Origin of the sequence: Micromonospora sp. NPDC049114, from assembly GCF_040648635.1 — a bacterium.
Taxonomy (GTDB): Bacteria; Actinomycetota; Actinomycetes; order Mycobacteriales; family Micromonosporaceae; genus Micromonospora.
This window is the reverse complement of sequence record NZ_JBEZEA010000001.1, coordinates 1-113,713: the sequence shown is the minus strand read 5'-3', so window position 1 is coordinate 113,713 and position 113,713 is coordinate 1. Positions and strand designations below refer to the sequence as shown.

At 72.7% G+C, this 113,713-nt stretch carries 104 protein-coding genes, 3 tRNA genes and 2 pseudogenes (1 of these 109 cut by a window edge); 75 read left to right on the top strand and 34 right to left on the bottom strand.

Annotation, left to right across the window (positions count from 1 at the left end):
- The 9 genes from AB0B39_RS00545 to AB0B39_RS00505 all read left to right on the top strand — a co-directional run.
- Positions 1-382, top strand: the 3' portion of a protein-coding gene (locus AB0B39_RS00545; protein WP_357573127.1) for a hypothetical protein. Its footprint begins 122 nt before the window's first position; the window shows 382 of its 504 coding nt (coding positions 123-504); its start codon lies beyond the left edge, outside the window; its stop codon occupies positions 380-382.
- Positions 383-611: 229 nt separating this feature from the next.
- The gene (locus tag AB0B39_RS00540; protein ID WP_234581276.1) at positions 612-1,661 is read left to right on the top strand and encodes a MoxR family ATPase; all 1,050 of its coding nucleotides are present in this window, start codon (positions 612-614) and stop codon (positions 1,659-1,661) included.
- Complete coding sequence (locus AB0B39_RS00535) at positions 1,658-2,695, top strand: DUF58 domain-containing protein (RefSeq protein ID WP_357494205.1); 1,038 nt, start codon at positions 1,658-1,660, stop codon at positions 2,693-2,695. Before AB0B39_RS00540 ends, AB0B39_RS00535 begins: the two co-directional genes overlap by 4 nt.
- Positions 2,692-3,651, top strand: coding sequence for a VWA domain-containing protein (locus tag AB0B39_RS00530; RefSeq protein WP_234581272.1), 960 nt, complete (start codon positions 2,692-2,694; stop codon positions 3,649-3,651). The genes AB0B39_RS00535 and AB0B39_RS00530 overlap by 4 nt, the downstream gene beginning before the upstream one ends.
- A gap of 34 nt (positions 3,652-3,685) precedes the next feature.
- Positions 3,686-4,543 carry a trypsin-like peptidase domain-containing protein gene (locus tag AB0B39_RS00525; RefSeq protein WP_357494208.1) on the top strand — a complete coding sequence of 286 codons (858 nt, stop codon included), beginning with the start codon at positions 3,686-3,688 and terminating at the stop codon, positions 4,541-4,543.
- 99 nt (positions 4,544-4,642) lie between these two features.
- Positions 4,643-4,939, top strand: coding sequence for a hypothetical protein (locus AB0B39_RS00520; protein WP_357494210.1), 297 nt, complete (start codon positions 4,643-4,645; stop codon positions 4,937-4,939).
- Positions 4,940-4,973: 34 nt separating this feature from the next.
- Entirely contained in the window at positions 4,974-5,399 is a 426-nt protein-coding gene (gene arfB / locus AB0B39_RS00515) for an alternative ribosome rescue aminoacyl-tRNA hydrolase ArfB (protein ID WP_234581267.1), read from the top strand.
- A gap of 113 nt (positions 5,400-5,512) precedes the next feature.
- Complete coding sequence (locus AB0B39_RS00510; RefSeq protein ID WP_357573126.1) at positions 5,513-6,511, top strand: aldo/keto reductase; 999 nt, start codon at positions 5,513-5,515, stop codon at positions 6,509-6,511.
- 73 nt (positions 6,512-6,584) lie between these two features.
- Positions 6,585-7,178: a TetR family transcriptional regulator gene (locus AB0B39_RS00505; protein ID WP_357494214.1), complete on the top strand. Its 594-nt coding sequence runs from the start codon at positions 6,585-6,587 to the stop codon at positions 7,176-7,178.
- Positions 7,179-7,229: 51 nt separating this feature from the next.
- Here the strand turns inward: AB0B39_RS00505 and AB0B39_RS00500 are convergent, their stop codons facing one another.
- Both AB0B39_RS00500 and AB0B39_RS00495 read right to left on the bottom strand, forming a co-directional pair.
- Positions 7,230-8,096 carry a 3-methyladenine DNA glycosylase gene (locus AB0B39_RS00500; RefSeq protein WP_357573125.1) on the bottom strand — a complete coding sequence of 289 codons (867 nt, stop codon included), beginning with the start codon at positions 8,094-8,096 and terminating at the stop codon, positions 7,230-7,232.
- 34 nt (positions 8,097-8,130) lie between these two features.
- Positions 8,131-9,609 carry a hypothetical protein gene (locus AB0B39_RS00495; RefSeq protein ID WP_357573124.1) on the bottom strand — a complete coding sequence of 493 codons (1,479 nt, stop codon included), beginning with the start codon at positions 9,607-9,609 and terminating at the stop codon, positions 8,131-8,133.
- Between the two features lie 175 nt (positions 9,610-9,784).
- On the opposite strand from AB0B39_RS00495, the gene AB0B39_RS00490 reads away from it, so the two are divergent.
- From AB0B39_RS00490 to AB0B39_RS00475, 4 genes are all read left to right on the top strand, one after another.
- Entirely contained in the window at positions 9,785-10,588 is an 804-nt protein-coding gene (locus AB0B39_RS00490; protein ID WP_234591312.1) for a fumarylacetoacetate hydrolase family protein, read from the top strand.
- Positions 10,589-10,696: 108 nt separating this feature from the next.
- Positions 10,697-10,768 (top strand) — tRNA-Gln (locus tag AB0B39_RS00485).
- Positions 10,769-10,903: 135 nt separating this feature from the next.
- Positions 10,904-10,976: transfer RNA gene (locus tag AB0B39_RS00480), tRNA-Glu, on the top strand.
- 170 nt (positions 10,977-11,146) lie between these two features.
- Positions 11,147-11,219: transfer RNA gene (locus tag AB0B39_RS00475), tRNA-Glu, on the top strand.
- 136 nt (positions 11,220-11,355) lie between these two features.
- Here the strand turns inward: AB0B39_RS00475 and AB0B39_RS00470 are convergent.
- Complete coding sequence (locus AB0B39_RS00470) at positions 11,356-12,042, bottom strand: IclR family transcriptional regulator (RefSeq protein WP_007456408.1); 687 nt, start codon at positions 12,040-12,042, stop codon at positions 11,356-11,358.
- A gap of 49 nt (positions 12,043-12,091) precedes the next feature.
- Here AB0B39_RS00470 and leuC point away from each other — a divergent pair, with 49 nt between their 5' ends.
- The 4 genes from leuC to AB0B39_RS00450 all read left to right on the top strand — a co-directional run bounded on the left by leuC (position 12,092) and on the right by AB0B39_RS00450 (position 17,114).
- Entirely contained in the window at positions 12,092-13,537 is a 1,446-nt protein-coding gene (gene leuC / locus AB0B39_RS00465; protein WP_357494221.1) for a 3-isopropylmalate dehydratase large subunit, read from the top strand.
- A 14-nt stretch (positions 13,538-13,551) separates the two neighbouring features.
- The gene (gene leuD / locus AB0B39_RS00460) at positions 13,552-14,139 is read left to right on the top strand and encodes a 3-isopropylmalate dehydratase small subunit (protein ID WP_357494223.1); all 588 of its coding nucleotides are present in this window, start codon (positions 13,552-13,554) and stop codon (positions 14,137-14,139) included.
- A gap of 172 nt (positions 14,140-14,311) precedes the next feature.
- Positions 14,312-14,962: an HU family DNA-binding protein gene (locus AB0B39_RS00455; RefSeq protein WP_234591306.1), complete on the top strand. Its 651-nt coding sequence runs from the start codon at positions 14,312-14,314 to the stop codon at positions 14,960-14,962.
- 142 nt (positions 14,963-15,104) lie between these two features.
- Positions 15,105-17,114, top strand: a complete 2,010-nt coding sequence (locus tag AB0B39_RS00450; protein WP_357573123.1) for an endonuclease/exonuclease/phosphatase family protein — start codon at positions 15,105-15,107, stop codon at positions 17,112-17,114.
- Positions 17,115-17,251: 137 nt separating this feature from the next.
- Here the strand turns inward: AB0B39_RS00450 and AB0B39_RS00445 are convergent, their stop codons facing one another.
- From AB0B39_RS00445 to cofC, 5 genes are all read right to left on the bottom strand, one after another.
- Positions 17,252-18,130, bottom strand: coding sequence for an NUDIX hydrolase (locus AB0B39_RS00445; protein WP_357573122.1), 879 nt, complete (start codon positions 18,128-18,130; stop codon positions 17,252-17,254).
- Positions 18,118-19,638, bottom strand: a complete 1,521-nt coding sequence (locus tag AB0B39_RS00440) for a CYTH and CHAD domain-containing protein (protein WP_357573121.1) — start codon at positions 19,636-19,638, stop codon at positions 18,118-18,120. The genes AB0B39_RS00445 and AB0B39_RS00440 overlap by 13 nt, the downstream gene beginning before the upstream one ends.
- A gap of 24 nt (positions 19,639-19,662) precedes the next feature.
- Entirely contained in the window at positions 19,663-22,035 is a 2,373-nt protein-coding gene (locus AB0B39_RS00435; RefSeq protein ID WP_357573120.1) for an RNA degradosome polyphosphate kinase, read from the bottom strand.
- 54 nt (positions 22,036-22,089) lie between these two features.
- Entirely contained in the window at positions 22,090-22,287 is a 198-nt protein-coding gene (locus tag AB0B39_RS00430; RefSeq protein WP_007456426.1) for a hypothetical protein, read from the bottom strand.
- Between the two features lie 67 nt (positions 22,288-22,354).
- Positions 22,355-22,993 (bottom strand): 2-phospho-L-lactate guanylyltransferase, encoded by a 639-nt coding sequence (gene cofC / locus AB0B39_RS00425; protein WP_357573119.1) that lies wholly within the window; start codon positions 22,991-22,993, stop codon positions 22,355-22,357.
- 124 nt (positions 22,994-23,117) lie between these two features.
- Here cofC and AB0B39_RS00420 point away from each other — a divergent pair, with 124 nt between their 5' ends.
- The 5 genes from AB0B39_RS00420 (at position 23,118) to AB0B39_RS00400 (ending at position 28,249) form a co-directional block, all read left to right on the top strand.
- Positions 23,118-23,852 carry a lysophospholipid acyltransferase family protein gene (locus AB0B39_RS00420; protein ID WP_357573118.1) on the top strand — a complete coding sequence of 245 codons (735 nt, stop codon included), beginning with the start codon at positions 23,118-23,120 and terminating at the stop codon, positions 23,850-23,852.
- Positions 23,849-24,856 (top strand): NAD(P)H-dependent glycerol-3-phosphate dehydrogenase, encoded by a 1,008-nt coding sequence (locus AB0B39_RS00415; RefSeq protein ID WP_234591408.1) that lies wholly within the window; start codon positions 23,849-23,851, stop codon positions 24,854-24,856. The genes AB0B39_RS00420 and AB0B39_RS00415 overlap by 4 nt, the downstream gene beginning before the upstream one ends.
- Before the next feature lie 7 nt (positions 24,857-24,863).
- Positions 24,864-25,982, top strand: a complete 1,119-nt coding sequence (locus tag AB0B39_RS00410) for a cystathionine gamma-lyase (RefSeq protein ID WP_357573117.1) — start codon at positions 24,864-24,866, stop codon at positions 25,980-25,982.
- A gap of 146 nt (positions 25,983-26,128) precedes the next feature.
- Positions 26,129-26,917, top strand: coding sequence for a putative protein N(5)-glutamine methyltransferase (locus AB0B39_RS00405; protein ID WP_357573116.1), 789 nt, complete (start codon positions 26,129-26,131; stop codon positions 26,915-26,917).
- A gap of 282 nt (positions 26,918-27,199) precedes the next feature.
- On the top strand, positions 27,200-28,249 hold the full coding sequence (locus AB0B39_RS00400) for an ROK family protein (RefSeq protein ID WP_357494240.1): 1,050 nt from the start codon (positions 27,200-27,202) through the stop codon (positions 28,247-28,249).
- 117 nt (positions 28,250-28,366) lie between these two features.
- Here the strand turns inward: AB0B39_RS00400 and AB0B39_RS00395 are convergent, their stop codons facing one another.
- Positions 28,367-28,567 (bottom strand): DUF397 domain-containing protein, encoded by a 201-nt coding sequence (locus AB0B39_RS00395; RefSeq protein WP_234591412.1) that lies wholly within the window; start codon positions 28,565-28,567, stop codon positions 28,367-28,369.
- 5 nt (positions 28,568-28,572) lie between these two features.
- Positions 28,573-29,418, bottom strand: a complete 846-nt coding sequence (locus AB0B39_RS00390; RefSeq protein WP_234591405.1) for a helix-turn-helix transcriptional regulator — start codon at positions 29,416-29,418, stop codon at positions 28,573-28,575.
- A gap of 273 nt (positions 29,419-29,691) precedes the next feature.
- Between AB0B39_RS00390 and AB0B39_RS00385 the strand changes: the two genes are divergently transcribed.
- Positions 29,692-29,910: a hypothetical protein gene (locus AB0B39_RS00385; RefSeq protein ID WP_234591403.1), complete on the top strand. Its 219-nt coding sequence runs from the start codon at positions 29,692-29,694 to the stop codon at positions 29,908-29,910.
- Positions 29,911-30,083: 173 nt separating this feature from the next.
- Positions 30,084-31,184, top strand: coding sequence for a D-alanine--D-alanine ligase family protein (locus AB0B39_RS00380; RefSeq protein ID WP_357494243.1), 1,101 nt, complete (start codon positions 30,084-30,086; stop codon positions 31,182-31,184).
- A 49-nt stretch (positions 31,185-31,233) separates the two neighbouring features.
- Here the strand turns inward: AB0B39_RS00380 and AB0B39_RS00375 are convergent, their stop codons facing one another.
- The gene (locus tag AB0B39_RS00375) at positions 31,234-31,917 is read right to left on the bottom strand and encodes a DUF3515 family protein (RefSeq protein ID WP_357573115.1); all 684 of its coding nucleotides are present in this window, start codon (positions 31,915-31,917) and stop codon (positions 31,234-31,236) included.
- A 9-nt stretch (positions 31,918-31,926) separates the two neighbouring features.
- Positions 31,927-32,160 (bottom strand): Lrp/AsnC ligand binding domain-containing protein, encoded by a 234-nt coding sequence (locus AB0B39_RS00370; RefSeq protein WP_007456453.1) that lies wholly within the window; start codon positions 32,158-32,160, stop codon positions 31,927-31,929.
- Between the two features lie 96 nt (positions 32,161-32,256).
- Between AB0B39_RS00370 and AB0B39_RS00365 the strand changes: the two genes are divergently transcribed.
- Positions 32,257-33,246 (top strand): thiamine-phosphate kinase, encoded by a 990-nt coding sequence (locus AB0B39_RS00365; RefSeq protein ID WP_357494247.1) that lies wholly within the window; start codon positions 32,257-32,259, stop codon positions 33,244-33,246.
- A gap of 29 nt (positions 33,247-33,275) precedes the next feature.
- The gene (locus AB0B39_RS00360; RefSeq protein ID WP_357494249.1) at positions 33,276-33,737 is read left to right on the top strand and encodes a GNAT family N-acetyltransferase; all 462 of its coding nucleotides are present in this window, start codon (positions 33,276-33,278) and stop codon (positions 33,735-33,737) included.
- Between the two features lie 94 nt (positions 33,738-33,831).
- On the opposite strand, the gene rpmB is transcribed toward AB0B39_RS00360, so the two are convergent.
- The gene (rpmB, locus tag AB0B39_RS00355; RefSeq protein ID WP_007456456.1) at positions 33,832-34,023 is read right to left on the bottom strand and encodes a 50S ribosomal protein L28; all 192 of its coding nucleotides are present in this window, start codon (positions 34,021-34,023) and stop codon (positions 33,832-33,834) included.
- Between the two features lie 275 nt (positions 34,024-34,298).
- On the opposite strand from rpmB, the gene AB0B39_RS00350 reads away from it, so the two are divergent.
- Positions 34,299-35,912, top strand: a complete 1,614-nt coding sequence (locus AB0B39_RS00350) for a DAK2 domain-containing protein (RefSeq protein ID WP_357573114.1) — start codon at positions 34,299-34,301, stop codon at positions 35,910-35,912.
- Complete coding sequence (gene recG, locus AB0B39_RS00345; protein ID WP_357494253.1) at positions 35,909-38,107, top strand: ATP-dependent DNA helicase RecG; 2,199 nt, start codon at positions 35,909-35,911, stop codon at positions 38,105-38,107. Before AB0B39_RS00350 ends, recG begins: the two co-directional genes overlap by 4 nt.
- Before the next feature lie 157 nt (positions 38,108-38,264).
- Here the strand turns inward: recG and AB0B39_RS00340 are convergent, their stop codons facing one another.
- The gene (locus AB0B39_RS00340; protein WP_357573113.1) at positions 38,265-39,779 is read right to left on the bottom strand and encodes a cell wall anchor protein; all 1,515 of its coding nucleotides are present in this window, start codon (positions 39,777-39,779) and stop codon (positions 38,265-38,267) included.
- Between the two features lie 304 nt (positions 39,780-40,083).
- Between AB0B39_RS00340 and rsmD the strand changes: the two genes are divergently transcribed.
- The 9 genes and pseudogenes from rsmD (at position 40,084) to AB0B39_RS00295 (ending at position 48,103) form a co-directional block, all read left to right on the top strand.
- Positions 40,084-40,647 (top strand): 16S rRNA (guanine(966)-N(2))-methyltransferase RsmD, encoded by a 564-nt coding sequence (gene rsmD / locus AB0B39_RS00335; protein WP_355066981.1) that lies wholly within the window; start codon positions 40,084-40,086, stop codon positions 40,645-40,647.
- Positions 40,644-41,132, top strand: a complete 489-nt coding sequence (coaD, locus tag AB0B39_RS00330) for a pantetheine-phosphate adenylyltransferase (protein ID WP_234590515.1) — start codon at positions 40,644-40,646, stop codon at positions 41,130-41,132. Before rsmD ends, coaD begins: the two co-directional genes overlap by 4 nt.
- Before the next feature lie 278 nt (positions 41,133-41,410).
- On the top strand, positions 41,411-41,908 hold the full coding sequence (locus AB0B39_RS00325) for a hypothetical protein (protein WP_234590503.1): 498 nt from the start codon (positions 41,411-41,413) through the stop codon (positions 41,906-41,908).
- Positions 41,909-42,018: 110 nt separating this feature from the next.
- Positions 42,019-42,582 (top strand): YceD family protein, encoded by a 564-nt coding sequence (locus AB0B39_RS00320; protein ID WP_234590500.1) that lies wholly within the window; start codon positions 42,019-42,021, stop codon positions 42,580-42,582.
- Between the two features lie 5 nt (positions 42,583-42,587).
- Complete coding sequence (gene rpmF / locus AB0B39_RS00315) at positions 42,588-42,761, top strand: 50S ribosomal protein L32 (RefSeq protein WP_030335284.1); 174 nt, start codon at positions 42,588-42,590, stop codon at positions 42,759-42,761.
- A 114-nt stretch (positions 42,762-42,875) separates the two neighbouring features.
- A complete protein-coding gene (locus AB0B39_RS00310) occupies positions 42,876-43,862 on the top strand; it encodes a phosphate acyltransferase PlsX (protein WP_357498077.1) in 987 nt (328 codons plus the stop codon).
- Positions 43,859-44,566 (top strand): annotated as a pseudogene (gene rnc, locus AB0B39_RS00305) (ribonuclease III); the annotation flags it as partial. The gene AB0B39_RS00310 and the pseudogene rnc, both read left to right, overlap by 4 nt.
- A gap of 232 nt (positions 44,567-44,798) precedes the next feature.
- Positions 44,799-45,656 (top strand): bifunctional DNA-formamidopyrimidine glycosylase/DNA-(apurinic or apyrimidinic site) lyase, encoded by an 858-nt coding sequence (mutM, locus tag AB0B39_RS00300; protein WP_234590495.1) that lies wholly within the window; start codon positions 44,799-44,801, stop codon positions 45,654-45,656.
- Between the two features lie 221 nt (positions 45,657-45,877).
- Positions 45,878-48,103, top strand: coding sequence for an MMPL family transporter (locus tag AB0B39_RS00295; RefSeq protein WP_357498075.1), 2,226 nt, complete (start codon positions 45,878-45,880; stop codon positions 48,101-48,103).
- A gap of 154 nt (positions 48,104-48,257) precedes the next feature.
- On the opposite strand, the gene AB0B39_RS00290 is transcribed toward AB0B39_RS00295, so the two are convergent.
- Both AB0B39_RS00290 and AB0B39_RS00285 read right to left on the bottom strand, forming a co-directional pair.
- Positions 48,258-49,100, bottom strand: coding sequence for an endo alpha-1,4 polygalactosaminidase (locus AB0B39_RS00290; RefSeq protein WP_357498073.1), 843 nt, complete (start codon positions 49,098-49,100; stop codon positions 48,258-48,260).
- 116 nt (positions 49,101-49,216) lie between these two features.
- The gene (locus AB0B39_RS00285; RefSeq protein ID WP_357573112.1) at positions 49,217-50,338 is read right to left on the bottom strand and encodes a CAP domain-containing protein; all 1,122 of its coding nucleotides are present in this window, start codon (positions 50,336-50,338) and stop codon (positions 49,217-49,219) included.
- 374 nt (positions 50,339-50,712) lie between these two features.
- Between AB0B39_RS00285 and AB0B39_RS00280 the strand changes: the two genes are divergently transcribed.
- The 3 genes from AB0B39_RS00280 to AB0B39_RS00270 all read left to right on the top strand — a co-directional run bounded on the left by AB0B39_RS00280 (position 50,713) and on the right by AB0B39_RS00270 (position 55,512).
- Complete coding sequence (locus tag AB0B39_RS00280; protein WP_007456482.1) at positions 50,713-50,907, top strand: hypothetical protein; 195 nt, start codon at positions 50,713-50,715, stop codon at positions 50,905-50,907.
- Between the two features lie 370 nt (positions 50,908-51,277).
- Complete coding sequence (smc, locus tag AB0B39_RS00275) at positions 51,278-54,892, top strand: chromosome segregation protein SMC (protein ID WP_357573111.1); 3,615 nt, start codon at positions 51,278-51,280, stop codon at positions 54,890-54,892.
- Positions 54,892-55,512: an HAD-IA family hydrolase gene (locus AB0B39_RS00270; protein ID WP_234590090.1), complete on the top strand. Its 621-nt coding sequence runs from the start codon at positions 54,892-54,894 to the stop codon at positions 55,510-55,512. Before smc ends, AB0B39_RS00270 begins: the two co-directional genes overlap by 1 nt.
- Positions 55,513-55,577: 65 nt before the next feature.
- On the opposite strand, the gene AB0B39_RS00265 is transcribed toward AB0B39_RS00270, so the two are convergent.
- The 6 genes from AB0B39_RS00265 to AB0B39_RS00240 form a co-directional block, all read right to left on the bottom strand.
- Entirely contained in the window at positions 55,578-57,122 is a 1,545-nt protein-coding gene (locus AB0B39_RS00265; protein ID WP_357573110.1) for a N,N-dimethylformamidase beta subunit family domain-containing protein, read from the bottom strand.
- A gap of 197 nt (positions 57,123-57,319) precedes the next feature.
- Positions 57,320-57,841 (bottom strand): DinB family protein, encoded by a 522-nt coding sequence (locus tag AB0B39_RS00260; protein WP_234590094.1) that lies wholly within the window; start codon positions 57,839-57,841, stop codon positions 57,320-57,322.
- A gap of 45 nt (positions 57,842-57,886) precedes the next feature.
- Complete coding sequence (locus tag AB0B39_RS00255; protein WP_234590097.1) at positions 57,887-58,381, bottom strand: universal stress protein; 495 nt, start codon at positions 58,379-58,381, stop codon at positions 57,887-57,889.
- Between the two features lie 9 nt (positions 58,382-58,390).
- Positions 58,391-59,995 carry an MDR family MFS transporter gene (locus AB0B39_RS00250; RefSeq protein ID WP_234590099.1) on the bottom strand — a complete coding sequence of 535 codons (1,605 nt, stop codon included), beginning with the start codon at positions 59,993-59,995 and terminating at the stop codon, positions 58,391-58,393.
- Between the two features lie 142 nt (positions 59,996-60,137).
- Entirely contained in the window at positions 60,138-60,578 is a 441-nt protein-coding gene (locus AB0B39_RS00245) for a MarR family transcriptional regulator (RefSeq protein WP_234590111.1), read from the bottom strand.
- A gap of 26 nt (positions 60,579-60,604) precedes the next feature.
- Complete coding sequence (locus AB0B39_RS00240) at positions 60,605-62,317, bottom strand: alkaline phosphatase D family protein (protein ID WP_357573109.1); 1,713 nt, start codon at positions 62,315-62,317, stop codon at positions 60,605-60,607.
- An 82-nt stretch (positions 62,318-62,399) separates the two neighbouring features.
- Here AB0B39_RS00240 and ftsY point away from each other — a divergent pair, with 82 nt between their 5' ends.
- From ftsY to AB0B39_RS00195, 9 genes are all read left to right on the top strand, one after another.
- Positions 62,400-63,590, top strand: a complete 1,191-nt coding sequence (gene ftsY, locus AB0B39_RS00235; protein ID WP_357573108.1) for a signal recognition particle-docking protein FtsY — start codon at positions 62,400-62,402, stop codon at positions 63,588-63,590.
- A 6-nt stretch (positions 63,591-63,596) separates the two neighbouring features.
- Positions 63,597-64,460 (top strand): aminoglycoside phosphotransferase family protein, encoded by an 864-nt coding sequence (locus AB0B39_RS00230; RefSeq protein WP_234590129.1) that lies wholly within the window; start codon positions 63,597-63,599, stop codon positions 64,458-64,460.
- A 276-nt stretch (positions 64,461-64,736) separates the two neighbouring features.
- Positions 64,737-66,149 carry an ammonium transporter gene (locus AB0B39_RS00225; RefSeq protein ID WP_234590132.1) on the top strand — a complete coding sequence of 471 codons (1,413 nt, stop codon included), beginning with the start codon at positions 64,737-64,739 and terminating at the stop codon, positions 66,147-66,149.
- 25 nt (positions 66,150-66,174) lie between these two features.
- A complete protein-coding gene (locus AB0B39_RS00220) occupies positions 66,175-66,513 on the top strand; it encodes a P-II family nitrogen regulator (RefSeq protein ID WP_007456507.1) in 339 nt (112 codons plus the stop codon).
- Positions 66,514-66,529: 16 nt separating this feature from the next.
- A complete protein-coding gene (locus AB0B39_RS00215) occupies positions 66,530-68,806 on the top strand; it encodes a [protein-PII] uridylyltransferase (RefSeq protein WP_357573107.1) in 2,277 nt (758 codons plus the stop codon).
- An 84-nt stretch (positions 68,807-68,890) separates the two neighbouring features.
- Complete coding sequence (locus tag AB0B39_RS00210) at positions 68,891-70,048, top strand: sensor histidine kinase (protein WP_357573106.1); 1,158 nt, start codon at positions 68,891-68,893, stop codon at positions 70,046-70,048.
- Positions 70,045-70,701: a response regulator transcription factor gene (locus AB0B39_RS00205; protein WP_234590136.1), complete on the top strand. Its 657-nt coding sequence runs from the start codon at positions 70,045-70,047 to the stop codon at positions 70,699-70,701. Before AB0B39_RS00210 ends, AB0B39_RS00205 begins: the two co-directional genes overlap by 4 nt.
- 109 nt (positions 70,702-70,810) lie before the next feature.
- The gene (gene ffh / locus AB0B39_RS00200) at positions 70,811-72,370 is read left to right on the top strand and encodes a signal recognition particle protein (RefSeq protein WP_234590138.1); all 1,560 of its coding nucleotides are present in this window, start codon (positions 70,811-70,813) and stop codon (positions 72,368-72,370) included.
- Between the two features lie 117 nt (positions 72,371-72,487).
- The gene (locus AB0B39_RS00195) at positions 72,488-73,567 is read left to right on the top strand and encodes an amidohydrolase family protein (RefSeq protein WP_357573105.1); all 1,080 of its coding nucleotides are present in this window, start codon (positions 72,488-72,490) and stop codon (positions 73,565-73,567) included.
- Between the two features lie 344 nt (positions 73,568-73,911).
- Here the strand turns inward: AB0B39_RS00195 and AB0B39_RS00190 are convergent, their stop codons facing one another.
- Positions 73,912-74,517 carry a TetR family transcriptional regulator gene (locus AB0B39_RS00190; RefSeq protein ID WP_357498046.1) on the bottom strand — a complete coding sequence of 202 codons (606 nt, stop codon included), beginning with the start codon at positions 74,515-74,517 and terminating at the stop codon, positions 73,912-73,914.
- 220 nt (positions 74,518-74,737) lie between these two features.
- Between AB0B39_RS00190 and proS the strand changes: the two genes are divergently transcribed.
- The 12 genes from proS to AB0B39_RS00130 all read left to right on the top strand — a co-directional run bounded on the left by proS (position 74,738) and on the right by AB0B39_RS00130 (position 83,050).
- A complete protein-coding gene (gene proS, locus AB0B39_RS00185) occupies positions 74,738-76,144 on the top strand; it encodes a proline--tRNA ligase (protein ID WP_357573104.1) in 1,407 nt (468 codons plus the stop codon).
- 74 nt (positions 76,145-76,218) lie between these two features.
- Entirely contained in the window at positions 76,219-76,866 is a 648-nt protein-coding gene (locus AB0B39_RS00180) for a DUF402 domain-containing protein (RefSeq protein ID WP_357498043.1), read from the top strand.
- Between the two features lie 230 nt (positions 76,867-77,096).
- Positions 77,097-77,573, top strand: coding sequence for a 30S ribosomal protein S16 (gene rpsP, locus AB0B39_RS00175; RefSeq protein WP_357573103.1), 477 nt, complete (start codon positions 77,097-77,099; stop codon positions 77,571-77,573).
- Positions 77,548-77,808: an RNA-binding protein gene (locus AB0B39_RS00170; protein ID WP_172862164.1), complete on the top strand. Its 261-nt coding sequence runs from the start codon at positions 77,548-77,550 to the stop codon at positions 77,806-77,808. The genes rpsP and AB0B39_RS00170 overlap by 26 nt, the downstream gene beginning before the upstream one ends.
- On the top strand, positions 77,808-78,365 hold the full coding sequence (gene rimM / locus AB0B39_RS00165) for a ribosome maturation factor RimM (protein ID WP_357573102.1): 558 nt from the start codon (positions 77,808-77,810) through the stop codon (positions 78,363-78,365). Before AB0B39_RS00170 ends, rimM begins: the two co-directional genes overlap by 1 nt.
- An 11-nt stretch (positions 78,366-78,376) precedes the next feature.
- Positions 78,377-79,150, top strand: coding sequence for a tRNA (guanosine(37)-N1)-methyltransferase TrmD (trmD, locus tag AB0B39_RS00160; protein WP_234584223.1), 774 nt, complete (start codon positions 78,377-78,379; stop codon positions 79,148-79,150).
- Positions 79,151-79,293: 143 nt separating this feature from the next.
- Positions 79,294-79,650: a 50S ribosomal protein L19 gene (rplS, locus tag AB0B39_RS00155; protein ID WP_030335223.1), complete on the top strand. Its 357-nt coding sequence runs from the start codon at positions 79,294-79,296 to the stop codon at positions 79,648-79,650.
- Between the two features lie 181 nt (positions 79,651-79,831).
- Positions 79,832-80,701 carry a signal peptidase I gene (gene lepB / locus AB0B39_RS00150; RefSeq protein ID WP_357498037.1) on the top strand — a complete coding sequence of 290 codons (870 nt, stop codon included), beginning with the start codon at positions 79,832-79,834 and terminating at the stop codon, positions 80,699-80,701.
- A gap of 10 nt (positions 80,702-80,711) precedes the next feature.
- Positions 80,712-81,347, top strand: a complete 636-nt coding sequence (gene lepB / locus AB0B39_RS00145; RefSeq protein WP_234584225.1) for a signal peptidase I — start codon at positions 80,712-80,714, stop codon at positions 81,345-81,347.
- A gap of 13 nt (positions 81,348-81,360) precedes the next feature.
- Positions 81,361-81,924 (top strand): NUDIX domain-containing protein, encoded by a 564-nt coding sequence (locus AB0B39_RS00140; RefSeq protein WP_357573101.1) that lies wholly within the window; start codon positions 81,361-81,363, stop codon positions 81,922-81,924.
- Positions 81,918-82,730, top strand: a complete 813-nt coding sequence (locus AB0B39_RS00135; RefSeq protein ID WP_357498032.1) for a ribonuclease HII — start codon at positions 81,918-81,920, stop codon at positions 82,728-82,730. Before AB0B39_RS00140 ends, AB0B39_RS00135 begins: the two co-directional genes overlap by 7 nt.
- Complete coding sequence (locus tag AB0B39_RS00130) at positions 82,727-83,050, top strand: DUF2469 domain-containing protein (protein ID WP_007075222.1); 324 nt, start codon at positions 82,727-82,729, stop codon at positions 83,048-83,050. Before AB0B39_RS00135 ends, AB0B39_RS00130 begins: the two co-directional genes overlap by 4 nt.
- 54 nt (positions 83,051-83,104) lie before the next feature.
- Here the strand turns inward: AB0B39_RS00130 and AB0B39_RS00125 are convergent, their stop codons facing one another.
- Positions 83,105-84,232, bottom strand: coding sequence for a sulfite oxidase (locus AB0B39_RS00125; protein WP_357573100.1), 1,128 nt, complete (start codon positions 84,230-84,232; stop codon positions 83,105-83,107).
- A gap of 225 nt (positions 84,233-84,457) precedes the next feature.
- Here AB0B39_RS00125 and AB0B39_RS00120 point away from each other — a divergent pair.
- A pseudogene (locus tag AB0B39_RS00120) lies at positions 84,458-85,048 on the top strand (M23 family metallopeptidase); the annotation flags it as partial.
- Between the two features lie 90 nt (positions 85,049-85,138).
- On the opposite strand, the gene AB0B39_RS00115 reads toward AB0B39_RS00120, so the two are convergent.
- The 5 genes from AB0B39_RS00115 to AB0B39_RS00095 all read right to left on the bottom strand — a co-directional run bounded on the left by AB0B39_RS00115 (position 85,139) and on the right by AB0B39_RS00095 (position 90,755).
- Positions 85,139-86,320 (bottom strand): aminotransferase class V-fold PLP-dependent enzyme, encoded by a 1,182-nt coding sequence (locus tag AB0B39_RS00115; protein WP_357573099.1) that lies wholly within the window; start codon positions 86,318-86,320, stop codon positions 85,139-85,141.
- Between the two features lie 44 nt (positions 86,321-86,364).
- Positions 86,365-87,489 (bottom strand): tyrosine-type recombinase/integrase, encoded by a 1,125-nt coding sequence (locus tag AB0B39_RS00110; RefSeq protein WP_357573098.1) that lies wholly within the window; start codon positions 87,487-87,489, stop codon positions 86,365-86,367.
- Between the two features lie 171 nt (positions 87,490-87,660).
- Complete coding sequence (gene dprA / locus AB0B39_RS00105; protein ID WP_357573097.1) at positions 87,661-88,848, bottom strand: DNA-processing protein DprA; 1,188 nt, start codon at positions 88,846-88,848, stop codon at positions 87,661-87,663.
- Entirely contained in the window at positions 88,845-90,365 is a 1,521-nt protein-coding gene (locus AB0B39_RS00100; protein WP_357573096.1) for a YifB family Mg chelatase-like AAA ATPase, read from the bottom strand. The genes dprA and AB0B39_RS00100 overlap by 4 nt, the downstream gene beginning before the upstream one ends.
- Positions 90,366-90,395: 30 nt before the next feature.
- Entirely contained in the window at positions 90,396-90,755 is a 360-nt protein-coding gene (locus AB0B39_RS00095; RefSeq protein ID WP_234584233.1) for a YraN family protein, read from the bottom strand.
- A gap of 187 nt (positions 90,756-90,942) precedes the next feature.
- Between AB0B39_RS00095 and AB0B39_RS00090 the strand changes: the two genes are divergently transcribed.
- The 5 genes from AB0B39_RS00090 to frr all read left to right on the top strand — a co-directional run bounded on the left by AB0B39_RS00090 (position 90,943) and on the right by frr (position 95,823).
- Positions 90,943-92,088 (top strand): hypothetical protein, encoded by a 1,146-nt coding sequence (locus AB0B39_RS00090; protein ID WP_357573095.1) that lies wholly within the window; start codon positions 90,943-90,945, stop codon positions 92,086-92,088.
- A gap of 311 nt (positions 92,089-92,399) precedes the next feature.
- The gene (rpsB, locus tag AB0B39_RS00085; RefSeq protein ID WP_234584235.1) at positions 92,400-93,299 is read left to right on the top strand and encodes a 30S ribosomal protein S2; all 900 of its coding nucleotides are present in this window, start codon (positions 92,400-92,402) and stop codon (positions 93,297-93,299) included.
- A 137-nt stretch (positions 93,300-93,436) separates the two neighbouring features.
- Positions 93,437-94,264 (top strand): translation elongation factor Ts, encoded by an 828-nt coding sequence (gene tsf / locus AB0B39_RS00080; protein ID WP_234584236.1) that lies wholly within the window; start codon positions 93,437-93,439, stop codon positions 94,262-94,264.
- A gap of 162 nt (positions 94,265-94,426) precedes the next feature.
- Complete coding sequence (gene pyrH / locus AB0B39_RS00075) at positions 94,427-95,194, top strand: UMP kinase (protein WP_357573094.1); 768 nt, start codon at positions 94,427-94,429, stop codon at positions 95,192-95,194.
- A gap of 71 nt (positions 95,195-95,265) precedes the next feature.
- Positions 95,266-95,823: a ribosome recycling factor gene (gene frr, locus AB0B39_RS00070; protein ID WP_204943784.1), complete on the top strand. Its 558-nt coding sequence runs from the start codon at positions 95,266-95,268 to the stop codon at positions 95,821-95,823.
- A gap of 82 nt (positions 95,824-95,905) precedes the next feature.
- Here frr and AB0B39_RS00065 read toward each other — a convergent pair whose 3' ends face one another.
- Positions 95,906-96,349, bottom strand: coding sequence for a hypothetical protein (locus AB0B39_RS00065; RefSeq protein WP_357498015.1), 444 nt, complete (start codon positions 96,347-96,349; stop codon positions 95,906-95,908).
- Positions 96,350-96,795: 446 nt separating this feature from the next.
- Between AB0B39_RS00065 and AB0B39_RS00060 the strand changes: the two genes are divergently transcribed.
- The 3 genes from AB0B39_RS00060 to AB0B39_RS00050 all read left to right on the top strand — a co-directional run bounded on the left by AB0B39_RS00060 (position 96,796) and on the right by AB0B39_RS00050 (position 100,740).
- Positions 96,796-98,256, top strand: coding sequence for a phosphatidate cytidylyltransferase (locus AB0B39_RS00060; protein ID WP_357573093.1), 1,461 nt, complete (start codon positions 96,796-96,798; stop codon positions 98,254-98,256).
- Between the two features lie 104 nt (positions 98,257-98,360).
- A complete protein-coding gene (gene rlmN / locus AB0B39_RS00055) occupies positions 98,361-99,518 on the top strand; it encodes a 23S rRNA (adenine(2503)-C(2))-methyltransferase RlmN (protein ID WP_234584239.1) in 1,158 nt (385 codons plus the stop codon).
- 31 nt (positions 99,519-99,549) lie between these two features.
- Positions 99,550-100,740 carry a DivIVA domain-containing protein gene (locus AB0B39_RS00050; protein ID WP_357498011.1) on the top strand — a complete coding sequence of 397 codons (1,191 nt, stop codon included), beginning with the start codon at positions 99,550-99,552 and terminating at the stop codon, positions 100,738-100,740.
- Between the two features lie 87 nt (positions 100,741-100,827).
- Here AB0B39_RS00050 and AB0B39_RS00045 read toward each other — a convergent pair whose 3' ends face one another.
- Complete coding sequence (locus AB0B39_RS00045; protein WP_234584241.1) at positions 100,828-101,052, bottom strand: DUF2631 domain-containing protein; 225 nt, start codon at positions 101,050-101,052, stop codon at positions 100,828-100,830.
- A 197-nt stretch (positions 101,053-101,249) separates the two neighbouring features.
- On the opposite strand from AB0B39_RS00045, the gene AB0B39_RS00040 reads away from it, so the two are divergent.
- Positions 101,250-102,830: a Rieske 2Fe-2S domain-containing protein gene (locus AB0B39_RS00040; RefSeq protein WP_234584242.1), complete on the top strand. Its 1,581-nt coding sequence runs from the start codon at positions 101,250-101,252 to the stop codon at positions 102,828-102,830.
- Positions 102,831-102,959: 129 nt separating this feature from the next.
- The gene (locus tag AB0B39_RS00035; RefSeq protein WP_357573756.1) at positions 102,960-103,658 is read left to right on the top strand and encodes a TMEM175 family protein; all 699 of its coding nucleotides are present in this window, start codon (positions 102,960-102,962) and stop codon (positions 103,656-103,658) included.
- A 66-nt stretch (positions 103,659-103,724) separates the two neighbouring features.
- Here AB0B39_RS00035 and AB0B39_RS00030 read toward each other — a convergent pair whose 3' ends face one another.
- Both AB0B39_RS00030 and AB0B39_RS00025 read right to left on the bottom strand, forming a co-directional pair.
- Positions 103,725-105,326 carry an NAD(P)/FAD-dependent oxidoreductase gene (locus tag AB0B39_RS00030; protein ID WP_357573092.1) on the bottom strand — a complete coding sequence of 534 codons (1,602 nt, stop codon included), beginning with the start codon at positions 105,324-105,326 and terminating at the stop codon, positions 103,725-103,727.
- A gap of 52 nt (positions 105,327-105,378) precedes the next feature.
- Positions 105,379-106,218, bottom strand: coding sequence for a YhjD/YihY/BrkB family envelope integrity protein (locus AB0B39_RS00025; protein ID WP_357573091.1), 840 nt, complete (start codon positions 106,216-106,218; stop codon positions 105,379-105,381).
- Positions 106,219-106,269: 51 nt separating this feature from the next.
- Here AB0B39_RS00025 and AB0B39_RS00020 point away from each other — a divergent pair, with 51 nt between their 5' ends.
- The 3 genes from AB0B39_RS00020 to AB0B39_RS00010 all read left to right on the top strand — a co-directional run bounded on the left by AB0B39_RS00020 (position 106,270) and on the right by AB0B39_RS00010 (position 113,388).
- On the top strand, positions 106,270-106,821 hold the full coding sequence (locus AB0B39_RS00020) for a GNAT family N-acetyltransferase (protein ID WP_357573090.1): 552 nt from the start codon (positions 106,270-106,272) through the stop codon (positions 106,819-106,821).
- 403 nt (positions 106,822-107,224) lie between these two features.
- Entirely contained in the window at positions 107,225-111,187 is a 3,963-nt protein-coding gene (locus AB0B39_RS00015) for a CARDB domain-containing protein (protein WP_357573089.1), read from the top strand.
- 215 nt (positions 111,188-111,402) lie between these two features.
- Positions 111,403-113,388 carry a hypothetical protein gene (locus AB0B39_RS00010; RefSeq protein WP_357573088.1) on the top strand — a complete coding sequence of 662 codons (1,986 nt, stop codon included), beginning with the start codon at positions 111,403-111,405 and terminating at the stop codon, positions 113,386-113,388.
- A gap of 61 nt (positions 113,389-113,449) precedes the next feature.
- Here AB0B39_RS00010 and AB0B39_RS00005 read toward each other — a convergent pair.
- Positions 113,450-113,713, bottom strand: a 264-nt coding sequence (locus AB0B39_RS00005) for an IS30 family transposase (RefSeq protein WP_357573087.1), incomplete at its 5' end; no start/stop codon positions are given.

Genomic DNA, 113,713 nt, shown 5'->3' with positions numbered 1-113,713 from the left:
GCCGGCGGCGCGCGGCACCAACGCCCAACCACCGGTCACGGCCGAGTCGGCCCGCAAGGCCAAGGCCGCGCTGAAGGCCAACACCACGCTCGTCGCCTCCACCACAATCGTCGTCGTCAACTCCAACGGCACCAAGGCGCGCGGCACCGGCACGGTCATCAAGTACGGCACCGGGCAGTACGAGGTGCAGTTCGGCCAGGTCGTCACGGCTGGTGTCTTCGTGGTCACCGTCGGTCGCGCCGACGCCTGCTGCATTCCGCCGGCCGGCGAGATCTCGGTGGCGCCCCGGCTCAGCACGCCGAACGCGGTCTTCGTGCAGACCCGCAACTCGGCGGGCACCCCGACCGACCTGGGCTTCCACCTGGTCGTCCACCTGCCCTGACCGATTCGAACGTCCGGCCCCCGCAGTCGACTGCGGGGGCCGTGTCGTGTCCGGGGGTTCCTCGTCGCCGCCGGCCGGCTCCTGCCTCGTCGGGGTGGTCATGCCCGTGCGAGCGAGTCCTCCCGGTTGTTCCCCGTCCGGGCGGCTCCTGCTCATTCAGGACACAACGGACCCGTCCGGCGCTCACAATCCGACGTTTGCCGAGGCCCCCGCCCGGGAAGCAAGCACCGTGACGGACATCTCGGACACCCTGGCCAGCCTGCCCACCTCGGTCGATCCCGAGCCGACCGGCGCCGAGCTGGAACAGACCCTCTTCGAGGTCAAACGCGTGATCGTCGGGCAGGATCGGCTCGTCGAACGTCTGCTCACCGCACTCATCGCCAACGGGCACTGCCTTCTGGAGGGCGTGCCCGGCGTGGCCAAGACCCTTGCGGCGCAGACCCTCGCCACAGTGGTCGGCGGGACCTTCTCCCGGATCCAGTTCACCCCGGACCTGGTCCCCTCCGACATCGTCGGCACCCGGATCTACCGGGCCTCCAAGGAGACCTTCGACATCGAGCTGGGCCCGATCATGGCCAACCTGGTGCTCGCCGATGAGATCAACCGCGCGCCGGCCAAGGTCCAGTCGGCGCTGCTGGAGGCGATGGCCGAACGGCAGGTCTCCATCGGCGGGCGCAGCTGGCCGGTGCCGACGCCGTTCCTGGTGCTGGCCACGCAGAACCCGATCGAGTCCGAGGGGGTCTACCAGCTCCCCGAGGCGCAGCGCGACAGGTTCCTCATGAAGGTCGTCGTCGACTATCCCAGCGACGCCGACGAGCTGGCCATCCTCTACCGGATGAGCACCGACCGGCCCCGGGCCCGCCAGGTGCTCGACCCGCAACGCCTGCGACTGCTCCAGGAGCACGCCGAGCGGGTCTTCGTCCACCACGCCCTGGCCGAGTACGTCGTCCGGCTCATCCTCGCCACCCGCGACCCGGGCCGGTTCGGGCTGGCCGAACTCGCGCCGCTGCTGGCGTACGGCGCCAGCCCACGGGCGACGCTCGGCCTGGTCGCCGCCGCCCGCGCGCAGGCGCTGCTGCGGGGACGCGAGTACGTGCTGCCCGAGGACGTCCGGGAACTGGCGGTGGACGTCCTGTCCCACCGGCTGGTGCTCTCCTTCGACGCCGTGGCCGACGGGGTCTCGGCCGAGAGCCTGGTCCGGCGGCTCGTGGAGGCGGTGCCGCCGCCCCGGGTGGCCACCGGGCACCCTCAGCACGCCCCCGACCTGGCGGCGGCGTGAGACGCGCCGGCCGTACGTCGGTGGCCACCCCGCCCGACCCGAGCCTGGCCGAGCTGACCCCCGACCAGCGGCTGCGCCGACTGGAACTGACAGTCACCCGCCGGCTCAACGGTCTGCTGCACGGCCAGTACCGTGGCCTGCTCCCGGGGCCGGGCAGCGAACCCGCCGGCAGCCGCGAGTACCGGCCGGGGGAGGACGAGGTCCGCCGGATGGACTGGGCGGTGACCGCCCGGACCGCCGTGCCGCACGTCCGACAGGTCGACGCCGACCGGGAACTCACCACCTGGCTGCTCGTCGACGCCAGCGCCAGCATGGAGTTCGGCACCGCCGCGCTGGACAAGCGGGAGCTGGCGGTGGCGGCCGTGGCGGCGGTGGGCTTCCTGACCGCCGGCATCGGCAACCGGCTGGGCGCCCAGGTGCTGCGCGCCGACGGGGTACGACGCTTTCCCGCCCGCAGCGGGCGTACCCATCTGCTCGGTCTGCTCCGCGCGCTGCTGACCGCGCCGCGCGCGACCGAGCCCGGCGACCGGTCCCGGTCGCGGCCGGAGACCCCGCAGCCGGCCGCGGCGGCGGAGTTGGCGGACGGGCTCGACGCGGTGCACCGGGTCGCCAACCAGCGCGGGCTGGTCGTGGTGGTCTCCGATTTCCTCGACGGCCTGCCCGACGACCCCGAGGAGCCGCCACCCTGGGAGCGGACCCTGCGTCGGCTGTCCGCCCGCCACCAGGTGCTGGCGATCGAGGTGACCGATCCGCGCGAGCTGGAACTGCCCGACGTCGGGCTGATCACGCTCGTCGACCCGGAGACCGGCCGCCGCCGCGAGGTGTGCACATCGGACCGCCGCCTGCGGGAGCGGTACGCCGCGGCCGCCGCCGCCCAGCGTGAGCAGGTCCGCCAGGCGCTGCGCCGGAGCGCGGCCACGCACCTGGCGCTGCGCACCGACCGGGACTTCAGCGCCGACATCGTCCGGCACGTGCACGCCCAGCGGCGGATGGCCGCCGCACCGGCCGGAGCCGTCCGGGGAGGTGCCGCGTGACCTGGGAGTCCCCGTTGCGACTCTGGCTGCTGATCGGCGTGCTCGCGCTGGTCGGCGCGTACCTGGTGATGCAGCGCAGACGCAGCCGGTACGCCGTCCGCTTCACCAACCTGCGGCTGCTGGACCGGGTGGCGCCCGTTCGTCCGGCCTGGCGCCGGCACGTCCCGGCCGGGCTGTTCCTGGCCATGCTGGCGCTGCTCGTGGTCGGTTTCGCCAGGCCCACCGCCGAGGTCCGGGTCCCCCGGGAACGCGCCACGGTGATGGTCGCCGTCGACGTGTCCACCTCCATGCTCGCCACCGACGTGGAGCCGGACCGGCTGGCGGCGGCCAAACAGGCGGCCCGACGTTTCGTCGAGGGCCTGCCCGACGAGTTCAACGTGGGGCTTGTCGCGTTCGCCGGCAGCGCCGCCGTCCTGGTGCCGCCCGGCACCGACCGGGACGCCCTGGACGAGGGCATCGGTCGTCTCGCCGAGGGGGTGACCGGGGTGCAGGGCACCGCGATCGGTGAGGCCATCAACACCTCGCTCGGCGCGGTCAAGAGCCTGGACAGCGAGGCCGCGAAGGAGCCACCGCCGGCCCGGATCATCCTGCTCTCCGACGGGGCCAACACCTCCGGGATGGACCCGATGGAGGCGGCGGGAGAGGCGGTCGCGGCGAAGGTGCCGGTGCACGCGATCTCCTTCGGCACGCCGTCCGGCTTCGTGGACCGGGGCGGACGGCCGATCCAGGTGCCGGTCGACGGGCAGACCCTCAAGGCCGTCGCCGACGAGACCGGCGGAATGTTCCACGAGGCCAGCACCAGCGACGAGTTGCGCGCGGTCTACGACGACATCGGCAGCTCGGTCGGCTACCGCACCGAACGCCAGGACGTCTCGGCCCGGTTCATCGGCCTCGGGCTGGTGTTCGCGATGGGCGCCGCCGCCGGCTCGATGCGCTGGTTCTCCCGACTGCCCTGATCCACAGCGCCGACGTCGACCGTGAGGAGTACGCATGGCAGTGCAGACCGGACTGGGCGAACCGCGCGGTCCCTGGTTCATCTCGCCGGAGCTCGACCCGGACGGGCGCGGGTGGTGGGACGCGCCCGGCTCGGGGCGGGACCCCGGCGGGCGGCGCCCCGGCCGGCTGCTCGCCGCGTTGGCGGTCATCGCGGTGTCGGCCGTCTCGGGCGCCCTGGCCGGCGGTGTGGTGGCCAGTCGGGACGGCACGGGATCGTCCGCGGCGTCCGCCGCACCGGTGCCGGCGGAGCTGGTCACCGCCGCCGAGCGGACCGTGCCCGGTGTGGTGTCGGTGCTCGCCGGTGGCGCGAACGGCGCGTCCGCGACCGGTTCCGGGTTCGCCATCGACGACCAGCAGCACCTGGTCACCAACGACCACATCCTGGCCAAGGGCGGTGGTGGACCGGTCACGGTGGAGCTGCCCGACGGCCGCCGGTACGAGGCCGAGGTGGTCGGCCGGGAGCCGCGCAGCGACCTGGCGGTGCTGAAGGTGCCGCCGTCGGCCGGCCTCGCCCCGTTGCCGCTGGCCAAGCCGGGTGCCACCCGGGTCGGTGAGCCGGTGCTGGCGGTGGGCTCACCGCTGGGGCTGTCGGGGACGGTCACCGCGGGCATCGTCAGCGCGCTGGACCGCCAGGTGCGGTTGGGCAACAGCCGGCACCGCGCGGTGCAGACCGACGCGTCGATCAACCCCGGCAACTCGGGCGGGCCGCTGGTCAACGCCCGAGGCGAGGTGGTCGGGGTGAACACCGCGATCGCCACGATCGACGGCAACGGGTCGATCGGCATCGGCTTCGCCATTCCGATCGACCAGGTGCAGCAGACCGCCGACACGATCATCGGCAAGGGCGGCTGAGCTGCTCGTACGGCCCATCGGGCCGCCTCCAGTGTCGGATATCCGGCCACACGTCATCGGGCCATGGAAATATGACGCTCGGTATGGATACTGGCGGAGGTGGAGCGTCCTCTTCTCACGGTCCTCCTGCTGGTGGGCCTGATCATCGGATGTGCGGTGGGGTCGGCGTACGCCCGGGCGCGACGCGGGTGGACCGACTACCAGACCGCGAAGAAATCGGTGCCCGGCGCTCGCCGGGGCGCGTGGTTGCTGATCCGCGGGGTCGCGGTGAAGGCCGCCGTGATCGGGCTGCTGCTGTTCGGCGCCGTGGCGTACGCCGCGGTCGGCTCGCACGACGAGACCGCCGGTCCGGCGCCGAGCCCGTCCACGACGCAGAGTGAGCCTCCGCGCCGGTGACCCGGGGCGGGCCGCAGCCGGCTAGCCTCGGGGCGTGGACGACGGACTGCGGGTGACCGATCGGTGGGTCGTCCCCGCCGGGGAGCTGCGGGAGCGCTTCTCCCGCTCGTCCGGCCCCGGCGGGCAGGGCGTGAACACCGCCGACTCGCGGGTCGAGCTGAGCTACGACCTGGCCAACTCTCCGTCGGTGCCCGACTGGATCCGGTCGCGGGCGCTGGAACGACTCGCCAACCGGCTGGTGGACGGCGTGCTCACGATCGCGGCCAGCGAGCACCGGGCGCAGCTCGCCAACCGGGAGGCGGCCCGCGAGCGGCTGGTCGCGCTGTTGCGCGAGGCGGCCGCGCCGCCCCCGCCGCCGCGTCGGGCGACCAAGCCGTCCCGGGGTGCCAAGGAGCGCCGGCTGGCCGAGAAGAAGCGCCAGTCGCAGCGCAAGCGCGACCGCCGCGTCGACGGCGACTAGTCCATCGTCACCGAGCTGTGTGAGTGACCTCTCCGACTGGCGAGTGACAGAATCTGGAATCTGTCAGCCGAAGTGTGTATGGTCGGCATGTCACCCCAGGAGAGGAACACCCCATGGACCCCCGCACCCTCGGCACCACCGGCCCCACCGTCTCCGCGCTCGGACTCGGCCTGATGGGCATGTCGGATCTCTACGGCCCCGCCGACGAGGCCGAGAGCATCGCCACCATCCACGCTGCCCTGGACGCCGGCATCACCCTGCTCGACACGGGCGACTTCTACGGCATGGGCCACAACGAGATGCTGCTGCGCGACGCGCTGCGCGGCCGCAACCGGGACAACGCGGTGATCAGCGTGAAGTTCGGCGCTCTGCGCGACGTCGACGGCGGTTGGAACGGCAACGACGTCCGACCCGTCGCGATCAAGAACTTCCTGGCGTACACGCTGCGCCGGCTCGGCACCGACCACGTCGACATCTACCGCCCCGCCCGGCTCAACCCCGACGTGCCGGTGGAGGACGTCGTGGGCACCCTGGCCGAGCTGGTCAAGGCGGGTCATGTCCGGCACATCGGCCTGTCCGAGGTCAGCGCCGACACGCTGCGCCGGGCGCACGCCGTGCACCCCATCAGCGACCTCCAGATCGAGTACTCGTTGATCTCCCGCGCCCCCGAGGCCGAGATCCTGCCGACCGCACGTGAGCTGGGCGTCGGGATCACCGCGTACGGAGTGCTCTCCCGAGGGCTGATCAGCGGCCACTGGACGCCGCAGCGGGAGACCGCCGGCACCGACTTCCGCAGCCACCTGCCGCGCTTCGCCGGCGCGAACCTGGACCGCAACCTCGCCCTCGTGGACGCGCTGCGCGCCATCGCCGAGGCGCGGGGCGTCACCGTGGCGCAGATCGCCATCGCCTGGGTGCTCGCCCGGGGCGAGACCGTCGTACCCCTGATCGGCGCCCGCCGTCGGGACCGGCTCACCGAGGCCCTCGGCGCCGTCGCGATCACGCTGACCGAGACGGACCTGGCCGCCATCGAGGCCGCCGTCCCCGCCGACGCGGTGGCCGGCAGCCGGTACGACGAGGCGCAGATGGCGTTCCTGGACAGCGAGCGGTCATGACAACCCGGTCGTGGCGCGACCGCCGGCCGGGGGTCGCGCCACGACGGGCCACGCGGTCAGGAAGGCTGGGACGATGAGCGACACCACAGCCCTGACCGCCGATCGCATCCTCGACACCGCCGAGGAGGTGCTGCGCCGGTACGGCCCGGCGAAGGCCACGGTGCTGGACGTGGCACGCGCGCTGGGTGTCAGCCACGGCAGCGTCTACCGGCACTTCGCCAGCAAGGCCGCGCTGCGCGAGGCGGTCGCCGAACGCTGGCTGGCCCGCGTCTCCACCCCGCTGATCGACGTCGCCACCGGCGCCGACCCGGCCCCGCAACGGCTGCGCCGGTGGCTGGCCGAGCTGAGCGGCACCAAACGGCGGATGGCCCGGGAGGACCCGGAGCTGTTCGACAACTTCCACCAACTCGCCACGCTCTCCGAGGGAGCGGTCGCCACCCACCTGGAGGTTCTCGCCGGTCAGCTCAGCCTGATCGTCGCGGACGGAGTCGCCGCCGGCGACTTCACCGTGCCCGACCCGGCGGTGGCCGGTCGCGCGCTGTTGCAGGCCACCGCGCGGTTCCACCACCCGTCGCACCGGACGGAGTGGAGCGAGCCCGGGCTCGACGACGACCTGGCCGCTGTGGTCGCGCTGCTCCTCGACGGCCTGCGAGCCCGCGCGCGCTGACTCCGGGCCACGGCACGGGCCAGCCGCCCGGCCGGGCCGGGCCGTCGACGCTCAGCCGGGAACGGCGGCCAGCAGCCGGTCGCGGAGCACTGCCGCACGGTCGGCGAACTCGCGCTGCGCTGCGGCGTACTCCGCCCGACCCTGGACGGTCTCCACCCGCACCGGCGGGTAACCGAGCGCCGCCAGGTCGTACGGGCTGGCCCGCATGTCCAACGTGCGGACCTCCCGCGCCAGCTCGAAACAGTCCGCCACCAGTTCCGAGGGCACCAGCGGCGACAACTTGTACGCCCACTTGTAGAGGTCCATGTTGGCGTGCAGACAGCCCGGCTGCTCGTGCGCGTGCTGCGTCTCCCGGGTCGGGGTGAGCAGGTTCAACGGCCGGGCCGGCGGGGTGAAGAACCGGAACGCGTCGAAGTGGCTGCACCGCACCCCGCGCTCCTCGACGACCGCGGCGGTCCGCTCCGGATCCAACCGCAACGGCCAGGCGTTGTGCCGCAGCTCCTCGCGGGTCTGCCGGTACACCATCGCCCACTCGTGCATCCCGAAGCAGCCGAAGTGCGCCGGTCGGGCGGCAGTGGCCGCCAGCAGCGAGCGGATCCACGCGATCGACTCGCCGCGTCGCCCGCGTACCGCCTCGGTGTCGAGGGTGACCCCGGCGGCGGTGGCGCGGTAGTCCCGGCCGAACTCGGCCGGGTCCGCGTCGCGCAGCTCGACCCCCGCGCCCGGGTGCCAGCGGCGCAGCTGCGCCGGCCGGTGCGAGTAGTAGGTGAACAGGAAGTCGGCCACCGGATGCCGCTCACCCCGACGTCGTCGGGCCAGGTGCGGCGTCAGCCACACGTCCACCCGCTCCTCGTGGGCCCGGCGGCGCGCACGCCACGCCGCCACGTCGAGCACGGCGGGGGCGAGGGCGGCGGTCACGGACCCCAGGGTACGACCGCCGCCCGATCGCCGGTCAGGGCATGTGCACCCGGACGCCGGCCGAGAACACGCCGCTGCGCAGCTCCAGCTGCTGGGGCGGGTCCCGCCCGTCGACGGTGAACACCAGCGGGAGCACCACCCGGCTGCCCGCGGCCACCGGGTCGGCGAAGACGTCCCGACCCAGGTTGGCCGTCCGGGTGGCCGGCTCGTCAGTGCTCACCCACCGCCCGCCCGGCAGGTAGGCGCGTTGCAGCTGGCCGTGCCAGGGCTGCTGGCTGCCGGTGACGTTGCGCACACCCACGGTGGCCTGGCAACGCCGACCCCCGGCCGGTGCCGCGCCGGTCCCCCCGGCCGCGCCCGCCGCGCCACAGGTCATCCGGTAGACGGTGAACTCGAACGCGGACTCCCGCAGCGGCACACCCACCGGTCCGGAGACTCCGGTGCCCATCCACGCGCCGCTGGTCGGCTGCTTCTGGGTGTCGATCGACGACACCTGCCGGGTCGCCGTCCAGCCGGCCGTGCCGATCACGCCCGCCAGCACCACCACCGCCGCGCCAACCAGCAGCCAGACCGGCGGGGTACGCCGCCGTCGGCGCGGGTCGGGAGTCGCCGGACGTGGATAGATCGTCCCGCGCCCACCGTCCGGCGTTCCGTTGGTGGCCAGGGCGGCGGCGGTCACCCGCCGTCCGCGCCGTCGACGCCACACATAGACCACGAGGGCGCTGAGCAGCACCAGGACGCCCAACCCGGCCAGCAGCACCGGATACCGCCGCCAGGGCGGCGCCTGGGTGACCTCGGCCGCCGGGGCGGCTCCGGCCGCCTGCCAGGTGGCGGTGGCGCAGTCGTACGGCCGGGTGCCGTCACTGGTGAACGCGCAGGCCGGCGCCGTCAGCGGCTGACCTGGCGCGACAGCGGTCAGCGCGGTGCCCAGCGTGGTGGTGCTGTGCGCGGGCAGCCGCAACCGCCAGGTCACCTCTGCCGTGGACCCACCGGAGCGGCTGGACTGTCCGCCCCCGCTGATCGCGGTGGGCGACGACCCGGACGGCAACTCCTGGCGCACCGTCGTGTCGAGCGGCGAGTTGCCCACATTGCGGACGTGGATGCGGTACCGCGGCGCCGGGCTGCTCTCCGACGCGACCGCCACCGTGACCGGAGGCGGGGGCGCGGACACCGGCACCGGCGACGGCGGTGCCACCGCCGGCGGCGCCGAGGGCGGGGTGGGCTCCGCGCTCGCCGCCACGGGCAACCGCGCGGCCACCGCCACCGCCGGTGGCGCCGGGCTGACGGACGCGGGTGGCGTGACAGCCGTCGGTCCGGGCGCTGGCGCCGTCGGACGTGGCGTCGGCGCGGCTGGTCGTGGCACGGACTCGGCTGGTCGTGGCGTGGCGGCTGCTGGTCGTGGCGCGGCCGCCGCCTCCGGGGCCGCCGCGGGCAGGGCCGGCACGGCGGCGAGGATGCCGAGGCAGTGTACGAACACCGCGAGGGCTCTGTGGTGTCGTGTCGATGCAGGCATACGAACGAACCTCCGGAGCCGACGCTAGGGGTGCGCGCCCTCCGTGCGGGTACGAAATCCCGAAGCCCACCCCGACCGCCCGGACCTGCGCTAGGGTGCCGCGACGCTGACGGGTTGCGCACACCCGGCGGCCCGTTGTGGCCGGTGAGCGTGTCGGCGGGGCTAGATTGGCCGGGTGCGTATCGCTCGTTTCGCTCATGCCAAGGGAATGTCGTTCGGAGCCGTCGAGGGCGAACCGGAGGCCGGGCCGCAGGGCCTGACCATCGCCGAGATCGAGGGTCACCCGTTCGGCCAGCTCTCCTTCAGTGGGGCCCGCTGGGCCCTCTCCGACGTCCGGTTGCTCTCGCCGATCCTGCCCAGCAAGGTGGTCTGCGTGGGCCGCAACTACGCCGACCACGCCGCCGAGCTCGGCAACGAGGTGCCCAAGGAGCCGTTGCTCTTCCTCAAGCCGTCCACCTCGGTGATCGGTCCCCGCGACGCCATCCGGTTGCCGATCTTCTCCAAGCAGGTCGAGCACGAAGCGGAGCTGGCGGTCGTGATCGGTGCGCCGGGTGCCCGCCGGGCCGACCGGGCCGCCGCCGAACGCGCCATCTTCGGCTACACCTGCGCCAACGACGTGACCGCCCGGGACCTGCAGCGCTCGGACGGGCAGTGGACCCGCGCCAAGGGCTTCGACTCGTTCTGCCCGATCGGTCCGTGGATCACCACCGGGTTGGACGTCTCCGACCTGGAGATCCGGTGTGAGGTGGGTCGCAACCCGGACGAGATGGAGGTACGCCAGCTCGGCCGGACGAAGGACATGGTCTTCGACGTGGCCGGCCTGGTGTCGTACATCTCGCACGTGATGACCCTGCTGCCCGGCGACGTGGTGCTCACCGGCACTCCGGCGGGGGTTAGCCCTCTCGTCGAGGGGGATACGGTCACCGTGCGGATCGAGGGCATCGGCGAGCTCAGCAACCCGGTGGTCCCCGTCGCCTGATCCGTCCGATGCCCCTGTTTCCGCAGCTCACGGGTGGTTCGGGGGGATCGGATTTGGCCTGCCGGCACCGGGAGGGTAATGTTCACTCCCGGCGCCGCAAGGGGCCAATGGGGTATGGGGTAATTGGCAGCCCGACTGATTCTGGTTCAGTTAGTCTAGGTTCGAGTCCTGGTACCCCAGCGCAGCTGGGATTCGCGAGAATCCCGGACGCTGGATTCTGACGGAGTTCTCCTCCGCCCCGCGAGGGGCGGAGGGTGGCCTCTGGTAGAGTGCAGCTCCTCCGCCCGCAAGGGTGGGGGAGCGAAAAGTGGTTCTGGCCCCGTCGTCTAGCGGCCCAGGACGCCGCCCTCTCAAGGCGGTAGCGCCGGTTCGAATCCGGTCGGGGCTACATCTGTGCACAACCCGTCCCACCTCGGTGGGGCGGGTTGTTTCGTTGGTGCGGCTTGTTTCGTTGGTGCGCACGGCCGTCCACGGCGCCCAGACCCCACGCTCGCCCCGACGGACGGTGCCGCTAGACTACAGCGGCACCGCCTGCGAGGGCGGTGAACAGGAAGTTCTGGCCCCGTCGTCTAGCGGCCCAGGACGCCGCCCTCTCAAGGCGGTAGCGCCGGTTCGAATCCGGTCGGGGCTACAAACCAAGGCTCACCTCGCCCCGCGAGGTGAGCCTTTCCCGTACCCCCTGGGTCCCGCCGTTGGTCATGAAGTTAGTGCCCTCCGCCGCGGTGTGTCCGGGCAATAACTTCATGATCAACGGGGTGGGGGCGGGGTTAGAGGCCGGAGAGGCGTTGGCCGGCTCTGACGACCGCCATGGCGTGGCGTTCGCCGGGGCGGCGGCCCAGGCGTTCGATCGGGCCGGAGATGCTGACCGAGGCGATCACGCGGCCGGTGCGGTCGCGGATCGGGGCGGAGACGCTCGCCACACCGGCCTCCCGTTCGGCCACGCTCTGCGCCCAGCCACGGCGGCGGACCTCGGCAAGGGTGCGGCCGGTGAACTTGCTGCGCGGCAGCAGTGGCATCACGGCCTCCGGAGGCTCCCAGGCGAGCAGGATCTGGGCCGCCGAACCGGCGGTCATCGGCAGCACCGAGCCGACCGGGACGGTGTCCCGCAGGCCGCTGGCGCGCTCCGCGGCGGCCACGCAGATCCGCTCGTCGGCGCGGCGCAGGTAGAGCTGGGCGCTCTCACCGGTGGCGTCGCGTAGCGCGGCGAGCAGGGGCTCGGCGGCGGTCAGCAGGACATCCGGGGCGGCGTTGGCCAGCTCGCCGAGCCGAGGCCCGGGGCGCCAACGGCCCTGGGTGTCCCGGACCAGCATCCGATGGATCTCCAGTGCCTGTGCCAGCCGGTGCGCGGTGGCCCGGGGCAGCTTCGTGCGTTCAACGAGTTCGGCAAGGCTGGCGCCGTCGACACAGGCGGCCAGGATGACCACCGCCTTGTCGAGAACGCCGACACCGCTCATACTGTGTCCCACAAGCCGAAACTTACCTCCCAGAATTTAGGATGTCCAGATGGTGGGAGTCACTCCTGAGCCGAGGACCCTGGCCGAGAAGGTCTGGGACGCGCACGTCGTACGGTCCGCCGCTGGTGAGCCGGACCTGCTCTTCATCGACCTGCACCTGCTGCACGAGGTGACCAGCCCGCAGGCGTTCGACGGGCTGCGGCTCGCCGGGCGCCGGGTGCGTCGTACCGACCTGACCCTCGCGACCGAGGACCACAACACCCCGACCGGGTACGCCGATCCGGCGTTCCGGCTCCGCCGCGGTGACCTGCTCACCATCGCGGATCCGACCTCGCGTACGCAGATCGAGACGCTGCGCCGCAACTGCGCCGAGTTCGGCGTGCGGCTGCACCCGCTCGGCGACGAGAACCAGGGCATCGTGCACGTCATCGGCCCGCAGCTCGGGGTCACCCAGCCCGGCATGACGATCGTGTGCGGCGACTCGCACACCGCCACCCACGGTGCGTTCGGCGCGCTCGCCTTCGGCATCGGCACCAGCGAGGTGGAGCACGTGCTGGCCACCCAGACGCTCCCGCAGAGCCGGCCGAAGACCATGGCCGTCAACGTCACCGGCCAGCTCGCCCCCGGCGTCACCGCGAAGGACCTGGTGCTCGCCCTGATCGCCCAGGTCGGCACCGGTGGTGGGCGCGGGCACATCGTCGAGTACCGCGGCGCGGCCATCCAGGCCCTCTCCATGGAGGGGCGGATGACCATCGCCAACATGTCGATCGAGTGGGGCGCCAAGGCCGGCATGATCGCGCCGGACGAGACGACCTTCGCGTACCTCAAGGGTCGGCCGAACGCGCCGCAGGGCGCGGACTGGGACGCGGCGCTGGCGTGGTGGCGGACGCTGCCCACCGACGAGGGCGCGCGCTTCGACGCCGAGGTCACCCTGGACGCCAGCCGGATCACGCCGTTCGTCACGTGGGGCACCAACCCCGGGCAGGGCGCACCGCTGAGCGCGCCGGTGCCCGACCCGGAGGAGTTCGTCACCGACTCGGAGCGCGCCGCCGCCCGTCGCGCGCTGGAGTACATGGATCTGCGCCCCGGCACCCCGCTGCGGGAGCTGCCGATCGACGTCGTCTTCGTGGGTTCCTGCACGAACGGCCGCCTGGAGGACCTGCGGGCCGCCGCCGACGTGCTGCGCGGCCACAAGGTGGCCGACTCCGTCCGGATGCTCGTGGTGCCCGGCTCCGCCGCCGTCCGGGAGGCCGCCGAGGCCGAGGGGCTGGACAAGGTCTTCGCCGACGCCGGCGCCGAGTGGCGGTTCGCCGGCTGCTCGATGTGCCTGGGCATGAACCCCGACACGCTCAAGCCCGGTGAGCGCTCCGCGTCCACCTCCAACCGCAACTTCGAGGGCCGGCAGGGCCGGGGCGGTCGTACCCACCTGGTCTCCCCGCCGGTCGCCGCCGCCACCGCCGTGGTCGGGCGGCTGGCCGCCCCCGCCGACCTGTAGAAGGGACCGACGAGATGGACAAGTTCACCACCCACACCGGCACCGCCGTACCGCTGCGCCGGTCCAACGTGGACACGGATCAGATCATCCCCGCCGTGTACCTCAAGAGGGTGACCCGCACCGGCTTCGCCGACGGGCTGTTCAGCGCCTGGCGGGAAGACCCGGCATTCGTTCTCAACGATGAATCCTATTCTGGTGCGTCGATCCTCATCGCCGGTCCGGAGTTCGGCACCGGCTCGTCCCGGGAGCACGCCGTCTGGGCGCTGCGGGACTGGGGCTTCCGCGCCGTGGTGGCTCCGCGCTTCGGTGACATCTTCCGCGGCAACGCACTCAAGGAGGGCCTGCTGCCGGTCGAGTTGGAATTGAAAGCCATCGAGGAGTTGTGGGATCTCGTCGAGGCCGAACCAACCACTCCGGTGACCGTCGACCTGACCGCCCGACAGCTCCGGGCCGGGGACGCGACCTGGTCGTTCCCGCTTGACGACTTCAGCCGGTGGAGGCTGTTGGAGGGTCTGGACGACATTGGACTCACCCTCCGGCACGCCGATGACATCGCCTCCTACGAGGCGTCCCGACTGCCGTTCCTGCCCTCGGTGGCATAGCCGTACGCCCACTCGCACAGCGGATTTCGCCCCCACCGGTCCAACCGGTGGGGGTGAATCCGTTACGACACAAGGGCTTTTTTCCACCGAATGTTTGTGTCCAGGCAGCACAGGGCATACGGTGCGCGCAGAATGGCTCGCGTCGAGTCAGTTGCACAATCGGGAGGAAGTCGTGAACAAGGCCGAGCTCATCGAGGCGCTCGCTGTTCGCCTGGGGGACCGGAAGACGGCGACGGCCGCGCTCGACGCGGTCCTCACTGAGGTCCAGGCGGCAGTCACCAAGGGCGAGAAGGTGGCGATCACCGGATTCGGAGCATTCGAAAAGCGTGTACGTGGCGCACGAACAGCGCGCAACCCGCGTACCGGCGAGGCGGTGAAGGTCAAGAAGACGTCCGTCCCGACCTTCCGCCCCGGCGCCGGGTTCAAGGAGATGGTGGCCAGCGGCAAGGTGCCGAAGGCCACGGTGGCGGCGAAGAAGACCGCCACCACCACGGCCAAGACCGCCGGCACCAAGGCGGCGGGCACCAAGGCCACCGCCACCAAGGCGGCCAGTAAGAAGACCGCCCCGGCCAAGGCGAGCAAGACCACCACCACCGCTGCCACCAAGGCGGCAAGCAAGAAGACCGCCCCGGCCAAGGCGAGCAAGACCACCACGGCGACCAAGACGGCCGCCAGCAAGAAGACCGCCACGGCGAAGAAGACCACCGCGGCGACCAAGTCCGCCACGGCGAAGAAGACCACCGCGGCGGCGAGCAAGAGCACGGCGGCCAAGAAGGCGCCGGCGAAGAAGGCTCCGGCCAAGAAGACGGCCAGCAAGCGCTGACCGACTGTCCGCCCAAAGGGCGTCCACCTCTCGGTGGGCGCCCTTTGCGCGTACCCGGACCGTTGACCCGGCCGGACCGTACGCGCAGAATCGCCGTGCCGGCCCCCCTTCAGGACCGGTCCGCCGACGAAATGGGGCGCCGGTGCGCTACCGCCAGCTCACCACCGGATCGCTCGCGCTGGGCGTCGTTCTGCTCATCGACGTGCTGCGCGTCTGGCTGCCCGGCATCATCACCATCTTCGGGCAGGCCGCGTCCACCCCGGCCGAGGTGATGGGCGCGTTCGCGCTCGGCTGGTTCGTGCTGGCGATGGCCGTGCCGGCGCTGGTCCGGCGGGTGGGCGCCCGCCGCGTCACCGTCGTCGCCGCCGTGCTGCTGGCCGTGGCCCGGCTCGCGCTCACCAGCGCCCCCGGCGGCCGTCCGCAGCTCTGGTTGGCCACCGCCGGTCTGTTCGCCGGTCTGGTCTGGTTGGTGGGTGTCGCCGGTGGCACCGACCGTCCGGTGCCGGGACTGGCCCTGGGGTTGGCGGTCAACGCCGCCGTCCACGCGCTGCTGGACACCTACGATCTCGTCTGGCGGGGCGGCTGGGTGGCGTGGCTGCTGAGCGCCGTCGCGGTGGTGCTGTTCCTGCTCGGTACGACGCTGCCCGCCGCGCCGCCCGGCCCCGGTGGCGCCCGGTCGTGGCTGCTGGCCGGGCCGGTGCTGCTGCTGGCCGGCATGGTGGCCCTCGCGCCGGCCCTGGCCCAGGCCGGGATGTCGTACCTGGTCGCGGGTGGCGACGTCGCTCGCTCACCGCTGTTCGGCCTGGCGCCGGTGCCGGTGGCGGTCGCCGGGTTCCTGCTGGCCGCGCTGGCGGGCCCGACCCGGGGTCGGGGTCGAGCGCTCGGGCCGGCGGCCCTGCTGGCTGGCGTGGTGCTCTTCGCCCTCGACAGTGGCGACCTGCTCGTCGCGGCCATGCTGCTCACCGCCGTCGGACTCGGCGCCTGCCTCGCGCTCACCGACGCACCGGGCCGCGCCGACGCCGCGGCCGGCGCCGACGCTGCACGTCGCGCCGACGACGCCGACGTTGCGGCCGGTGCCGACGCTCAGGGTCGCGCCGACGCCGCGGCCGACGTCGCCGGTGCCGGTGCTGAGGGCGCGACGGGCACGGACGACACCCGCCGGTCGGCGGCCCGTCGGGGGTACGCGGTAGCCGCCGGCATGCTGCTCTTCGTGCTGGGTGCGGTGGGTTACTACTCCGCCTACGACCTGGGCTACCCGAACGCGGCGGTGCCGGTGGTGGTGGCCGGCGTGGTCGCCGCAGTGGCCCTGGCGGCCCGTCCGTCCGGCGACCGGCGTCCCGGCCCGCTTCCGCCGCTGCGGACCGCTGGCGGGGTCGCCGTGCTGGCTCTGCTCGCGCCGTTCGTCGCCGACGAGGTGGCGGTGGCGAGCAACCGGGAGGGTCCGCCGGAGCGGTTGACAGTGGTGGCGTACAACATCCGGATGGGCTTCGGGCTGGACGGCCGGTTCGACCTGGCCGCCCTGACCGCGGCGATCGACCGGCAGCGGCCCGATGTGGTGCTGCTCAGCGAGGTGGACCGGGGCTGGCTGCTCAACGGCGGCCACGACACGCTGGACCTGCTGTCCGACCGGCTCGGCATGCCGTACGTGTTCGGGCCGGCCGCCGACCCGGTCTGGGGTGACGCGGTGCTCAGCCGCTGGCCGGTCACCGACCCACGGTCCCGGCCCTTGCCGGCCCTCGGAGCACCCACCGGAGCGCAGGCTCTGGCCGTCACCCTGGACCTCGGAGACGGTGTCCGTGCCGCTGTGGTGAGCACCCACCTGCAACCGCCACCGGACGCGGGCCCGGTGGCACAGGCTCGCGCGGTGGCCGACTTCGCCACCGGGTACGCGGCCGGCCGGCCCCTCGTGGTGGCCGGCGACCTGAACACCGAGCCGGGCGATGAGGCGTTCGAGCAGTTCACCGCGGCCGGGCTGGTCGACGCGTTGGCGGTCGCCCGTCCGCTGGCGACCAGCCCCGCCGACGATCCGCGCCAGCAGATCGACCACGTCTTCGTCTCGCCCGGCCTGACGGCGACGGATCCGGTCGCGCCGCGCGGCGAGGCCAGCGACCACCTGCCGGTGGCGGTGACCCTCACCCTGCCGCCCCGCTGACCCCGCGCCGGGATCGCCGCTGGCTGGCCGGCCACCGCCACGTCGGCGATCCGCCGCGGAGGCCGGGGTAGCTGGTGGCCCGCCACCGCCACGCCGGCGATCCGCGGCGGATCAACCGCCGAAGCGCCGGGCGGGCCTCACAGACGGTCGGCGGCGACCAGCCGCTCGCCGCTGAAGGCGAGCAGCCAACCGCCGCCCTTCGGGGTGGTGAAGTCCTCGTCGGCGCGGCCGGTCAGCTGCTCCAACGCGCCCGGCAGCACCTTGCCCTGGCTGCACACCGCCACCTGCCCACCGGCGCAGCCCAGCTCGAGCAGTTGGGCGGCGGTGGCCAGCACCCGCTCGTCCTGTTGCTGGCCCGGCTGGGGCTCGTCCAGGTCGCCGCAGACCTCGATGGGCAGGTCGAGCAGCCCGGCCGCCGGGTCCAGGGTCTGCACGCAGCGGCGCGGCGAGGCCGACAGGAGCCGGGCCGGCCGCACCACGGCGATCAGCGCCGCAAGCGCGTACGCCTGGGCCCATCCCTCGGCGTCGAGCGGGCGGGCGGTGTCCGGGCCGGTCCACGTGGCGCGCTTGCCGGCGTGCCCGTGCCGGACCAACGCGATCGTCGCGGTCACCAGCGGTAGCGCGGCGAACGCCGCCAGCACCTCGGTGTCGTGCGGGTAGCTGACGAGGTGGATCGCGTCGTCCACGGCCAGCCACCGGATGTCGTCGACTTCGGTGCCCGGCTGGAAACCGCCCTCGGCGACCGCGAGCATCGACCAGTAGTCGACCAACTTGGCCTGCCCCTCGCTGCGGTAGCGCACCGACGGCAGCCGCACCTGCGGTACGCCCCGCACGTCGGCCTCCTCGGCCACCTCCCGGACCGCCGCGAGCAGTGGATGCTCGCCCGGTTCGAGCTTGCCCTTGGGCAGCGTCCAGTCCCCGTAGCGCGGGCGGTGCACGACGCAGACCCGTACGCCCTCGGCGGTCGGTCGCCAGCAGACCCCGCCGGCAGCCCGGATGCCCGTCACGGCAACCATCTGGTCCGCCGTCGCCGCGTGGCCCGGTGCCACGCGGCGGGGAATCGGGCCCGCATCACGCGGACCGTGTCGCGTTCCCGCTCGGCCAGCCGTCCGGCGGTGACCGCCAGTTCGTGGTCGCCCGGTCGGTCGGCGGCGAGGGCGAGCCAGGTCTCGGCGGCCACCGCGGCGTCCTGGTGTTCGCCGAGCACATCCTGGACGCCGGCCAACGCGCGGGCCAGCCGCCGCGCGTCAGTGCCGACGGCCGGGACCACTGCGGTGACCGCGTAGCGGGCCTGCTTGCCCTCCTTGCGGACGGCGTGCCAGCGGTCGTCGGGCGCGAGGGGGTCGAGCCCGTCGACGCCGTCGGGGCCGGTGAGCTGCCGCCACGGGCGGGCGACCAGCTTCGGTAGCGTGCGCGCCGCCGGGGTGGCGGCCCGTCGGGTGAGCCGGGGCGCGCGGGCGGCCAGCACCAGGGCGTCCACCAGGGCCAGGTAACGCGGCGAGCGCAGCGCCTCGTCGATGGCGGCCAGCGCCTGCCGCTGCCGCTGTGCGAGCGCCTCGTCCAGCCGGTCCACCGCGCCCATGTCGAGCGGGCTGAGCGGGTCGGCGGTCGCGGTGCGCCGCAGTCGGTCGCGCAGCACCTCGGCGTCGCGCGCCGCGCCGAGCACCCCGGCGAGCCAGCGCAACTCGTCGCGCAGGGGCCGCGCCCAGCTGCGGCGCACCAGCGGACGGAAGGTCCGCAGGTCGCTGCGCAGCCGTCGGCAGGCCACCCGCAACTGGTGTACGGCGCTGTCGCCGCCGTCGGTGGTGGTGCGCAGCCGCACCAGCGGGTCGTGCGCCAACAGCCGGCCCACCTCCTTGCGGACCGCCTCGGTGACCACCTCGCCGGCGGTCGGGTCGGCCGTCAGCCCGCCCGGGGAGACCAGGTCCGGTTCGGCCTGCGCCACCGACCCCAACGCCCGTACGTGCTTGGGGGTGAACGACCCGGCCCGGGCCCCGGCCTCGCGCAGCACCTCGCCGATCCGTTCCAGCAGCTTGCGGTCGCCGGCCTTGCGCTCCACCTCCACCTCACGGAACGCGCCGGTGGTGGCGCCGGCGTCGTCGAGGACCGTCACCCGGTCGTCCACCACCTCGGCGAGCACCGTGCCGGCCCTGTCGCACACCTCGTGGGCGTGCCGGACGGTGCGTACCACAGTCACCGGCGCGAGCGACGCGCCCCGGTGCAGGACGGTGACCAGCTCGACCAGCTCCGGCGGCGGCTGCGCGACCGGCCCGGGGCGGGAGATCTCGTGCCGGACGCCGGGCGTGCCGGTGGGCAGCTTCACCGTCCACGGCAGCTCGTCACCCTTGCGGTGCCGCAGCGACGCCCCGGCGCGGGCCAGCCGCAGGTCGACAGTGTCGAGGTAGCGGGCGACAAGCGTCACCGGCGGCAGCTCCCGGACCCGGCCGCCGGCCGGGGACGTGGCGGACAGGTCCGGCAGCACGAAGGTGTCGTCCACCTCGTACTTCTGCTCCTCCTCGACCATCAGCTCAGCCTATGCCGCGATCGGTCAGCCGGCCGTGCCACCGACGCGGCGCAGCAGCAGTTCCTGCAGATGCACCCGGGCCGTGTCGTCGCCGCCGGCACGCCGTGTCCAGGTGCCGTCGCCGGCCAGCTCGAACGCGTCCACGTCCGGGCTCATCGCGGCGGTCAGCACGTGGTCCAGCTCGGCGCGGGCGACCGGATCGCTCACCTGCACCAGCGCCTCCACCCGCCGGTCCAGGTTGCGGTGCATCAGGTCCGCCGAGCCCATCCAGAACTCGGCCTCGCCGTTGTTGCCGAAGCGGAAGACCCGGGAGTGCTCCAGGAACCGGCCGAGGATCGAGCGGACCCGGATGTTCTCCGACAGCCCCGGCACCCCCGGACGCAGCGTGCACATGCCCCGGATGAGCAGGTCGACGTGGACGCCGGCCTGGGACGCCCGGTACAGCGCGTCGGTCACGCCCTCGTCGACCAGCGAGTTGACCTTGAACTGGACCAGGCCGGGCATGCCCAACCGGACGTGCGCGATCTCCCGCTCGATGCGTTCGATGAGGCCACTGCGGATCCCCTGCGGGGCGACCAGCAGCCGCCGGTACGCGGTCTGCCTGCTATAGCCGGTGAGCACGTTGAACAGGTCGGTGAGGTCCGCCCCGATCTCCGGGTCGGCGGTGAGCATGCCGAAGTCCTCGTACAGGCGGGCGGTCTTCGGGTGGTAGTTGCCGGTGCCGATGTGGCAGTACCGGCGGATCTGGTTGCCCTCCTGCCGGACCACCAGGGCGGTCTTGCAGTGCGTCTTGAGCCCCACCAGGCCGTACACCACGTGGCAGCCGGCGCGTTCCAGGGTGCGGGCCCAGCCGATGTTGGCCACCTCGTCGAAGCGGGCCTTCACCTCGACCAGCACCACCACCTGCTTGCCGGCGGCGGCCGCGTCGACGAGCGCGTCCACGATCGGCGAGTCGCCGCTGGTCCGGTAGAGGGTCTGCTTGATGGCCAGCACGTTGGGGTCGGCGGCGGCCTGTTCGATGAAGCGCTGCACGCTGGTGGCGAACGAGTGGTACGGGTGGTGCACCAGGATGTCCCCGTCGCGCAGGGTCGAGAAGACGCTGCGCGGCACCTCGCCCTCGGCGAGCCGGGGATGCGTGGCCGGCACGAACGGCGGGTCCTTGAGGTCCGGCCGGTCGGCCTCGCCGTACACCTGCCACAGCGCGGACAGGTCCAGCAGGCCGGGCACCCGCAGCACGTCCTGGTCGTCCATGTCCAGCTCGCGGACGAGCAGCTCCAACATGTGGTCGGAGATCGACGCGGCGACCTCCAGGCGGACCGGCGGGCCGAACCGGCGGCGGGCCAGCTCCCGTTCGAGGGCCTGGAGCAGGTCCTCGTCGCGGTCCTCGTCGACCTCCACCTCGGCGTTGCGGGTGACCCGGAACAGGTGGCACTCGACCACCTGCATCCCGCTGAACAGCTGACCCAGGTGCACCGAGATCAGGTCCTCCACCGGCAGCATCCGCACGCCCGGCTGGTCCCGGTCGACCCGCACGAAGCGCGGGACGTTGTTGGGCACCTTCACCCGCGCGAACAGCTCGGACCCGCCGTCCGGGTCCCGGACCGCCACCGCCAGGTTCAAGGAGCGCCCGGAGATGTACGGGAACGGGTGCGCCGGGTCCACCGCGAGCGGGGTGAGCACCGGGAAGATGTGCTCCCGGAAGTAGGTGCGCAGCCGCTCCCGTTCGGGGTCGCCCAGGTCACCCCAGCGCAGTATGCGGATGCCCTCGTCGGCCAGCCGGGGCAGGACGTCGTCGACGAAGCAGGCGGCGTGCCTGGCGACCAGCTCGGCGGTCCGTTCGGCGATCAGCTCCAGCTGCGTACGCAGGGGCAGCCGGTCCCCGCCCCGCACCGGCAGGCCGGCGGAGAGCCGCCGCTTCAGGCCGGCGATCCGCACCATGTAGAACTCGTCGAGGTTGCTGGCGAAGATCGCGAGGAACTTGGCCCGTTCCAGCAGGGGGGTGCGCTGGTCCTCGGCGAGGGTGAGCACCCGCGCGTTGAAGTCGAGCCAGGACAGCTCCCGGTTGAGGAAGCGGTCCTCCGGCAGCGGGGGAGCGGCCGGTGGCTCGTCGTCCCCCTCACCGCCGGTGGAGAGGCCCGTGGAGAGGCTGCCGGAGGGACCGGGCAGGGCTGCCCCGGCCGCCGGGCCGTCCGTCTCGGTGGGCGGCACGCCGGGTTCGATGACCTCGTCGAGCCCGGAGGAGGCGGCGCCCGGGTCGTCGGCGAGCGTGTCGGCACGGGCGGCGCCGGCCCGTTCGGCCCGGGACGGGCGGAAACGGCCGTCGGTGCCGCGAATGCGGGCGCCGTTGCGGGGGTCGGTGGCTGAAGGGGTGACCGGATGCTCGCGAGGGGTGCTCACCCGCTCATAATCACCCGATTCGAGTTAACGCAAAATGAACTTGGCCTCGCCAGCTCAGTTCATCGTCGGCAATGTCACCCGGACGACCTCGCCGTCGGGATCGGTGTCGATGCGCACCCGCTGGCCGAGCCGGAGCAACCGCAGGCCGGAGGCGTCGAACGCCCGGGCGGGAAAGCGCAGCTCGGTGCCGTCGTCGAGCAGCAGGACACCGCTGCGCGTCGCCGCGTCGTAACTGGCCACCGTGCCCTGCATGCTGGCACCGTACACCGGTCGGATCGGCTTGTTCAGCGCGCCGGCCCGCCGGCTAGGGGCAGCTTGTTCAGCGCGCCGGGCAGCCGGCGGCGAGCAGCGCCGCGGTGCGCGGTCCCAGCCCCAGCCGGGCGGCGGCGGCCAGGTCGTCGGCGGTGTCCACGTCCCGCCGCAGGCTGGGCCAGTCGCCGGTGAGCGGCAGCGCCCCACTCGCCGCGTGCGCCGCCGCCGAGCCGACGCCGAACCGTGGGTCGAGGTCGACGCCCGGCGGCGCGGCGAGCAGCACCGTCCCACCGCCGGGGGCGTCCGCGACGAACCGGCGTACCCCCTCGGTGTCGCGCTGGGCCGCGAGCAGCGCGTCGGCCAGCTCGGCCGGGCGCAGCGCCGGCAGGTCGGCGGTCAGCCCGGCCACCCACCGCCCGGAGATCTGTGCCGCGCCGTGCCGGAACGCGGCGTTCAGGCCGGCGTCCGGCACGTCGGGCACCGTCCCCGCCCCGGCGGCCCGCGCCGCGGCCACCACCCGGGTGTCGTCGGTCACCACCAGAGCCTCGGCGACCGCCGGGCAGGCCAGCACCGCGCGGAGCGTGTCGGCCGCCAGCGCCAGCGCCAGCTCCTCATGCGGTACGCCGGGCAGCGCGCCCCGCAGCCGGCTCTTGGCCGCTGCCAGACGCTTCACCGGCACCACCACGGCCCACCTCGGCTGACTCACGTCCGCAATCCTGCCAGCCGGACGACGGGACCCTCGCTGGCCGTACCGGGGGCGAGCAGGCATGATTTCCGCTGCGGGTGTCGCGGTGGGCTCGCGGCGGGTCGGGGCGGGACGAGGAGGCACAGTGGCACGGCGGAGGCTGGGGTTCTGGCAACGGTTCGCCGTGGGGCTGGTGAAGCCGGTGATGATCGTCTGGACCCGGCGGACCTGGCGCGGCCAGGAGCACCTCGCCAAGGACGGCGGAATGATCATTGTCGCCAACCACATCTCGCACGCCGACCCGTTGGTTTCCGCGCACTTCATCTACGACTCCGGGCGGTGGCCGCAGTACCTGGGCAAGGCCAGCGTGTTCCGGGTGCCGGTGATCGGCTGGATTCTGCACCGCTGTCGGCAGATCCCGGTCGAGCGCGGCAGCGTGGACGCGGTCCGCTCGCTGGACCGGTCGGTAGCCGCGCTCGACGAGGGCGGCGCGGTGGTGATCTACCCGGAGGGCACCACCACCCGACAGCCGGACCTGTGGCCGATGAAGGCCAAGACCGGCGCCGCCCGGCTGGCGCTGGCCACCGGCGCCCCCGTGGTGCCGCTGGTGATGTGGGGCCCGGAGCGGATCTTCGACCCGCGAACCAGTCGGCTCAACCCACGCCCCCGGATCCCGGTGACGGTGGTGGCCGGCGAGCCGATCGACCTGAGCCGCTGGGCGGGCGCCCCGCCGACCCGGGCCACTCTCGAGGAGATGACGGACGCCATCATGCTGCGGCTGCGGGACATGCTCGTCGAGATCCGTGGTGGCACCCCGCCCCCGCTGTGGGAACGGCCGGCCCGACCGTCCGTCGAGCGCCCGCAGGGTGAAGCGGCATGAGCGGCCACGTCGCGGTGCTGGGCGCCGGCTCCTGGGGCACCGCCTTTGCCAAGATCCTGGCCGACGCGGGTCGGGACGTGACCGTGTGGGCCCGCCGTGCCCCCGTGGCCGAGAGCATCCGCGCCGAGCGTCGCAATCCGGAGTACCTGCCGGACCTGCTGCTGCCGGCCCGGGTCACCGCCACCACCGACGCCGCCGAGGCGATCAGCGGCGCCGAGCTGGTGGTCCTGGCCGTGCCCTCGCAGACCCTGCGCGGCAACCTCGCCGAGTGGGCCGGGCACCTGCACCCGGACGCCACCCTGGTGTCGCTGATGAAGGGCATCGAACTCGGCACCACCAAGCGGATGAGCGAGGTCATCGTCGAGACCGCCGGGGTGGCCGCCGACCGCGTGGTGGTGGTCTCCGGCCCGAACCTCGCCCCCGAGATCGCCGCCGAGCAGCCGGCCGCCACCGTCGTCGCCGGGACGAACAGCCATCGCACGGTGCTCGTGCAGTCGTCGATCCGGACGCCGTACCTGCGGCCGTACACCAACGACGACGTGATCGGCTGTGAGCTGGGCGGCGCGGTCAAGAACGTGATCGCCCTGTCGTACGGCATCGCCACCGCGATGGGCTTCGGCGACAACACCCGGGCCATGTTGATGACCCGAGGGCTGGCCGAGACGGCCCGCCTGGGCGTGGCCCTCGGCGCGGACCCGATCACCTTCGCCGGCCTGGCCGGCATGGGCGACCTCGTCGCGTCGTGCTCGTCCCCGCTGGCCCGCAACCGCACCTTCGGCGAGCACCTGGGCCGGGGCGAGACGCTGGAGCAGGCCCAGGCAGCGACCCGGCAGACCGCCGAGGGCGTGAAGAGCTGCCTCGCGATCCGTGATCTGGCGCGGGCGCACGGCGTGGAGATGCCGATCACCGAGCACGTCGAACGGATCTGCCACGAGGGGATGGACCCGCGCCTCGCCGTGGACACCCTGATGAGCCGGACCGCCAAGCCCGAGTCGTACGAGTGAGGAACCGATGAGCGAACTGGGAGACGGCACCCGCTGCGTCCGCGCCGGCCTGCCCGAGCCGGCACCGGGTGACCCGTTCCTGCCGGGCCCGGTCTTCGCCGCGCCGTACCACCTCGACCCGTGGCAGGGCCAGGGCACGTCGCCGAACGGCTACGGCCGCCCCGACAACCCGACCCGGCGGCTGTTGGAGGCCGCGGTGGGTGAGTTGGAGGGCGGCGACTGCCGGGTCTTCGCCAGCGGTCAGGCCGCCATCACCGGGACGCTGCTCACCCTGCTGCGCCCCGGGGACACCGTCATGCTGCCCTCCGACGGCTACTTCCCCGTCCGGGCGTTCGCCACCGCCGTGCTGGAGACGATCGGCGTACGGGTGGTCTTCGTGCCGACCGTGGGGCCGTACCCGTCCTTCGAGGGCGTCCGGCTGGTGCTGGTGGAGACCCCGGCCAACCCGGGTCTGGACGTGGTCGACGTGGCCGCCCTCGCGGAGCGGGCGCACGCCGCCGGCGCGCTGCTCGCGGTCGACAACACCACTGCCACCCCGCTCGGGCAGCGCCCGCTGGACCTCGGCGCCGACCTGGTGGTGGCCTCCGGAACGAAGGCGCTCACCGGCCACTCCGACCTGCTGCTCGGCTACCTGGCCAGCTGGTCCGCCGAGGTCATCGAGGCGGTGACGCTCTGGCGTACCGCCACCGGCTCGGTGCCCGGAGCGTTCGACGCCTGGTTGGCGCACCGGTCGCTGGCGACCCTCGACCTGCGGCTGGCCCGCCAGAGCGCGAACGCCGCAGCCGTCGCCGACCTGCTGGCGGGCCGTTCGGACGTGACCGGTCTGCGTTGGCCGGGGCTGCCGGACGACCCCGCGTACGCGGTGGCCTCGGCGCAGATGCGCCGGATGCCCGGGGTGCTCTCGTTCGACCTGGGCGACGCCGACCGGGTGGCCCGCTTCGTCGAGGCCGCCCGGCTGGTGGCGGCGGCCACCTCGTTCGGCGGTCTGCACACCAGTGCGGACCGGCGGGCGCAGTGGGGGGACGACACGGCCCCCGGCTTCGTCCGGCTCTCCTGCGGTGTGGAGGACACACCCGATCTGGTGGCCGACATCGCCGCCGCCCTGGACGCCGCCGGGCCGGCCTGAGTTATCGTGTCCGCGGCCCACGGGTGTGGGCCTCGACCGGAGGAGGTGAGACCGATCCGCCAGCCAGTAGGACCGGCGCTTCCTCCCGTGTCCACGCCGCTCTAGCGGTCTCGGGAGCGCCGGCGAGCGTTCCCGGAGGCTTTCTGATGGTGACACCCTTCCCCACCGACCGGACCACCCTCGTGAGCCGGCTGCGCGCCGCCGGCTGCGTCTACGCCGAGGACGAGGCCGAGCTGTTGCTGGCCGCCGCGGACTCCCCGGCGAGGCTTGCCGACCTGACCGCACGGCGCGTGGCGGGCGAGCCGCTGGAGTACCTGCTCGGCTGGGCCGAGTTCTGCGGCCTGCGGATCGCGGTGGACGCGGGCGTCTTCGTGCCGCGCGGTCGGACGGCGCTGCTGGTCGACGCCGCCGTCGAGCTGACCGGCCCGGCGCCGGCAGTTGTCGACCTCTGCTGCGGCTCCGGGGCCACCGCTGTCGCGCTGGCCCGCCGGCTCGCGCCCCGCTGGTTGGCCGCCGCCGACATCGACCCGGCGGCGGTGGCGTGCGCCCGCCGCAACCTCGCGGGGCTGCCCGCCGAGGTGTACGAGGGTGACCTGTTCGCGCCGCTGCCGGCGCACTGGCGGGGGCGGCTCGACCTGGTGGTGGCCAACGCCCCCTACGTGCCGACCGAGGCGGTGGCGCTGATGCCGCCGGAGGCGCGGCTGCACGAGGCCCCGGTGGCGCTCGACGGAGGGCCGGACGGGCTCACCGTGCTGCGCCGGGTGGGCGTCGACGCGGCGCACTGGCTGGCACCCGGCGGCCACCTGGTGGTCGAGGCCGGCGAGACGCAGACCGACGCGCTCTGCGCGGCGTTCCGCGCGGCCGGGCTGGTCCCGACCGTCCGGCACGACGAGGACCGGGACGCCACCGCGGTGACCGCCCGCCGCCCAGGCTGATCCGCCCAGCGGCGCTGCGGCGGAAGTGCCTGGTCGACCCGCCCACCTGTTCGCGTCCTTTGCTCTGCTTCAACCGGCGCAACACTCGCGGCCGATTTGTGTTGCGTGGAGTGAAGCAGAGCAAAGGACGCGCGACAGCAGTCCGGGGCACCGGGGACAGGAACTCCGATGTCACCGGAGCTCGGCTGGTACCCCAGCCCCAGTTTCAGCGGGCGGGCGTGGCGGGGGAGCGGGGTTGGCACTAGCCTCGGCTCACACTCATGAGGGCGGGAGGCGGTTGCGGTGGGCAGCGCAGGTGTGCCGGTGGTCGTCGGCCTGGACAACGGCGGCACCAGCAACAACGCCACAGTCCTGACGGTGGATGGCAGGTTCCTGGTGGACGGGCTGCTGGAGATCCCGAGCGAGGTGCGTGAGGGGCCGGAGGCCGCGATCGAAGCGCTCGCCCAGGCGCTGGACGGGGCTCTGGCGCAGACCGGCGTCTCTCGTGACCTGGTCCAGGCCGTCGGGCTGGACACGCCCGGCCCGGCCAGCGCCACCGGCGTCATCTCGTCGCGCGGCTCGACCAACTTCTCCCAGCCGGCCTGGCGTGGTTTCGACGTGCGGGGCGCGCTCCAGCGGCGGCTCGGCCTGCCGGTGATCTACCACAACGACGGCAACGCGGCAGCGCTCTACGCCCACCACGTGTACTTCGGCGACGAGGCGATGACGCGATCGTCGGTCTCGGCGATCGTCGGCACCGGCCTCGGCGGCGGGGTCGTCGAGAGCGGCAAGGTGATCGCCGGCGCCGCCGGCATGGCGGGCGAACTGGGTCACGTGCACATCCCGCTGAACGGGCTGCTCGGCCCGGGTCAGCCGGAGCCCATCTGCGCCTGCGGCTTCACCGGCGACGTGGAGAGCGTCGCGTCGCTGACCGGCATCGAGAACAACCTGCTGCCGTACTGGCTGACCCGCTACCCCGACCACCCGCTGGCCGCCGAGCCGGCGGCGCGGGCCGCGAAGCTGGTGCGGGGCTACGGCGAGCGGGGTGACGCCATGGCCCGGGACCTCTTCACCCAGCAGGCGATGGCGCTGGGCCGGCTGTTCACCGTGGCGGCCAACTTCACCGATCCCCACGCGTACTTCGTGGGGGGCGGGGTGGTGGAGGCGGCGCCGGAGTTCCGCGACTGGTTCCTGGCGACGGTCCGCGAGCACACGGTCCTTCGCGAGGAGCAGGCCGCGGTGGCCACGTTCGCGCTGGTCCCGGACCGCGACATGGCAGGTGCCAGGGGTGTGGCGATCGCCGCCCTGGAGGCGTTGCGCGCGGTCCCGGAGCCCCGTCCGCTGGTCGCCTGAGTCGTCCCCGGTTCGTCGGCCGAGCCGGCCCGCCGTGAGCCTCCCCGTCCGCGCCCCGCTGATCGGGCGGTGCGGGCCCGGTCAGCGGGGCGCGGGGGCGGGGTGGTCGCGCTCCGGTCAGCGGCGCGGCGGGGCCTGGGCGAAGGCGGCCCAGGCCGCCGGGCGGAACAGCAGGGCCGGGCCGGCCGGGTCCTTGGAGTCGCGGACGGCCACCAGTTGGGGGATCGTGGCCACCTCCACGCAGGCGCCCTCATCGCCGCTGCGGCTGCTCTTGCGCCACGCCGCCGTGGCCAACGCCGCTGTGATCGTCGGTGTCATCGGTCCTACCGTCCCTTCAGGACTGACAGGAGCATCGCCCGGCTGTCCGCCGGACTGAGCGCCACGCTGCGCAGATGCTCCATGATCTTGGTGCAGGTACGCGTCTCGCCCGCGCGGTCGAGGATCATCTGACCGGCGACGGTCTCCACCGACGCGATGATCGGGTCCTCCGGGTCGGCGAACTCCAGAATGTGCAGCGAGCCCCGGGTGCCCCGGTGGTAACCGGCGGAGAGCGGGATCACCTGAACGGTGATGTTCGGCAGTTCGGCCATCTTGACGAGGTGCCGTAGCTGGCCGTCCATCACCGACTGGTCACCGACCGGGCGCAGCAGCGCGCCCTCGTCGATGATGGCGTCGAGGATGGGTGGGGTGTCGGCGGTGAGCCGCACCTGGCGGTCGAGTCGGATCTTGACCCGCTGCTCCACCAGCTCGTCGCCGAGGGTGTGCGGGCCGCCGCGCATCACGCCGCGGATGTAGTCGGCGGTCTGCAGCAGGCCGGGCACCACCGAGGGCTCGAAGTTGGCGATGGCGGTGGCCTCCGCCTCCAGGGCGATGAAGTCGATGGTGCGCGGGTCGAGCAGGTACGAGTACGACACCCACCAGCCCGGTTTGCGGGCGTCCTTGGCGAGCTGCACCGCGGCGGCCACCTCCTCGGAACCCACCCCGTACGAGGTGAGCAGGGCGCGCACCGTGGCCGGGCTGATCAGCGTCTGGGCGTTCTCGTAGCGGGAGAGGGTGCTGCGGGTGCTGTTGATTTCATCCGCGGCGGTCTCCAGCGTCAGCCCGGCGGCTTCCCGGTGATGGCGTAGGGCGATGCCGAGCCGGCGGGCGCGGGCGGTCTTCGGGGCCATGCATCGATGGTCGCACACATTCATGGGAACGGGTACATGAGAGATGGCCGATGAGAGTTGCATTCATGGCTGTAGACGTGTCAATCTGTCATCGCGTCCTCACCGCCGGTTGTCGTGGCGACGGTGGTGGTGAGCGACCGGAGGGGATAGGGCGCGCGGCGATCGGGTTTCTCCCCCGTACCCGATCGCCGCGTGCCGCCCGTTCCAGCCGCCGGAAGGAGACGACGTGCACACCGGTCCGAAGTCTCTCGCCCCGCAGCGCGAGGGGCGGCGATGACCCGCTTCCTGGTCGTGCTCACCGACGTGCGTCCCGTCGAGGGCGTCGACCGCAACGAACGCGTCACCCCGGAGCGTCGCCGCCAGGTGGTCGGCGCCAGCAGCAGGGAGGCTGCCGACCGGATCGCGGGCGCCTTCATGGCGCTGGGGATGGTGCGGGCCGGGCGGCAGCGGGTGAAGGTGATCGCGGTCGGCCGCCGGCACGCCGGAGACTGATCAGGCCCCGAACATTCCGTCACGCACCGTATATGCTCTGTTGACCGATTGCCGTGTCGCTTCGGGGCTCGCCGGGTATCGCCGCGCCTGATCGCCACGCACAGTAAGGTCAACCGGGTGAGCGCCACCGGCGAGCACGACCAGCCGCAGTCGCGTACGAAGAGGTGACCGGAGTGACCACCCCAGGCAAGACCCGCGTGGCGATCGTCTTCGGCGGCCGCAGCCCGGAACACGGCATCTCCTGCGTCAGCGCCGGCAGCGTGTTCGCCGCACTCGACCCGGACGAGTACGAGGTGGTGCCCGTGGGCATCACCCGCGCCGGCCAGTGGGTGCTGACCAGCGGCGACCCCGCCCAGCTCGCCATCAACGCCCGCCAGCTCCCGGAGATCACCGCCGAGTCCGGGACGGACCTCGTGCTGCGCGCCGATCCGACCGGCAACGGGCTGATGGTGCTCGACCAGACCGAGGGGCCCCGGGCGCTGGCCGACGTGGACGTGGTCTTCCCGGTCCTGCACGGCACGTACGGCGAGGACGGCACCATCCAGGGCATGCTGGAGATGGCCGGCATCCCCTACGTGGGGGCGAACGTGTTCGCCTCCGCCGCCGCCATGGACAAGGAGTTCACCAAGAAGCTCTGCGCTGTCGAGGGCATCCCGGTCGGCGCGTACGCGGTGCTGCGCAACGGGATGACGCTCAGCGAGCAGGACAAGAAGCGGCTCGGCCTGCCGGTCTTCGTCAAGCCGTCGCGCGCCGGCTCGTCGTTCGGCATCACGCGCGTCACCGACTGGGCCGAGCTGGACGCGGCGGTCGCCACCGCCCGGCAGTTCGACCCGAAGGTCATCATCGAGGCCGCGATCGTCGGCCGCGAGATCGAGTGCGGTGTGCTGGAGGGCGAGGCGGGCGGTGTCCCCGAGGCGTCCGTGCTGGCCGAGGTGCGGGTCGTCGCCGACCACGACTTCTACGACTTCGAGGCCAAGTACCTCGACGACTCCTGCGAGTACGACATCCCGGCCGGCCTGCCGGACCGGGTGACCCGCCAGGTGCGGGAGTACGCCGTCCGCGCGTTCACCGCGCTGGACTGCGCCGGCCTGGCCCGGGCCGACTTCTTCGTCACCCCCGAGCTGGACGTCTACCTCAACGAGATCAACACGATGCCCGGGTTCACCCCGACGTCGATGTTCCCCCGGATGTGGGCGGCCTCCGGCCTGGAGTACCCCAAGCTGGTCAACCGGCTGATCCGCACCGCCCAGCGGCGCGGCGTCGGCCTGCACTGAGCAGTCGCCCCCGACGCGCGGCCCGCCGTACGGGCCGCGCGTCAGCGGATCAGCGCTGGCAGCCGGCGGGGATGGTCCCGCCCGAGGGCACCGACGCCACGATCGCGCTGGAGATCGGCGAAACCCACTGCAGCGGCTGCTCGTACGAGCGTGGAATGCGGACGGTGACCGGTGTCTCCCGATCGACAGTGGTGAGCACTGTCACGTCGGTCTCCTCGACGGGATGCCAGCAGACCCGGTTGACGGTCCAGACCTCGTCGGTGGCCGGGACGGTCGGCGCGGCGCCCCCACAGGCCACGGTGAGCGCGGGGTCGCCGTACGCGGCGTTCTGCTCCGGACCCGCAGTGACCGGGCGCTGGGCCAGGTCACGGATGGTCTGCGGCAGCTGGGAGAGCAGCGCGCGGCAGACCGTGGCCGGACGCTCGGCCAGCGCCGGGGCGGCCATCTCGACCGGGGCGGTGGACTGCGCCCGTGCGGTGCTCGGCGAGGGGCTCGGCGAGGCGGCGGGCGTGTCCGGGGCGAGCTTGGCGAAGGCCAGCACGGCCACCAGCAGCGTGATCGGCAGCGCGATCAACGTGGCCAGCAGGGCGGCGCCCCGGATCGTCCGGTCCCGGCCGGCCGGCGCGTCGGCGCCCTGCTCGGCGCTGTCGCGGATACCGTCAGCCGGCTCGGGCGTCCCGTCGGCCGGCTTGGGCTTGCCGTCGTCGTCGAGAGCAGCCGAGGAGGTCGTCATCTCGTCCACTTACAGCCGCACCACCGAACACGTGAGGGTGCGGGTGATGCCGGGCACCATCTGCACCTTGCTGACGATGAGTTTGCCGAGCTCGTCGACGGTGTTCGCCTCGGTGAGGACGACCACGTCGTACGGCCCGGTGACGGCGTCGACGCGTACCACGCCGGCGATGTCCGCGATGAGACCCGCCACGTCACGTGCGCGGCCGACCTCGGTCTGGATGAGGATGTACGCCTGTACCACGACTCGACCTCCGTCCGTCGCCGCCCGGGAGCGGCCCGAAGGGTGAAACTACCTTACGGACCAGGTCTGATCCCTATCGGTGGTCAAGGAGCAGCGGTGAGCGAGCGCGGCGGTGCCGGGCAGTACGGGCCGAACGCCGGCGGTGGCGCCAGCGTGGCCGGGATCGGCGAGTTCGGGCTGATCGGGCGGATCACCGCCCGATTGGCGATGGGCCCGACGACAGTGCTCGGCCCGGGTGACGACGCGGCGGTGGTGGCCGCGCCGGACGCCCGGGTGGTCGCCTGCACGGACGTGCTTGTCGACGGACGGCACTTCCGGCGGGACTGGTGCTCGGCGCGCGACGTCGGTCACCGGGCCGCGGCGGCCAACCTGGCCGACGTCGCGGCGATGGGCGCCACCCCGACAGCCCTGCTGGTCGCCCTCTGCATGCCCGCCGACCTGGAGACGAGTTGGGCGGAGGGCCTGGCCGACGGGTTGGCCGCGGAGGCCGCCACTGTCGGCGCGAGCGTCGTCGGCGGGGACATGTCGGCCAGCCCCACCCTGACCATCGCGGTCACCGCCCTGGGCGACCTCGCCGGCCGGGCGCCGGTGGTGCGCTCCGGCGCCCGCCCCGGGGACGTGCTCGCCCTGGCCGGTCGCATCGGGTACGCGGCGGCCGGGCTGACCGTGCTCAGCCGGGGATTTCGCACACCCCGGCTGCTGGTCGAGGCGTACCGGCGGCCGCAGGTCGCCTACCCGGCCGGGCCGCAGGCCGCCCAGCTCGGCGCGACCTCGATGATCGACGTCTCGGACGGGCTCCTCGCCGATCTCGGGCACGTGGCGCAGGCCAGCGGTGTGGCGATCGACGTGCGCCGCGGCGCGTTCGAGGTGCCCCGGCAGATGGCCGACGCCGCGCGGGCGCTCGGCGTCGACCCGTACACCTGGATTCTGGCCGGTGGCGAGGACCACGCGCTGGCCGCGACCTTTCCCGCGACGGTGGCGTTGCCGCCGGAGTGGCGACCCATCGGCCTGGTCACGGAGGGTGCCGGAGTGACTGTCGACGGCGGCGCCTACGACGGGCCCCGGGGCTGGGACCACTTCCGGTGACGCCGCGCGCCGGCCGTATTCTGGACACCGTGAGTGAGATCGAGATCCGGGTGGTGCGGTTCGACGCGCCGGTGGCGCAGCAGCTGATCCGGGCCGCGCTGGCCGACCTCGGTGCCCGCTACGGGGGTACCGGCGACGACACCCCGGTCGCCGCGAGCGAATTCGAGCCGCCGGACGGCGCGTTCCTCGTCGCCTACCTGGCCGGTGAGCCGGTCGGCTGCGGCGGCTGGCGCAGCCACGGTGCGGACACCGCCGAGCTGAAGCGGATGTACACCGCCCCGGCGGCCCGTGGTCGCGGCGTGGCCCGGACGGTCCTCGCGGCCGTCGAGCGCTCGGCCCGCGAGCAGGGCCGCAAGCGGATGGTCCTGGAGTGCGGGGACAAACAGCCCGAGGCGATCGCCATGTACGCGTCCGCCGGTTATGACCGGATCCCGAACTTCGGCTTCTACAAGGACGCGGAGGGCTGCGTCTCCTTCGGCCGCACGCTCTGAGCGGCAGGCGCCCACCCGGGCGCGGACACGACAGAGCCGGCGGACCGCAGGGGTCCGCCGGCTGAGCCGAACGAGAAGAGTTGGTGCTGCCGCGTCAGGCGCGGGTGACCTTGCCGGCCTTGATGCACGAGGTGCAGACCTGCAACTTCTTGGTGTTGCCGCCACCGGCCGGGGTACGCACCGACTGGATGTTCGGGTTCCAGCGGCGGTTGGTCCGCCGGTGCGAGTGGGACACGTTGTGGCCGAAGCCCGGTCCCTTGCCACAGACGTCGCACACGCTAGCCACGGGATACTCCTGGGATTGAAACGTTCATGAGGTCGCCGGCAGGCGCTGCCCGGGCAACCTGGTCAGGTTACCCGATGACCCGCCGACCCGGCCAACCGGCCCGGTCGGGCGGTCGTGCACGGCCCGGCCCGGGCCTGCTGGTGGGCCGGTGGGCCGGCCCGGCGGCAACCGTACCGGAGGCGTCGGCCCGGCCCGGGAGCGCCGTCGGACCGGGCGCGGGCGGACACGCCGGACGAGTCCGACGCGTGTCGGTGCGCAACAGTAGGCTTCTGGCCGTGCTGGACACCCTCGACGCCGCCGCGGTCCGCCGCTGGTGCGCGAGCGGGCTGGCCGCGCTCAAGCGCCACCAGGGCGAGATCGACGAGCTCAACGTCTATCCGGTGCCCGACGGCGACACCGGCACCAACCTGGTGCTCACCCTCACCTCGGCCCAGCAGGCCCTGTCGATGGACCTGGACACCCTCCCCGACAGCGGCCCCACCGCCCACGGGCACGCGCTGCGGCTGATGGCCCAGGGCGCGCTGCTCGGCGCCCGGGGCAACTCGGGGGTCATCCTGTCGCAGATCCTGCGCGGCTTCGCCGACGCCGTCGTCGCCGTGCCGGTGGTGCGCGGGCAGGCACTGGCGGTCGCGCTGCGGGCCGCGACCGCCGCCGCGTACACGGCGGTCGGCCGTCCCGTGGAGGGCACCCTGCTCACCGTCGTCGCCGCGGCTGCCACCGGGGCCGAGCAGGTGGGCGGCGACGACCTACCCGCGGTGGCGCGCGGCGCGGCGCGGGCCGCGGCCGAGGCCCTGGCCCGTACGCCCGAGCAGTTGCCGGCCCTGGCCCGCGCGGGGGTGGTCGACGCGGGCGGGCGCGGGCTCTGCGTCCTGCTCGACGCCCTGGTCGAGGTGCTCACCGGGGAGAGCGCCACAGGGCTCGCGCCGCCGCCGCGCACCGCCCGCCCGGCGGCCACCGTCGCGCGCGAGACCGGTTCGACGGAGTACGCCTACGAGGTGCAGTTCCTGCTCGACGCCCCCGCCGACGCGGTGGCCGTGCTCCGCCGGACCCTGGAGACGTTGGGCGACTCGCTGGTCGTCGTCGGCGACGGGCGCGAGCCGGACGGCACCTGGAACGTGCACGTGCACGTCAACGACGTGGGCGCGGCGGTCGAGGCCGGGGTCGCCGCCGGCCGCCCGTACCGGATCTCGGTGACCCGCTTCGCCGACCAGCCCGAGCCGTCCGTCGGCCCCAGCGAGGACGGTCGGGCCGCCGTGGTGGTGGCCACCGGCAGCGGGATCGCGGAGCTGTTCGCCGCCGAGGGCGCGACTGTGGTGCCCGGCAACCCGTCCACGGGTGAGCTGCTGGACGCCGTGCGCGGCACCGGGGCGTCCCGGGTCGTGGTGCTGCCCAACGATCCCAACACGGAGGCGGTCGCGAGCGCGGCGGCCCGCGAGGCGCACCGGCACGGCATCAAGGTGAGCGTGGTGCCGACCCGTTCGCCGGTGCAGGCGCTCGCGGCCCTGGCGGTCCGCGACGGCACCCGCCGCTTCGAGGACGACGTGATCGCGATGGCCGAGGCGGCCGGCGCCTGCCGCTACGCCGAGGTCTGCCATGCCAGCCGGGAGGCGCTGACGGTCGCCGGCCCGTGCCGCCCCGGCGACGTGCTGGCGCTGGTCGAGGGGGAGGTGCACCTGATCGGCACCGATCTCACCGACACCTGCGCCGCGGTGGTCGACCGGATGCTCGGCGGTGGCGGGGAGCTGGTCACCCTGCTGGCCGGGGTGGATGCCCCCGCCGGGCTCACCGATGCCGTCCGCGCGCACGTCGCGCGGCGCTGGCCGTTCGTCGAGGTGCAGGCGTACCCGGGCGGTCAGCCGTTCTATCCGCTTCTGGTGGGGGTCGAATGAGCGAGCCGGCCACTGTGGACACCCCGTTGAAGAAGCTCGTCGGGGACAAGACGGCCAAGGCGTTGGCCACCCACCTCGACCTGCACACCGCGGGTGACCTGATCTACCACTTCCCGCGCCGCTACGACGAGCGCGGCGAGCACACCGACATCCGGTCGCTGGACGTCGGTGAGCAGGTCACCGTGCTGGCCCAGGTGCAGCGCACCGCCGTACGCCCGATGCGCCAGCGCCGGGGCAACCTGCTGGAGGTGACCGTCGGCGACGGCTCCGGCGGCCTGCTGACGCTGACGTTCTTCGGCAACCAGGCGTGGCGCGAGCGCGAGCTGCGTCCGGGCCGGTGGGGGCTGTTCGCCGGCAAGGTCACCGAGTTCCGGAGCAAACGCCAGCTCAACGGCCCGGAGTACGTCCTGCTCGGCGAGGGCGGCGAAGGCGAGGCGGCGGTCAGCGACGAGATCGAGGAGTTCGCCGGCGCGCTGATCCCCGTGTACCCGGCGGCGGCGGCCGTCCCGACCTGGGTGATCGCCCGCTGCGTACGGGTCGTGCTGGACACGTTCACCCCGCCGGAGGACCCGCTGCCGGCCGCCGTGCGGGCCAGCCGCAAACTCGTCGACCTGGGCGCCGCCCTGCGGGAGATCCATCGGCCGTCCACCAAGGAGGAGCTCTACCGGGCCCGACACCGGCTCAAGTGGGACGAGGCGTTCGCCGTCCAGGTGACGCTGGTGCAGCGCAAGCACCGGGCCGCCGACTGGCCGGCCCGGCCCCGCCCGCCGCGCGCGGGTGGGCTGCTGGACGCGTTCGACGCCCGACTGCCGTACGAGCTGACCGCCGGCCAGCGCGAGGTGGGCGCGGAGATCGCCGAGGACATTGCCGCCGCGCACCCGATGCACCGGTTGTTGCAGGGCGAGGTCGGCTCGGGCAAGACGGTGGTGGCACTGCGAGCCATGCTCCAGGTCGTCGACGCGGGCGGGCAGGCCGCGCTGCTGGCCCCCACCGAGGTGCTGGCCGCCCAGCACCACCGGGGCATGCTCGACCTGCTCGGGCCGCTGGGACGGGCCGGTGAGCTGGATTCCGCCGAGCACGCCACCCGGGTGGAGCTGGTCACCGGCTCGTTGGGCGCGGCAGCCCGCCGACGGGCCCTCGCCGAGGTGGCCAGCGGCAACGCCGGGATCGTGCTCGGCACCCACGCGTTGCTCTACGAAGGCGTCGACTTCGCCGACCTGGGTCTCGTGGTGGTCGACGAGCAGCACCGCTTCGGCGTGGAGCAGCGTGACGCGCTGCGCGCCAAGGCCGACCAGCCCCCGCACACGCTGGTGATGACGGCGACGCCGATCCCGCGCACGGTCGCGATGACCGTCTACGGCGACCTGGAGGTGTCCACTCTCTCCCAGCTGCCCCGGGGTCGCTCGCCGATCGCCTCGCACGTGGTGCCGGCCGCCGAGAAGCCGGCCTTCCTCGACCGGGCGTGGCGGCGGCTGCGCGAGGAGGTGGCCGCCGGCCACCAGGCGTACGTGGTGTGCCCGCGTATCGGTGACGGCCCGACGTCCGACGAGGAGCCGCCACCCGAGGACGACAACGGGCGCCGGCCGCCTCTCGCCGTGACCGAGGTGGCCCCGCTGCTGGCCGAGGGGCCGCTGCACGGGCTGCGGATCGGGGTCCTGCACGGCCGGCTGCCCGCCGACGAGAAGGACGCGGTGATGCGCTCCTTCGCGGCCGGGGACCTGGACGTGCTGGTGGCGACCACGGTGATCGAGGTCGGCGTCGACGTGCCGAACGCCACCGTGATGATCGTGCTGGACGCCGACCGGTTCGGTGTCTCCCAACTGCACCAGCTGCGCGGTCGGGTCGGCCGGGGTGCCGCCGCCGGGCTCTGCCTGCTGGTCAGCGAGGCCGCCGAGGGCTCGTCGGCGCGGGAACGGCTGGACGCGGTGGCGTCCACCGGCGACGGCTTCAAGCTCGCCGAGCTGGATCTGGAGCAGCGCCGTGAGGGTGACGTGCTGGGCGCCACCCAGTCCGGGCACCGTTCGCACCTACGCCTGCTGTCCCTGCGCCGCGACGCCGACCTGATCCGCGACGCCCGCGCCGAGGCGATCACCCTCATCGAGGAGGACCCGGAGCTGGCCCGCAACCCCGCGCTGGCCGCGTCGGTCGCCGCGCTCGTCGACGAGGACCGCGCGGAGTACCTGGAGAAGGGCTAGGCGCGCTGCTTGCTGACCCCATCCGGTTTCCCGGAAACCGGGGTGTTCCGGCCACGGTGACACCCCGGTTTTCTGGTTGCCGAATTGATCATCTGCACAGACCGAGGGCGCGTCGACCGGGTGGTCGACGCGCCCTCGGGCTTCAGCGCAGGTCAGGTCAGGCGGTGAAGGTCACCCGACGCCGACGGGCGATGACGAAGAGCACCGCGCCCGCGATCAGCAGGGCGATCGCGCCGGCAGCGATGCCGCCCGCGGCCGCACCGGTGACCGGGAGGCCCGGCTGGTCGTCGCCGCCGCCGCCACCGCTACCGCCGCAGTTGCCCTCCGGCGTGTAGACGGCTTCGAGCTCCAGGTCCAGGTCCGGCAGGGTGACGAGCGCCGACTCGGCCTTGCCAGCCTTGAAGGTCACCGTCTCCGACGCGCCGGCCGCGACCGTACGGGTCTCGGTCTTGTCGCCGTAGGTGAAGGTGGTCTTCACCGGCATGCCACCCTCGGGGTTGGTGACGGTGAGGGCGAACTCCTTGCAGTCGGCCTTGGTGGTGACGGCCGGCAGCGGGCAGTCCTCGGGACGCGTCCACGAGTACGTGCCGTTCTCGATGACCTTGCCGTCGACCAGGACCTCGATCTTGCTGGCGTCGGCGGCGGGCACCACGATGCTGGTGTCGGCCTTGCCGGGGGCAACGGAGACCTTCTTGGTGAAGCCGTTCTCACCCTTGACCTCGAACTCGACGGCGTACTTGCTGATCTTGCCGTCGTTGCTCAGCGACACCGCGACCGAACCGTCGCAGTTGGACGCGAAGGTCGAGGCCGGGGTGACGCAGCTCTTGCTGCCGCCGTTGTACCAGCCCTGCGGGCCCTTGGAGCGGTTGCCCGGGGCGCCCGGCGAGCCGAGCTTCTTGTTGTCGTAGCGCTTGCCGCCGTCGACGATCTCGTCGATGACCTGGTCCTTGTCGCCCCAGATGAGGTCGACCTGGGTGTGGCAGTCCGGGATCTCGACGTTCAGCGTGATCTCGGTCTGGGTGGCGCTGACGAAGTCGCTGTCCGGCGTGCCGTAGACGTACTGCGGGGTCGCGAACTGCGGCCGGGGCGCGAAGTACGACACCAGCGTGAAGTACTGCTTGCCGTCGCCGCAGAGCGGCAGGTCACCGTCGAGCTTGACGGTGGCGGTGCCCTTCGGGCCGTCGAACGTGTGGCTGTACGTGGCCTTGCTGACGTCGACGCACTTCGGCGCCGGTGCGCAGGACTGGTCGGCAGGGATGGTGATGCTGCCGTCGTTGGTGGCTTCCTTGCCGTTCTTCTTCCACTTGCCGAACACCACGAGCTTGGCGCTGGCGGTGTTGCCCGGCACCCGCTGGACGGCCTGCACGAAGCCGCCCTTCTTGATGACGTAACCCTGCAGCGGCACCGCCTCGGCGCCCTCGACGGGCACGGTCACCGGCGTCGCCGGGTCCGCGGTCACCCTCTGGAGCGTCACAGCCTTGTCGCGCTCGCTGTTCTCCACCTTCCACGTGATCACGCGCTCGCCGCTCTGCCGGTCGCAGTCGACGGTGGCGCTGATCGTGGTGTGGTGTGCGCTGGCTGGGGCGGCTACCGCGACGACCCCGGTGAGGCCGACGATGGCGGCTCCCAGGATGGCCAGCGGTCGCCGGAGCGACAGCTTGGGACGGATCACGGGTACTCCTGGAGTGCTGAAGCGTCAGGGGTGTGGCACGGGAGAGACAGTGGACGGTCACCGCACGTCCGATCGGAGAGGCGCCCTCCCGAGCCGTGGGCCGGCGTGTTCTCGCCGGCACCCGGCAGACCCTAGCGATATCGCCCCGCGTGATACAGCGCTCAGGATTTGCTAAGACTGATGTTATGAACTTGAGATCATTGATATACGAGAAGTGATCACGTCATCCTCGTGGCGGTACCGACCGTGTCGGAAGCGGTCCCGAGGGGTCGCGTAGCGTCGGGGTCATGAGCAGGAGGAGACGGTGACCCGGATCGTGGCCGGGACGCTCGGTGGCCGGCGGATCGCCGCGCCGCCCGGCGCCGGCACCCGACCCACGTCCGACCGGGTCCGGGAGGCGCTGTTCAGCGCCGTCGAGTCCGAGGTCGACCTCGACGGCGCGCGCTTCGCCGACCTGTACGCCGGTTCCGGCGCGGTCGGGCTGGAGGCGCTGTCCCGGGGCGCCCGGCACGTCCTGCTGGTCGAGTCCGACCCGCGGGCGGCCCGGGTGATCCGGGAGAACGTGGCGACCCTGCGGGCCGGCCCGGCCGTACGACTGGTCGCCGGCAAGGTGGCGACAGTGCTGGCCGCCGGCCCGGACGGTGGCCCGTACGACGTGGTCTTCGCCGACCCGCCCTACGCCGTGCCGGACGCGGAGATCACCGCGCTGCTGACGACGCTTGTCGACGGCGGCTGGCTGGCGCCCGACGCGCTGGTGGTGGTGGAGCGGTCCCGCCGCACCAGGCAGTTCGAGTGGGTGGAGGGGATCACCCCCGAGCGCAGTCGCCGGTACGGCGAGACCACCCTTTGGTACGGTCGCCGATCATGAGACGTGCGGTGTGTCCCGGCTCGTTCGACCCGGTCACCAACGGACACCTCGACATCATCGGCCGCGCGAGTCGGCTGTTCGATGAGGTGATCGTCGGCGTGCTGGTGAACCAGTCGAAGAGCGGCCTGTTCACCGTCGAGGAGCGGATCGAGATGCTCCGCGAGGTGACCTCCTCGTACGGCAACGTGCGGGTCGAGTCCTTCCGGGGGCTGCTCGTCGACTTCTGCCGCGCCCAGCAGGCGAGCGTGCTGATCAAGGGGCTGCGGGCGGTCAGCGACTTCGACTACGAGTTGCAGATGGCCCAGATGAACATCGGGCTGGCCGGGGTCGAGACGCTCTTCATGCCGACCAATCCGCTCTACTCGTTCCTCTCCTCCAGCCTCGTCAAGGACGTGGCCAAGTGGGGCGGCGACATCTCCGCCCACGTCCCGGACCCGGTCCGCGAGGCCCTGCAGTCCCGCCTGGGCCCCCCACCCCTGGCCTGACCCCGGCCCGGCGCTCCTCCATCCCGCGCCGATCTTGCACTTACCGACCCCGGATCGCCCCCTTTCGGGGTGCTTTGCCGCGACCGAAACTGCAAGATCGACGCGGCAGGGGAGTGCGAGGCGGGGAGCGCGGGGGCGGGGAGTGACCATGTCGCGACTCGCCGGGTTGGGGTGAGTGGGGCGGTGGTGGGGCGGGCACGACATGATTGGTCGAGCAGGAACCCGGCCGTGGCCCGCATCATGGAGGTCGGCCGACGAACGACAGGAGTGAGGTACCGGTGGACCCGCTCGATCGCATCGACGAACTGATCGCCATGGTGGAGCAGGCGCGCTCCGTCCCGATGTCGCGCAACAACTGCATGGTCGACCGGGGCGAGATGATCGCCGCCCTGGACGAGATGCGCGCCGACCTCCCCGCCGACCTGCGTCGGGCCGCCGCGCTCCTCGAGGAGCGCGACAAGATCATGGACGCCGGCAAGCGCGAGGCGGACCGGATCATCAGCGAGGGTGAGGCAGAACACGCCCGCCTCGTATCGGTGAACGAGATCACCGTGTCCGCCGAGCACGAGGGCGCCCGGATCATCGCCGAGGCTCGCGCCGAGGCCCAGCGCCTGCGCGAGGAGGTCGACGACTACGTCGACACCGCGCTGGCCAACTTCGAGCAGTTCCTCACCCGGGCCCTCGCCTCGATAGAGCGGGGCCGCGACAAGATGCACGCGCTGCGGGAGATCGGCACCTTCGGTGGGGATGAGGCGGAACGCCCGCTACCCTTCTGAGCGGCACCTCACCAGCCGACATTCTCACCTCAGGCGTCCCCCCGGTTCGACGGTCCGGCGGTCGCCCAGGTAACCTTTTTTGTCGGCCTCTCACCGGCCGGAGTCTGACTATGCCCAAGCACTCGCCATCGACACTCGACCCCAGGTCGCCGCTGGTCCTCGACACGAGGGACCTGCCGCGTCGCCCTGGCGCGTTGCGTGAGGTCCAGCGGGTCGTGCCGGCACCGGCGGACCTCGGTGTGGAGTTGATCGGCGTGCCGGAGGGCGCGGACCTCAACCTCGATCTGAGGTTGCAGTCGGTGTCCGAGGGTGTGCTCGTCTCCGGGACCATCACCGGTCCCATCCGGGGCGAGTGCGGGCGTTGCCTGCGCGAGATCAACGAATCGATGGCCGTGACGATCCAGGAGCTGTACGCGTACGAGAACAGCACCACGGACGCCACGACCGACGAGGACGAGGTGGGCCGGATGCAGGGCGATCTGATCGACCTGGAGCCGGCGCTGCGGGACGCGTTGGTGCTCACGCTGCCGACCAACCCGCTCTGCCGGGAGGACTGCCCTGGACTGTGCCCCGAATGCGGGGCGCACTGGGACGATCTGCCGGCCGACCACAGTCACCAGCAGATCGACCCGCGTTGGGCGGGCCTGACGCAACTGACCCGTACAGAGGAGTAAGAACCGTGGCCGTCCCCAAGCGCAAGATGTCGCGCAGCAACACCCGGTCCCGCCGGGCGAACTGGAAGGCGACCGTGGTCGCGACCGTCGCGTGCCCGCAGTGCAAGTCCCCGAAGCTGCCGCACGCCGCCTGCTCCGTCTGCGGCACCTACAACGGCCGCCAGGTTCTCGAGGTCTGACCTGGACGCCGAGTGACGCCCCCGACCCCGGGTCGGGCGGCGCGCGCACCCTGGCATTCGCCCGGTGCCCCGGCTCCCTCCGACGCTGGCCGGCCCAACCCGGCCGGTGTTCCGGTGGAGCCGGGCACCGCGCGGATCGCCGTTGACCTCCTCGGCGGGGACGACGCTCCCGCCGTCGTGGTTGACGGCGCTCTGCGGGCCGTGCGCGCCGATCCCGATCTGCACCTGCTGCTCGTCGGTCCGACCGAGGTCGCCGACGCGCTGATCGCTGCCCTCGCCCCGACCGAGCGGGCCCGGATCACGGTCCGACCGGTCCGCTCCGCCGTCGGCATGGCCGACCATCCCAGCGCCGCCCGCTCGGAGAGCACCGTCCGGGCCGCCGTCACCGCCGTGCGCGACGGCACCGCCGACGCCCTCGTCTCGGCCGGCGCGACAGGCGCCACGGTCACCGCCGCCGTGCTCGGGCTCGGGCGCTGGCCGGAGATCCGCCAACCCGCCCTGGTCGCCACCCTGCCCGCGGTCGCCGGGCCGGTGGTGCTGCTCGACGTCGGCGGCTCGCTGGAACCCCGCCCCGCCACCCTGGCCCGACACGCCGTGCTCGGCGCCGCGTACGCCGCGGTGGCCCACTCGGTCGTCGCGCCACGGGTCGGCCTGCTCTCGGTCGGCACCGAGGCCGGCAAGGGCGACCGGGTACGCCGGGCCACCGACCCCCTGCTCGCCGTCGAACCGCTGCCCTGCGAGGCACGCTACGTCGGCCTGGTCGAGGGGTACGACGTGGCTCTCGGCGCGCGTGCCGATGTGGTGGTCACCGACGGCTTCACCGGTAACGTGCTGCTCAAGGCGATCGAGGGCGCGTACGCGATGGCCGGCGGCCCGCCCGTCAGCGGTGGCGCCCCCCGGGCGGCCGCCCTGCTCGGCGTCGCCGGGACGGTCGTCGTCTGTCACGGCTCCGCTCGCGCCGACGACATCGCCTCCGGCATCGCTCTCGCCGCCCACCTGTGGCGACGCCGTGCCACCGAACTGGTCTCCGCGTTGCTCGACGGCGACGCCGCGACGGACCGCACCGACCGCTCCACCGACACCGAGGTACGCACATCATGAGCATCGACAAGCGGCGGCGGGCGTCCGTCGGTCACCTGGAAGCCGCGTTCGGCGTCAGCCTGGAGCCGGACCTGCTGGAACGCGCGCTGACTCACCGCTCGTACGCGTACGAGAACGGTGGCCTGCCGACGAACGAGCGGCTGGAGTTCCTCGGCGACTCGGTCCTCGGCGTGGTGATCACCACGGCGCTGTTCCACAACCACCCGGACCTGCCCGAGGGGCAGTTGGCGAAGCTGCGGGCGAGCGTGGTCAACATGCGGGCGCTCGCCGACGTGGCCCGTGGCCTGGGCCCGGACGGCCTCGGCGCGTACCTGCTGCTCGGCAAGGGCGAGGAGACCACCGGTGGCCGGGACAAGGCGAGCATCCTCGCCGACACCCTGGAGGCGCTGCTGGGCGCCATCTACCTCCAGTACGGGTTGGACACCGCCGGGATCGTGATCCACCGGCTCTTCGACCCGTTGATGGCCGAGTCGGCCGGTCGCGGCGCCGCCCTGGACTGGAAGACCAGCCTCCAGGAGTTGACCGCCGCGCTCGGTCTCGGCGTGCCCGAGTACCGGATCGAGGGCACCGGGCCGGACCATCTCAAGACGTTCACCGCCTGGGTCGTGGTGGCCGGCAACCGGTACGGCGGCGCCGAGGGGCGCAGCAAGAAGGAAGCCGAGCAGCGGGCCGCCGAGGCGGCCTGGCGGATGCTCACCGAGCAGCACGAGCGGAACACCCAGCAGGACGGGTCCGACCAGGGCGAGCCGTCGGAGCCGCTGGACAGCGCCGAGCAGGCGGCCCGGGCCGAGGAGGCCGACCACCTGGCGCAGGCCATGCCGGCCGACGTGGCGGACCAGCAGACGCCGCCCGAGCGGCCGATGTCCGCCAACGGCGGCGGCCCGGTCGAGGCCCGCGACGTCGAGGCCCCGACCGGCCGCGAGACGGGCGTACGCCGTGCCTGAGCTGCCCGAGGTGGAGACCGTCCGGCAGGGGCTGGCCCAGTGGGTCACCGGCCGGCGGATCGCCTCGGTCGAGGTTCGACACCCGCGCGCCGTCCGGCGGCACGTCCCCGGCGGGGCGCACTTCGCCGATGTGCTCGCCGGCCGGACCATCGTGGACGTGCGCCGACGCGGCAAGTATCTGTGGCTTCCGCTGGACAGCGGCGACGCAGTGGTCGGGCACCTGGGCATGTCGGGTCAGTTGCTGCTCCAGCCGCCCGGCACACCTGACGAGACCCACCTGCGGGTGCGGTTCCGGTTCGCCGACGACGGGCCCGAGCTGCGCTTCGTCGATCAGCGCACGTTCGGCGGGCTCGCGGTCAGCGAGGGCGGCGCCGACCTCCCCGCGGAGATCGCGCACATCGCCCGCGACCCGATGGACCCGGAGTTCTCCGACGCGGCGTTCGTCGCCGCGCTGCGCCGCCGACGGACCGAGGTGAAGCGGGCCCTGCTCGACCAGACGCTGATCTCCGGCGTGGGCAACATCTACGCCGACGAGGCGCTCTGGCGTGCCGGGCTGCACGGCGCCCGCCCCACCGACGCGCTGACCGGGCCCGCCGCGCAGCGTCTGCTCGGCCACGTCCGCGACGTGCTCGCGGAGGCGATCAAGGTGGGCGGCACCAGCTTCGACGCCCTCTACGTGAACGTCAACGGCGAGAGCGGCTACTTCGACCGGGCGCTGAACGCCTACGGCCGCGAGGGCGAGCCGTGCCGGCGGTGCGGAGCGCCGATCCGGCGCGAGTCCTTCATGAACCGCTCGTCGTTCAGCTGCCCGCGCTGCCAGCCCCGGCCTCGGGGTGCCCTTCGGGGATGACCCGGAGCCGGCTCCGGGTCGGCACCGGCGGGTCGCGGCCGGACGCTCCGGGCCCCACCCCGGCGTACGCCCGAATCGCGGTTGATGCCCGTCCGGCGGGCCCGCCGCCCTCGGCGGACCGACTCCGGGGCGGACGGGGGCCGTTCCCCGATGTGACCGCCTCGTCACGCCCCTAACGTCAGCACGGTTGACAGGGGGTCGACGTGACAGGGGGACACGAGATGGGCAACAGACCGGTGACGGTGCGGATGGCGCGGTGGAGCGCCGAGCATCCGTGGCGGGCGATCGCGTTGTGGGTCGTGTTCGTGGCGGTGTGTTTCGTCGGCGGTAACGCCGCCGGTCTCTCCGAGGCCACCAGCGGGGACCAGGCGATCGGCGAGGCCGGGCGGGCCAGCCTCATCGTGGACGACGGCGCCTTCGACGACCCGGCCGTGGAGAACGTCCTGATCACCTCCCGGGGCGGCGCCCTGGACCCGGCGGCGGCGAAGGCGGCCGCCGACGACGCGGCGGCCCGGCTGCGCACGGTCACCGGGGTCGCCGAGGTCGGTCCGCCGGTCACGGCGCGGGACGGGTCCGCCCTGCTGCTGCCGATCACCATGGCGGGTGACCCGGAGACCGCCTCGGACCGGGTGCAGCCGCTGCGCGACGCCACCGCCACCGTGCAGGGCGCGCACCCGCAGCTGCGCGTCGAGCAGGTCGGCGGGCCGTCGATCGGCCAGGCGCTCGACGACACCCTGGGCAAGGACTTCGAGCGTGCCGAGCTGCTGAGCCTGCCGGTCACCCTGGCCATCCTGATCATCGCGTTCGGCGCGCTGATCGCGGCCAGCGTGCCGGTGCTGCTGGCGCTCTCCTCGGTCGCCGCCGCGATGGGCCTGTCCACCCTCGCCTCGCACCTCGTGCCGGCCACCGACACCACGTCACCGGTGATCCTGCTGATCGGCATGGCGGTGGGGGTCGACTACTCGCTCTTCTACATCCGCCGGGAGCGGGAGGAGCGGGCCAAGGGCCGCTCCGGCCTGGACGCGGTGGAGATCGCCGCGGAGACCTCCGGGCACGCCGTGGTGGTTTCCGGCTTCGCCGTGATCATCGCGATGGCCGGGCTGTTCCTCGCCGGCGATGTGGTCTTCTCGTCCCTGGCCGTCGGCTCGATCCTGGTGGTCGCCGTCGCGGTGACCGGCTCGCTGACCGTGCTGCCGGCCCTGCTGGCCAGGCTGGGCCGCTGGGTCGACCGGCCCCGGGTGCCGCTGCTCTGGCGGTTGACCGCGCCGCGCACCGGCCGGCACGGCGAGCCGCGTACGCCCCGGCTCTGGCCGGCGGTGCTCCGTCCCGCGCTGCGCGCCCCGGTGGCGACGCTCGTCATCTCGGTCGGTCTGCTGCTCGCGCTTGCCGTGCCGGCGCTCGGCATGAAGCTGAAGTTCCCCGGCATGGAGGACCTGCCGCGCACCACGCCGGCCATGCAGGCGTACGACCGGCTCACCGCGGCCTTCCCGAGCACCGGCACCAACCACGTGGTGGCCGTCCGGGCGCCGGCCGAGCAGGCCGACCGGGTCAACGCGGCGCTCACCGACCTCGCCGCCCGCGCCAGCGGTGACCCGCTGTTCGCCCCCACCGAGGCGGACGGCCCGAAGATCAAGGTGTCGGCCGACCACCGGGTGTCGGTGCTGGACGTCGCCACCCCGTACGCCAGCCGCGACGAGCGGTCGGTGCAGTCACTGGAGAAGTTGCGGGCCGACCTGGTCCCGGCCGAGCTGCGGGGGATCCCCGGGATCGAGTACGCGGTCGGCGGGAGCGTGGCCGACAGCGAGGACTACGCGTCGCACGTGCGCGACAAGCTGCCGCTGGTGATGGGCTTCGTGCTGGTGCTCACCTTCCTGGTCATGACGTTCACCTTCCGCTCGGTGGTGGTGGCGGCCAGCTCGATCGTGCTGAACCTGCTCTCCGCCGGCGCCGCGTACGGGTTGCTGGTGCTGGTCTTCCAGGGGGAGTGGGCCGAGGGGCTGCTCGGCTTCACCTCGATGGGCGCGATCGTCTCCTGGCTGCCGCTGTTCCTGTTCGTGGTGCTCTTCGGCCTCTCGATGGACTACCACGTCTTCGTGGTGAGCCGGATCCGCGAGGGCGTGCGGGCCGGCATGTCCAACCGCGACGCGGTGTCGTACGGCATCACGTCGTCGGCCGGGGTGGTGACCAGCGCGGCGATCGTCATGGTCGGGGTGTTCTCGATCTTCGCCACGCTGAGCACGATCGACATGAAGCAGCTCGGCATCGGCCTGGCGGCGGCGATCCTGCTGGACGCCACGATCATCCGGGGAGTGGTGCTGCCCGCCCTGATGACCATGCTCGGTGACGCGAACTGGTGGGCTCCGCGGTTCCTGCGCCGAAGCCCGGCGCCGGTGCCCGCGCCCACCGACCCGCCGGCGCCCGCGCCGGAGCTGGTGCCCGTCTCCTGAGTGGCCGGTCGTCTCTCGTGCCGGGCCGCGATCCGCGGCCCGGTACGTGCCGTCCGGATGCCACCCGGGGCCTCGCGCCGCAGGATTGACCGAGCAGCCCCCGTTCGCCACCGCGGACGGGGGCACCACCGTGTCGGCCGACCGCGACCGGGCGTCACGGCAGCGCGCAGGGTTCCCGCCAGGCGTCCAACGCCCGGTTCTTGCGCATGGACGCGAAGCCGTAGCCGACCGTGGTGACGCAGAAGTCGTCGGTCGAGCCGGTGTACTCGACGTGGAAGACCGGCTTGCCCGCGTCCACGAACGGCAGCAGCTTGGCGCACTGGTCCAGCCGGACGCACTCCTCGTTGACCACGAAGTCGAAGTCCGGTGCCAGCGCCGCGAGCTGCGGAACGTCGTTGACCAGCCCGGGGGAGAGGTCCAGTGTGCGGGCCAGCCGGGCCAGCCGGCGGTTGAACAGCAGCTGGTCGTCGAAGCCGAGCGGGAAGCCGCTGCGGTGGGCGTACCCGTCGGCGTCGGAGAGAGCGACCGCGCCGAAGCCCTTGCCCCGGCACAGCCGGAACCTGTCGGCCAGCACCGGCTCCAACGCGTCCCACCCGCGGACGTCAAGCCACCGGCTGCCGGGCTCCGGGCCGGCCGCGCCCCGCACGGCGGCGGGCACCCGGCTGGCGTCCGGGTCGGTCGGGCGCAGCGAGCCGACGGACACCTGGCAGATCAGCCGGCGGTCACGGGTGCGTAGTTCGGCCGTCTGCGCGGCGGTGGTTGCCACCGGGTCGAGCAGGAAGACGTCGGCGTCCACCGTCTCATCGAGCGGGCCGTCGAGCTGCCACTGCCACTGCCAGTGGCGGGCCTGGGTGGCCGGCCACTGGGTGGGCGCCCCCGGCGGGATCAGCTCGCGCCGACATCCGTACGCCGGCAGCACCAGGATGAGCACGACGCCGGCCGACACGATCCGGCGCAGCGGGCGTGCGGCGGCACGTCGCCGCAGCCGGATCCGCATCGGCAGCCCCCGGGTCCCGGGCGGCGGGTCGCCGCCCACACCGGCACGCCGCCCCCACGTCCGGTCCGGCGTGCCTCACCGGGTCCAACGAGCGCGGGGGCGCGGACGACGCGCTCTCAGCGCGGCGCCGCGAAGACCTGCGTCCAGTACGGCCCGTTGCTGCTGGCGATGCCGACGCCGATCTCGGTGAACGCGCAGTTGAGGATGTTGGCCCGGTGCCCGGAGCTGTTCATCCAGGCGTCCATCACGGCGGTCGGCGTCTTCTGGTTCCATGCCACGTTCTCGCCGTAGGTGCGCCAGGCGTAGCCGACGCGGTCCAGCCGGACTCCGGTGTTGCTGCCGTCGCTGCCGGTGTGCGACATGTTCTGGTGGTCGGCCTGGTCCTGGCTGTGCCGCTGCGCGGCGGTCATCAGCTTGTCGTCGACGCTCAGCGCCTTGCAGCCGGCCTTGGCGCGCTCGGCGTTGACCAGGTCCACCACCTCCTGGGCCTGGGCGCTGAGGCTGCCGCTGGCGCCCCCGGAGCCACTGGTGGTGCTCGGGGCCTTGCTGCGCTCGGCGCTGCGCCGGGAGGTGGCGGTGGTCCGCGACGCGGCCGGGGTGGGCTTGACCACCTTGCTCGGCGACGGGCTCGGCCGTGCCGAGCTGGGCGAGCTGGTCGGGGAGGGGGCGACCAGGGTGTCGAGTGCCGGCTCGTCCGTCGGGACGGCGGGCGCGGCGGCGACGGTGTCGTCGACGGCGGTCGGCTCGTCGGCCGGGCCGTTCCCGCCGGGCATCGCGAGCGCGCCGACGCCGACACTCACCACGAGGGTGGCTGCCGCGGCCGCGCCGCCGATCATCAACGGGCGACGCCAGCGCCGGGGCGAGCGGTGCCGACCGCTGCCGGTCCGCCCGTCGCCGGCGGCCTCCGTGATCCCGCGGCCGGGGGAGTACGCGTCGGTCTCGGCGTGCCACCCGTCGACGATCTCCGTGGGCCGCGCGTCGCCGCGCCAGCCGTCGGTCGGTTCGTCGCCCCGTTCCTGGTCCCGCCAGCCGTCGGTCGGCGCCTCCACGGGCGCGGGCTGCCAGCGCGCGGTGGGCTCCGCGCGGTGCCACTCGTCGCCGGGCTGGTCGGGGTCGTCGCCGAACAGGTAGGCCGAGCGGGGCTCCGGGCGGTCGCGCAGCCAGTCCGGCTCGTCGGTCGGCCGCTCGGCACGCCGGGAGGCGCCGTTCGGGTCCATCGGGTCGGTCCAGCCGTACACGCCTGTGCCTCCACGGGGTCGGTTGCGGGCCGGGGTGACGCTACGACTCGCCCGCGAGCTGCGGCAACGTGGCTAAGGAAGAGTTAAGAGGAAGTCGGACGCCAAGGCGCTGACTTCCCCGAATCCGGGCGTACAGTAAAGGCGTCCGGACAGAGCGTGTCCGTGCCTTGCGGCAGCCCCCCCGACAAGTGGACAGGTCGACGTAGAGATGATCTACGGCCTGCGAGAACTTGACGAAGGAGGGGTTTGCGGCTCAATATATAGGTGTCGCCAGTCGCGCCCGGTCATGCCCAGATACAGCTGGAATGACAGCCGCGTACAAAATTGGGCGCGCGTTGGCCGGCCTTTCCGGCAGCGCATATCAAGGAGTCAGCATGGCGAAGGCCCTCTACGGCCACGTAGGTGCAGCGCCCGACCGGCGTCTGCTCGACGAGGTCACCCGACTGCGTGCCAGGGTTCAGGCACTGGAGTTCGAGATCACGCGTCTGCGTGCCGACAATGATCGGCTCGCGGCGGCTGCGGCGGAAGCGGACGACCTGCTCCGTCTCGCCGAGCCGGCGCTGACCTGATCTTCAGCGCGGAAAACTGAATCGCAGCACCACCGCAAAAATGCGCGCCGACACCTCCGTGCCGGCGCGCAACGCTGTCCGGCGCCTTTCGTGGCCGACCATTTGTGATCTTGTAACCGGCGCCGCGATAACCGCCGCACAGTTTCGCCGAAACAGCCGGGCGGCGGGCCGATCATGAGCGTTGTTTGTCTTTCCCGGTCCCGCCGTGACAACAGCGCGCTCGGCCCACTGTCACCCTCCGCGCCGTCCGCCGGGGCGGCCCGGGGCGGGTCGCGTGCCGGGTCGGTCCCGCCATCGGGTTAGTCTGCGGGTTCACCCAGGTCCGCGCAGCCGGCGACGGTACGGCGGCCACCGGACGAGGATCGAGTAGGTGTATCTCAAGAGCCTGACGGTGAAGGGCTTCAAATCCTTCGCCTCCGCGACGACGTTGAAGCTGGAGCCCGGGATCACCTGCGTGGTGGGCCCGAACGGCTCCGGCAAGTCCAACGTCGTCGACGCCATCGCCTGGGTGCTCGGCGAGCAGGGCGCCAAGGCGCTGCGCGGCGGCAAGATGGAGGACGTCATCTTCGCCGGCACCGCCGGCCGTGCGCCGCTGGGCCGGGCCGAGGTCACCCTCACCATCGACAACACCGACGGCGCGCTGCCCATCGAGTACACCGAGGTCTCCATCACCCGCCGGATGTTCCGCTCCGGCGAGAGCGAGTACGAGATCAACGGCAACTCGTGCCGCCTGCTCGACATCCAGGAGCTGCTGTCCGACTCCGGCATCGGCCGGGAGATGCACATCATCGTCGGTCAGGGCCGGCTCGACGGCATGCTGCACGCCAAGCCGGAGGACCGCCGGTCGTTCATCGAGGAGGCGGCAGGCGTCCTCAAGCACCGCAAGCGCAAGGAAAAGGCGCTGCGCAAGCTCGACGCGATGCAGGTGAACCTCAACCGCCTGACCGACCTCACGGCCGAGCTGCGCCGCCAGCTCAAGCCGCTGGGCCGGCAGGCGGAGGTGGCCCGGCGTGCCGCCGCCATCCAGGCCAACCTGCGCGACGCCCGGTTGCGACTGCTCGCCGACGACCTGGCCACGCTGCGGACCACCCTGGACCGGGAGATCGCCGACGAGACGGCGTTGCGGGAGCGACGCGAGCAGATCGAGGGCGAGCACACCGAGGTGCAGGGCCGCCTCGGCGAGTTGGAGGCCGCCCTCGCCGAGGACGCGCCGCTGCTCGCCGCCGCGCAGGACACCTGGTACAAGCTCTCCGCCCTGCAGGAACGCTTCCGCTCGATCGAGCAACTGGCCCGGGAGCGGCTGCGGCACCTCAGCGCCACCGGCGACGACGAGCGGCCCGGCCGCGACCCGGACCAGCTGGAGGCCGAGGCCGAACGGGTCCGCGAGCAGGAGGAGGAGCTGCGCGCGGCGCTCACCGACGACCAGATCCGGCTGGCCGAGGCCGTCGAGCACCGTCAGGAGCTGGAACGGCAGCTCGCCGCCGCCGAGCGGGAGCTGGTGGCCGCCGCCAAGGCCATCGCCGACCGGCGCGAGGGCATGGCCCGGCTCACCGGCCAGGTCAACTCGGCACGGGCCCGGACCACGAGCGCCGGCGAGGAGATCGAACGCCTCGCCGTCGCCTACGCCGACGCGCTGGGCCGCGCAGAGCAGGCGCAGGCCGACCTGGACGCGGTTGCCGCGCAGTCCACCGAGGCGGACCGGGACAACGCCGACCTGGACGCCCGGCACGCCGAGGCGGTCGCCGTCCAGGACCGGGCACAGGCGACCGTCCGGTCGCTGACCGACGCCGAGCGGGCCGCCGAGAAGGACGCCGCCACCTGGAAGGCCCGCGAGGAGGCGCTCGCCCTCGGTCTGCGGCGCAAGGACGGCGCGGGAGCGCTGCTCGCCCGCGCGGGGGACGTACCGGGCCTGCTGGGTAGTCTCGCCGGGTTGCTCACCGTCGCGCCGGGGCACGAGGCCGCGCTGGCCGCCGCACTCGGTGGGCTCGCCGACGCGGTCGCCGTCAGCGGGGTGGACGAGGCCGTCGAGGCGATGCGCCTGCTGAAGATCTCCGACGCCGGCCGGGCCGGCCTGCTGGTCGGCAGCCCGGCGGGGCCCGGCATGACCGGCTCGGCCGACGCGCTGCGTCCGAAGCTGCCCGACGGCGCCCGCTGGGCACCCGACCTCGTCGAGTGCGCCGACGAGCTGCGCCCCGCCGTGCACCGGGCGCTGCGCGACGTGGCGCTGGTCGACGATCTCGCCGCCGCGGCCGAGCTGGTCGCCGGCAACCCCGAGCTGCGGGCCGTCACCCCCGACGGGGACGTGGTCGGGGCGTACGCGGCGGCCGGCGGGTCGGCCAAGGCCCCCAGCTACATCGAGGTGCAGGCAGCCGTCGAGGAGGCCCGCACCAATCGGCTCGCCGCCGAACAGGCCGGTGCCGAACTGCGCGACCAGCTCGTCGAGGCGCGTGCCGAGGTGGCCGCCGCCAAGGAGGCCGTGCAGCACGCCGCCGCCGAGAAGCGCGAGGCGGAGAGCCACCGCAACGCCGCCGCCCGCCGGCTCGCCGAGCTGGGCGCGGCCGCCCGCTCGGCCAAGGCGGAGACCGACCGGCTGGGCGAATCCCGGGCCCGTGCCGAGGCGGCCCGGCAGCGGGACCTCGCCACGCTCGACGAGCTGGAGGAACGGCTACGGCTGGCCGAGGAGACCCCGGTCGACGCCGAGCCCTCCACCGAGGAGCGGGACCAGCTCGCCGCCATGGTGCCGCAGGCCCGGCAGAACGAGATGGAGGTCCGGCTCGCCGTGCGTACCGCCGAGGAGCGGGTCTCCTCGATCGCCGGCCGGGCCGACTCCCTCGCCCGGCAGGCCACCGCGGAGCGGGCCGCCCGCGAACGCGCCGCGGCCCGGCGGGCCGCGCGCACCCGGGGCGCGGGCATCGCCCGGGCCGTCGCCGGCGGCGCCCGGGAGGCGCTCACCCGGCTCACCACGTCGATCGCAGTGGCCGAGGAGCACCGCGACGCCGTCGCGCGGGAGCGCGCCGCCCGCGAGGCCGAGCTCCAGGAGGTACGCGGGGCAGCCAAGCGGCTCGGCGCGGAGCTGGAGCGGCTGACCAGCCAGGTGCACCGCGACGAGGTGGCCCGCGCGGAGCAGCGCCTGCGCATCGAGCAGTTGGAGGCGAAGGCCGCCGAGGACTTCGGACTGGACGTGGAGACGCTGGTCGCCGAGTACGGCCCCGCCCAGCCGGTGCCGCCCACCCAGGCCGATGTGGCCCTCGCCGAGCGGGACGGTCTGCCGGTGCCCGAGCCGGTGCGCTACGAGCGGCCGGTGCAGGAGAAGCGGGCCGCCAAGGCGGAACGCGAACTGGCCCTGCTCGGCAAGGTCAACCCGCTGGCGCTGGAGGAGTTCGCCGCGCTGGAGGAGCGCTTCAAGTTCCTCTCCGAGCAGTTGGAGGACCTCAAGGCCACCCGGCGGGACCTGCTGACCGTCGTGAAGGACGTGGACGAGCGGATCCTGGAGGTCTTCGCCAGCGCGTTCGAGGACACGGCCCGGGAGTTCGAGCAGGTGTTCACGGTGCTCTTCCCCGGCGGCGAGGGTCGGCTGATCCTCACCGACCCCGAGGACCTGCTCACCACCGGCGTCGAGGTCGAGGCCCGACCGCCGGGTAAGAAGATCAAGCGCCTGTCGCTGCTCTCCGGTGGCGAGCGGTCGCTGACCGCGGTGGCCATGCTGGTGGCGATCTTCCGCGCCCGGCCCAGCCCGTTCTACATCATGGACGAGGTGGAGGCGGCCCTGGACGACGTGAACCTGGGCCGGCTGATCACGTTGCTGGCACAGTTGCGGGAGAAGAGCCAGCTGATCGTCATCACGCACCAGAAGCGGACGATGGAGATCGCCGACGCGCTCTACGGCGTGACCATGCGCAGCGGGGTCACCCAGGTGATCAGTCAACGGCTCAACCGGGCCGACGAGAACGAGCAGCGGCCCGGCCGCGGCGAGGAGAACGGGTAGTGGCTCGGGAACGCGCGACGGCGCTCCTGCTGGACTTCGACGGCGTACTGCGCCGGTGGGACCCGGCGGTGGCCGCCGGTGTCGAGCGGGAGTACGGCCTCTCCGAGGGGGTGCTCGGCGACATCGCCATGCAGTGGGGGCGGCTCCAGCCGGTGCTCACCGGCCAGGTCAGTCACGCCGCGTGGGTGAGCAGCGTGGCGGACGCCCTGACCGAGTCGGTGGGCAGTCCGGAACGGGCCCGTGCCGCGGTCCAGCAGTGGCAGAGCTACCGGGGAGAGGTCGACCAGGAGGTACTGGCGTTCGTCCGGGAGGTCCGCGCGGCGGGCGTCCGGGTGGGGCTGGGCACCAACGCCACCGACCTGCTCGACACCGACCTGGCCGCGCTCGGCCTGGTCGGCGAGCTGGACGTGGTGGTCAACTCCTCCACGCTCGGGGTGCACAAGCCGACGCCGGAGTACTTCCAGGCCGCCTGCCAGGCGCTGGCCACCCCGCCGGCCCGGGTGCTCTTCGTCGACGACGAGGACTGGGCCGTGCGGGGCGCCCGGTCCGCCGGGCTGTCGGCGCACCGCTGGGGCGGTCACGCCGACCTGCGCTACCTGCGGGCCGCGCTCGCGTACTGAGCCGGGTGGGTCACCCGAGCATCTGCTCGAGCCGGGCTCCGAGTCGCCCTTGAGTGTCGGCGTCACTACGTCGAAGTGCGCGCTTCACCGGTGACCACCCGCCTCAGCAGGTTGACGGTGGCCCGGGCCAGTCGCGGGTCGGCGAGCGCACGAGTCCAGCCCAGCGAGCCAGCGGCGAACACCCAGGCCCCGGACGTGGTCCGGTAGAGCTGGCTCTGCTGCCGCTGGGGTGCGCCGTCGCGCCGGAAGGGTGATTCGGCCAGCAGAGTGCGTTCCGCCGCCGGGGGCTCGGCGAAGCCGGGCATGCACTGGTCGGCCTCGCCCCACACGACCTCGGGAATCAGGTCGCCGTCCCGGACGCCCGTGCCCGCCCAGAACCAGTGTCGGCTGCCGCGGACCACCAGCGGGGCGTAGCCGTCCACCACGCTGACGTACTGCGCCCCGATGAACTGCTGCTCCGCGTGGCCCGCCGACCGCCACATGATGCCGAGCGGTAGCGGGCCGGACGCCGGCGTCTTCTCCTTGGCGCACCGGACCAAGCGGTCGTCGTGATCGTCCGCGCCGTAACCGATCCGCCAGTAGCAGTTGTTGGCGCCGAGGAAGACCAGGCTGGTGCCGCCGTCGCGGGCCGTGACGACCGCCTCGCGCATAGGTGTCGACCAGTACTCGTCGTGTCCCGGGAAGACGACCGCCCGGTGACGGGCCGGGTCCACCCGCCCGGTGTGCAGGTCCTCGCTGGTGGCGTATGCCACGTCGATTCCCTGACCTTCCACCCACTGAACGAACCCGATGTCGTGGTCGGCGAGCGCCGGGACGCCGTTGCCGGCGTACGGCCGGTCGTGGCTGACCGCCCGGGCCCGGTGCTTCGTGGTGATCTGCCCCGCGCTGTCGAAGCCGTAGTAGAGGCTGGCCCCCGTCCGCCCGTCCTCCGGCCAGCAGTTGTACGCCTGCCAGGTGCTGGTGGGCAGGACAACGAGAGCACCGCGGGCGTGCCCAGGGTCGCGTACCACGAACGGGATCCACTGGTGATGGCCGGTGGCGCTGGCGAGCAGTGCCAGGTAGAGCCCGCTCGTCCAGTCCGGTGCCACGGTCGGTCGCCACTGCGTGCGCCACCCGCATCGCACCGCGCCGGTCGCTGGGTCGACCGTCGGTGCGGCCTGGGGAGACCCGTCCAGCCACGGGCTGACCGCCACCTGCCGGGCTCCGCGACCGTCGTAGTGGCCGACCCGGAAGATGGTGATCCGGTACCGCTGAGGTCGGGCGACCGAGACCTGGAACCGCAGTTCCTCGCCGGGCGCGACGCTGGTCGCGTGGACGTAGCCGGCGATCTCGCCGCCCCTGTCCGTGGCGAACCGGTGCCCGGTCAGGCGGAATCCGCTGGCGCCCGGCCGGGCGTTCTCCACGACGACTGGCGGCGACCCGGCGGCGCGCAGCAGCGGGGTGGCCGGGCCCGGGCCGGTCGGATCGCCCACGTAGTTGGGGTCGACACGCGGGGCGGTGGCGGCCGGCGGGCGGACCTGACAGCCCGAGTCCAGTATCACCGCCCCGACCGCCCCGAGAATGCCCAGCGTCGCTCTCCGGGTGTGCCTGATCTCGCCTCTGCCAACCATGGTCCCGCTCCCCGTGTATGCGGCCCGGTGATCCGCGCCGCGGCCGTAGAGGGGGCGTCGGTGGCGGGAACGGATCCGGCCACAACCCGTTCGGCAGGATGACGATTCAGGTCTGCGGCGCGTTGCAGAAGATCGTCAATGATGGAGGATCGGCGCCGGCGGGCAGCCGTTCGGTGGGCGTTGTCCGCCGAACGGGTTCACTCGCCGGTGGTGCCGTCGATGCGTTCCCGGATCAGGTCGGCGTGGCCGTTGTGCCGGGCGTACTCCTCGATCATGTGCACGTACACCCAGCGCAGGTTGAAGGTGCGCTTCTTCCCGCTGACCTCGACGAAGGTCTCGTCCAGGGAACGGCCGGCCGCGGCCTCGCGGGCCAGCGCCACCTCCCGGTGGAAGGTGGCGAAGTCCGCCTCGGCGTCCGCGGCGCTGACGTCGTGGTCGGCGTCCGGCGTCTCCGGCGTGAAGTACGGGTAGTCGACAGGCTGGCCGGCGAAGTTCTCCCGGAACCACCAGGCCTCCACCTCGGCGAGGTGTCGGACCAGGCCGAGCAGGGTCAGGCCGGAGGGTTGCACGCTCGGCGTGCGCAACTGCTCCCCGGTCAGGCCGGCGCACTTGAGCAGCAGCGTCTGCCGGTGGTAGTCGAGCCAGCCGTCGAGCATGGTGCGCTCGTCGCCGACGTACGGTTCGGGGGTCCGGGTGATCTCCGGTGCGGTCCACGTCATGGCGGGCATCCTGCCCGGCACCCCTGACGATCCGCGACGGGTTAATCAGGGCACCACGACGACGGGCCAGTGACCCTTGCGGACCAGCCGGGTGGCGACCGAGCCGACCAGCCGGTGACCGGCCTGCTCGGACGCCCCCACGACCACCATGTCGGCCTGGAACTCGTCGGCCGCCGCGCACAGCTCGGCGAACGCGTCGCCGCGCCGGCACAGGAAGGTCACCGGGATGCCCAACTGCTCGGCCCCACGCCGGCACTCGCGGCGCAGCTCGTCGGCCAACTCGTCGTAGGTGCGCTGGACCGCGCCGGCGTCCATGCCGGGCACCAGCGCGGTGAGCCCGCTCGCCGAGCTGACGAAGACCACCACCAGGGCGGCGCCCTGCCGGCGGGCCAGCCCGGCGGCGTAGGCGCCGGCCCGCGCGGAGGTACGGGTGCCGTCCACCCCCACCATGACCACCCGCGGGCCGTCCGTGCCCCGTTCGAAGGGCAGCGGGCTGATCCGAGGGCCGTACTCCTCGCGGTCCGGCGCTCCCACGCTCATGGTTCTACCTCACCTCTGCTCGCCGGTCCGGACCGCGCCGGAGACGAGGTTCGATTCCCCGTCGGCCGCAGCGGAAACCGGGCTGCCGTTGTGCTGCCGCAGCGGCACTTCCTTGATGAAACTCACGGCGATCAGCGCGATCAGCGCGAAGGGGGCGGCGGCCAGGAAGATGTCGCCGGCGCCGTGGCCGTACGCGCCCTCCACCACCGCGCGCAGCGGACCGGGCAGGGTGTGCACGTCGGGCAGGGTACCGCCGCTGCCGGAGCTGGACGCCCGGATGCCGAGCTGGGACAGCCCGTCTGCGGTGTAGTCCTTGACCTTGTGGGCGAGCACCGCGCCGAGGGCCGAGACGCCGATCGCGCCGCCCAGACTGCGGAAGAACGCCACCACCGAGCTGGCGGCACCCAGCTCGTGCGGGCCGACGGTGTTCTGCACGGCGAGGACGAGGTTCTGCATGGTCAGGCCCAGGCCGACGCCGATGAGCACCATGTAGACGCTGAGCAGGGTGAAGCTGGTGTCCGCGCGCAGCGTGCCCATGAGCGCGAAGCCGACGGTGAGCAGCGCCGAGCCGAGCACCAGGAACCGCTTCCAGCGGCCGGTCCTCGTGATGATGCGTCCACCCACCGTCGAGGCGACCAGCAGGCCGAGGATCATCGGCAGGGTCATCAGGCCGGACATGGTCGGGCTCTCGCCCCGGCTGATCTGGAAGTACTGGCCGAGGAAGATCGACGCGCCGAACATGCCCACGCCCACCGCGATGCTGGCGACGACGGCGAGGCTGATCGTGCGGTTGCGGAACAGCCGCGGCGGGATCATCGGCTCGGCTGCCCGGGTCTCGACCCGGACGGCGAGCGCGCCGAGGAGCAGAGCGCCGAGGACCATGACGACTGTCTGCCAGGAGGCCCAGGCGAACTGGTCGCCGGCGAGGGAGACCCAGATCAGCAGCACCGACACGGCCGCGGTGATCAGGGTGGCGCCCCACCAGTCGATCTGCGCCTTGCGCTTGACCACCGGCAGTTTCAGGGTCTTCTGGAGTACGACCAGCGCGGCGATGGCGAACGGCACGCCGACGTAGAAGCACCAGCGCCAGCCGAGCCACGAGGTGTCGACGATGACGCCGCCGATCAGCGGTCCGCCGATGGTGCCGACGGCCATCACGGCGCCGAGGTAGCCGCTGTAGCGGCCCCGCTCGCGCGGCGCGATCATCGTCGCCATGATCACCTGGGCCAGGGCGGTGAGGCCGCCGGCGCCGACGCCCTGGAGCACCCGGCACGCGATCAGTTCGCCGGTGCCCTGCGCGGCGCCGGCCAGCACCGAGCCGAGGACGTAGATCGCCAGGGAGAGCTGGACAAGTGTCTTCTTACTGGTCAGGTCGGCGAGTTTGCCCCAGATGGGGGTGGTCGCGGTCGTCGCGAGCAGAGCCGACGTGACCACCCAGGTGTACGCGGACTGGCCGCCGTGCAACTCGGTGATGATGCGCGGCAGCGCGTTCGAGACGACCGTGGAGGAGAGAATCGCTACGAACATGCCCAGCAGCAGGCCGGAGAGAGCCTCCAGGATCTGCCGGTGGGTCATGTCGACGGCGGGCGCCCGTGACGCTGTCGCCTGGCTCATCGTTTACTGCCTCCGAGCGGAGTAGAGATGGTGGGCGGGCCGCAGGGCGGTACCCGCCTGGGAGTTGCCTGAGGCAACCGTACGTTTGGTTGCCTCAAGCAACAACTGGGCGGACGGCGACCGCATTCCCCGTCGTCGGAGATCATCTCCAGGATTCGTTGAACCGACCGAGCAGCCGGGCGAACTCCTCGACGTCCCGCGCCGGCCAGTCGTCCAGAGCACGCAGGAACTCGCCCAGGCGGGCGGACCGGGCGACGTCGAACCGGCGCTGGCCCTCCTCGGTGAGGCTGATCTGCGCCGCCCGCCGGTCACTCGGGTCGGGGTCGCGGTGCACCAGACCGAGCGCCTCCAGCCCGTTGATCTGCCGGCTCAGCGTCCCCTTGCCCACGCCGAGCCGCGCCGCCAGCTCGGTCAACCGGATTGATCCACTGCGCCGTAACCAGAGCAGCAGTCCGTACGTGTTCGGTTCGAGGGTCGGGTGCACCTCCCGGGCGATTTCCCACGAAACCGCCCGTCCCCGGCGCAGCAACGCGGTCAGCTCGTGCTCGACAGCCCGGATCGGCTCCGGCAGGTGCTCGTCCACGGGGAAGAGAGTACGGCGAGGCCCGGTCAGTCGTCGCCGGAGAGGCGGCGGCTCATCACCTGACGCAGGTGCCCGTCGCTCGTGGTGCCCTCGATCATCACCTCGGCCCGCCGACCCCGGTGGGTAAGGGTGGCGACGGCATTGCCGAAGTACGGACCGGCCAGCTTGCGCCAGCGCACCCCCGGCCGTCGGACACCCGCCGCGCGGGCCAGCGCCCGCGTGGCGCCCGCCGGCCCGGACGACCAGCCCAGCCGCATCAGCGGACGGATGCCGGCCGGCACCTGGTTGTGGATCGGTGAGCAGGTGAGCTGGTGCACCGGGGTGACCACCGCGGGATCGGCGAACCGGGCCCGCGCCACGTACGAGTGGTGCACGTCACCGGAGAGCACGCTGATCGACGCCGGTGGGGCGTACGCCGGCCCGGCGCCGACCCGGGCGCCGGACTGTCTCGGGGTGCCGGTGCCGATCCGGGCGAACGTCTCCCCGAGGGCCTCGAACGAACGCCGGAACGCCGCCCAGTGCTCCAGGTCGAGGGCCCGGCGCAGCTTCTCGGCCCCGCGGGCCACCCACGGCCGGCGCGAGTCGGCCAGCTTCTCGTTCCACGCCTCGATGTGATGGATGCCCTGGGGCAGCAGCCAGGGCAGCGAGGCGCCCACCACCAGGTGGTCGTAGACGCCGTGCGCCTGGTCGAGGAACCACGACCACTCACCCGGCGGCAGCATCGCCCGGCTGCCGGGCTCGAGCACCCGGCTGCACCTGTTGTCGAGCATGACCAGCCGGGTGCGCCCCAGGTCGATCGCGTAACTCCACTGGTACTGCACGGCACGCCAGCGCTCGGTGTCGTGCGCCAGGTCGGACTCCTGGTCGACCCGGTGCCCGAACTCGCGCAGCACGCCTGTGGCGTCCTCCGCGGCGGCGACCTTGGCGAAGACCGGGTCGGCGGCGATCTCGTCCGGGGAGAGGTTGCCCAGGTGCTGGTAGACCCAGTACGAGGCCAGCCCGCTGCCGATCCGCTCGGCCCACCACGGCTGCTCGCGCATCTCGGCACGCCACGACGCGGAGGTGTTCCAGTCGTCGATGATCTCGTGGTCGTCGAAGATCATCACGCTCGGCACTGTGGAGAGCAGCCAGCGGATCTCCGGATCGCGCCACGACTCCAGATACAGCTTGGTGTACTCGTCGAAGCTCACCACCTGGTCGGCCGGGGCGCCCTTGGGCCGCCGCCGGCGCCGGCGCAGCAGTCGCCGCACGGTCGGCGAGGTCTCGTCGGCGTAGACCTGGTCACCGAGCAGCACCAGCAGGTCGGGCAGCGGGTTCGACTCGGGGTCGGCCATCAACCGACGGGCGTACGCGTCCAGGGCGTCCGGCGGCAGCTTGCGGGTGGTGGCGTGCTGGGTGGTCTCCCGACACGAACCGAAGATCAGACTGACCGGCTGGTCCCGGTCGTCGACCGCCCGGGTGCGTATCACGCTGGGCGGAAAGCCGCTGCTCTCCACCGGCCAGACCAGCTCGTCGTCGACCAGCACCTCGTAGGTCGTCGTGCTGTCCGGGGTGAGCCCCTCCACCACGACGAGGGCGTAGTGGTGGTCGTACGCCGAGAAGGTGGGTGCGGTGCCGGTGGCGCCGTGGGCGGTGCGGACGGTGACCACGGCGGGCGCGGCGGTCTCCACCCAGATCGTCGCCCGGGTGTCGACCACTCGCCGCAGAAGTGGGCCGATCAGGAGGTGTGCGGCGGGCATGCGGCGAGCCTACCGCCGGTTCGTGAGACCGGCCGGGTGCGGTGGCTGGGACGCCGCCGCCGGCATCTGACAGGATTCCGGCATGGCCGAATATCTCGTCCTCGCTCTGGTCCTGCTCGGTGTGCTGATCGCCGGCACAGTCGGGCTGGTCGTGCCGCGCTTGCGGCGGCGGCCCGAGCCCCCGCTTGCGCGCACCGAGGTCGACACCCGTGCCGAGGAGGATCTCGCCGGCCCGCCGGTCGAGGCACCGGAGTCCGATCTGTCCACCGGTGTCCTGGTCGAGCCCCCACCGGTCATCGAGGCGCCCGCCCCGACCGTGGAGGTGCCCGAGCCGACCGCCGGCCGCCTGGTCCGGCTCCGCTCGCGGCTGTCGCGTTCGCAGAACGTCTTCGGCAAGGGCCTGCTCGGCCTGCTCGCCCGCGACCACCTCGACGAGGACGTCTGGGAGGAGATCGAGGACAGTCTGATCACCGCCGACGTCGGCGTCGACGCGACCCGCGACATCGTCGACCGGCTGCGCGAGCAGACCCGCGTGCTGGGCACCCGCTCGGCCGGTGAGCTGCGCGCGCTGCTCGCCGCCGAGCTGGTCAACGCCCTCGACCCCAGCATGGACCGTTCGCTGCGCACCGCCCCGAAGGACGGCGTGCCGGCGGTCGTGCTGGTCGTCGGCGTCAACGGCGCCGGCAAGACCACCACCTGCGGCAAGATCGCCCGGGTGCTGGTCGCCGACGGCCGGACCGTGCTGCTGGGCGCCGCCGACACCTTCCGGGCCGCCGCCGCCGACCAGCTGCAGACCTGGGGCGAACGGGTCGGTGCCGAGACCGTCCGCGGCCCGGAGGCAGCCGACCCGGCCAGCGTGGCGTTCGACGCGGTCCGCCGGGGTATCGACACCGGCGTGGACACCGTGCTCATCGACACCGCCGGCCGCCTGCAGAACAAGATCGGCCTGATGGACGAGCTGGGCAAGGTCAAGCGCGTGGTGGAGAAGCAGGGGCCCATCGACGAGACGCTGCTCATCCTCGACGCCACGACCGGCCAGAACGGTCTGGAGCAGGCCCGGGTCTTCACCGAGGTCGTCAACGTGACAGGTGTGGTGCTGACCAAGCTCGACGGCACCGCGAAGGGCGGCATCGTGATCGCCGTGCAGCGCAAGCTCGGCATCCCGGTCAAGCTCGTCGGCCTCGGTGAGGGCAAGGACGATCTCGCTCCGTTCGACCCGGCGCAGTTCGTCGACGCGCTGCTGGGCACCGAGCCGGCCGCACGGGACGCGTAGTCTCGGGTGACCACTGACGATCGCGCGTACGCGGGCTGGCGCGACCCCGGCCACCCTTCGCAGCGCCTCGGGAGACCGTACGTGACTTCGCAGGAGATCCCGCTGCACGGCGGCAACGTGAGCACCGTCGTCCGGGTCGGTGACACGGTCCGTCGTAACGCCGGGCCGTGGACCCCGTCCGTGCACGCCCTGCTGCGCCACCTGGAGTACGTCGGGTTCACCGGCGCACCCCGGGCGCTCGGGATGGACGAGCGCAACCGGGAGGTGCTGTCGTACCTGGAGGGGGAGTGCGGGGAATACCCCCTCGCCCCGCACTGGGTGACCGACGAGGCGCTGGTCACCGTCGCCACCATGCTGCGGATGTTCCACGACGCACAGTACGGCTTCGCTCCGCCGCCGGGGGCGGTCTGGCGCTCGTTCGGGCCGCCGCCGCCGGACACCGAGGTGATCTGCCACCACGACGCCGCCCCGCACAACGTCATCTGGCGGCCCGACGGCACGCTCGGGCTGATCGACTTCGACCTCGCCTCGCCCGGCGCCCGCATCTACGACGTGGCGTACGCCGCCTGGACGTGGGTGCCGATCTTCGCCGACCGGGACTCGATCACGCTGGGCTGGAAGCATCCCGACCGGCCGCGCCGGCTGCGCCTCTTCGCCGACGCGTACGGGTTGATCCCGCGCGACAGGCACCGGCTGATCCGCACCATCCGCAAGCGGATCGTCGACCACGTCGAGGGCATCCGCCGGATGGCCGCCGCCGGTGAGCCGGCGTTCGTGCGGATCGTGCACAAGGGCCACCTGCGGCGGCCGATGCGCGACCTGCGGCTGCTCGACTACGAGCGGCACGCCCTGGAGAACGCCCTCCGCTGAGCGCGCTGCCGGCCGATGCTCGGCCGGGCTTCTCAAGCGCACCGGTCGATGCCGCTGACCGGTCAGCCATCGACGCTCGACGTCCGGTCGATCCACCTTCGTCCATGCTGCTGACTGTGCGGACTCCGTGACACGTACGAAACAACCCGTCACGAAACGGAAACCCGCACGGGACCCTGGGTGAAACAGCCGGCCGCGAGGCTTCCGCGCAACCGGCCTACGGGCGACGCTGCCCCGGAAAGCCGCGAAGGAGGACTTCACCTTTAGGAGGCCAGCGTGCCTGAAGCACCGACGATCGACGGCGCCAATACCACGTGGCTGCTGGTTTCGACCGCGCTCGTGCTGCTCATGACCCCCGGACTGGCGCTGTTCTACGGCGGCCTCAACCGGGCCAAGGGCGTACTCAACATGATGATGATGAGCTTCTCCGCTATCGGGCTCATCTCTGTTCTGTGGTGGTTCTACGGCTTCAGCGTCGCCTTCGGGACCGACGTGAACGGCTTCTGGGGTGACCCGGGCGCGTACCTCGGCACCAAGACGTTCCTCGCCGAGACCGACCTGTGGGGCGCCACGACGGAAAACCCCAGCGGCATCGGGATTCCGCTCTACGTGTTCATGGCCTTCCAGATGGTCTTCGCGGTGATCACCGTCGCGCTGATCAGCGGCGCCATCGCCGACCGGGCCAAGTTCGCCGGCTGGCTGCTGTTCGCGTTCGGCTGGGCCACGCTCGTCTACTTCCCGGTCGCCCACTGGGTGTGGGGCGGCGGCATCATCGGCGGTGACATCCACGCGCTGGACTTCGCCGGTGGCACCGCGGTGCACATCAACGCCGGTGCGGCGGCCCTGGCCGTGGCGCTGGTGCTCGGCAAGCGGCTCGGCTGGCCCCGCGAGGGCATGAAGCCGCACAACATCCCGCTGGTCGCGCTCGGCGCCGGTCTGCTGTGGTTCGGGTGGTTCGGGTTCAACGCCGGCTCGGAGCTGACCGTCGACTCGGTCGCCGGTCTCGCCTTCATCAACACCCAGCTCGCCACCGCCGCCGCGGTGCTCGGCTGGATCGCTGTCGAGTGGGTCAAGGACCGCAAGCCGACAATGGTCGGCGCGTCGTCCGGCGCGGTCGCCGGCCTGGTCGCGATCACCCCGGCCTGTGGTTTCATCGCCCCGTGGGCGTCCGTCCTGCTCGGCATCGTCGCCGGGGTCGTGTGCGCGCTCGCGGTCAGCCTCAAGTACCGGCTCGGCTACGACGACTCCCTCGACGTGGTCGGCGTGCACTTCGTCGGTGGCTGGATCGGCTCGCTCTGGCTCGGCCTGTTCGCCACCAACTCGGTAAACGCCGCGATCAGCGACGTGGTGGGCGCCTCCGACGGCCTCTTCTACGGCGGCGGCGCGACCCAGCTCGGTCGGCAGGCCCTCGCCGGCCTGATCGTCACCGCCTGGTCGTTCGGCATCGCCTGGGTGCTCGCCTTCGTCATCGAGAAGACGATCGGCTTCCGCGTCAAGGGTGAGGCCGAGGTCGAGGGCATCGACATCGCCGAGCACGCCGAGAGCAGCTACGACCTGTCCCCGGCCGGCGGCGGCACGGGTAGCGCGTTCGCGATGGCCGGCATCGGCACCCCTGGTGGCGCAGCGCCGAGCGGCGCCGCGCCGGAGGCGGAGTCCACCGAGCCGGTCAGCGCCAAGGTCGCCGGTTAACGTTCCTTAGATGGAGGGGTTGGACATGAAGCTGGTGACCGCGGTCATCAAGCCGTACCAGCTGGACGCGGTGAAGGAGGCTCTGCACGCCCTGGGCGTGGCCGGGCTGACCGTCAGCGAGGTTCAGGGGTACGGACGGCAGAAGGGGCACACCGAGGTCTACCGGGGTGCCGAGTACACGGTCGAGTTCCTGCCCAAGATCCGGGTCGAGGTGCTCACCGACGAGATCGACGTGGAAAAGATCGTGGACGCCATCGTCGGTGCCGCCCGCACGGGCAAGATCGGCGACGGCAAGGTGTGGGTCACCGGTGTCGAGGAGGTCGTCCGGGTGCGTACCGGCGAGCGCGGCCTCGACGCCCTCTGATCCGGGCCACGACGACATGACCTCGTTGATCAGGAAGAACGCGTCAGGGCACGCCGGGAACGGCGACGCGAACCTCTTGATCAACGAGGTCGTCGGCGTACCCGGGGGGATCGGGGAGCCCGCCCGTCGGGCGCGCGCGGCCGCGTACGACGAGTTTCTGCGCGGGTTGCTGCCCGCGCGCGACGGGGTCGCGCTGATGGCCGTCGGGGGTCTGGGGCGGCGGCAGTGCGCCCCCTACGGCGACCTCGACCTGGTGCTGCTGCACGCCGGGGTGCCCGGCACGGACGAGCTGGCGGCCTCGGTCTGGTACCCGATCTGGGACGCCGGCCTGCGCCTGGACCACTCCGTGCGGACCGTCTCCGAGGCGCTGTCGGTGGCCCAGGACGACGTCAAGGTCGCCCTCGGGCTGCTCGACGCCCGCCTGGTGGTCGGCGACCAGGCGCTCGCCGACGCCCTGATCCGCACCGCCGCCGACCACTGGCGGCGTACCGCCGTCCGCCAGCTGCCGGGCCTGCGGGAGGTCACCGCCGCCCGCTGGCAGGCGCACGGCGAGCTGGCCTTCCTCCTCGAAGGCGACCTGAAGGAGGCCGCCGGCGGGCTGCGCGACGTGGGGTTGTTGCGCGCCATCTCCGCCGCGGGGATCACCGACGCGCTGCGCCCCGCCGTCCGCGCCGCCCACCTGCGCCTGCTGGACACCCGCGACGCGCTGCACCAGCAGGTCGGTCGCCGGGTCGACCGGTTGGTCGCCCAGGAACGCGACGGCGTCGCCGCGCTGCTCGCCCTGGAGGACGGCGACGCCCTCCTGCGTCGGGTGGCCGGGGACGCCCGCACGGTCAGCCACGCTCTCGACGACGCCTTCCGCGCCGCCGACCGGCTGCGCTCCGGCCGCTCCCGGGGCGGGAACGGCGCTCCCGTGCGCCGGCCGGTGGCCCGGGACGTGGTCGAGCACGACGGCGAGCTGGTGCTGGCCCGGACGGCGATCGGCGCGCGCCCCGACCCGAGCCTGTCGCTGCGGGTGGCCGCCGCGGCGGCCACCACCCGGTTGCCGATCGCGCGGGCCACCTGCGAGTGGCTGGCGGCGTACTGCCCCCCGCTGCCCGCGCCCTGGCCGCCCGAGGCCCGGGCCGCGCTGACCACGCTGCTGGGCGCCGGTCCCGGCCTGGTGCCGGCCTGGGAGACCTGCGACAGGTACGGGCTGGTGGACGGTTGGCTGCCCGAGTGGACCAGGCTGCGCAGCCTGCCCCAGCACAACCCGGTGCACCGCTACACCCTGGACCGGCATCTCGTGCAGGCCGCCCACGAGGCCAGCCGGCACGCCCGCGAGGTGGACCGCCCCGACCTGCTGCTGCTCGGCGCCCTGCTGCACGACATCGGCAAGGGCCTGCCCGGTGACCACAGCACCGTCGGGGTGCCGCTCGCCGAGACGGTGGCGACCCGGGTCGGGCTGCCGGCCGCGGAGGTCGAGCTGATCGGCACGCTGGTCCGGCTGCACCTGCTCCTGCCCGACGTGGCCACCCGCCGGGACCTCGCCGACCCGGTCACGATCGCGTCGGTAGCCGAGGCGGTGGGCGACACCGGCACGCTCGACCTGCTGCACGCGCTGGTCCGCGCGGACGCCGCGGCCACCGGCCCGGCCGCCTGGTCGGACTGGAAGGGACGACTGGTCGCCGAACTGGTCGCCCGCGTCCGCACCGCCCTGGACACCGGCGTGCTGCCCGAGCCACCCGCGCCGGATCCGGCGCTGCTGGCCGGGCCATTGCCGGTCGTGCACCTCACCGGGGACCGGGTGGCGGTGGCCGCCGCCGACCGGCGCGGACTGCTCGCCACGGTGGCCGGCTGCCTCGCCCTGCACCGACTGGAGGTGCTCTCCGCCGACGCCTCGGTGGTCGACGGCCGGGCCCTGGTCGAGTGCCGCGTGCAACCCCGCTACGGCCTGCCGGCCGATCCGGTCCCGCTGCGCGCCGACCTGCGTCGGGCGGTCGCCGGCGACGTGTCCGTCACCCAACGGCTGCGCGGCCGTGCGCTCGCCGCCCGGGGCAGCGGCGCCGCTCCCCGGGTCGTCTGGCACCGCGAGGCCGCCACCGACGCCGTGCTGCTCGAACTGCGCGCGGCCGACGCCGCCGGGCTGCTCTACCGGGTCGCCTGCGCTCTCGACGAGGCGGGAGCCCTGGTCCGCGCCGCGCGCATCTCCACCCTCGGCGCGGACGTGGTCGACGCCTTCTACCTGGTGGGTGGCTGGCCCGACGACGCCACCCGGGCCCGCCTGGAGGCCGCCGTCCTCGCCGCCGTATGAGGGGACGGGTACGCCCCGGGGCGTAGCGACGGTGCCGCTCGTGGACGCACGTCAGGGGGCGTCGGCGCGGGCAGAATGACGGCCATGCGATGGAACGGGCGGCGGGTGTGGCTGGGTGACGCCGTGCTCGCCCTGGCCCTGCTCGGGTTCGCGCAGCTCACCACCGGGTTCGCGGGAGCCAACCAGCCGGGGTCGAGACCCGTGGACGCGTTCTGCAGGGTGGTGATGGCGGTCGCCGCGCTGGCGCTGGTCGGCCGCCGCTACGCCCCGGTGGGCACCCTCGCCGTCGTCACCGTGGCCACCACGACGTACCTGGTGCTCGGCTATCCGTACGGGCCGATCCTGCTCACCTTCCTGGTCGCGGCCTACACCGTGGCCCTGCGGCTGCCGGTGCGCCCGGCGGCGCTCGCCACCGCCGGCGCGTTCGTGGTGCTGCTGGCGCACGTCTTCTGGTCCCGGGGCCCGTCGCTGGGCTGGGCCGGAGTGCTCCCCGCGTCGGCCTGGGCGGTCGTACCCTTCGCTGCGGGCGTGGTCGTACGGGTCAACCGCGAGGCCGCCGCCCGCAGCCGCGCCGAACAGGCCCGCGAACGTGTCGAGCAGGCCCGCCGGCAGGCCGACGAGGAGCGGCTGCGCATCGCTCAGGAGGTGCACGACGTGGTGGGGCACGGGCTGGCCGCGATCAGCATGCAGGCGGAGATCGCCCTTCACCTGCTGCCGAAACGACCGGAGCAGGCGGAGGTCGCGCTGACCGCGATCGGTCGTACCAGTCGGGAGGCGCTGGACGAGCTCCGGGTCACGCTGGGCGCGGTGCGCCGGGGCGCGGAGCGCGAACCGGTGCCGGGGCTGGCCCGGCTCCCGGCGCTGTGCGACCGGCTGGCCGGCGCCGGTCTCGCCGTCGACGTGCGCCGCGAGGGCGACCCTCGGGAGTTGCCGGCGGCGGTGGACCTGGCCGCGTACCGGGTGGTGCAGGAGGCGCTCACCAACGTGCTGCGGCACGCCGGGGTGAGCAGCGCCGAGGTGACCGTCGGCTACCGGGCCGACGAGGTGACGGTCGAGGTCACCGACCGGGGCGTCGGTGTCGCCGCCGGCCCGTTCGACGCGGCCGACGACCGGACCGGAGGGCACGGTCTGGCCGGTATGCGCGAGCGGGTGGCCGCGCTGGGCGGACGGCTGACCACCGGACCGCGCCCGGACGGCGGTTTCCGGGTCTGGGCCCGGCTGCCCGTGGAGCCGCCGGCGTGATCCGGGTGCTGATCGCCGACGACCAGGACCTGGTCCGCCTCGGGCTGCGCGCGCTGGTGGAGAGCGAGGACGACCTTGCGCTCGCCGGTGAGGCGGCCGACGGGCTGCGGGCGGTGGAGCTGGCCCGTCAGGTGCGGCCGGACGTGGTGCTGATGGACATCCGGATGCCGGGCATCGACGGGATCGAGGCGACCCGCCGGATCGTCGCCGACCCCGAGCTGACCGGCACGCGGGTGGTGGTGCTCACCACCTTCGAGCTGGACGAGTACGTCTTCGACGCGCTGCGGCACGGCGCGAGCGGGTTCCTCACCAAGGACACCCGGCCGCCGGAGCTGCTGCGCGCCATCCGCCTGGTCGCCGAGGGGGAGGCGCTGCTGTCGCCGTCGGTGACCCGGCGGGTGGTGCGGGAGTTCGCCACCCGGCCGTCGAGGGCACCCCGTCCGCACCCGCGGCTGGACACCCTCACCGACCGGGAACGCCAGGTCGTCGGCCTGGTCGGGGAGGGCCTGAACAACGAGGAGATCGCCGCCCGGCTGGTAGTGAGCCCGGCGACCGCGCGGACCCACGTCAGCCGGGCCATGGGCAAGCTGGGAGCCCGGGACCGGGCCCAGCTCGTCGTCTTCGCGTACCAATCGGGCTTGGTCTCGGGGTGAGGCCGGGCCGCCAGCGGCCGTGCGGCGGGGCGGCTACCCTAGCGGTGGCCGGACTCCGCAGTGCCGGCCGCGTTGTGCCCGCCGGAACACTGACAAACGGGATGTTCGCGTGTTTGACACCTTGAGTGACCGCCTGTCCGGGATCTTCACCAAGCTCCGCGGCAAGGGACGGCTCACCGACGCCGACATCGACGCCACCGCGCGCGAGATCCGCCTCGCGCTGCTGGAGGCGGACGTCGCGCTGCCGGTGGTCAAGGGCTTCATCGCGGCCGTCAAGGAGCGCGCCCGCAGCGCCGAGGTCTCCCAGGCGCTCAACCCGGCCCAGCAGATCATCAAGATCGTCAACGAAGAGCTGATCAACGTGCTCGGCGGCGAGGGTCGGCGGCTCCAGTTCGCCAAGCAGCCGCCCACGGTGATCATGCTGGCCGGCCTCCAGGGTTCCGGTAAGACCACCCTCGCCGGCAAGCTGGCCCGCTGGCTCAAGGGCCAGGGACACCAGCCGCTGCTGGTCGCCGCCGACCTCCAGCGCCCCAACGCCGTCGGGCAGCTCCAGGTGCTCGGTGGCCGGGCCGGCGTCGAGGTGTACGCCCCGGAGCCCGGCAACGGCACCGGCGACCCGGTGCAGGTGGCCCGCGCCTCGATCGAGCACGCGAAGCGCGCCGCCCGCGACATCGTCATCGTCGACACCGCCGGCCGACTCGGCATCGACGCCGAGATGATGCAGCAGGCCGCCGACATCCGCGACGCCGTCTCACCCGACGAGGTCATCTTCGTCATCGACGCGATGGTCGGTCAGGACGCCGTCCGCACCGCCGAGGCGTTCCGCGACGGCGTCGGCATCACCGGCGTGGTGCTCTCCAAGCTCGACGGCGACGCCCGTGGTGGCGCCGCGCTCTCCGTGCGCGAGGTGACCGGGCAGCCGATCCTGTTCGCGTCCACCGGCGAGAAGCTGGAGGACTTCGACGTCTTCCACCCCGACCGGATGGCCAGCCGGATCCTCGGCATGGGCGACGTCCTCACTCTGATCGAGCAGGCCGAGCAGGCCTTCGACTCGGATCAGAAGGAGAAGATGACCGCCAAGCTGATGGGCGGCGAGCAGTTCACGCTCGACGACTTCCTCGACCAGCTCATCGCGGTGCGGCGGATGGGCCCGATCGCCAACGTGCTGGCCATGATGCCGGGCATGGGGCAGATGAAGGACCAGCTTGCCGAGCTGGACGACAGCCACTTCGACCGGGTCACCGCGATCATCCGGTCGATGACCCCGGGCGAGCGCACCAACCCGAAGATCATCAACGGTTCCCGCCGGGCGCGCATCGCCAACGGCTCCGGGGTCACCGTCATGGACGTCAACCAGCTGCTCAACCGCTTCGCCGACGCGCAGAAGATGATGAAGCAGATGGGCGGCATGATGGGCCTGCCCGGTGGTGGCCGCCGCAAGGCGACGAAGTCCCCCAAGAACAAGCGCAAGGGCACCAAGGGTGGCGGTCGTCCGCGTACGGGCGCCGGCGCCGGGCTCCCGGGCGGTTTCCCGGGTGGCATGCCGCAGCTCCCGCCGGGGATGGACCCGAACGACCTCGCTGGCGGCCAGGGCCTCCCGCCCGGCTTCAAGCTCCCGAAGATCGACTTCAACAAGCTCGGCAAGGGCGGCGACAAGGGCCCGCGCTGACGCGTGTCGGTGACGGCGGGCGACGTGGGAGGTTCTCGGTGGACGTGGCCGGCCCTGACCGCTCGGAGGAACGACCTGCTCGTCGCCGAGGAGGGCTGATCGGGTAGGACTGTGCGCATGGCTCTTCATGTGCGCGGTGTGCTGCTCCCCGACGACGAGGTCCGGGATCTCTGGCTGGTCGGCGACCGGGTCACCTTCACCCCGGTGCCCGGTGCGGAGACGGTGGTCGACGGCGGGTTCGTCCTCCCGGGGCTGGTCGACGCGCACTGCCACATCGGCATCGCCCGCGGTGGCGCCCCGATCACGTCCCTCGACCAGGCCCGCGAGCTGGCCCACGTCGACCGGGACGCCGGGGTGCTGGCGATCCGGGACGCCGGGTCGCCGTACCCGTACCCCGAACTCGACGACGAACCGGACCTGCCACGGCTGGCCCGCGCCGGCCGGCACGTCGCGCCCCCGAAGCGTTACCTGCGCGACATCGGCGTCGAGGTCGGCGCGGCCGAGGTGGCCGCGACGGTGGCCGCGCAGGCCCGGGCCGGCAACGGCTGGGTGAAGCTGGTCGGCGACTGGATCGACCGGGGCGTGGGCGACCTCGCGCCAGCCTGGGACGCCGACACCCTCACCGCCGCCGTACGGGCCGCGCACGACGCCGGGGTACGCGCCGCGGTGCACACCTTCTCCGAATCGGCCGTCGAGATCATGGTGCGGGCCGGGGTGGACTCGGTGGAGCACGGCACCGGGCTGAGCCTCGACCTGATCGACGAGATGGCCCGTCAGGGCACCGCGCTGGTCCCCACAATGATCAACATCGCCACCTTCGGGGGCATCGCCGAGCAGGCGCGGGGCAAGTTCCCCGGCTACGCCAAGCACATGCTCGCGCTGCGCGACCGCTTCCCCGAGGTGGTGCGCGCCGCACACGAGGCAGGCGTGCCGATCTACGTGGGCACCGACGCCGGTGGTGGCATCGACCACGGCCTGGCCGCCGAGGAGATGCTGCTGCTGCACGAGCGCGCCGGCATGGCACCGATCGACGTGCTCGCCGCCGCATCCTGGGGCGCCCGCGAATGGCTCGGCTTCCCCGGCCTGGTCGAGGGCGGCCTCGCCGACCTGACCGTCTACCCCGAAGACCCCCGCCACGACCTCCGCGTCGTCCGTGCCCCGTCCCGCACGATCCTGCGCGGCCGAGTCCTCCGCTGACCCCGCGCCGGCCGCGCTGACCTCGCGCCGGCCGCGCGGGGCCGCGCCGCGCTGGGTCGCGCCGCAAGATCGTGCTGGATCCAGGAAGTAGTGGCCTCGGCGTCGTGGGGATGCCACTGGAACCAGGATCGAGCACGATCTTGTCGGGCGGAGAGGGCGACGAGGGAAGATCCGCGCAACTTCCCTGATGTTGCTGCCTCACGCTCGCGGGAGGCAGCAACATCACTGATGTTGTGCGGATCTTGGCGTGGGGCGTGGGGCGTGGGGCATGGGGCGTGGGCGTGGCAGGCCGGGGGCGGAGGTGCGTGCGGGCGCGACGGTTCGCGTACGACGACGTGGGAGCGTCAGCGGGGCGGGCGGGTGGTCGCGGCGGCGGCGAAGAGGTGCACGGCCAGGTCGGCCAGGGCCGCGGCGGTCTGGTCGATCGGGGATCGCGGGAGCACGATGTGGCTCACCACCAGACGGACGATCGTGTCTGCGGCGAATGCCAACGCTGCCTGGTCCGCTCCCGGCAGGTGGTCACCGGCCCACTCGATCAGCGCGCCGGACGCCTCGGTGAGGACCACCTCGGCCCGGGTGGTGAGGTACGGGAGCAGTTCGTCCGAGCCGCCCCGGGCGCTGGTGAGGATGGCCTTGACCAGCGGGTTGTCGGCCGCCGTGGCGAGGGTGTGGGCGATCGCGGCGTACGCGCCGGCCCGTACGTCGGCACCGTGCGCGAGCAGCGCCTCCCGGACGTCGCCGACGAACCGGTCCACTTCGCGTCGGGCGAGCGCCTCGGCGAGGCCCGCCTTGCTGCCGAACTCGTTGTAGACGGTCTGCCGACTGACCCCCGCCGTGGTGGCCACGCCGCCCATGCGGACCGCGTCCCAGCCGGCGGCGATGGTCCGTGCGCGGGCGGCGTCCACGATCGTGTCCCGCAGTCGCTGGCGTGGTGAGTCGGTCGCAGTCATGGTGGTCGAATTCTACGGGTGGCTCGCCGCCCCGCCCAGCGCCCGCTGCGCGCCCCGCGAAGGGCGGCCCGCCACCCTGCCCAGCGCCCGCTGCCCGCCCCCGCCCAGCGCCCGCCGCGCCCCGGCAAGGGCGGGCTGCGCGCCCCGCCCAGCACCGGTCGCGCGGCGCGGCGCCTCCCGGGCGCGGCGGGGACCCGCGCGGCGCATAGGATGTGCGGTCATGGCACGCGTGCTCACTCCCCGTGCGGAGGACTTCCCCCGCTGGTACCAGGACCTGATCGCCAAGGCGAAGCTGGCCGACAACGGCCCGGTCCGCGGCACCATGGTCATCCGCCCCGCCGGCTACGCCATCTGGGAGCGGATGCAGGCCGAGATGGATGCCCGGATCAAGGCGGCCGGCGCGGAGAACGCGTACTTCCCGCTGTTCATCCCGGAGAGCTACCTCAAGCGCGAGGCCCAGCACGTCGAGGGCTTCTCGCCGGAGCTGGCGGTTGTCACCCACGGTGGCGGCAAGCAGCTCGCCGAGCCGGTGGTGGTGCGCCCCACCAGCGAGACGGTGATCGGCGAGTTCATGGCCAAGTGGATCGACTCGTACCGGGATCTGCCGCTGCTGCTCAACCAGTGGGCCAACGTGGTCCGGTGGGAGCTGCGCCCGCGGATCTTCCTGCGGACCAGCGAGTTCCTCTGGCAGGAGGGGCACACCGCGCACGCCACCCGTGAGGACGCCCGCGCCTACGCGCGGCGGATCCTGCACGAGGCGTACGAGGATCTGATGGTGAACGTGCTCGGCATCCCGGTGGTGGTGGGCCTGAAGACGACCCGTGAGCGCTTCGCCGGGGCCACCGCCACGTACACCTGCGAAGGCATGATGGGCGACGGCAAGGCGCTCCAGTTGGGCACCAGCCACGAGCTGGGCCAGAACTTCGCCAAGGCGTTCGACATCAGCTACTCCGCCAAGGAGGGCGGTCGCGAGCACGCGTGGACGACCTCCTGGGGCACGTCGACCCGGATGCTCGGTGGCCTGATCATGGCCCACGGCGACGACAACGGCCTGCGGGTGCCGCCGCGGCTGGCCCCCATCCAGGCGTACATCATGATCGTCAAGGATGGCGAGGGCGTCGGCGAGGCGGCGGCCAAGCTGCGCGACGGCCTGCGCGACGCCGGTGTCCGGGTCGCGCTCGACGACCGGACCGACACCGCGTTCGGCCGCCGGGCCGTCGACGCCGAGCTGCGCGGCTATCCGGTACGCGTCGAGGTCGGCCCCCGCGACCTGGCCGTCGGCAACGCGACGGTGGTCCGTCGTACCGACGGGTCGAAGTCCCCGACGGCGGTGGCCGACGTGGTCGGCGCGGTCCTCGCCGCACTGGAGGCCGACCAGCAGGTGCTGCACGACCAGGCCCTCGCGCACCGCCAGTCGCGCACCGTCGAGGTGTCGACGCTGGCCGAGGCGATCGAGGCGGCGGCCACCGGCTGGGCCAAGGTGCCGTGGTCGGCGGTCGGCGTGGCCGGCGAGGCCGAGGCGAACGGCCAGGGCGTGACGGTGCGCTGCCTGCTGCGCGCCGACGGCTCGGTGCCGGACTCCGAGGACGAGCCCGACCTGGTCGCCATCCTCGCCCGCGCCTACTGAGGCGTCAGGAAGGGCCCCTTCCTGACGCCCGTGGTCGAGGAAAGGGCCCCCGCTAACAGCCCGGAGGTGCTGCCGTGCGCTTCGCGCCGGGTCGGCTGATCATGCACCGCAACGTGCGGCACGGTCGGATCGGGTGGGTCCGGCCGGGTCGCGTGGTAAGCGACGACGAGCGGGGTCTGCTGGTGTGGATCGCGCGGGACTCGCCGGTGGCCCACGAGGTGACCGAGGCGGGGCTGGGCATGCGGGCGATGCCGTTCGCCCAGTGGATCTCGTCGTCGTACCGGCTGGCGCACGGCCGCTGGAACGGCCCTCCGCTGCTGAAGTTCCTGCCCACCGGGGCGGCGCACTCCGTGTGGTGGTTCCGGGACGCGCAGGGCAGGTTCGCCCACTGGTACGTCAACCTGGAGGAGCCCGGTGTCCGCTGGGACGACGGCCCGGTGGCCGGCGTCGACGTGGTGGACCAGGACCTCGACGTGGTGGTGCGTCCGGACCTCAGTTGGGAGTGGAAGGACGAGGACGAGTTCGTCGAGCGTCTCGCCTTCCCGGACGACTACTGGGTGACCGACGAGAAGGCGGTCCGCGCCGAGGGGGAGCGGGTGATCGCGCTCGCCGAGGCGGGCCGGTTCCCGTTCGACGGCACCTGGTGCGATTTCACCCCGCCGGCCCAGTGGGACGTACCGGACGAACTTCCGCCCGGGTGGGACCGTCCGCCGGTGCGCTGAGAGGTGTTCCGGGTCACCGGTGACGCGGTGTCCGGGTCCGATGCGAGAGATCGGCGTCGGATCTGGCAGAATGGGTCGCTGGTATCCGGCGCGCGTCCGGCGCCCTCTAACCCGGGCACGTCGCTAGTCCACCGAGTAGTCTCCGGCCCAACCCCACGGGTCCGGTCGGCGCTCACCCACGCACACCGCCCACAGCGGGCTGGTGAGATCGCAACAGGAGCGAAACAACTGTGGCCGTAAAGATCCGGCTCCTGCGGATGGGCAAGATCCGCAACCCGCAGTACCGCATCGTCATCGCCGACTCGCGCACCAAGCGCGACGGCCGGGCGATCGAGTTCGTCGGGGTTTACCAGCCCAAGGAAGACCCCTCGATCATCGAGGTCAAGTCGGAGCGGGTCCAGTACTGGCTGTCCGTCGGCGCTCAGCCGAGCGAGGCGGTGCAGCGGCTGCTGGAGCTGACCGGTGACTGGCAGAAGTACAAGGGCCTGCCGGCCCCGCCGCCGCTCAAGGTCGCCGCCGAGAAGGCCGACCGCAAGGCGGCGTACGAGGCTGAGGCGAAGGCCGCCGCCGGGCTCGCCCCGGAGACCCCGGCCAAGCCGGCCAAGAAGGCCGCCAAGGCCGCTGAGGCTCCGGCCGAGGCCCCGAAGGCCGAGGCCCCGGCGGCCGAGGCCCCCGCTGCCGCTGCCGACGCCGGTGAGCAGGCCTGACATGCCTCTGCGTCCGGCGTTGGAGCACCTGGTCAAGGGCATCGTCGACCACCCGGATGACGTCCGGGTCCGGATGGTCGATTCCCGTCGGGGCAAGCGGCTGGAAGTCCGCGTGCACCCCGAGGACCTCGGCACGGTGATCGGGCGGTCCGGCCGGACCGCCAAGGCGCTGCGTCAGGTGATCGGCTCCATCGGCGGGCGCGGGGTACGCGTCGACATCGTCGACTCGTACTGATGCAGCTCGTCGTCGGAAGGATCGGCAAGCCGCACGGTGTCCGCGGGGAGGTCACCGTGGAAGTGCGGACCGACGAACCCGAAGCACGGTTCGCCCCGGGTTCGGTGCTGCGCACCGAACCCGGGGCGGTCCCGCCGCCCGCGCCGGCGAACGGGCCGGGCGTGCCGTTCCGGGTGCCCGCCGAGCTGACCATCGAGGAGTCCCGGTTCCACCAGGGTCGGATGCTCGTCGCCTTCGACGGCATCCTGGACCGCGACACCGCGGAGGCGCTGCGCGGAACCCTGCTCGTGGTGGACAGCGCCGACGTGGAGCCTCCGGAGGACCCGGAGGAGTTCCACGACCACCAGTTGGTGGGTCTGGCCGTGGTCACCCCGGCCGGTGAGCGCCTCGGCGAGGTCGCCCGGATCGACCACGCGCCGTCGTCCGACCTGCTGGTGCTGCGGCGCCCCGAGGGGCGTACCGCGCTGATCCCGTTCGTCCGGGCGATCGTCCCGGAGGTCGACCTGGCCGGTGGACGCGTGATCGTCGACCCGCCGGCCGGCCTGCTCGATCTTTAGGACCAACCCGCATGCGCGTCGACGTCGTGTCGATCTTTCCGGAGTACTTCGCCCCACTGGACCTGTCGCTGATCGGCCGCGCCCGGGCCAACGACGTACTCCAGCTCGCCGTGCACGACCTGCGGACCTGGACCCACGACGTGCACCGCACTGTCGACGACACCCCCTACGGCGGCGGCCCCGGCATGGTGATGAAGCCGGAGCCGTGGGGTGCGGCGCTGGACGCGCTCGCCCCGGCCGAGGCCCCGCCGCCCCGGCTGCTCGTGCCGTCACCGGCGGGTGTCCCGTTCACCCAGGCCATGGCGCACGAGCTGGCCGCCGAGCCGCACCTGCTCTTCGCCTGCGGCCGGTACGAGGGGATCGACCAGCGGGTCCTGGCGCACGCCGCCACCCGGATGCCGGTCACCGAGGTGTCGCTCGGCGACTACGTGCTCTTCGGCGGCGAGGTCGCGGTGCTGGTCATCCTGGAGGCGGTCACCCGCCTGCTGCCCGGGGTGCTGGGCAACGCCGGCTCGCTGGACGAGGAGTCGCACGCGCACGGGCTGCTGGAGGCACCGATCTACACGAAGCCGCCGAGCTGGCGCGGGCACGACGTCCCGGAGGTGCTCCGCTCCGGCGACCACGGCAAGATCGCGCGCTGGCGGCGCGAGGAGGGGCTGCTGCGGACCGCGGCCCAGCGTCCGGACCTGCTGGCCGCGCTGCCGCCCGAGCGGCTCGACAAACGGGACATCGCGGCGCTGGAGCGGGCCGGATTTCAGCCGCCGCCGGGGGATGTGGCAAAGTAGGGGGGTTGCCGCATCCGTCCGCGCCCGCGGGCGGCTGCGAGGATCCCCGACCGGGGTCGGCCCGCCGATCACCACCCGGGAATCAGAATCACCCACCCGCGCACCGAGTGACGGTGCGCCGTGAGCCTTACGAGGACGCAGCGATGAACATCCTGGACGCCCTTGACGCCCAGTCGAAGCGGACCGACCTTCCCGACTTCCGTGCCGGTGACACCGTCAAGGTGCACGCGCGGGTCGTCGAGGGCAACCGGTCCCGTGTCCAGATCTTCCAGGGCGTCGTGATCCGCCGCCAGGGTGACGGTCTGCGCGAGACCTTCTCGGTCCGCAAGGTCAGCTTCGGTGTCGGTGTCGAGCGGACCTACCCGCTCAACGGCCCGGGCATCGACCGGATCGAGGTCGTGACCCGCGGTGACGTGCGTCGCGCCAAGCTCTACTACCTGCGCGAGCTGCGCGGCAAGAAGGCCAAGATCAAGGAGAAGCGGGAGAAGCAGCCCAGCTGACTTCCCGCTCGCCACGCCGCCTGAGCTGCGCGTATGCCGTACCGCCCAGACCGCACTACCCTGGTCGTACGGGCGCAGCCAGGCGGCGACCCCGCCTTTGTGGCGGGCAGCTGTCCACTACCGCCCGTGGAGCCTCGACGAGGCTCCCGGGCGGTGGTGTTTCTGCGGACCGGGGAGTGGCGTGGTGCAGACGCTTGACGAGGACGGCACCGTCGATCCGTGGCGCCGGCGGGTGCGCCGCGGCCGCCGCCAGATGCCGCTCTGGCAGGAACTTCCACTGCTGCTGGTGGTCGCGTTCTGCCTCGCGGTGCTGATCCGCACATTCCTGCTCCAGGCGTTCTTCATCCCGTCCGGCTCGATGGAGGACACCCTCCTGATCGGCGACCGGGTGCTGGTCAACAAGGTCGTCTACGACGTCCGTGACCCGGTGCGCGGCGAGGTGGTGGTGTTCCGGGGCACCGACCGCTGGGCGCCGCAGGTCGACGAGCAGCCGGAGCCCGGCTTCGTCGGCAAGGTCGGCCGCACCGTCGGGGACCTGGTCGGGGTGAGCCGTCCCGGCGAGAAGGACTTCATCAAGCGGGTGATCGGCCTGCCCGGTGACCGGGTGAAGTGCTGCGACTCCCAGGGCCGGGTCACCGTGAACGGGACTCCGCTCGACGAGCCGTACGTGCTGCGCAACTCCCCGCTGGATCTGCCACCCAATCCGCAGGAGTGCCGCTCCCGGCGCTTCGACGAGGTGGTCGTACCCCCGGGGCAGATCTTCGTGATGGGCGATCACCGCGAGGTCTCCCAGGACGCGCGCTGCCAGGGCCCGGTGCCGATCGACAACGTGGTCGGCCGGGCGTTCATGGTGGTCTGGCCGTCGTCACGCTGGGCCGCGCTGTCGGTGCCGTCGACCTTCGACGACGTGGCCGCGCCGGCCGCCGCCTCCTCCGGGGCGCCCCCGGTCCGTCCGTCCCCGCAGGGCGGTGTGCTGCTGATTCTCCCGTTGGCGGCCGCGCTGAGGGGTTCCCGCGCGTTCCGGACGGTGCCGTCCGGCCCGGCAACGTAGGCTCCTTGGCGTGATTGACGAGCAGACCGACAAGCCGCGCAGCTCCTTCTGGAAGGAGCTGCCGATCCTGCTGGGTGTGGCGATCCTGGTCGCGGTGCTGGTCCGCGCCTTCGTGCTGCAGACCTTCTTCATCCCCTCTCCGTCCATGGAGAACACTCTCAAGATCGATGACCGCGTGTTGGTCAACAAGCTGGTCTACGACTTCCGGTCACCGCACCGCGGCGAGGTAATCGTCTTCAAGGCGCCCACCGAGTGGAGCGGCAACCCCGACGGTGAGGACTTCATCAAGCGGGTGATCGGCGTCGGCGGCGACCACGTGGTCTGCTGCGACGCGCAGGAACGCCTGATGATCAACGGCAGGTCGCTCGACGAGCCGTACATCTTCTCGATCGACGGGGTCCGCGACAAGCCGGCCGACCAGGAGTTCGACATCACGGTGCCGAAGGGTCGGCTGTGGGTGATGGGCGACCACCGGTCGGCCTCGGGTGACTCGCTGGAGCACTGGCAGCAGTCCGGGCAGAACATCACCGAGGCCACGATCCCCGAGGGCGAGGTCGTCGGGCGGGCGTTCACCGTCTTCTGGCCCGTCAACCGGGCCACCTGGCTGACGGTGCCCGATCAGTTCGACGGCATTCCCAAGCCGTAGAACCGGCGGGGGCATGGGCGATCGGCCGCACGTCTGGCAGGCTGGTGCGGTGACCGTGAGCGCGAGGAGTGAGCTTGCGAGCCCCGCAGGCGTGAACAGTGCCAATCGTGTCTACACCCCTCGACGCGCGGCACGGGTGCTGCTCGTCGACGCGGTCGGCCGGGTCCTGCTGTTCCACGGCTTCGACCCGGCCTGCCCGGAGCACCGCTACTGGTTCACTCCCGGCGGCGGGCTCGACGAGGCGGAGTCCCCGTCGGCCGGCGCGGCACGGGAGCTCGCCGAGGAGACCGGGCTGCGGGTCGATCCCGCCGAGCTGGGCGAGCCCGTCTGGTCCGACACGACCGAGTTTCCGTTCGACGGCGACTGGTACCGCCAGGAGCAGGATTTCTTCCTGTTCCGGGTGCCGTCGTGGCAGGTCGACACCGTCGGCTTCAACGACGTCGAGCAGCGCAGCATCGCCGGCCACCGCTGGTGGCTGCCGGCCGAGCTGGCCGCCAGCGGCGACCGGTACTACCCGCCCGAGCTGCCCGACCTGCTGGCCCGGCTCCTGCCGCCGGCCGTCGAGGCGTCGTGCTGACCCCGCCGCGCACCGTCGTACGCCGGGAGGCAGGCCTGTACGCGCTCGAACGGGCGCTGCAACGGCGCGGGTTCCGGCACGTGGCCGGCGCCGACGAAGCCGGTCGGGGGGCCTGCGCCGGCCCACTGGTCGCCGCCGCGGCGGTGCTGCCGGAGGGGCGACGCGGCGAGATCGACGGGCTGGCCGACTCCAAGCTGCTCACCCCGGCCAGCCGGGAGCGGGTGTACGCCGAGGTCGTGGACCGCGCCCTGGCGTACGCCGTGGTGGTCATTCCGGCCGACGAGGTCGACTCCCGGGGGCTGCACGTGTGCAACCTGGCAGCGATGCGCCGGGCGCTCGCCTCGCTCACGACCCGGCCGGAGTACGTGCTGACCGACGGCTTCGGCGTGGACGGCCTGGGCGTGCCGGGGCTGGCGGTCTGGAAGGGTGACCGGGTGGCCGCGTGTGTGGCGGCGGCCAGCGTGCTCGCCAAGGTCACCCGAGACCGGATCATGGTGGAGCTGGACGGGGTGTTCCCGGCGTACGGCTTCGCCGAACACAAGGGCTACATCACCCCGGAGCACAGCGCGGCGCTGCGGGAGCACGGACCGTGCCGGGAGCACCGCTTCTCGTACATCAATGTCGCCGCGGTCTCCGGCCGCGACGGCCGGCCGCCGCGCGCCCGACGGCCCGTCGGCCCGGCGTCGGACGAGCCGATGGAGCGCTCCTGGGCGTCAGGGGGTACCGTCGGCGTGGCGTTGGGCGAGCAGCCTCGGCCTCCGGCGCCGGTGGGGGAAGATGTGGTCATGGAAGGCGGAGTGCGATGAGCGCGGAAGATCTCGAAAAGTACGAGACCGAGATGGAGCTGCAGCTCTACCGGGAGTACCGCGACATTGTCCGCCAGTTCTCCTACGTGGTGGAGACGGAACGCCGGTTCTACCTGGCCAACCAGGTCGACCTGCACGTGCGTAACTCCGACGGCGAGGTCTACTTCGAGGTCGAGATGCACGACGCCTGGGTGTGGGACATGTATCGTCCTGCCCGCTTCGTGAAGAACGTCCGAGTGATGACCTTCAAGGACGTCAACGTCGAAGAGCTGGAGAAGCCCGACATCTCGCTGCCCGCCGACTCCGGCTTCGGCGGCTGACGACCCTCGGCCACGCCACGGTCCCCCCATCCGTGGCGCGGCCCGACGCGCCGGTCACTCGGCCGGCACCACAACCTCGACGCGCTGCACCAGGTTGTTGGCGAAGCCGCCACGATTCCACGGCTGCTCGACCGGCTGGGTCCGCCCGGACGCGTCGGTCGCCCGCGCGCTGAGCACGTACCGGCCGGGCGTCGCCGTCCACTCGTACCGCCACCGCCGCCACGCGAACTCCCCGCCCGCCGCCGGGTCCAGCTCGGCCGGCGCCCAGTTCGCACCGCCGTCGACGCTGACCTCCACCGCGACCACCGGCGCGTGGCCCGACCAGGCCCGCCCGTCCACAGTGCAGGGTCCTGCCGGGAGCAGCCGACGGCGCGTCATGAAGTCGGGAAAGCCCGGCGGGCGGACCAGCGCGCGCGGCTCGATCCGGGTGACCGGCACGCCCGGGTCGTCGGCGTCGCGCCGCAGCCGGTACGCCTCCGCGTTCTGGTAGCCCTCGAACGGCTCCGTCCGGACCTCGATCGAGCGCAGCCACTTCACGTGCGCCATGCCGTACCAGCCCGGCACGATCAGCCGCAGCGGGGCGCCGTGCTGCGGCAGCAGGGGAGCCCCGTTCATCTCGTACGCCAGCAGCACCTCCTCGCGCAGCGCGTCGGTCACCGACAGCGCCCGCTGGTAGTCCTGCTCGACACCGCGCTCGACGCCATGGTCGGCACCGGTGAAGACCACGTCGACCGCGTCCGCGCCCAGGCCCGCCTCGCGTAGCAGCGGAGCGAGGGGCGTGCCGGTCCACTCGGCGTTGCCGACCGCCTCGACCAGCCAGGGCTGGCTCACCGGCCGGGGGTGCAGCAGGGCCCGGCCGTTGCCGGCGCACTCCATCGTGACCCGGTGGGTGACACGGGGTCGCGCGCGCAGGTCGGCGAGGGTGACGGTCAGCGCACGGTCCACCGCGCCCCCGACGGTCAACGCGTGCGCCGCCGCGTCGACCTCCGGGATGTCGTAGTGGATCAGCAGGTAGTGCAGCCCGGCGGGGGTCACGTCGTACCGCAGCGCCTCCAGCGGAAGGCCGTGGTTGCGGGCGGCGAGCTGCAACTCCTCGGCACTGATCGCCTCGTCGGGCTCGGCGAGCCGCGACGGGCCGCTCACGTCCGCCACCGTCGGCGTCCGGTCATCGACAGTGGTCATGCGAGGCCTCCCCGGTGCAGACGGCGCCACCCGCCGTACGCGGCCCAGCCTAGGCCCTTTGTTCCGGCCCGGCGGTGGTGACCTGGTCCGCTGTGCGTCGGGTCGGGACAGCGTTCCCATAACAGATCATCGGGCGGTTCGGTGGTCGTCCACAGGACCCCCGGTTGTCCACAGCTTCGTCAGCCGGGCTGGCGGACGGCCCAGCCTTCGCCGGAGGCTGCCGTCATGCGACCGCCACCCGACGATCGGATCCGCCGCACGCTGCTGCTCTGCGCCGCGCTCCCGCTCGCACTGACCGTCCAGCTCTGCGGGCTGGCGGTGCTGGTCGCGGCGGTGCCCGGCCAACCACCGACGCCAACCGTGCCGGTCGCGGCCGTGACCGACCCGGCGCCTGGACCAGTGCCTGCCGGGCGGTTCCGCTGGCCCCTCGACGGGCCACCTCGTCCGGTGCGCCGGTTCGACCCGCCGCCCCGACCGTGGCTGCCCGGCCACCGTGGCGTCGACCTGGCCGCCCCGCCCGGAGCGGCGGTCCGCAGCGCCGGGCCGGGCACCGTGCTCTTCGCCGGCCTGGTGGCCGGCCGACCGGTCGTCACCGTCGGGCACGCCGACGGGCTGCGGACCACCTACGAGCCGGTCCAACCCGCCGTACGCCCCGGCCAGCCGGTCACCGCCGGCACGCCGCTGGGCGAACTGCTGCCCGGGCACCCGGGTTGCCCGTCGCAGGCGTGCCTGCACTGGGGCCTGCGGCGGGGCGAGGAGTATCTCGACCCCCTCTCCCTGCTCGGCCTCGGCCGGGTGCGGCTGCTCCCGGCGGACCCGCTTCCGGCGCACCTACTTCCGGCGCACCTGCTTCCCGGCGCCCCGATTTCGGTGCGTCCGCTCCCGCTCGGTCCGGGCGGGAGCGGGTCAGCGCTGGGCGAGCAACGCCGGCAGCCGAACGGCCAGCCGTTCGTACTCGTCGGCGGCGTTGTAGACCTGACCGGTGAGCCGCAGCCATCCGCGGCCGTTCCAACTCATCACCGCGACCTCGGCGGCGAGCCGCTCGCCGATCCGGGTCTGCAACGCCCGAGCCGCGTCGATCGTGGTGCCCGTGCCGGGCGGCAGCGGAATGAGGCGGAGAGCCACAGCCGGCCCGCCGGGGTCGGGCAGATCAGCGGGGGCCACCCCCAGCGCGTCCCCCACCACCCGCTGGCCGTACGCGGCGAGCGCGGCGTTGTGCGCCCGTACCCGGTCGACGCCGAGGCTGCGCAGCGTGAACAGTCCCGCCGGGGCGGCCAGCCAGGAGGTGTAGTCGAGCGTGGCCTGCCATTCGAGCCGGGCCGGGAAGCCGGCTTCCTGCTCCCACGAGACCACCAGCGGCTCGATCCGCTCCCGCCACTGGGGGGCGACCACCAGCAGGGCAGTGCCGCGCGGGGCGTACCCCCACTTGTGCAGGTTGCCCGCCCAGAAGTCCGCGCCGATGCTCGCGACGGTGGTGGCCAGCATCCCGGGGGCGTGTGCCGCGTCCACCAGAACGGGCACCCCGCTCTCGTGGGCCGCCCCGACGATGGCGGCGATCGGGAAGAGCCGGGCGGTGGCGGAGGTGAGCTGGTCGACGACGAGCAGCCGCGTCCGCCCCGGGCGCAGGCCGGCCCGGATGATCTGCACGATCTCTTCGTCGGTGGCGGCCAGCGGGATCGGCAGGACGCGGCTGACCGCGCCGGTGCGCCGGCACTCCCGCTGGATGGCCAGGCTCACCGCCCCGTACCCGTGGTCGGTGCTGAGCACCTCGTCACCGGGTCGCAGGCCCACCGACTGCAGCACCACGGCGACGCCGGTGGTGGTGTTTCCGATCAGCGCGCTGCCCTCCGGGTCGGCGCCCAGGAACCCGGCGAGGTGCCGGCGGGTGTGCGCGATCCGGTCGGCGAGCCCCTGGGTGAAGAAGCGCAGCGGGTTGGCCTCCATCTCGTCGCGCAGCCGCTGCTGGACTCGCTGCACGCCGATCGGCACCGCGCCGAACGATCCGTGGTTGAGATGGCTGACCGCCGGGTCCAGGGAGAAGAGCAGGCGGGCGCCCGGGATCGGCTCGGGTGGCTGCGGGACGCTCACCCGATGATCGTAACCGTCGAGCGGTCCGGCCCCTGGGCCCTTGATCAGGCGCGGGGATGTGCCTGCCGGTAGGCGGCGCGCAGCCGCTCCACCGAGACGTGGGTGTAGATCTGCGTACTGGCCAGCGACGAGTGGCCGAGCAACTCCTGCACGGCGCGCAGGTCGGCCCCGCCCTCCAGCAGATGAGTGGCGGCGGAGTGGCGCAGCCCGTGCGGGCTGGTCCGCGGAAGGCCGGCCGTCTCGGCGTACCCGCCGACGATCTGTCGCGCCGTCGTCGGGTTGAGCCGGCCACCGCGCGCCCCGAGCAGCAGCGCGTCGCCGGAGCGGGCGCCCGCCACCAGCGGTCGGCCCCGGCGTAACCACTCGTCCAACGCCCGCTGCGCGGGCACCCCGTACGGCACCGAGCGCTCCCGGCCGCCCTTGCCGAACACCCGGATCACCCGGCGGCCGTGGTCGACGTCCCCGACGTCCAGTCCGCACGCCTCGCTGACCCGCACGCCGGTGGCGTAGAGCAGCTCCAGCAGAACCCGGTCGCGCAACAGCACCGCCTCGGCGGCTGCGGCATCCGGCGCCTCGCCGACGGCTCCCGTCGCAGTCGTGCTGTGGGCAGGCGTTGCCGTCGTGGCAGGGTCGTGCGCGGGCGTTGCCGTCGTGGCCGCGTCGGGCGCGGGCGTTGCCGTCGTGGTCCCGCTGTGCGCGGCTGCTTCCGTCGCGGTCGTGCCGTGCGCGGGCGTCGGTTGCCGGGACGGTGCCTCCACCAGGGCTGCGGCCTGGTCGGCGCGCAGGACGCTGGGCAACTCCCGGTGAGCACGAGGGCTGGCCAGTGCCGCGCCCACGTCGGTCGGGAGCAACCCGGCGCGGTGCGCCCACGCGCTGAACGCCCGCGCCGAGGCGGCCCGACGGGCCAGCGACGTACGGGCGGCACCCGTGGTCCGCTGCCGGGCCAGCCAGCTCCGCAGCACCGACAGGTCCAGCTCGGCCAGCTCCAGGCAGCCCATCCGCACGGCGTGGTCGAGCAACGTGACCACATCGGTGACGTACGCGCGGACGGTGTGCGCCGACCGGTTGCGGACCTGGGCGAGGTGCTCGGCGAAGTCGTCGACCGCGTCCCGCAGCGCCGGCGGCAGCGCCTGGTGGGTGGCCCGGGTGCCCCGGCGGGACCGGCTCACGGCAGTCGCGCCCAGGGCGGCGTCGCGGTTGCTGCCCCCCGCGCGGCGTGTGCACCCCCACTGACAGCTGGCACGGCACCAGCGTACGGCCGCGAGCCGCACAACGCTCGCCACTCTGGTGCCGGTGTCGCCACACCCGACGGCCGGGCACCGCGATGGTGCTGCGTCTGCTCAGGCGCCGCCCTTCGAGCCGGTTGGCGGGACAAGGGCGTAACCGTCGTCGCGGCGCACCACCATGGACAGCTCCTCCAGCAACGACAGCTTGCGCAGCGCGGTACGCACGGTCACGCCGGCTCGGGCGGCGAGCGCGTCCACACCTCGTACGCCCCGGCGGGGCAACGCCTCCAGCAGGGATCGGGCGTCGTCGTCCAAGGCGTCTGTCGGCCGCTGCGGGCCACGGGCCAGCGGGGCCAGGTCCGCGCCGACCCGGCCCACCTCCTCGAGCACGTGCGCCACCCCGGTGACCAGCCGCACCTCGGCGCACTCGCGGAGCAACTCGTGTGCCCCGACGGACATCGCCGAGGTCACCGGCCCGGGCACGACCATCGCGACCCGCCCGGTGTGGATGGCCCGCCGGGCGGTCTGCGTCGCGCCGCTGCGCGCCGACGCCTCCACCACGACGGTGCCGAGGGTGCCCCCGGCGATGACCCGGTTGCGGATCAGGAACCGGGGACGCAGCGGCTCGGCGCCGGGTGGCCACTCGCTGACCAGCAGCCCCGTGTCGGCGATCCGGTCGAAGAGCGCGGTGTTGCCCATCGGATACGGCCGGTCCACCCCGCAGGCCAGCACCGCGACGGTCAACCCGCCCGCGTTGAGGGCACCCCGGTGGGCTGCCGCGTCGATGCCGAACGCGCCGCCGGAGACCACTGTCCAGTCCCGCTCGGCCAGCCCGTACCCCAGTTCGGTGGCGACGTGCTGGCCGTAACCGGTGGCCGCCCGCGCGCCGACCACCGCCACCGAGCGCTCCAGCGCCTCGCCCAGGTCCCAGGCCCCGCGTACCCAGAAGCAGAGCGGCGGCGCGGTCTCGCCGTCCACCCGGCGGATGGCGTTCGGCAGCCGGAGCGTCTTCAGGCCGGCCACCCGGACCGGCCACTCCGCGTCGTCGGGGGTGACCAGGCGGGCGCCGAGCCGGTCGGCCCTCGCCAACGCCTCGGCGGCGACCGCCCGCGCGTCACCGGCGGCCGACCGGGCGGCCACCGTGCTGTGCAGCCAGCCGTCGGGGCTGCCGCCGTCGAGCAACAGATCCAGTGTCGCGACCGGACCGAGCCGGTCGACCAGTTGGTGCACCGCCCGGGTGCCCGGCTCGGCCAACCAGGTCAGCGCCACCCGGGCCAGCCTGCTCTCCTCGTCGGCGCTCATGCCGCCTCCCCCGTTCGTAGTTGGATCGCCTCTCGTACGTCGTCGCGGTCCGGCCGGTCCCGGCCGTCCAGGTCCGCGATGGTCCAGGCCATCCGGATCACCCGGTCGAAGCCCCGCGCCGAGAGCGAGCCGGAGTCGAGTCGGCCGCGCAGCTCGGCGGTCACCGGCGCCGGGAGCCGCCACGGTGGGCGGCGCAGGAGCGGCCCGTCCACCTCGGCGTTGAGTCGCCGCCCGAGGCTTGCCCAGCGGGCGGCGGCCGCGCGGCGGGCCGCCGCGACCCGGGCGGCGACAGTGGCCGATGACTCGGCGTCGCCGACGGACGCCATCAGCTCCGCCGCCCGGACCGGCATCAGCCGCACCTGCACGTCGATCCGGTCGAGCAGCGGCCCGGAGAGCCGGCTCAGGTAGCGACGGCGCACCAGCGGCGAGCACTCGCAGTACGCGTCACCGGACGGCTTCGCGCACGGGCACGGATTGGCGGCCAGCACCAGTTGGGTCCGGGCCGGGTATTCGGTGCCGCCCCCGCTGCGGCTCAGCAGGATGCGACCGTTTTCCAGTGGCTGGCGCAGCGCCTCCAGCGCGCCCTTGCTGAACTCCGGCGCCTCGTCCAGGAACAGCACCCCGCGGTGGGCCAGCGACACCGCGCCGGGGCGGGCCAGCCCGGAACCGCCGCCGACGAGGGACGGGATCGTCGCCGTGTGGTGCGGCGCCTGGAACGGCGGGCGGCGCAGCAGTCGACCACCCGGTGGCAGCAGCCCGGCGACCGAGTGCAGCGCGGTCACCTCCAGCGCCGCGTCGTCGTCCAGCTCGGGCAGGAGTGACGGCAGCCGCTCGGCCAGCATCGTCTTGCCGGCGCCCGGAGGGCCGAGCAGCGCGATGTGGTGCCCGCCCGCCGCGGCGACCTCCAGCGCCCGCCGACCCAGCTGCTGCCCGGCGACCTCGGCGAGGTCGGGGCCGCCGGGAACCGGTTCCGGGGTGTCCGACGGTGGTTCGATGAGTGGGCTGCCGTCGCGGACGAAGGCGACCAGCCGGTGCAGCGTGTCCACCGCCCGCACCCGTACGCCGGGGATGACCGCGGCCTCGGCGGCGTTGCCGGTCGGCACGATGACCCGGTCGACGCCGGCCTTGGCCGCTGCGGCGACCATCGGCAGCACCCCGCGCACCGGCCGGACCGTGCCGTCCAGGCCCAGCTCGCCGAGGACCACCACCCCCTCCAGCGGGAGCAGCGGCAGCTCACCCGAGCCGCCCAGCAGCGCGGCGGCGATCGCCAGATCGAACGCCGAGCCGAACTTCGGCAGCGTTGCCGGCAGCAGGTTCAGCGTGATCCGCCGGTTGGGCCAGCGTTGGCCGGAGTTGACCACTGCGGCCCGGACCCGGTCGCGGGCCTCGTGCAGGGCCGTGTCCGGCAGACCGGAGATCACCACGGCCGGCAGGCCGGCGGCCAGGTCCGCCTCGACCTCGACGAGGTGGCCGTTGACGCCGACCAGCCCCACGCAGAGCACCTTCGCGTAGCTCATGACGCGTCACCGATCCGTCGGCGGCGCATCTCAGAACGCGCCCTTGAGGTGGTCGACCTGCGCGGGACCGGCGGCGGGCAGTCGTACCGACAGCACGTCGAACCGCACCTCGTCGGCGCTGGTGCCGGTCTCGGCGAGCCAGATCGCGGCGAGCCCGCGCAGGCGACGGGCCTTGGCTGGTACGACAGCTTCGGCCGGTGTGCCGAACACGTCGCCCCGACGTGTCTTCACCTCGCAGAACGCGAGCACCGGCCCGTCCCAGGCGATGATGTCGATCTCGCCTTGCGGGCAGCGCCAGTTCCGGGCGATCGGGCGTAGCCCCGCCTCGCTGAGGTGCCGGGCGGCACACCGCTCGCCGTACGCGCCGACCGCCTGGTTCCGCTTCGTCATGGCCGCGACGGTGCCCGTCCGAGTGCGCGCGTCGCGACCCCGCGACGGCCCGGCTGTGGACGACGGGCGTCCTGTGGACAACCGGACGATCAAGCCCGCGCCGTGTTATGCAGCGACCCGGACGAGGAGCTGCGCCCTTCACCGGCCGACCGGGCTGAAATGGCGCGGACGTGGCCGGTCGCATACGGTGCCTGACGTGGACGGACGACGGAGCTTTCCGGAAGATCAGGAGTCGCGCTGGTACCCCGACGAGCGGGGTCGCGGTTACGGCGATTCCGAGTGGCGCGGCATGGGTGAGCCGCGATACCGGGACAGCGAGATCCCCGAGCAGCGCGGCGGCGAAGACGGTCGATCCCTCGAGGACACCGGCATCGGTCGACGCCGTGAGCCGGATCCGGCTCCCTTCGGCGCCATCCCGGAACCGGGCTCGGGCCGCTTCGGCGCGGTGGACGCGGGCCGCTTCGGTGGCCCGCCGGAGTCGGACTCCGGCCGTCTGAACGTGGTGGACTCGGGCCGTTTCGGTGGCCCGCCGGAGTCGGACTCCGGCCGTCTGAGCGCGGTGGACGCCGGCCGTTTCGGTGGCCCGCCCGAGTCGGACTCGGGGCGGTTCGGCGCCGTCGACGCCCAAGCGGGGATGTTCGGCAGCGGCGAGGCCGACTCCGGACGCTTCGGCGCTGTCGACCCGCTTGGTGACGCGCGTACGGAGGGGGACGGTTACCGGGCGACCCGCTCCCGCAGGGCGGATCGGGACCCCTCGGAGATCTCCGGGGAGCTGCCCGGCCGCCGGGCCGCCCGAGAGCCGCTGAGCCCGGCCACGCCCGAGGTGGCCCGGGACGCCACGCCGGCGGCCGGTGTGCTCGCCGATCAGGCCCGGCCCGCCCCGCTCGCCGGATATCCGATCATCGAGCCGACCCGGGGCGGCGGGGAGCAGCCGCACCCGCTGGAGATGCCGACCGGCCCGATGCCGGGGATCGGCCCGCGGCCCGACCTGTCCGCCGGCGAGCCGCCGGTGTACCCCCAGCCGGCCGACGGTGTCTACCGGACCCGTCGCCCGGCGTTGGCCGCGCTCTTCGCCCTGCTGGCGTTGATTTTCGAGATCCCCGCGCTGCGGGTGTTGCTGGCGGGCGTGACCGGCGACCCGCTGGACGCTGGCAACGTCGTGGTGGGCATCTGCCTGGTAGCCGGGCTGCCGATCTTCGCAGCGGGGCTGTACGGACTCAGAACCGGCGGACTGGCGCTTTCCGACGGCGGACGGGGATGGCTGCGTCCTCCGACGGCGTACCTGACCGTCGGCCTGGTGCTCTTCGTCGCCGCCGCCCTCGCCGCCGGCTGAGTTCCACCCGCACAGCTCCGCCCGACAGACCCGCCGGCGGGCCCCGCCTGGCAGCCGGCCCGGCGGGCCCCGCCTGGCAGCCCCGCCCGCGCTGCACCCGGAGGTCGTCGGGCGGGGGAGGGGCGTACACTGGCCAACTGGCGACCGCCTCGCGCGGTCGACCTCGCGTGCCCTCTTCACGAATCGTCGTGAAGCGACGGCCTCCCTGGTCCCGATCTTGATCGGGCCCACCATGGGCCGGCGACCAGGCGCCAGGACGCCCGGCCACCGGCCGGGCGTGACAACCAGGGATCTTGAGGAGTACCCCACCCATGGCCGTCGTGACCATGCGCCAGCTGCTGGAGAGCGGTGTCCACTTCGGGCACCAGACCCGGCGTTGGAACCCGAAGATGAAGCGCTTCATCATGACCGAGCGCAACGGCATCTACATCATCGACCTGCGCCAGACTCTCGACTACATCGAGAAGGCGTACGAGTTCGTGCGTGGGACCGTCGCGGAGGGTGGCAGCATCCTCTTCGTCGGCACCAAGAAGCAGGCCCAGGAGGCCATCGCCGAGCAGGCGACCCGGGTCGGTCAGCCGTACGTCAACCACCGCTGGCTCGGTGGCATGCTGACCAACTTCCAGACCGTGTACAAGCGCCTCCAGCGGATGAAGGAGCTGGAGGGCCTGGGTGACCTCAGCGGCACCGCCGCCGGTTACACCAAGAAGGAGACCCTGCAGCTCTCCCGCGAGAAGATCAAGCTGACCCGCACGCTGGGTGGTCTGCGGGACATGCAGAAGCTGCCGGCCGCGGTCTGGATCGTCGACACCAAGAAGGAGCACATCGCCGTCGACGAGGCCCGCAAGCTGGGCATCCCGGTGATCGCCGTTCTCGACACCAACTGCGACCCGGACGAGGTCGACTTCCCGATCCCGGGCAACGACGACGCGATCCGCTCCGCCGAGCTGCTGACCCGCGTGGTCGCGGCCGCCGTCGCGGACGGTCTGATCGCGCGGTCCGGTCGTCGCCGGGGCGGGGACGAGAAGCCCGAGGGCGTCGCGAGCGACGAGCCGCTGGCCGAGTGGGAGCGCGAGCTGCTGGAGCCGAAGAAGGCCGACGAGTCGGCCGCCCCGGCCGAGCAGCCCGCCGCTGCCGCCGCCGAGCAGCCCGCTCCGGAGCAGCCGGCGCAGGCCGCCACCGAGCAGCCGGCGGCCGCCACCGCGGAGTGACCCGCACCGTCGCTGCCCGTCCGTCCGTTTTTCCGCGGACGGCGGGCAGCGGCGGTACGCCGGGCACGATCCGCCCGGATCCGGGTAACCGGCACCTCTGACCATCCACACGCCGTCTCAACACCGAAGAGAGAGCCATGTCCCAAATCACCGCCGCGGACGTCAAGAAGCTCCGCGACCTCACCGGCGCCGGCATGATGGACAGCAAGAAGGCGCTGACCGAGGCCGAGGGCGACTTCGACAAGGCCATCGAGATCCTGCGCGTCAAGGGCGCCAAGGATGTCGGCAAGCGGGCCGGTCGTACGGCCGCCAACGGCCTGGTCGCCCACTCCGGCAAGGCGCTGCTCGAGCTCAACTGCGAGACCGACTTCGTCGCCAAGACCGAGTCGTTCATCGCGCTGGCCCAGCAGCTGGTGGAGCACGGCGAGCGTTCCGGCGTGAACAACGCCGAGGAGCTGCTCGCCTCCGAGCTGGACGGCAAGGTCGTCGCGGACCTGGTCCAGGAGCAGTCCGCCAAGATCGGCGAGAAGCTGGTGCTGAACCGCTTCGCCAAGGTCGAGGGCACCACCGCGGTCTACCTGCACCGCAAGGCGCAGGACCTGCCGCCGGCCGTCGGCGTGCTGGTGTCGTACACCGGCAAGTCCGACGAGGCGGGCGACGCTGACGCCCGTGGTGTCGCCATGCAGATCGCCGCGATGCGGCCGAAGTACCTCACCCGGGACGAGGTTCCGGCCGAGGTCGTCGAGTCCGAGCGGCGCATCGCCGAGCAGACCGCCCGCGAGGAGAACAAGCCCGAGGCGGCCCTGCCGAAGATCGTCGAGGGTCGGGTGAACTCCTTCTTCAAGGACTACGTCCTCGTCGAGCAGTCGTCCGTGGCCGACAACAAGAAGACGGTGAAGCAGATGCTGGCCGAGGCCGGTATCGAGGTCACCCGCTTCGTGCGGTTCGAGGTCGGCCAGGCCTGAGCCGCCACCGGGCGCCGCGCGCGCCCGTGGGCAGGAAACGTCGACGAGGAGGCCGCCGGTGTACGTGACAGGCACCGCGGCCTCCTCGTCACATAGGGTCGGCAGCGGCAGGTTCGCGGTAACGCGTCGCGCGGGGCGTGCGCGTGGGGGAAGGCGGGGCGGATGACGCAGGTTGTGAGTGACCGGACGCTGGCGGTGGACGATCCGACGGCGCCGCCGCCGGGGCGGGCCCGCCGGGTGGTGCTGAAGCTCTCGGGTGAGGTGTTCGGTGGCGGCGCGATCGGCGTCGACCCGGACGTCGTGCAGGCCATCGCCCGGCAGATCGCCACAGTGGTCCGCCGCGGCGTGCAGGTCTCCGTGGTGGTCGGCGGGGGCAACTTCTTCCGTGGCGCGGAGCTGCAGAAGCGCGGGATGGACCGCGCTCGCGCCGACTACATGGGCATGCTCGGCACCGTGATGAACTGCCTCGCGTTGCAGGACTTCCTGGAGAAGGAAGGCATCGAGACCCGGGTGCAGAGCGCCATCACGATGGCCCAGGTCGCCGAACCGTACATCCCGCTGCGGGCGATCCGGCACCTGGAGAAGGGCCGTGTGGTCATCTTCGGCGCCGGCGCGGGCATGCCGTACTTCTCCACCGACACGGTGGCCGCCCAGCGGGCGCTGGAGATCCGGGCCGACGTGGTGCTGATGAGCAAGAACGGCGTGGACGGCGTGTACACCGCCGATCCGCGGGTCGACCCCACCGCCAGCAAGCTCGACTCGATCACCTTCTCCGAGGTGCTGCGCCGCAACCTGCGGGTGGCCGACGCCGCGGCGTTCAGCCTCTGCATGGAGAACGGCCTGCCGATGTTGGTCTTCGGCGCGCAGGGTGACGACACCATCATCCGCGCGGTGGGTGGCGACAAGATCGGCACCCTGATCACCGCCTGAGCGTGACCGGCAGCGGCCCGGACGACTTTCAGCAGAGCCCACGACGAGCACAGAAGGAGGCGAGGAGACCGGTGATCGACGACACCCTCCTCGAGGCCGAGGAGAAGATGGAGCGTGCCGTTGAGCACGCCAAGGAGGAGTTCGGCGCGATCCGTACCGGTCGCGCCAACGCCGCCATGTTCTCCAAGGTCATCATCGACTACTACGGCACGCCCACTCCGTTGACGCAGATGGCGTCCATCGCGGTTCCCGAGCCGCGGATGGCCATCATCAAGCCGTACGACAACTCGCAGATCAACGCGATGGAGAAGGCGATCCGCGACTCGGACCTCGGGGTGAACCCGAACAACGAGGGCAACCAGCTGCGCATCCTGCTCCCGCAGATGACCGAGGAGCGCCGCCGCGACATGATCAAGGTGGCCCGGCACAAGGGCGAGGAGGCCAAGGTGGCGATCCGCAACGTCCGCCGCCGTGGCAAGGAGGAGCTGGACCGGATCGTCAAGGACGGCGAGGCCGGCGAGGACGACGGTCGCCGCGCCGAGAAGGAACTGGACGACCTGACGCAGCGCTACGTCGCCAACATCGACGACCTGGTCAAGCACAAGGAGACCGAGCTGCTGGAGGTCTGAGGCCCGACCCGGCGTCCGCCGGGTGAGCAGCCGATGCGAGGCCCGCCCCCGATCCGGGGACGGGCCTCGCGCCGTCGGAGCGTCAGTGGGGGATCCGGACGGTACGGGTCGTCTCGGTCAGGGTCGTTCCGACGTACGCGTCGTGCAGCTCGAAGCGCACGGTGGCCCGACCCGGATGCAGCACCGGGTCGGCCCGGTAGAAGCCCATCGAGATGCTGGCGGTGCCGCCGTCGCAGACGATCTCGCCGGCGCCGAGGCCGCCGGTGGCCCAGTAGGTCGGCAGGCCGTCCTGGGTCAGCGACGCCGACAGGAAGTACACGCCGGTCGGGCAGTTGCGCACCTCCCCCCGGGCGGTGGCGGCCGGGAACGCCGGCCCGGTGCCGTCGGGGCTCCCGTCGTACAGGTAGATCTCGCTGGTGCGGTGGTCGATCCTGATGGTGGCGTTCCGTGTCGCCGCGGTGGCCGGTGGGGCCGCCGTCAGGACGAGGGCGGCCATCGTCAGCACCGCCAGGCTGATTCTGCGCACGAATGTTCCTTCCCCGTTGCTGTGGTGCAGACCGCCGGCGGACGCCGGCACACCGACAGCCGACCACCGACGGGTGGCGCGGGTCATCCCCTGTTCGCCCGGATGCTCGGTCGGATAGGCGTCGATGCGCCGGGGGCGCTCGGGCGGGCGGCGGGGCGCGGTTCTCGGGCCGGCGTCGGGCCGTCGCCGTCGTGGCAGCGTGGGCCACTCGCCGGACCCCGCCCACCGCGACCCCGCGAGGGGCCTCGGCGGCCACTGGCGCCATCGTCCGCCTCGCCCCGGCGGCCGGTGCAGTAGGCTCGGCAGGATTCCCGGCCACCGGGCGGTGCGCACCGGGAATCGACCGACCGTCGGGGCGGTCGAGCCGGAGGAACACAGTCGCGCGTGTAGGGGATGCTTGTGGTCTTGCGTCATGTGGTGGTACTCGTGCCGCGTCGCGGTGCGTGATGTCCCACCCCGACCCCTACACCGACGAGCCGCGCGGCTGGGACCGACCCGAGCGCCCGGTGGCCCTGCCCTGGCCCGAGCAGGAGCTCGAGGCGGGGCAGTGGAGCCGCCGTCCGACAGCCGGGCCCGAGTTGTACGCCGAGCCACGAACCCGCCCGTACGCCGATCCGTACCCGGCCGACCCGTACGACGAGCGCGGCCGGACGGTCCGCCCGGACGACCGGGACCGCTTCGACGACCGGGACCGGCGCGACCGGTTCGACGACCGGGATCGCTACGACGACGAGCGGAACCAGTCTGACAGGTACGACGACCGGGGTCGCCCCGCCCGCTATGGCGACCGCCCGCCAGCGGGTGACGCGGCGCCACGTTATGCCGACCCGGGCGCCGGCCAGCGTTACGACGACAGTGCCGCGCCGCCGCACTTCGACGACGGTGACGTGCCGCCCTACTTCGACGACCGTGACGTTCCGCCGCGCTTCGACGACGATGCCGGTTTCCCGACGGCGCAGCTCGCGCCCATCGGCGCGGAGATCCTGCCGGACGACGACCCGGTGACCGAGCCGGAGCCCCCGAAGGGCCGGCGGCCGAGGGGCCGGCGACGGGCCAGCCTCGACCGGCCGGCGACCCAGCAGGTGGGCACCGGGCGGGCCGGCCGGAACCTGCCGGCGGCCATCGGGGTCGGGCTCGGCCTCGGCGCGCTGATCGTGGTGCCGCTGGTCTTCTACCCGCTGGCGTTCCTGCCGGTGATCGCCGCCGCCATCGCGGTGGGCATCTGGGAGATGGCCCGGGCGGTCCGCCGCAGCGGCGCCCACCCGCCGCTGGTGCCGCTGCTCGCCGGTGGCGTGCTGACCATCGGGCTGGCGTGGTTCGCCGGTCCGGACGCGCTCAGCCTTGGCCTGCTGGTCACCGTGCTGGGCACGATGGTCTGGCGGTTGGGCGACGGCCCGGCCGGCTTCCAGCGGGATCTCACCGCGGCCACCCTGATCGCTGTCTACGTGCCGTTCCTCGGTGGCTTCGCGGCGTTGCTGGCGGCGGCCCCCGACGACGGCCGGCTGCGCATCCTGGCCACGCTGATCGCGGTGGTCCTCTCCGACACCGGCGGGTACGCGGCCGGCGTCTCCTTCGGCCGCCACCCGATGGCCCCGTCGATCAGCCCCAAGAAGTCCTGGGAGGGTTTCGCCGGCTCGGTCACCGCGGCGGCGCTGGGCAGTGCCCTGCTGCTGTGGCTGATGTTCGAGGTGGCCCCCTGGTGGGGTGCCGTGTTCGGGGTGGCCGTCTCCTGTGCGGCGGTCCTCGGCGATCTCGCCGAATCGATGATCAAGCGGGACCTCGGGGTCAAGGACATGAGCAACCTGCTGCCCGGGCACGGCGGCCTGATGGACCGGTTGGACTCGATCCTGTTCGCGGTGCCGACCGCGTACCTGCTGTTGGCGATCTTCGTGCCGGTGGTGGGGTGAGGCATGGATCACGGTGGTCCGAGGGTTGCCGACCGGCGGTCGGGGTCGGTTCCACACCTCCGCAGGGGTGCCCGGCGCCGGAGGCGTGACACACTGGACCAGCCATGACGAGCCTGCCGTTGATCCCCGCCATCTCGGAAGCCCCCGCCGCACGCCGGGCCTCCATGCCGCCGCAACACCTCGCCGACCTGGATCTGGCCGGCCGCCAGGCGCTTGTCGCCGGGTTGGGTGAGCCCGCGTTCCGCGCCAAGCAGATCTCCAACCACTACTTCGGGCGGCTGGTCCGCGACCCGCAGGCGATGACCGACCTCCCTGCGGCGACGCGTGAGCGGCTGGCCGACCAGCTGCTGCCGACGCTGCTCACGCCGGTGCGCGAGCTGGCCTGCGACGACGGAGCGACCCGCAAGGCGCTCTGGAAGCTGCACGACGGCGCGCTGGTGGAGAGCGTGCTGATGGGCTACCCGGACCGCGTCACGGTCTGCATCTCCAGTCAGGCGGGCTGCGGCATGGCCTGCCCGTTCTGCGCCACCGGCCAGGCCGGGCTGACCCGCAACCTGTCCACGGCCGAGATCGTTGACCAGGCGGTCTACCTGGCCGGGGTGGCAGCCTCCGGAGCGGTCGCCGGCTCACCGCCGCGGCTGTCGCACGTCGTGTTCATGGGCATGGGCGAGCCGCTGGCCAACTACAACCGGGTCATCGCGGCGATCCGTCGGCTGGTCAGCCCCGCTCCGGAGGGTCTGGGTCTGTCCCAGCGGCACATCACCGTTTCCACGGTCGGCCTGGTTCCGGCCATCCGCCGACTGGCCAGCGAAGACCTCTCTGTGACCCTTGCGCTGTCGTTGCACGCGCCCGATGATGATCTGCGCGACGAACTCGTGCCGGTAAACCAGCGCTGGAAGGTAGCCGAGGTGCTGGACGCAGCGTGGGACTATGCCGCCCGGACGGGCCGTCGCGTGTCCATCGAATACGCAATGATCAAGGACGTGAACGACCAGCCGTGGCGAGCTGACCTGCTCGGGCGGCTGTTGGCAGGCAAGTTGGCGCACGTGAACCTCATCCCGCTCAATCCGACGCCGGGCAGCCGCTGGGACGCGAGCCCGAAGCCGGTCGAGCGGGAGTTCGTCCGGCGCTTGCGTGACGCGGGAGTGTCCACCACCGTACGGGACACCCGGGGTCGCGAGATCGACGGCGCGTGTGGCCAGCTCGCCGCCGCCGAGGACACCGACACCTTCACCGACCGCGCCGGAGAGGCACCGGCGTGACCGGGCGTGGCGAACGAGACCAGGAGACATAGTGGCGAGTCAGGGTCAGCGTTTCCGGCGCAAGGCGCTCCGCCGGGGATACAAGGTCGACGAGGTGGATGCCTTCCTCGACCGGGTCGAGGCGACGCTCGACGGCCGGCAGGTGGGTGCGCCGGTGGCCTCCCAGGAGGTCCACGACGTCGTCTTCCGGGTCCGGTTCAACGGCTACGACGAGTGGCAGGTCGACCTGCACCTGGACCGGGTCGAGCGACAGCTGGCCGAGCTGGAGGAGCGCACGAGCGCCGGGCGCGGCGGCGACCCTCGGATGGGTGACCGGATGGGCCCGCCGGACCGGATGGGCCCGCCGCTGCGCGACGACCGTGGGGGCATGGTCCCGCAGCCGATGCCGCCCCGGCCGATGCCCGCGCAGGCCGGTCCGCCCGCCGACCGCTACGGCCGGTACGACGAGCCCACCGGCGCCTTCGCCGGCGGGTACGACGCCCCTCGCGGCGGCGGCTACGACGCGCAGCGCGGCCCCGGCCCCGGCGGTCCGGGCCCGATGGGACCGGGTGGTCCGATGGGCCACGGCGTCCCGCAGCGCGGTCTGCCCGCCGGTCCGGGTGGCTACGGTCCGCCCGACGACCAGCGGATGCCCGGCGGCTACGGTCCGCCCGACGACCAGCGCATGCCTGGCGGCTACGGCCCGCCTGACGACCAGCGTGGGCCCGGTGGCGGCTACCCGCCGGAGGAGCCCCGCTTCGACGGCTTCGAGGCCGGTCGGCACGGTCGCACCGACATGACCGCCGAGATCCGGATGCCCGAACGGGACCTGCGCGACATGCGCCGTGGCCCGGGCGGCCCGCCGCCGATGCCGCAGCAGGGCCTCGGTGGCCCGCCGATGGCGGGTCCGCCCGCCGTGGCCGGCCCGCCGATGGGTGGTCCGCCGATGGCAGGGCCTCCGATGGGTGGCCCGCCGATGGCCGGCCCGCCCGGCAGCGACCTGTACCGGGTCGACCAGATCCGCCGCAGCTTCCAGGTGCGCCGGTTCGGCAGCGGGTACGACCCGGACCAGGTGGACCGGTTCTTCGAGACCCTGCTCGGCGGCATGCAGCGCCGTAACCCGATGCCTGTCGACCCGAAGGATCTGGACACGCTCCGGTTCGGCCTGGTGCCCGGCGGCTACTTCGAGGCCGAGGTCGACGCCGCGCTCAAGGACGTACAGGACATCCTGTTCGGGCGCTGACCCCGAGCCGTACGCGAACGAGGGCCCGTCCCCGGGTGGGGGCGGGCCCTCGGCGTACGTCGGCCGGTCGTTCGGCGGTCGGTCGGGTCAGGAGCGCAGACCGTTGCGCCGCAGCACAGCGTCGCCGATCACGATGACCAGCAGCAGCGCGGCCAGGCCGATCAGCCAGATGTCCTCGACCCTGCCCTCGTGGTTGCCGCAGAACGCCATGACGACCAGCGCCAGCGCGGACAGCACGGCGCCGATGCGCCCCGACTTGCGGTGCCCGGGCTTGTGCTGGTCCGGCGACGTTACCGGCTCGCTTCCTGCCACTGTCGGTCCTTCCTCGCGATCGGATCTTTGGTTAGTCTGGCACGCCTCCTGCCCGGGGCGGTGCGGTGGGGGTTTCCCCGACTTCTGGCCCTGCCCGCCCAGGCCGGACGGCACTACGGGCGTCGCGGGGTGGCGGTCAGACTCCCTCCGGTAGCGTTTGGCGTACACCTGATTGTCTGTTTGAGGGGGACTGTGCGGTGCGAGTGACCGGAACCGGGCACGCCAGCATGCGGATCGACACGGCCGCGGGCAGCATCCTGTGCGACCCGTGGGTCAACCCGGCCTACTTCGCCTCGTGGTTTCCCTTCCCGGACAATTCCCTGCTCGACTGGGAGACGCTGGGCCAGGTCGACTACCTGTACGTCTCCCACCTGCACCGGGACCACTTCGACGCGAAGCACCTGCGGGACTTCGTCTCGAAGGACGCGACAGTCCTGCTCCCCGAGTTCCCGACCTCGGAGATGGAGGACGAGTTCCGGGCGCTGGGCTTCACGAAGTTCCTGAAGGCGCCCAACGAGCAGGTCGTGGAGCTCGACGGCGGCCTGAAGATCATGATCCAGGCGCTGACCAGCCCCACCGACGGCCCGATCGGCGACTCCTCGCTCTGGGTGGAGTACGACGGTGTGCGGCTGCTCAACCAGAACGACGCACGCCCCACCGACCTGAGCGTCTTCGCCGAGTTGGGGCACGTGCACGCGCACCTGCTCCAGTTCTCCGGCGCGATCTGGTACCCGATGGTCTACGAGTTGCCGCAGGCGGCGAAGACCGCGTTCGGCAAGCAGAAGCGCGACCGGCAGTTCGACCGGACGTGGCGCTACATCGACGACCTGAAGGCCGACCACGTCTTCCCGATCGCCGGCCCGCCGTGCTTCCTCGACGACGAGTTGTGGCAGTTCAACGACATCCACGGCGACGAGGGCAACATCTTCCCGGACCAGTCGGTCTTCCTGAGCGAGTACGCGAAGGTCGGCGGCACCAACGGCATCGTGCTGCTGCCGGGCAGCGTCGCCGAGGTCACCACCGAGGGCGCGAGCACCACCCACCCGGTGCCGGTGCAGGAGTTCTTCGCGAACAAGGTCGCTCACCTGGAGGAGATGCGGGAGCGCAAGCGCCCGATCATCGAGGCGGAGAAGGCGTCCTGGCGGCACCCCGAGGTGGACGTGCTCGGCGAGATGAAGCGCCGCATCGAGCCGCTGCTCGACGAGTCGATCTACCTGGCCAAGGGGGTCGGCGGCCCGGTCCGCTTCGACCTGGTGGGCTACGACGGGGAGAGCGTCGAGTCGATCGTGGTGGACTTCCCGGGCAAGGAGGTCCGGCCGTACGCGGACGAGAAGGTCCGCTACCGCTTCCGGACCGAGCGGTCTCTGATCGAGCACCTGCTCTTCATCGACGAGGTGGACTGGGTCAACTCACTCTTCCTGTCGTGCCGGTTCTCGGCGGCCCGGATCGGCCAGTACAACGAGTTCGTCTACGCGTTCTTCAAGTGCCTCTCCGAGGAGCGCCTCCAGTACGCCGAGGGTTGGTACGACGAGCACGAGCGCACCACCGACGCCGAGGACATCACGCTGGGCGACTGGGTGGTGCAGCGGCGCTGCCCGCACCTGAAGGCGGACCTGACCCGGTTCGGCATCGTCGAGGGCGACCAGCTCACCTGCCAGCTGCACGGCTGGCGCTTCGACCTGCCCTCTGGCCGCTGCCTGACGAGCGTCGGCCACAAGGTCCGCGCCCACCGCGTCGACGCGGAGACCCCGGCCCCGGCGGGCGAAGCCCTGAGCTGACCCCCTCCACCCCCTTCCGCCCTCGCGATCTTGCACTTTCGGCCGGCGCAAAAGCGCCGCAATCGCCCCAGAACGGCGACCGAAAGTGCAAGATCGCGGAGAGGGGTGCGCGACGAGAGCGGGGCGGGCGTGGCGGGGGCGGACGCGCGGGAGAGCGAGTACCGGTACGAGCGCGGCCGGGAGAAGGCCCGGGACGCCGCGCGGGTGGAGACGTTCAGCGACGGTGTCTTCGCGGTCGTGCTGACGGTGATGGCCGTCGAGCTGCTCCAGACCGGTCCCGCCAGGGAGAGTGGGCGGGCGCTTCCGGACGCCCTGGCCCACGCCTGGCCGTCCTACCTGGCGTACGTGATCACCTTCGCGCTCGCCGGGCAGGTCTGGCTCGCCCACCACAACCTGTGGCGGTACGTCGTCCGGGTCGATCAGATGCTGCTGGTCTTCAACCTGGGCGTCCTGCTCTTCATCGCCACCATCCCGTTCACCGCCGACCTGCTGTCGGACAACCTGCGCGGTGGAACGACCGAGCAGCGACTGACCGCCGCCCTGTACCTCGGCACCGTGCTCGGCGAGCCGATCTTCGTCAACCTGAGCTGGTGGTGGGCCCGCCGACGTGGGCTGCTGCACCCGGACCTGGATCCCCGGCTGGCCCGGGCGATCGCGCGTCGGGTGCTGGTCAAGCCCCTGCTCTACCTCGTCGCCTTCGCCGTCGTCTTCATCGACCCGATCCTGAGCCTCTGCGCGTACCTGCTGCTGGTCGGCTACTACCTGATCGGCGGCCCGGGCGACCTCCGGCCGTCCGCCGGCACGAGCGAGGGCCGGTCAGCGGCGTAGGGCCTGTTTCCTGAGAACGCGCCCTGCCGGATCGCCGCCCGGCCTCCGCCTCGGCTCGACCGCCGTTCAGGAAACAGACCCCAGGTCGGCGAGGATGCGTCGGGCGGCGTTGTGGCCGGCGGCGCCGATGACGCTGCCCGCCGGGTGGCAGCCGGCGCTGCCCGCGTACACGCCGTCGCTGCCTGTGGCGTACGGCATCCGGTCGGTGAACGAGACGGTGTTGTCGACGTGGTGGATGTGACCGCCGGTGATGCCGAAGTGCTTCTCGATGCCCGGCGGGGGCAGCGGCACCGCGTCGGCGATCAGGTCGGCGGTGCCCGGCGCGTACCGCTCGACGATCGCGACGAGCCGGTCGACGTAGCCGGGCAGCTCCGCCTCCCAGGTGGTGCCGGCCAGCTCGTAGGGGACCGACTGGACGAACAGCGCCGACGAGTGGTGCCCGGCGGCGTCGGACAGCGACGGGTCGACTGTGGTGTGCAGGTACCACTCGATCGTCGGTTCCGCCGGCAGTCGCCCCGCCTGCACGTCCGCCCACATGTCACGCAGCGCGGTCATCGGCGAGGCGGAGTCGCCGCCGACCAGCGACGCGGACCCGGGCAGCAGGTGGATTGTCGAGCCGAACGGGCTCGGCGTGCCCGCCGGCAGGCAGGAGAACCGCGGCAGGTCGGTGAGCGCCAGGTTGAGCTTCAGGGTGGTGCCGGGGCGGCGGACCGCCGACATCCGTTCGCCGAGCGACGCCGGGAGCGCGCCGTCGGGCACCAGGTCCATCAGCCGGTACGGGTCGCACGCGCCGAGCACCACAGGCGCGGCGACCTGCCGACCGTCGGCCAGCACGACTCCGCTGGCCGCGCCGCCGTCCAGGGTCACCGCGCGCACCGGCGTACCGGTCAGGATTGTCGCTCCGGCGGCGCGTGCGGCGTCGGCGAACGTGGCCGAGACGGTGCCCATCCCGCCCTCGGCGATCATCCAGGTGCCGCCGGAGCCGGGCAGCCGGCACATGTTGTGCACGAGGAAGTTGTGGCCGGTCCCGGGGTCGTCCGGGCCGGCGTTGAGGCCGGAGAGCCCGTCGGTGACCGCGTACATGCTGACCAGCAGTTCGGAGCGGAACTCGAACCGGGCCAGGTAGTCCGCGACCGAGCCCCGGACGAGGTCGACGAAGACCTGCCGCAGCGCCGGGCGGACGTGCCGCTCGGCGGTCTCCTCGGCGCTCAGCGGCTCGGCCAGCCAGGCCGGGGCGAGGTCCTCGCGCAGCGCGGCCAGCTCGGCCTGCATCGCGTCGTCGGCGGCCACGTCGGCGGGGGAGAAGAACTCGGCGAGCTGCGCCCGGGTGGCGGCGGTGTCGCTGCCGAAGAGCAGGTACGGCGAGCCGAGGCCGCCGGGCGTCGGCAGGAAGTAGTGCGGGTCGCGGCGCAGCACGGGGATCCGCACGTCGAGGGTGTTGAGCAGCTCCGGCGGCATGAGCCCGAGCAGGTACGACCCGGTGGAGTGGCGCAGCCCCGGCACCTTCGGGAACGGGTTCTCGGTGCGGGTCGCGCCGCCGATGACGTCGGCCGCCTCCAGCACCAGGACGTCCAGGCCGGCGCGGGCCAGCAGGATGGCGGAGACCAGACCGTTGTGCCCGGCACCGACGATCACGACGTCGGCCCGGCCGGGAAGTTCACTGCTCATGCCGCCGCAGCCTAGCCCCACCACCGCGCGGGGTCAGCCCGCCGCGCGCTGATCAACTCGGCCGGGGAGCGCGTTGGGCACGCCAGCGGGAGAGGGCCAGGGTGGCGGAGTAGCCGGCCAGGACGATCACGTGGAACAGGTACAGCCACAGGAGCACGGCCACGCCGGCGCCGATCTCGTCGAACCCGCCGAAGGGTGCGCCCAGATCCAGCGGCAGGGACGCGAACAGCACGAAGCCGTGCATGAACCCGGAGAGGTTCGCCGCGGTGAACGACCCGAGCCCGAGGGTGGAGAGCCAGTCCGGCGATGCGGGCCCCACCACCCGGAACACCCACACCACCACAGGTGTGAGCACCAGCCACACCGCCAGGAACGACAGCACCACCCCCAGAGCGCCGAGCCAGCCGCCCTGGGTGACCAGGTGGGTGGTGACCGGGAGCGCCAGCAGGATCGACAGCAGCAGCGCGGGCGCCGGCGCGAGCAGCGGCAGCAGCAGGAGTCGACCTCGCCAACCGACCAGGTGCTCGTCGCTGCGCGGGGCCGCCACCGACACGAACGCCCGGCGCAGCCCCTCGCCGTACAGCGACGCGGGCAGCAGCGAGGCAAGGGCCAGCACGGGGGTCAACTCCACCCCGGCGTCGACGAGCGCGGCCACCGCCCGGGGCGCCCCGATCGCCGTCGGCAGGGCCTCCACGGCGTACGACGTGAGCCGGCGTACCCGATCGGCGCCCGCGATCAGTGCGGTGAGCCAGAGGGCGAGCAGTGCCACCGGGACCACGGCGATCGCCCCGTAGAAGGTGATCGCGGCCGCGTGCAGCGACAGGTCCCGCCCGCGCACCGGACGGAACGCGGCACTGGTGATCCGTTTCGCGCGCTGCCATCCGTTGCCCATCGGGTTCTCCTTCCCTGTCCTCGGGGCGGTCACTCCTTAAGATCGCCGGTCATGACTGTTGTCACCACCGAACGTCTCATCCTGCGCGACTGGACCGACGATCCGGCCGATCTGGCCCGTATCTACGACATCTACTCCCGCCCGGAGATCACTCGCTGGTTGGGCGCCTCGCCGGGCCTGCCGATGACCGACCCGGCCCAGGCCATCGAGCGGCTGCGGTTCTGGCAGGACCGGCACGCCGACGACGGTGGCCGGTACGGCACCTGGGCGGTCGAGGTGCGCGAGACCGGTCAGGTGGTCGGCACGGCGCTGCTCAAGCCGCTGCCGGGGCGGGACGAGGCGGTGCGGACCGAGGACATCGAGACGGGGTGGCACCTGCACCCGGACTCGTGGGGTCACGGCTACGCCACCGAGGCCGCCCGTGCGCTCGTCGCGCGGGAGTTCGCCGCCGGCACCCGGGAGATCTACGCGGTCGTGTCGCCGGGCAACGAGCCGTCGATGGCTGTCGCCCGGAGGCTGGGCATGATCCATGTGGGTCAGCGCACCGACTGGTACGGCGGGGAGCTGTTGGAGACGTTCGTCCTGGCGGCACCAGACGCCTGATCGTTCCCGCACTTTCTGACGCGACATCCGCGAGCCTCGGCGAAGGTGCGGCCTCCAGTCGTCGGGGGCCGCACCTTCGCCGTGTGTGGGGACGGCGCGTCGGGCGACGGGCAGAAGAGCCCATCAATAGTCACGGCTGTCGAAGTGTTGACGCTCCCGTAGCACGTCAGTAACCTTTGGCCAAAGTAACGCAAGATTTCGACAAAGACGTGCACGATTTCGAGCACGTGTGCGGAAGATTCGGCGGGCCGCCCTGGGACCCGTTGCTGGTCGTGCCCGCGCCGTCCGTACCCCCGCCTCTCTCGACGCCGGCCCACTCCCCCGTGGGTCGGCGCTGCACCGCCGCACCCCCACCCCGTGGTCACGCCGCCGCGGCAACCGTCCCCCGACGACAAGGACAGTGATGAGACGAACGAATCTGTTCAGGATGGTGGCGGCCATGGCCGCGGCCACCCTGATGGCCACGGCGGGGGCGACCGCGATCGCGAGCCCGGCCGGCGCCGCCCGCCCCGCCGCCCCGGCCAGCAGCGCCTTCGCCCCGGCCGCCACCAACCTCGCCCAGGGCCGTCCCACCCAGGAGAGCGGCCACGCCGACGTCTACGACTCGTCGAAGGTCGTCGACGGCAACGCGGGCAGCTACTGGGAGAGCCTCAACAACTCGTTTCCCCAGTGGGTGCAGGTCGATCTCGGCTCGTCGCAGTCGGTCAACCAGGTCGTGCTGAAGCTGCCGACCTCCGGTTGGGCGACCCGTACGCAGACGTTGAGCGTGCAGGGCAGCGCCACCGGGTCGTCGTTCACCGACCTGGTCGGGTCGCAGACGTACACCTTCAACCCGGCGAGCGGCAGCACCGTCACCATCAACGTCAGCTCGGCCTCCACCCGCTACGTGCGGATCACCGTCACCGCCAACAGCGGCTGGCCGGCCGGGCAGCTCTCCGAACTGGAGGTGTACGGCAGCGGCGGCACCACGCCGGACACCACAGCACCGAGCGTTCCGGGCAACCTCTCCTACACCCAGTCGGGCACCACCATCACCCTCAACTGGGTCGCGTCCACCGACAACGCGGGCGGCAGCGGCATCGCCGGCTACGACATCTACCGCAACGGCGCGTTCCTGTCGTCCGTCGGGAACGTGACCACCTTCAACGACACCCAGCCGGCCACGGCGACAGTGTCGTACTTCGTCCGGGCGCGCGACGCCGCTGGCAACCTGTCTGGCAACAGCAACACGGTCACCCGTACCGGCAGCGGTGACACCACCGCGCCGAGCGTGCCGGGGACGCTGTCGCAGAGCACGTCGGGCAGCACGATCACGCTCACCTGGGGCGCGTCGACCGATTCCGGCGGCAGCGGCCTGGCCGGCTACAACGTCTACCGGGGCGGCAGTCTGATCGCGACGCTGGGCACGGTGCTGACCTATCAGGACACCCAGCCCGCGACGGCGACCGTGTCGTACTACGTGCGCGCCCGCGACGGCGCCGGCAACCTCTCCGGCACCAGCAACACGGTGACCCGGACCGGCAGCAACCCGCCCGCGTGCACCAACGTGGCGCAGGGCAAGAGCATGACCGCGAGCGGTTCCACCTTCAGCTTCACGCCGGACAAGGCGAACGACGGGCAGCTCACCACCTACTGGGAGGGCGCGGCCAGCTACCCGCAGAACCTGACCGTGGCGCTGGGCGCGAACCACGCCATCTCCGCTGTCACGGTGAAGCTCAACCCGGACCCGGCCTGGGGCACCCGTACCCAGACCATCCAGGTCCTCGGCCGCGACCAGGCGTCGTCGGCGTACACCAGCCTGGTGTCGGCGGCGGCGTACCAGTTCGCCCAGGGCACCAACGTGGTGACCATCCCGGTCACCGCCACCACCGCGGACGTGCAGCTGCGGTTCACCGGCAACACCGGCGCCCCGTCCGGCCAGGTCGCCGAGCTGGAGGTGTGCGGCACCCCGGCACCCAACCCGGACCTGGTCGTCAGCTCGCTGACCTGGTCGCCCTCGTCGCCCAGCGAGGTCTCCCCGGTCACCCTCTCAGCCGTGGTGCAGAACATCGGCTCCGCGTCCGCCGGTGCTACGACCGTGAACTTCAGCCTGGCCGGCGCGGTCGTCGGCAGCGCCACGGTGGGCGCGGTCGCCGCGGGCGGCTCGACCACCGTGTCGTTCAACGCCGGTACGCGGCCGATGGGCAGCTACGCCGTCTCGGCGGTGGTCGACCCGACGAACACGATCGTCGAGCAGAACAACGGCAACAACAGCCTCACGGCAGCGTCGCCGCTGGTGGTCGCGCAGGCCCCGGGCCCGGACCTCCAGGTGCTCAGCATCGCCTCGAACCCGCCGAACCCGGCCGTCGGGGCGTCCGTCACCTTCACCGTGACGGTCCGCAACCGGGGCACCACCGCGACCGGCGCGACCACAGTCACCCGGCTGGTGGCGGGCGGCACCACGCTCAACACCACCACCGCCTCGATCGCCGCCGGCGCGACGGTCACCGTGGCCGTCACCGGCAGCTGGACCGCCACCAGCGGCGGCGCCACCCTCACCGCCACCGCCGACGCCACGAACGTGGTCACCGAGACCAACGAGGGCAACAACACGTTCAGCCAGTCGATAGTGGTCGGCCGTGGCGCCGCCGTCCCGTACGTCTCCTACGAGGCCGAGGCCGGCCGCTACCAGGGCACGCTGCTGGAGACCGACCCGCTGCGCACCTTCGGGCACACCAACTTCGCCAGCGAGTCCTCCGGCCGCAAGTCGGTACGGCTCACCAGCACCGGCCAGTTCGTCGAGTTCACCTCGGCCAACCAGGCCAACTCCATAGTGGTGCGCAACTCCATCCCGGACGCGCCCGGTGGCGGCGGCATCGAGGCGACCATCAGCCTCTACGTCAACGACGTGTTCTCCCGGAAGCTGACCCTGTCGTCGAAGCACAGCTGGCTCTACGGCAACACCGACGGGCCGGAGGCGCTCACCAACACCCCGCAGGCCGACGCCCGGCGGCTCTTCGACGAGTCGAACGCGCTGCTGGCGCAGTCGTACCCGGCCGGCACCCGGTTCAAGTTGCAGCGCGACTCGGGTGACACCGCCTCGTTCTACGTGATCGACATGATCGACCTGGAGCAGGTGGCGCCGCCGGCGAGCCAGCCCGCCGGCTGCACCTCGATCACCGCGTACGGCGCGGTTCCGAACGACGGGCTCGACGACACCGCCGCCATCCAGCGGGCCGTGACCGACGACCAGAACGGTGTCATCGGCTGCGTCTGGATCCCCGCCGGGCAGTGGCGGCAGGAGCAGAAGATCCTGACCGACGACCCGCAGAACCGGGGCATGTACAACCAGGTCGGCATCAGCAACGTCACGATCCGGGGCGCCGGCATGTGGCACTCGCAGCTCTACACGCTCACCGAACCGCAGAACGTGGTGGGCGGCATCAACCACCCGCACGAGGGCAACTTCGGCTTCGACATCGACAAGAACACCCAGATCTCCGACATCGCCATCTTCGGCTCCGGCCGGATCCGCGGCGGCGACGGCAACGCCGAGGGCGGCGTCGGTCTCAACGGCCGATTCGGCACCGGCACCAAAATCAGCAACGTGTGGATCGAGCACGCCAACGTGGGTGTCTGGGTGGGCCGCGACTACGACAACATCCCTGAGCTGTGGGGCCCGGCCGACGGGCTGGAGTTCACCGGCATGCGGATCCGCGACACGTACGCCGACGGCATCAACTTCAGCAACGGCACGCGCAACTCGCGGGTGTTCAACTCGTCGTTCCGCACCACCGGCGACGACGCGCTCGCCGTCTGGGCCAACCCGTACGTCAAGGACCGCAGCGTCGACATCGCCCACGACAACCACTTCGTCAACAACACCGTCCAGCTGCCCTGGCGGGCCAACGGCATCGCCATCTACGGCGGCTACGACAACTCGATCGAGAACAACCTGATCTACGACACCGCGAACTACCCGGGCATCATGCTGGCGACCGACCACGACCCGCTGCCGTTCTCCGGCACGACGTTGATCGCCAACAACGGGCTCTACCGCACCGGCGGCGCGTTCTGGAACGAGGACCAGGAGTTCGGTGCCATCACGCTCTTCCCCGCCACCCGGGACATCGTCGGGGTCACCATCCGCGACACCGACATCATCGATTCGACGTACGACGGCATCCAGTTCAAGAACGGTGGCGGCAACATGCCGAACGTCGCCATCACCAACGTACGGATCGACAAATCCAACAACGGTGCCGGCATCCTCGCGATGGGCGGGGCGCGCGGCAACGCCAACCTGACCAACGTGACCATCACCAACTCGGCCGACGGCACCATCGTCGTCGAGCCGGGCTCACAGTTCGTCATCAACGGGGGCTAGTCCCGGTCGGGGGCCGCTCCGGCGGTCCCCGGCCGTTCCAACCACCCTCGGTCAACGCGCCTTCAGCGATTTCGGGGTATCCGCGTTCCGCGGATACCCCGATTTCCACGAAACCGAGTCGATCACCGGCTGCTCGGCGAGCATCCTCAGGCGCACGCACGTCGACCCGTCGCACGTTCGGGATAGCCTGCGCGAGATCTTCGGGAGGTGCGGGGGTGGATCGGTTGGAGCGCATGCTGTGGCTGCTACGCAGTGGACAGTCCGAGCGCGCGGAGCAGTTGCTGGCGAAGGACCCTGGGGCGTGCCAGCCCCGGTGGACGGCTGGCGAGCCGTTGAGTCCGGCACTGCGGCAGGTGCACCAGCTCAACTCCTCGATCAACGGGGTCCATCTGGATGACACGTACGCGTGGGCGATGGCCGACGGCTGTGTCCATCGCATCCCTCTGGCCGGAGGCGAGGCCGACGTGGTCCGCCTGGAGGGTCCGCACGATCACTACTATCCGGGGGCCGTGTTCGACGGTGACGCCGTCGTCGCCGTGGACGAGGAGCGGCTGCGCGTATGGGATGTCGCGTCCGGGAAACTTCTGCTGGCCACTGACCCCGACGACGTTCCCCGCCGTGCGGGCCGCCTCCGTAGCCTCGCGGTCGGTGCCGGGGTCGCGGTCACCGGCACCGAGGACGGCTACCTGCTCCTGTGGGATCTGGCCGACGGTCGGCAGTTGGCCAGGACCGCCGCGCACAGCGGTTACGTCTTTGAGGTGGCGATCAGCACCGACGGGGCTCCGGTCGTCCTCAGCCTTGGCGGCGAGGATGACACCACGATGACGCTGTGTTTCCACGACCTCGACGGATTGCGCCGCTCCGGCGGCGTCGCCATGGCCGAGCCGACGACGTGCGGCGGCTGGACGATGCTGGACGGTCAGCGGCGTGCGGTCACGGTCGCCGGCAGCGGCCTGCTGACCCTCTGGGATCCCACCACGGCGGCACCGGTCGCGCAGGTTCCCACCACGACAGACCCGCGCGGGGCACCGGTGTTCATCGCCGACAGAGCCTGGGCCGTGCTCGGTGAGCGACGCGCGCTGCGGATCGTGGACCTGCGGGACGCCACCCTGCGCGGGACGATCCGGACCGACTTCACGCAGTCCGTCGCCCAGGTCGCCGTGTACGGCTCGTACCTCTTCGCGGCGCAGGGAGGCAGCACCGAGGGACGGACCAACCTCTTCGACCTCACCGACCCTCCGACGCAGGATGACCCGGAGAGGCCCTACTTCGGCGACGCGGTGTCGTCGACGATCGGCGGGCGACCCGTGGTTGTCGCCGTGGACCGCACCGGGGCGTTCGAGGTCGTCGATGCCACCGACGGGCGAGGTGTTCACCGGCCGGCCGGTGAACGACACATCACCCACCGGGCCACGGAGTGGGACCCGCTACTGGAAGCTGCCACCGCTGCTGGCCGCGACGTGCTCGTCGTGATGTCCAGACTTCAGCCGACGACGGTCGACCTGGCCACCGGCGAGACCCACACCGCGCCCGAGCCCCCGCTGGCCCCCGCCGTGCTGCACGCGGTCACCACGGGCTACGGCCTGATCGCGGCGGTCGACCGGGGAGGCACCCTCGCCGTCTGGGACGCGACCACGCTGGCGTTGCGCGCCTCCCTCCGACTGGACCTGCGGGAGACGACCTCGATCGCACTCGGTGACCTGCACGGCCGCACCGTCGTGTTGACGGGGACCGAGGCCGGCGGTTTTCGCTGGTTCGACAGCACCGATCTGACCGAGCTGGCCCCGCCGGGCCGGTTCGCCGAACGCACCGGTCGAACCGCACCGGAAGGCCGGAACTGGCCCGGGGCGGCCGCTGTCAGCGGACTACACGTACTCGATGCCGTGGTGATCAGCGTCGTGGGCGGCGCGGTCACCTGCGCGGACATCACCACCGGGGAGCCGGCCGGACCGGCCCTGACGCACCCCGACAGGGTCGGCGTGCTGCTGCCAGCCATCCTCGACGGCGTTCCGGTGCTCGCCACCGGTTGCGCCGACCGGGTCCTGCGGGTCTGGGAGATCGCCACCGGCCGCGTCATCCGGTCCGTCGCGCTGCCCGAACAGGTCCGCCGGATCGTCTCGGTCACCGCTGACCAGGTCATTGTCCTCACCGAGGGTCATCTGACCGGGATCGGCCCGGTCACCGCGACCAGGCCCACCTGAGCGGCCGCCTGGCGGCCGCTACCCCTTCAGATCTTGGACAGTTTCCGTTAGCTGGGCGGGCTCAACCGGTGGTTGCAACACCGAGTAGCTGGGCCATTTTCTCACCGGGGGTGGCCCAGCCGAGGGTCATGCGGGGGCGGTCGTTGAGTTCGTCGGCGACGTGGTCGAGGCCGGCTTGGTCGATGGTGGTGAAGTCGAATTGGCCTTTGGGGAAGTATTGGCGTAGTAGTCCGTTGGTGTTCTCGTTGCTGCCCCGCTGCCAGGGGCTGTGTGGGTCGCAGAAGTAGACCGGGCAGTCCGTGGCGATGGTGAAGTCGCGGTGTCG

What these genes read in the sequence shown, in the direction of transcription:
- AB0B39_RS00095 (WP_234584233.1), bottom strand. Translation starts at nt 90,755, where the DNA reads ATGACGAAGCGGAACCAGGCGGTCGGCGCGTACGGCGAGCGGTGTGCC.
- AB0B39_RS00190 (WP_357498046.1), bottom strand. Translation starts at nt 74,517, where the DNA reads ATGACTGCGACCGACTCACCACGCCAGCGACTGCGGGACACGATCGTG.
- trmD (WP_234584223.1), top strand. Translation starts at nt 78,377, where the DNA reads ATGCGCGTCGACGTCGTGTCGATCTTTCCGGAGTACTTCGCCCCACTG.
- rpsB (WP_234584235.1), top strand. Translation starts at nt 92,400, where the DNA reads ATGGCCGTCGTGACCATGCGCCAGCTGCTGGAGAGCGGTGTCCACTTC.
- AB0B39_RS00060 (WP_357573093.1), top strand. Translation starts at nt 96,796, where the DNA reads ATGTCCCACCCCGACCCCTACACCGACGAGCCGCGCGGCTGGGACCGA.
- rimM (WP_357573102.1), top strand. Translation starts at nt 77,808, where the DNA reads ATGCAGCTCGTCGTCGGAAGGATCGGCAAGCCGCACGGTGTCCGCGGG.
- AB0B39_RS00255 (WP_234590097.1), bottom strand. Translation starts at nt 58,381, where the DNA reads ATGAGCGTGGGAGCGCCGGACCGCGAGGAGTACGGCCCTCGGATCAGC.
- AB0B39_RS00210 (WP_357573106.1), top strand. Translation starts at nt 68,891, where the DNA reads ATGCGATGGAACGGGCGGCGGGTGTGGCTGGGTGACGCCGTGCTCGCC.
- AB0B39_RS00020 (WP_357573090.1), top strand. Translation starts at nt 106,270, where the DNA reads ATGACTGTTGTCACCACCGAACGTCTCATCCTGCGCGACTGGACCGAC.
- AB0B39_RS00525 (WP_357494208.1), top strand. Translation starts at nt 3,686, where the DNA reads ATGGCAGTGCAGACCGGACTGGGCGAACCGCGCGGTCCCTGGTTCATC.
- rplS (WP_030335223.1), top strand. Translation starts at nt 79,294, where the DNA reads ATGAACATCCTGGACGCCCTTGACGCCCAGTCGAAGCGGACCGACCTT.
- AB0B39_RS00510 (WP_357573126.1), top strand. Translation starts at nt 5,513, where the DNA reads ATGGACCCCCGCACCCTCGGCACCACCGGCCCCACCGTCTCCGCGCTC.
- leuD (WP_357494223.1), top strand. Translation starts at nt 13,552, where the DNA reads ATGGACAAGTTCACCACCCACACCGGCACCGCCGTACCGCTGCGCCGG.
- AB0B39_RS00440 (WP_357573121.1), bottom strand. Translation starts at nt 19,638, where the DNA reads ATGGTCGAGGAGGAGCAGAAGTACGAGGTGGACGACACCTTCGTGCTG.
- ftsY (WP_357573108.1), top strand. Translation starts at nt 62,400, where the DNA reads ATGGCCGAATATCTCGTCCTCGCTCTGGTCCTGCTCGGTGTGCTGATC.
- AB0B39_RS00215 (WP_357573107.1), top strand. Translation starts at nt 66,530, where the DNA reads ATGACCTCGTTGATCAGGAAGAACGCGTCAGGGCACGCCGGGAACGGC.
- AB0B39_RS00445 (WP_357573122.1), bottom strand. Translation starts at nt 18,130, where the DNA reads ATGGTTGCCGTGACGGGCATCCGGGCTGCCGGCGGGGTCTGCTGGCGA.
- AB0B39_RS00015 (WP_357573089.1), top strand. Translation starts at nt 107,225, where the DNA reads ATGAGACGAACGAATCTGTTCAGGATGGTGGCGGCCATGGCCGCGGCC.
- AB0B39_RS00430 (WP_007456426.1), bottom strand. Translation starts at nt 22,287, where the DNA reads ATGCAGGGCACGGTGGCCAGTTACGACGCGGCGACGCGCAGCGGTGTC.
- AB0B39_RS00260 (WP_234590094.1), bottom strand. Translation starts at nt 57,841, where the DNA reads ATGACGTGGACCGCACCGGAGATCACCCGGACCCCCGAACCGTACGTC.
- coaD (WP_234590515.1), top strand. Translation starts at nt 40,644, where the DNA reads ATGAGACGTGCGGTGTGTCCCGGCTCGTTCGACCCGGTCACCAACGGA.
- AB0B39_RS00125 (WP_357573100.1), bottom strand. Translation starts at nt 84,232, where the DNA reads ATGACCACTGTCGATGACCGGACGCCGACGGTGGCGGACGTGAGCGGC.
- AB0B39_RS00290 (WP_357498073.1), bottom strand. Translation starts at nt 49,100, where the DNA reads ATGCGGATCCGGCTGCGGCGACGTGCCGCCGCACGCCCGCTGCGCCGG.
- leuC (WP_357494221.1), top strand. Translation starts at nt 12,092, where the DNA reads ATGGTGGGAGTCACTCCTGAGCCGAGGACCCTGGCCGAGAAGGTCTGG.
- proS (WP_357573104.1), top strand. Translation starts at nt 74,738, where the DNA reads ATGGCACGCGTGCTCACTCCCCGTGCGGAGGACTTCCCCCGCTGGTAC.
- AB0B39_RS00280 (WP_007456482.1), top strand. Translation starts at nt 50,713, where the DNA reads ATGGCGAAGGCCCTCTACGGCCACGTAGGTGCAGCGCCCGACCGGCGT.
- AB0B39_RS00410 (WP_357573117.1), top strand. Translation starts at nt 24,864, where the DNA reads ATGAGCGAACTGGGAGACGGCACCCGCTGCGTCCGCGCCGGCCTGCCC.
- pyrH (WP_357573094.1), top strand. Translation starts at nt 94,427, where the DNA reads ATGACGCAGGTTGTGAGTGACCGGACGCTGGCGGTGGACGATCCGACG.
- AB0B39_RS00390 (WP_234591405.1), bottom strand. Translation starts at nt 29,418, where the DNA reads ATGGCCCCGAAGACCGCCCGCGCCCGCCGGCTCGGCATCGCCCTACGC.
- AB0B39_RS00470 (WP_007456408.1), bottom strand. Translation starts at nt 12,042, where the DNA reads ATGAGCGGTGTCGGCGTTCTCGACAAGGCGGTGGTCATCCTGGCCGCC.
- AB0B39_RS00505 (WP_357494214.1), top strand. Translation starts at nt 6,585, where the DNA reads ATGAGCGACACCACAGCCCTGACCGCCGATCGCATCCTCGACACCGCC.
- tsf (WP_234584236.1), top strand. Translation starts at nt 93,437, where the DNA reads ATGTCCCAAATCACCGCCGCGGACGTCAAGAAGCTCCGCGACCTCACC.
- AB0B39_RS00025 (WP_357573091.1), bottom strand. Translation starts at nt 106,218, where the DNA reads ATGGGCAACGGATGGCAGCGCGCGAAACGGATCACCAGTGCCGCGTTC.
- AB0B39_RS00495 (WP_357573124.1), bottom strand. Translation starts at nt 9,609, where the DNA reads ATGCCTGCATCGACACGACACCACAGAGCCCTCGCGGTGTTCGTACAC.
- AB0B39_RS00375 (WP_357573115.1), bottom strand. Translation starts at nt 31,917, where the DNA reads ATGACGACCTCCTCGGCTGCTCTCGACGACGACGGCAAGCCCAAGCCG.
- rlmN (WP_234584239.1), top strand. Translation starts at nt 98,361, where the DNA reads ATGACGAGCCTGCCGTTGATCCCCGCCATCTCGGAAGCCCCCGCCGCA.
- AB0B39_RS00195 (WP_357573105.1), top strand. Translation starts at nt 72,488, where the DNA reads ATGGCTCTTCATGTGCGCGGTGTGCTGCTCCCCGACGACGAGGTCCGG.
- AB0B39_RS00320 (WP_234590500.1), top strand. Translation starts at nt 42,019, where the DNA reads ATGCCCAAGCACTCGCCATCGACACTCGACCCCAGGTCGCCGCTGGTC.
- AB0B39_RS00385 (WP_234591403.1), top strand. Translation starts at nt 29,692, where the DNA reads ATGACCCGCTTCCTGGTCGTGCTCACCGACGTGCGTCCCGTCGAGGGC.
- dprA (WP_357573097.1), bottom strand. Translation starts at nt 88,848, where the DNA reads ATGAGCGCCGACGAGGAGAGCAGGCTGGCCCGGGTGGCGCTGACCTGG.
- AB0B39_RS00030 (WP_357573092.1), bottom strand. Translation starts at nt 105,326, where the DNA reads ATGAGCAGTGAACTTCCCGGCCGGGCCGACGTCGTGATCGTCGGTGCC.
- AB0B39_RS00100 (WP_357573096.1), bottom strand. Translation starts at nt 90,365, where the DNA reads ATGAGCTACGCGAAGGTGCTCTGCGTGGGGCTGGTCGGCGTCAACGGC.
- recG (WP_357494253.1), top strand. Translation starts at nt 35,909, where the DNA reads ATGAGCGAGCCGGCCACTGTGGACACCCCGTTGAAGAAGCTCGTCGGG.
- AB0B39_RS00250 (WP_234590099.1), bottom strand. Translation starts at nt 59,995, where the DNA reads ATGAGCCAGGCGACAGCGTCACGGGCGCCCGCCGTCGACATGACCCAC.
- AB0B39_RS00395 (WP_234591412.1), bottom strand. Translation starts at nt 28,567, where the DNA reads ATGACACCGACGATCACAGCGGCGTTGGCCACGGCGGCGTGGCGCAAG.
- AB0B39_RS00405 (WP_357573116.1), top strand. Translation starts at nt 26,129, where the DNA reads ATGGTGACACCCTTCCCCACCGACCGGACCACCCTCGTGAGCCGGCTG.
- AB0B39_RS00140 (WP_357573101.1), top strand. Translation starts at nt 81,361, where the DNA reads ATGGGCGATCGGCCGCACGTCTGGCAGGCTGGTGCGGTGACCGTGAGC.
- AB0B39_RS00295 (WP_357498075.1), top strand. Translation starts at nt 45,878, where the DNA reads ATGGGCAACAGACCGGTGACGGTGCGGATGGCGCGGTGGAGCGCCGAG.
- AB0B39_RS00130 (WP_007075222.1), top strand. Translation starts at nt 82,727, where the DNA reads ATGAGCGCGGAAGATCTCGAAAAGTACGAGACCGAGATGGAGCTGCAG.
- AB0B39_RS00220 (WP_007456507.1), top strand. Translation starts at nt 66,175, where the DNA reads ATGAAGCTGGTGACCGCGGTCATCAAGCCGTACCAGCTGGACGCGGTG.
- AB0B39_RS00240 (WP_357573109.1), bottom strand. Translation starts at nt 62,317, where the DNA reads ATGCCCGCCGCACACCTCCTGATCGGCCCACTTCTGCGGCGAGTGGTC.
- AB0B39_RS00415 (WP_234591408.1), top strand. Translation starts at nt 23,849, where the DNA reads ATGAGCGGCCACGTCGCGGTGCTGGGCGCCGGCTCCTGGGGCACCGCC.
- AB0B39_RS00265 (WP_357573110.1), bottom strand. Translation starts at nt 57,122, where the DNA reads ATGGTTGGCAGAGGCGAGATCAGGCACACCCGGAGAGCGACGCTGGGC.